Origin of the sequence: Rhodococcus sp. ARC_M5, assembly GCF_022810405.1 — a bacterium.
Taxonomy (GTDB): domain Bacteria; phylum Actinomycetota; class Actinomycetes; order Mycobacteriales; family Mycobacteriaceae; genus Rhodococcoides; species Rhodococcoides navarretei.
Genome location: NZ_JALGQE010000006.1, coordinates 1 through 115,343 on the forward strand (window position 1 = coordinate 1; position 115,343 = coordinate 115,343).

The window sequence follows — 115,343 nt, forward strand, 5'->3', positions numbered from 1 at the left end:
GGCGATCGTCTGCACCCACGGACACAACGACCACGTGACCGTGGCACCCGAACTCTCGGAGACCCTCGACGCGCCGATTCTGCTGCACCCCGCCGACGACATGCTGTGGGAACAGACGCACCCGGGAGTCGGGCACTCGACGCTCGAGGACGGCCAACGCATCACCGTCGCCGGAACCGACATCCTGGCGCTGCACACGCCCGGGCATTCACCCGGATCGACCTGCCTGTATCTGCCGGAGGCGGGGGAGTTGTTCAGCGGCGACACCCTGTTCTCCGGCGGACCGGGAGCCACCGGACGGTCGTACTCGGATTTCCCGACCATCATCGGGTCCATCCGCGACCGGCTCTTCGCGCTTCCCGTCGACACCCGAGTCAACACCGGCCACGGTGACGGGACGCGCATCGGCGACGAAGCACCGCACCTCGAGGAGTGGATCGCCCGCGGCAGCTGAATTCGCGACACCGCTGTGGGTCGCCTGCCGCGTTCGAGGTGGTCGGAATGAGACAGTGGTGGGACGCCGGAGCGTGTGCTGCGGCGTCCCACCGACCTGAAGAGGACGCCTTGTGAGCCCCGCCGCACATAGAACCCGTCTGCCCATCGCCGCGACCTCGGCAGTGATTGCAGCTCTCGTGCTGGTCGGCTGCAGCTCCACCGTCACCGGAACTCCGGAACCCAGCCCGGGTGCCGCCAGCACGTCGGCACAGCCGGGCGTGGATCTGAACACGCTGCTGATAGACCCGTCGAGCTTTCCGGCACCGTACGACGCCCTGGTGTTGCCTCAGCAGGCCATCTCGCAGGCCGCCCCCGACCTCAGCGGAATTCCGGCCGGTGCCGAGGTCAGCCCAGCCGGATGCAAGCCTGCCGATCAGGATTTCGGCCCCACCGGCACGGCCATGATCGTGGGCACCGACAACGACAGCCGGTCGACCATCTCGATCGAGTTGACCGCAGTGGACGAACCACTGTCGGCGCGCGAGGAACAGCTGGAACAGTGCGGCGAGGTCACCGCAACCAAGTCCGGCGCGACGTCGACGGTGACGTCGACGCTGACACCCGCGCCGCCCATCGACGCGGACGACACGTTGGCCGTCCGGCAGACCGTCACATCGGGGGCAGGTGGCGACGCCGTCACCCAGTCGATGCTGACATTGATGGCCCAGATCGACGACGTTCGAGTCTCGGCCACATTCATGTCCTTCGGCTCGGGCACGCCCGATGCGATGACCCTCGACGAACTGTTCACCGCGGCCGTACAGAAGGTCGGCCAGAGCTGACACGGCCGTAGCAGACGGAACCGACACACATCGGTTCGCAACTGCTCCAGCGGCACGATCCATCCACAGGGACGTAGTTCTCCACAGGGCAGTGTGAAAGCCCAGGTCGATCCTGATTCGGCTCTCGGCTCCCCGGCCAGAATTCGGTGCATGTACTCACCGATGAATTCTCAGGACAACGTCGACCCTCGCCATCGCGTGCGCCTCGGCGACGAAAGCGAGCTGATGGCAGCCGTGCCGGCCATGCTCGGATTCCACCCGCATCGATCGATGGTGCTCATCGCCTTCCAGGCCGGCGGCTCCGGCGTGGGACCCACGATGCGTCACGACCTCGTATTGGCCGGCGACCACGTCGATCGTCGCGCGGGTCGTCATACCCGAGCGACTCCGGAGATGCTCGATGTCATCGACCATCTGGCCGGCTACTGTGCTCTGGAGAACATCCCCGCAGTCATGGCGGTCTTCGTCGACGACAGGCTGGATCGAACCGTCCGAACGCCGCATCTGCTCGACGTGGAGGCGCTGGTTCTGGAACTCGACACCACACTCGCGTCGTTCGGGGTGCAGCTCAGCGCTGCCCTCGCGGCGTCGGAGATCGCAGACTCTGCCTGCTGGTGGTCGCTACGTGGACCCCAGCGGCACGGATCGATGTCCGATCCGTCGGCGTCGCCGATGACCGTTGCCCGCGTGCTCGACGGATACCCTGTCCGACGGTCCAGGCGTGAGCTGGCCGAGACCGTCGCGCCGGGCCCCGCCGAGACCGTGCGGGCCGTGGCTGCCGAGATGTCACGACAACGGCGGGACGGCGGCCGATCTCATGCCGACGAGTTGACCTCGGTGCTGTCGTACGTCGCGCGGGGGCCGTACGACACCGAACTGGACCCGACCGACGTCGCTCGAATCGGAATCGCGATCGGTCACATCCAGGTGCGTGATGCACTGCTCGCCCTGACGCTCGGCGACGATGCGGGATCGGTGGAGGAGTTCTGGACGGCGTTGTCTCGCGTCCTCCCTCGGTGTGAAAGAGCAATCGCCGCAACACTTCTGGCGTTCAGCGCGTATGTACGCGGAGACGGGCCGATGGCGCGCATCGCCATCGATGCGGCACTCGACGCGGACGACACCTACAGCCTGGCGCGATTGTTGGACAGATCTCTCAGCGCCGGTGCGGGTCCCGAACTGGTGCGCGAAGTCGCCGAAACGGGATTCGCGTGTGCTCGCGCCTGCGGTGTTCGGCTACCCGGCGACCCGTTCGGTCGACGGTGAATCCTCGCGTAGCTCGGGGTCAGCGCGCTGCGTGAGAACGATCGCCGAGTTGCTGGAGGAATGCCCACGCGTCGGCGACGATGCGATCGAGATCGGTCAGCTCCGGTGTCCACTTCAGTTCCTCGACCGCGCGTGCACTCGAGGCGATCAGAACTGCCGGGTCACCGGCTCGGCGGGGAGCGTGTTCGACGGCGATCGGTAGGCCGGTGACCCGCTCGCAGGACGAGATGACCTCGTGCACGGAGAATCCGGTGCCGCTGCCGAGGTTGTAGATGGTGTGCTCGCCCGGTTGTGCTGCATCGACGGCGAGGATGTGTGCCTCGGCGAGGTCGGCGACGTGGATGTAATCGCGGACGGCCGTTCCGTCGGGAGTCGGCCAATCGGTGCCGAACACCGAGATCTTCTCTCGCTGCCCCAGAGCGACCTGGAGTACGAGCGGAATCAGGTGTGTCTCGACGACGCGATTCTCCCCGAAGCCGTTGTACGCACCGGCGACGTTGAAGTACCGGAGGCTTGTCGCGGCGAGCCCGTAAGCGGCTGCATACGAGGTGATCGCGTGATCGATCGCGAGCTTGGTGGCACCGTAGGGATTGGTGGGGCGAGTGGGAGCCTCTTCGGTGATCGGTGTCCTCTCGGGCTCGCCGTACGTGGCTGCCGTGGAGGAGAACACCAGCTTCGGTGTGCCGGACGCACGGATGGCGTCGAGCAGGGCCAACGAGGTGACCACGTTCCCGCTCCAGTACTTGTCGGGCGAGATCACCGATTCGCCCACCAGAGACTGAGCGGCGAAGTGCAGAACGGCGTCGAAGTTGCCGCCGATCAGCACGTCGGCAGCTGCGTCCTTGATGTCGCCCTCGACGAATGTCGCACCGTGGGGAACGGCGTCCCGGTTACCGGTGGACAGGTTGTCCACGACGACGACCTCATGGCCGCGCTCGACGAGTACTGCGGCACATACGCTGCCGACGTATCCCGCCCCACCGGTAACCAGTAGCTTCATTGCTCGTTCTCCCTCACACGCGTCCGACGCCGTCGTCGGTGCGAGGTCAGACCCTCTTCACCTGAACGGCGTGCGCCATTTCGTCGGATATGTCGACACCGCTGTGTCCTGGCACCGTGATCGTGATCGACCCGGGCTTGGCCTCGACTGTAACCCGAGCATCGGGGACAACGCCTGCCTCGCGAAGCTGAGCGATGACCTCGGGGTCGGACTGCACGTGCTCGGCGAGACGACGCACCACGACCGCTGTCGGTTGACCGACCGGCACATCGGTGAGGCGGATGAGAGCCTCCGGTGCCAGAGTCGACTGGCCCAGACCGAGCTCGGCGAGCCCAGGAATCGGGTTGCCGTACGGCGATGTCGTCGGGTTGTTCAGCACAGTGACCAAGCGGCGCTCGACCTCCTCGCTCATCACGTGTTCCCAACGGCACGCCTCGGCGTGGACGTCTTCCCATCGCAGACCGATGATGTCCACCAGCAGACGCTCGGCCAACCGATGCTTGCGCATGACGGCAACCGCCAGGCTGCGGCCTTTCTCGGTCAGCTCCAGGTGCCGGTCGCCGGCGACGGACAACAGGCCGTCACGCTCCATCCGAGCAACGGTTTGGCTGACGGTGGGACCACTTTGTTCGAGCCGTTCGGCGATTCGCGCGCGGAGCGGAATCACGCCCTCTTCTTCCAAGTCGTAGATCGTCCGGAGGTACATCTCCGTGGTGTCGACCAGATCCTTCACACTCAACCCCTTCGTCGGGCTCGATCCTACCGTCAGCGCCCCGAAATCGGCGCTGCACCCAGACGTAGCGGGCGCGGCGCACCACAACGGTGACCGACGTTTCCCATGGCTTCTCACAAAGGGACACAGAGGACAACACCGGAACCCGGCAACACCATCCCGCCCGACAACGTAGTTTTGTCCCTATGTCTGATCAGGCGACACGCGCCGCCGCGTCCATCCCGAACCGCCCCGAGGACATCGTCGTGTGGAGCAAGGACTACCTCGGCTACCGGTGGAGCGACGACCACCCGATGAACCCCACACGGCTCGATCTGACGATGGCGCTCGCCACCGACATCGGCCTCCTCGCCGGCGTCGAACTCGTCGAGCCCGCCGCCGCACCTGATTCCGAGCTGCTTCGCTTCCACACCAGCGCCTACATCGAGGCCGTCAAGCAGGCACCGTCGCAGGGTCCGGCGCTGCGCGACCCCGACGACGTCGTCCACGGGCTCGGCTCCGACGACAACCCCGTGTTCCCACAGATGCACGAGGCGAGCGCCATGCTCGCCGGTGGGTCGCTGGCTGCCGCGCGCGAAATCGCGTCGGGTCGGGCCCGACGCGCGGTGAGCATCGGCGGTGGAATGCACCACGCGATGGCCGACTGGGCCTCGGGATTCTGTGTCTACAACGACGCCGCGATCGCCATCTCGTGGTTGCTGGACAACGGTTTCGATCGAATCGCCTACATCGACGTCGATGCACACCACGGGGACGGCGTGCAGGCGGCCTTTCTGGGTGACCCCAGGGTGCTCACCATCTCGTTGCACCAACATCCGGCGACGCTGTGGCCGAACACCGGATGGTCGACCGAGGTGGGAACCGAACGTGGCGAGGGAACCTCCATCAACGTTCCGTTGCTTCCTGGCACCGCGGATCGGTTGTGGCTGCGTGCGTTCCACGCCATCGTGCCGGGCGCGATCGGGGCATTCGCGCCGCAGATCATCGTCAGCCAATGTGGTGTCGACAGCCACCGCGAAGATCCCCTCGCGGATCTGGCTCTGACCGTGGACGGACAGAACGCTGCCTTCCTGGCCATGCGTGATCTGGCGGACAAGCATTCCGAAGGTCGATGGTTGGCCGTCGGCGGTGGAGGGTACGGCCTGGTGCGCGTCGTTCCACGATCCTGGACGCACCTCATCGCTGCGGCGCTCGGCCGCGACATCGACCCGATGTCGGCGCTGCCGGACACGTGGCGCGAGCGAGTACGGACCATGGCGCCGAGCGTCGATCTGCCGCAGACGATGGGTGACGGTGGAGACGTCGACTATCCCGCCTGGGACGGACCTGGAGGATCGCTCTCCGGAACCGACGGCACCGACAGGGCGCTCGAACGCGTCGACTCGGCGATCATCGCCACTCGTCGAGCAGTGTTTCCACTGCTCGGACTCGATCCGGAGGACCCGCGTGACTGAACCGACCGACAGCCCTCCGGCCGAAACGGCCGCTGCGGCATCGGACCAGAGCGAGAAGGACCTGGCCAGAGAGCGCGCGGAGACCTCGTTCCCACGGCACTGGGTGGCCGACGTTCTCACCTCCGACGGCGGTGTGGTGCACCTGCGTCCCATCGTTCCCTCGGACTCCGAACGCATCGTCGCATTTCACGGTCGACTGTCCGAGCGGACGAGGTACCTACGGTATTTCGGGCCGTATCCCACGATGCCCCAGCGCGACGTGCTGAACTTCACGACTGTCGACCACCACGACCGGGTGGCGTTCGTCGCGGTCCTCGGCGACGACATCATCGCGGTCGGCCGCTACGAACGACTGCCCGAGGGCGACGGTAATTCCGCCGAGGTGGCCTTCGTCGTCGCCGACGCGCATCAGGGTCGCGGACTGGGCCCGATTCTGCTCGAACACCTCGCCGGGGCGGCCGCCGAGAACGGGGTGAACATGTTCGTCGCCGAGGTGCTCGCCGAGAACCGGAACATGGTCACCGTCTTCCGCGAAGCGGGGTATCAGGTCAGCAGGTCCTTCGAGGGTGGCGTACTGCGCCTCGAATTCGCCATCGATCCGAGTGAAGCGCTGCTCTCGGTGCGCAATTCGCGCGAGCGCGCTGCCGAGGCCCGCAGTGTGCGCAACGTGCTCAGCCCCCGATCGGTGGCTGTGATCGGAGCATCGACGGACAGCTCGAAGGTGGGCAACGCCGTCCTCGCGAATCTGTTGGCCGGCAACTTCACCGGCCCGATCTATCCCGTCAACGCCGACCACCGGTCCGTCCGCGGGGTCCGCGCCTACGCCACGGTGCACGACATCCCCGATCCGGTCGATCTGGCGATCGCAGCGGTTCCGGCAGATGCCATCGACGCGGTACTCGACGACTGCCTGGACAAGGGCGTCAAAGCGCTTCTGGTGGTCTCGGGTGGATTCGGTGAGACCGGACCGGCCGGGCAGGAGAGCGAGCGCAGGCTGGTGCTGGCGGCGAGGGCGCACGGAATGCGGTTGATCGGGCCCAACGCGCTCGGTGTGGCGAACACCGATCCCGAGTTCGGTCTGAACGCCACTCTCGCTCCGCATCTGCCCACTCCGGGCAACGTCGGATTCTTCTGTCAGTCCGGCGCACTCGGCATCGCGATTCTGGACGAGGCGGCCAAGCGCAGACTCGGACTGTCCACGTTCGTCTCGGCCGGCAACCGCGCCGATGTGTCGGGAAACGACCTACTGCAGTACTGGGATTCGGACCCGGCCACCGAGGTGATTCTGCTGTATCTCGAGAGCTTCGGTAATCCCAGGAAGTTCACCAGAATCGCGCGCAGGGTCGCCCGGAGCAAGCCCATCATCGCGGTCAAGAGCGGACGCGGTGCCGTGCCGCCCGCACATGCGATCGGCGCCGACATCGACGACTCGATCGTGCGCGCACTCTTCGCTCAGGCAGGCGTCATCCAGGTCGACACGATCTCGGAATTGTTCGACTGCGCTGTCCTGTTCGGCAATCAACCTCTCCCGGCCGGACCGCGGGTGGCCGTGGTGGGAAATTCGACGGCTCTGGGCGTGCTGGCGGTCGACGCTGCGCGCGCCAAGGGCCTGCACGCGAGCAACCCGACCGATGTCGGTCCGCAGGCGGGCCCCGAAGAGTTCGCCGCAGCCGTGTCGTCGGCATTGGCGGCGTCGGACATCGATGCGGTCATCGTGGTGTTCGTGCCGCCGGTCGCCGTGGAGGTCGAACCGTTCGCAGCAGCGCTCGGCAACGCCGTTCGTGGATCCGACAAGCCGGTGCTCTCGACGTTCCTGGCCACGGAAGGAATCCCCGACGTCTTGGCAGTGCGCGGACCGGGCGGACACCCCGTGCGTGGTTCGGTGCCCTCCTACTCGGGTCCTGAGCGGGCCGTTGCGGCGCTGGCCGCCGCGTGGCGGTACTCGTCGTGGCGCTCGCGACCGGTGTCGAACCTCGTCCGACCCAAGAGCATCGACTCCGAACGGGCCAAACACCTGGTCGAGGGATGGCGTTCGGCGGGCAGTCAGGGACGGTGGCTCTCCGATTTCGAGACCGCAGAATTGCTGGCCTGCTACGGCCTCGACGTCGTGGCCTTCCGGACCGTGACCGACGAGGACGAGGCCGTCGCCGCGGCAGACGAGCTGGGATACCCGGTAGCGGTCAAAGCGACCGGGGAGCGGTGGCGACACCGGCCCGATCTCGGGGGAGTGCGTCTGGACATGGCCGACGCCTCCGCGGTGCGGGTGGCATACCGGAACCTCGCTGCAGACTCCGGCGAACCGTTGCTGCACGTTCAGCGCATGGCGGTCAAGGGCATCGGCTGTGTCGTGCGTGTGCAGGACGACCCGTCGTTCGGATCACTCATCTCGTTCGGTCTGGCGGGGGTGATCTCGGACCTGCTGGGCGACCGGGCGTATCGGGTCCTGCCGTTGACCGAGGACGAGGCCGCACAGCTGATCGACGCACCGAAGGCGGCCCCGCTGCTGTCCGGATACCGCAATGCGGTTCCCGTCAACAAAAGCGCGCTGATCGACTTGGTGCAGCGTATTTCTGCACTGGCAGAAGATATCTCGGACATACGCGAGATTTCGTGCGAGCCGGTCCTTGCATCGGCCGACGGCGCGCAGATCACCGACGCTCGGGTGCGGATCGGTCCCGAGCCCACCAAAGCCGACCTGGGCCCACGTCGCCTGCGCTGAACGGATGGGCAACCGAAAAAGCGGCAGCCGAGTCGACGTCCCGAGGGGAGAGAACGTCGGCTCGGCTACCGCGTGGGGTGGGGCACACAGGTTTGTCACTGATGCTCCACCGTTCGGTGACTGGGCTCAGCTGGCGTAGGACCGCAACTTCTCGGCGCGGTCGCCCTGCCGAAGCTTGACCATCACCTCGCGTTCGATCTGACGGACACGCTCGCGGGAGAGACCGAAGATCTTGCCGATCTGATCGAGGGTGCGGGGCTGACCGTCGTCCAGGCCGTAGCGCAGACGGATGACCTGCTGCTCCCGTTCGTCGAGCGTGCCGAGAACGACGCGGACGTCGCTGTGCAACAGGCCCGCGATGACGGCATTCTCCGCGGACGTCGCTTCGGAATCCTCGATGAAGTCTCCGAGAGGCGCTTCCTCGTCGCTGCCCACCGGCATGTCCAGGCTCACCGGGTCGCGGCTGTGGTCGAGCAGATCCGCGATCTTCTCCACCGCGATACCCGATTCGCTCGACAGCTCGTCGTCCGTCGCCTCGCGGCCGAGCTGCTGATGCAGCTCACGCTTGATTCTGGCCAGCTTGTTGACCTGTTCGACCAGGTGGACGGGCAGCCGGATCGTGCGGCTCTGATCCGCCATACCGCGGGTGATGGCCTGACGAATCCACCACGTTGCGTACGTCGAGAACTTGAAGCCCTTGGCGTAGTCGAACTTCTCCATCGCGCGGATGAGCCCGAGGTTGCCCTCCTGGATCAGGTCGAGCAGGGGCATACCGCGACCGGTGTAGCGCTTGGCGAGGGACACGACCAGGCGGAGGTTCGCTTCGAGCAGGTGGCTGCGTGCGGCGCTGCCGTCGCGAACGATGATGGCGAGATTGCGCTTCTTGACTGCGCTCAGCCGCTTCGTGTTCTCGAGAACCTGCTTCGCGTAGAGACCAGCCTCGATCCTCTTGGCCAGATCGACTTCCTCGGCAGCCGTCAGCAACGCAGTGCGGCCGATGCCGTTGAGGTACACGCGAACGAGATCGGCGGCTGGGCTCTGGGCGTCCAGATCGGCGTCGGTCGGCCGTGGACGAATCGTGGTGCTGGGGCTGGTCATGACTTGCCTCCTGGTCGGTGGTGTCTCACTGGGTTCAACGCTCGGGAGACTCCGATAAGTTCCCACGCCGATCCTGTGGATACCCGCGTGACCAGGGATTACATGATGTTCGTCCTGAGAAGTTGCTGAGAAGTGAAGCCGCCGGGAACGGTCGCTCTCCTGGGGCGCTGTCGGGGACTCATCGAGCCGGCAGAACCAAGCCGTGCCGGACGAGCCCCTGCATCATCGTCACCGCATGCACGGCCAGTTGCTCGGCGTCCTCGTCGTGCGCAGCAGCGAGCAGCTCCACCAGTTCACCGACCGGTAGGCCATCGGGTCGCAGCCCGGCGAGCAGAGCCGCACCAAGCTCGTCGACGTCGTGCTGCCACTGCGGCCCGTTCCCGCGATGCACCCGAACTGCCACCGGCGACCAGCCCTCGTCGCCCGGAAGGTAGACGCGCTCGAGTGCCGTGTTCGGGTCGAGGGTCAGGACCGAGTCGAGGATGTCGTGCTCTCGGAGCCAGTCGAGCCGCGCGAAGTACTGCAGCGATTCGTTGCCCAGCGGGTCCGAGAAGCCGTGCGTGAGCTCCTCGGCGAGTAGGTCGGTGGGCTCGTCCGTTCGGCGGAGATACACGAATCCGAAGCCGATCCCTTCCACATCGGCGTCCGCGAAGTGGTCGAGCCAGGACTGTGCCACCGCGGCCGCGTCGGGATCGCGGGGATCGAGGCCGCCGTCGCGCATCCAGGTGCCCACGTACAGGGCAGGATCGGCGACATCGCGCTCGACGACCCAGGCGTCGATCCCGTGAGCCGGCAGCCACGACGCCACCCGCGCACGCCAGTCCTCGCCTCGGACGTGGATCCAGGACGCCAGGATGGCAGCGGTGCCGCCCGGTGCGAGGTGGTCCGGGGCACGGCCGACCATCAGGGCGCTGGCCCCGTCGAGGTCGAGGCCGGAATCGCGGTAGGAGTGCAGTACCTCTGCGCGGCCGACGACGAACGGTGGATTGGCCACGATGCGGTCGAATCGACGTCCGGCGACCGGCTCGAACCACGACCCGTGCAGCAACTCCACGTCCAGTCCGTTGAGTGCCATCGTCGCCGCCGCGAGGTCCATCGACCGTGGGCTGATGTCGGTCGCGGTCACCTGTTCCGCGTAGCCGCAGGCGTGGACTGCCTGCACGCCACATCCGGTGCCGACGTCGAGCACGCTGGTGACCGGGGAGGTGGGTGTTCCACGGAGAAGTGAGAGTGAGGCCTGCCCGACGCCCAGCACGTGGTCGGGTGCCGTCTCGGCGACGCGCATGCTGCCGTCCGGATCCGAGACGATCCATCGAGTTCCGTGTCCGGCGTCGAGTGGGCGGATGTCGAGCAGCGTCCGCACCGTGGATCCGGAGCGGGTGAGAATCCCGGCCGATACGGCGTCGGCAACCGTCAGGGGCGCGATGGCGTCGGCGACATCGGACTCGGGGCAGTCGTCGACGAGGAGAAACAGGCGCACCAGCACACCCAGCGCACCTCCGTCCAGACTGGCGTTGCGTACCGGGACCGGCTCGCTGCGACCGAGGGCCGCATGGGCGTCGTCGCCGAGCAGCGTCAGAACGCCGTCGGCGTCGTATCCCACTCGGTCGAAGGCATCACGAAGTACAGAGCAGGCAGCAACGAGTGGGGACGTGGAGTTCTGTGCAGTCACGACGCAAGTGTCGCATCGGTGACAGCCGCTCCGTCAGTCGTCGCCCGCCTCGATCACTCGGTGGTTGCTCGATTCCAGTTGCGGCCGGTCCACGGTCCGGTAGTCGTATCGGCTCATCTCGTCCTTGGTGCGGGGCGGCCGATCGTTGGCGATCAGCACCGCCATCCACGGCAGTGGAATGGACGCTCCGACTATGGCCATGGAGATCCATGGATTCATCCACATCCCGTATGCGATGGCGGCCAACACCAACGCCGGGATGCGGAAGGACATGATGAACATGTACTTGCGTACACGCTTTTTGTGCTGCTCTTCGACCGACTGCTGTGCCTCGGTGATCAGAACGGGCCCATCCGGCGAGTCGCTGTACGCGCTTCCGTCGAACCCTGGGGTTCTCGTCATAACTCCACTGTGGCACTACTGCTCACAGAATGCTTGCGTCGAGCGTGTGCAACCGGTTACCCCTCGATGGATCGACGGATTAATCTGTGTCCATGAGCACTCAGACGAAGGATCGTCCCGATATCGCACCGGACGAAACCACCGAGGACGACCGGCCGAAGTTCTTCCACTACGTCAAGAAGAACAAGATCGCCGAGAGCGCGGTCATGGGTACGCACGTTGTCGCGCTGTGCGGTGAGGTGTTTCCCGTCACCAAGTCCGCGAAGCCCGGATCTCCGGTGTGCCCGGACTGCAAGAAGGTCTACGAGGGCCTCAAGAAGGGCGAGTGACAACTCGCGTCCGAAAATGAGTCCGCCGGACCCGACTGTCACGGAGACGGTTCGGGTCGGTCGGATCGTTGCCGGTCACCGACGACTCTGATCGGTGCCGTGACTTTGATCGGCCCTGTGGCCAGGCGTCGCGCGACCGCGGTCACCGGTCCCGACGGCTTGTCGTCCGCAGCCGCCTGCGCAGCGATCCACTCACGCATTTGATCCATTCGGGTTGCTCGGGCAGGCCAGAACTCCTGGATCGTGGCGTTGAACTCGGCTCCGAGGACCACGGCGAAGCCGAGGAAGAACGTGAACAGCAGAAACGCGATCGGCGTTGCCAACGCACCGTAGGTGTAGCCGGTGCTGGTGACCCAGGTCAGGTACCGGCGAAGTACGGCACTGGCAATCATGAAGAACACACCGGCCAGCAGTGCTCCACCGAGCAGACGATGCCACGGCAGTGAGGTGTGCAACGCCAGCTTGTACAACGTGGTCAGGCCGATGATCAGCAGCAGACCCACGGCGGGGTAGTACATGAAGTCGACGAGTTCGCTGCCGACGGTGAGCCACGAATCGGGCAGTATCTGTTGGACGTACACCGGCCCGAGTGCGACGAGCGGAAGCACGAACACCGCGATGATCAGGAAGCCGACGTACAGGAGCAGCGCGAAGAACCGCTGCCACACGGGATTTCGCGCGTCGGCTTGTCCGTGTGCTTCGACGATGGAGTCCACGAAGGTCGAGATCGCCGACGAGCCGGCCCACAGTGAGAGCAGAAAGCCCACCGAGACGATCTCGCCACTGCCCTGTGCGAGTACGTCTCGGACGGTCGGTGCGATGATCTGATCGACGACACTGCTGCTGAAGAGCGTGTTGCTGAACGTGATGATCTTGGACTCGATGATCTGGACGGTGTTCGGACCGAACCATCCACCGACGAATCCGAGACTGCCGAGTACGCCGAGAAGCAGCGGTGGCAGCGACAGTGTCTGCCAGAAGGCGGCAGTCGCAGCCTTGCTGAAGATCGAATCGTCCCAGGCTTTGCTCAGAGTGCGAAGAATCACTTTCCACACCGCACGGAGCGGCCTTCGCGCCGACAACCGTTCCGGTGGTGGAGTTCCTCCTGCAGACTCGCTCATGGTGTCTCCAGCATTCCTGACGAGAGGCGACTTCGCCTAACGACCCGCCCCGCCGTGTCGCATCCGACTCACCCCAGCGATGCGGGATAGGTCGGTGCGGAGCGATAGGCTCCTCGGCGGACACTGCAGGGCTACCGAGAGCGCGAGGAATTCACATCGATGCCAGGAACCGGCGGCCAGTGAGCGCTGACATGTTCGATCCCACACCACCATCCACCGAGCAGACGGCAGCTCCCGTGAGCGGGGGAGCGCCGCTGCGCGCGTGGCAGCGGCGTGCGCTGACGAAGTATCTCGTCGCCTCGCCCAAGGACTTCCTGGCCGTTGCGACGCCGGGCGCAGGCAAGACGACCTTCGCTCTACGCGTGGCCGCAGAGTTGCTCGCCCACCGAACCGTCGATCAGGTCACCGTCGTCGCACCTACCGAGCACCTCAAGCACCAGTGGGCCGAGTCGGCAGCCAGGGTGGGCATCGCACTCGATTCGCGCTTCTCGAACTCGACCGGTCAGACCTCGAGCGACTATCACGGCGTGGTGGTGACCTACGCGCAGATCGCCTCGCATCCGTTCAAGCACCGCGTGCGCACCGAGTCCCGCAAGACTCTCGTGATCCTCGACGAGATTCACCACGGTGGTGACGCGAAGAGCTGGGGCGAAGGTATTCGCGAAGCGTTCGGAGACGCGACCCGACGTCTCGCGTTGACCGGCACGCCGTTCCGTAGTGACGACAGCCCCATCCCGTTCGTCAACTACGAGCCGGATCAGGACGGAGCGATGCGGTCGAAGGCCGATCACGCGTACGGCTACTCCGATGCTCTGGCCGATGGAGTCGTCCGGCCTGTCGTGTTCCTCGCCTACTCCGGCGAAGCGCGGTGGCGTGACAGTGCGGGTGAGGAATACACCGCTCGGCTGGGTGAGCCGCTCAATGCCGAACAGACCGCGCGAGCGTGGCGCACTGCGCTCGATCCACAGGGCGACTGGATGCCCGCCGTGCTGCTGGCTGCGAACACACGGCTGGGCCAGTTGCGAGCGGGTGGCATGCCCGATGCAGGCGGATTGGTGATCGCAACCGACCAGACGGTAGCCCGGGCCTACGCAAAGCTGATCGAGGTGATCACGGGGGAGACGCCGGCGATCGTGCTCTCGGACGACCCCACGTCCTCGGCGCGGATCGCGGCATTCGGCAAGAGCGACCAGCGCTGGATGGTTGCCGTCCGCATGGTGTCGGAGGGGGTCGACGTTCCGCGTCTGGCCGTCGGCGTCTACGCGACCAGTGCGTCGACGCCGCTGTACTTCGCGCAGGCGATCGGTCGATTCGTGCGGTCGCGTCGCAAAGGCGAGACCGCAAGCGTGTTCCTGCCGTCGGTACCGGTTCTGCTGGACCTCGCGTCGCAGCTCGAGGCGCAGCGCGATCACATTCTCGGCAAACCGCACCGCGAGAAGGACGGTTTCGACGACGACTTGTTGGCCGACGCCAACAAGCAGAAGGACGAGCTGGGCGAAGAGGAGAAGGCGTACACCTCGCTCGGTGCGGATGCCGAACTCGATCAGGTGATCTACGACGGTTCCTCGTTCGGCACGGCGACGTTCTCGGGCAGCGACGAGGAAGCCGACTACCTGGGTCTGCCCGGCTTGCTCGACGCCACACAGATGCGTGACCTGCTGCGCCAACGCCAGCAGGAGCAGATCGACAAGCCGGCAGCGGGGCCCGCAGTTCCGGTGCCCCCCGTCGTCAACGACAGGGCCAGCAGTGCGGGCCAGTTGGCCGGCCTGCGGCGTGAACTGAACAGTTTGGTCGCGGTGTACCACCATCGGACCGGGAAGCCGCACGGTGTCATTCACGGCGATCTGCGGCGCATCTGTGGTGGGCCGCCGACGGCGATGGCCTCGGCCGATCAGTTGGGTGAGCGCATCGCCCAGCTCCGCAAGATGTAGCGGCACGAAAAAGACGGACGGTCCGTGGACCATCCGTCTTTTTCGTGTTCGATCGTGGCGAACCTGAATTCCCCCGACGTGGCGGTGCGTTACACCGTGGAGTCCGATTCGGTCATCACCGTTGCGTTCACTTCACGCAAACGGGCTTCGTGCTCGGTGGCGTGGTGACCGCAGAAGAGAAGCTCTCCACCGGTCGAGAGCACGACACGCGCGCGAGCCCCTGCACCGCACCGGTCGCACCGGTCCGCTGCTGTCAATTGTGGGCTGGTCAATGTTCCGGGCATGACTCCTCCGTACTGGCTTGCGGGTTGTCCCGTTCGCCTGGGGCCGGTCCGCCGCGTCGGTATGGCGCGGTTCGTTCACTCTGTCAGACGTATGGCGGTCACGCGTTGTTCCCGAGCGCGTTTCTTTGTGTTGTCACTAACACGAAACATGGCTCACGAGCAGGAACGTCGCGGAAACTGTTCGCTGAGAGCTGATCGGTGTTCGCCGTGAGTCGCGGCAGTAGGGTCACCGGTGTGGCTTCGACTTCTCCTACACTCTCCGGCACATCGAAGCTGGGTATTCCGTCGCTGTTCGTGATCGGCGCGGTGTGCATGTACGTCGGTGCGGCGATCGGTGTGTTCTTGTTCGACACCGTCGATCCGGCCGCGGTGGCGTGGCTCCGCGGGTTCGGTGCGGCGCTGGTGTTGGTGCTCTGGCGTCGACCGTGGCGGCAGCGGGCCGGTGTCGGTGGTCGCTGGACCGTGCGGCGACTGATCACCGCTGCTGCGTTCGGTGGTGCGACGATCGGCATGAACGTGATGTTCTACGAGGCGATCGCCAGGCTCCCGCTCGGCGCGGCGGTGGCCATCGAGTTTCTGGGGCCGATAGCGGTCGCTGCGGCGGGGTCGAGAAGACCTGTCGATGTGTGCGCGTTGCTTCTCGTGGTCGCCGGTGTCGGCGCGATCGCCTCCGCGCAATTCGAGGGTGGCGAGGTGGGGTTGATCGGCATCGCGTTCGCGCTCGGCTCGGCCGCTCTGTGGGCGGCCTACATCGTGCTCGGCAAATCGGTTGCCGATGCAGGTCAGGGTCTCGACGACATGGCGGCCGGGTTCGGCATCGCCTCCGTGCTGCTCGCCGTACCGTTGTTCGGACCGTTTGCGCTTGCGCACACCACCTCGTTGGGAGACTGGCGGATCTGGGTTCTCGGACTGGGCGTCGGGTTGCTGGCGAGTGTGGTGCCCTACGTTCTCGATCAGTACGTCCTGGTGCGCGTGGGTCGGGCCCGCTTCGCGTTGCTGCTGGCGCTGCTCCCGGCAACCGCCACGGTGGTCGGTGCCGTGATGCTGACTCAGATCCCCACGGCTCTCGAGGCACTCGGGATCGCAGCCGTCATCGCAGCGGTGGTCGTCGGTGGACTGCCGACTCGGAAAGATCACGGTGTTGCCGACATTCCGCCGCCCTGACATGCAGTCGACACTGCAGAATGGAACGGTGACCAGTACGCAGGACGACCTCGTTCACATCTGTACCGCAGGGGAGTGGCTGTCCATGCGTGGGCAGGCCGACTACACCCCGGACACGTACGACGCCGTGGGGTTCGTCCACCTGTCCACACCCGAACAAGTGCACTTGCCCGCGAACCGCCTCTTCTCCGGCCGCACGGATCTGGTTCTGCTGCGCATTGACCCGGCTCGTCTGACGGCTCCGGTCCGGTGGGAACCGGGGGTTCCCACGGATCCGCAGTCCATGCTGTTCCCGCATCTGTACGGACCGCTGACGATCGCGGCAGTCGTTGCGGTACTCGACTATCGGCCCGGCCCCGACGGAACATTCGGGGTGCCGCGGATATGACGGCTCTGTCGTGTCGACGACAACGACCGCCGATCATGGTGATCGACGGTCGTAGTTCGGGTGAATCGGACGAGTCAGTCCAGGTAGTCGCGCAGTACCTGTGACCGAGACGGGTGCCGCAGCTTCGACATGGTCTTGGACTCGATCTGACGGATTCGCTCGCGAGTGACGCCGTACACCTGGCCGATCTCGTCGAGGGTGCGAGGCTGACCGTCCGTGAGACCGAAGCGCAGACGAACCACGCCCGCTTCGCGTTCGGACAGCGTCTCGAGAACCGACTGCAGCTGATCCTGCAGGAGAGTGAACGACACTGCGTCGACGGCGACGACTGCCTCGGAGTCCTCGATGAAGTCGCCGAGCTGGCTGTCGCCCTCGTCACCGATGGTCTGGTCGAGCGAAATCGGCTCACGCGCATACTGCTGGATTTCCAGCACCTTCTCCGGCGTGATGTCCATTTCCTTCGCGAGCTCTTCGGGAGTGGGTTCGCGACCCAGGTCCTGAAGCAGCTCTCGCTGGATGCGGCCGAGCTTGTTGATGACCTCGACCATGTGCACCGGGATACGGATGGTGCGGGCCTGGTCGGCCATGGCCCGAGTGATCGCCTGACGGATCCACCACGTGGCGTAGGTCGAGAACTTGTAGCCCTTGGTGTAGTCGAACTTCTCGACCGCGCGGATGAGACCGAGGTTGCCTTCCTGAATGAGATCCAGGAAAGCCATGCCGCGGCCGGTGTAGCGCTTGGCGAGGGAGACGACGAGTCGAAGGTTCGCTTCGAGAAGGTGGTTCTTGGCGCGGTTGCCGTCACGGCAGATCCACGTCATGTCCCGACGCTGCGCAACGGGGAGCTTCTCGCCCTTCTCCGCGGACTCACGCATTTTTTCGACTGCGAACAGGCCTGCCTCGATGCGCTTGGCGAGCTCGACTTCCTCTTCCGCGTTGAGAAGAGCAACCTTGCCGATCTGCTTGAGGTACGCACGAACGGAGTCTGCGGATGCGGTGAGCTCGGCATCCTTGCGGGCCTGGCGCAGTGCCTCGGACTCTTCTTCGTCCCAGACGAAGTCGCCGGACGCCTTGTCCTCGGCCGTCGGCTCGGTGGTGGCGTCCTCTTCGGTGTCGTCACCGGCCGCGACCACCTCGACGACGTCGTTGGCGGCGGCAGCGAGGTCGCCCTCGGAGATGTCGATGTCTTCGATCCCCGGAGTGCTCTCCTCGGCGTCGTCCCCGGTCGCCGGTGTTGCTGCTGTCTTCTTTGCTGCGGCCTTCTTCGCCGGTGCCTTCTTGGCTACGGCGCGCTTGGCGGGTGCCTTCTTGGCCGGTGCCTTCGCAGCGGGTGCCTTGACAGCAGGTGCAGGTGCCGCAGACTCGGTTTCGGAATCTACGGTCTGACGGATATCGGTGGCTGCCACGTACGCCCTTTCGTGACGAAGTCGTGCGGCGTCACGCCAGAGTTGTTTCCGGCGGAGAGGTCTTCGGATTCGGCCGGCTGCGTACCGGCACACACCATTGTAACGACCTCTCAGGAGTTTGTTACCGACCCTCGCCCTACGCAGGTGGCTACCCGCGTGTCAGTCCACCGATCCTGCGGACGTGTCGGTCTCGGCCGACGGCACGGCGGTGTCCGCCGCGAGTGCGGCACCGACGATGCCGGCAGTGTTCAGCAGGGTTGCCGGAACCACGGGCGTGCGATTGGTCAGGTGCGGAATCCACTTCTCGCTCTTGCGGCTGATGCCGCCACCGGCGATGAACAGATCCGGCCACAACAGAGCCTCGAACGCCTCCAGAACCGTCGAGACCTCCTTGGCCCACTCCTTGTAGGACAAGTCCTGGTTCTCTTTCACCGACGACGCAGCACGGTGCTCGGCTTCCTTGCCGCCGATCTCCATGTGACCGAACTCCGTATTGGGCAGCAGAACTCCGTTGTGCAGCACGGCCGAGCCGATTCCCGTGCCGAACGTCAACAGCACGACGACGCCGTCCTTGCCCTTGCCTCCGCCGTACTTGTCCTCTGCCACTCCGGCCGCATCGGCGTCGTTGAGCACGGTGACGCTGTCGGTGCCGATGGCCTTCGCGAACAACGCGCGAGCGTCGGTGTCGATCCAGGACTTGTCGATGTTGGCGGCCGAGCGAGCGACACCGTTGGTCACCACGGCGGGGAGTGTGACTCCCACCGGGCCGGTCCACTCGAAGTGCGCGACGATCTCCGCCACCGTGCGCGCAATGGCATCGGGGGTCGACGGCTGGGGAGTCTGGATCTTGTAGCGGTCGCCGACGAGCTCGCCGGTGCTCAGATCGACGATGCCGCCTTTGATGCCGCTGCCGCCGACGTCGACGCCGAATCCGTGGCGCGCCGCCCCGGCGGTGGTGTTGTCCGAACCTGCCTGTGTCATGTGGATGCCGCTCCTGGACTGATCGAATCCTTGTGGTGCCGTCGCCTCCGAACAATAGTGTGGTTTCGGTGCACGCGGCACGACGACGTCACCGCCTCTCGCTGCGGTGGTGCTCGGACGCCGGTGTGTGTTGCGATGTACGTGTGCCGACATCAGACGAATCGCAGAACGACACCGCCAGTACGCAATTGCCGGGAGAGCACCGGGCAGCGCAGGGATCGACCACCCGTGAGGTGGACGTTCTGCACGAGGTTGCCGTTCGGGTCGCGACGCGAGCCGCCGAGCACGTTCGGCTCCGACGCCCGCAGGTGTTCGACGGCACGTCGAACGAGGGTGACGGCGCGGTGCAGTCCAAGAGCACACCGACCGATCCGGTGACGGTCGTGGACACCGAAACCGAGCGCGTCCTGCGCGAGTTGCTCGCGCAGCTGCGGCCGGAGGATGCGATTCTCGGGGAGGAGGAAGGCAGCGAGGACGACTCGCTCGACGGTGTGCGGTGGGTGCTGGACCCGATCGACGGAACCGTGAACTTCATGTACGGAATCCCCGCCTACGCGGTGTCGGTTGCCGTTCAGATCGACGGAGTCAGTGTCGCGGGGGCCGTGGTCGACGTCGCGCGTGAACTCGTCTACTCCGCTGCTCTCGGGCGCGGTGCCACGGTGCAGCGAACCGACGGAACCCGGGAGCAACTTGCGTGTTCGGGTGTCACCGACGTGTCGATGACGTTGCTGGCCACCGGATTCGGCTACGGATCACGGCGACGTGCGGTGCAGGGAGCGATCATCTCCGAACTGCTGCCCCAGGTGCGCGACATCCGCCGAATCGGGTCGGCAGCGCTCGATCTCTGCATGGTGGCGTCGGGGGCGGTCGACGCTCACTTCGAGCACGGGCTCAGTCCCTGGGACTGGGCGGCGGGCGCACTGATCGCGGCCGAGGCGGGCGCGGTGGTCAGGTTGCCCGCTGCGAACTCGACCAGCGCCCAGGGTGCTGCAACGGTAGCCATGGCCCCGGGCATCTCGGACGACTTCCTGGCCGTACTGCGCAGCGCAGGCGCTCTCGATCCGATCCCCGGCTGACGCGACGACACGACCTCAGCAGCGTGACTCGCGTGCCGCCGAGAGCAGGTCGGCATCGAGCGGCGCAGGCTCGGCCCCGGGTGCAGCACTCGCAAGAGTGCGCAGCACTTCCTCGGCGTCGTCGTTCGGCTGGATCTCGCTGAAGTAGGTGCCCAACGCCAGATCGACCGAGTCGTCGGTGCGGGCGTCTTCGATGAGCTCGGCGCAGGGTGCGACCAGCCACACCGCGCTGGCGGCAGCCGAACCGGCGGCACCGAAGCGGATCTGGCCCTGGCACTGCATGTTCTGGTCTACGTAGACCGGATCGTTGCCGACCTGGACGTCCGGTGCGCTCGCGAAGCCGTAGTCGATCAGTTGGGCGGCGACGAGGGCGGCCTGTCCGCGCTCACCGTTGGCGTTGAACACACGCACCTTGGACGCGGACAGTGCGGCGGGCTGGACGTCGAGCAACGTCGTCGGATCCACTTCCCCGCCGAGCGGCACCGGCTGCGTGCCGTCGGTCGCAGCGGTGGTGGTGGGCGCATTGCATTCGGCGGTTGCCGAGGTGGCCTCGGAGGTGGTGAACACCTTGACCCACACGATCACTCCGAGCAGAGCAAGCACGGTGAAGACCGCGATGATGGGGAACGCTCGGCGTCGACAGAACGGACGACCTCGGCCGTCGACCGAATGGCCTTCGGTGATCAGAGAAACCACGATTGATCTTCGCCTTTCCGTCGGCACACGCCGAGACCGGTCCACAGAGTCGGTTCACACCGACGCGGTGCCTACTGTAGATGCCCGCGCTGCCCGAGGACGGCACACTCGGCCCGACCCTCCTCGATCGGCGTGCGCAGCGACTGTTTCACCGCGCGAAACCGGCGTCGAGATGCCTTCTGTGGGTCGCGGAATGAAGCCGCTCGTCCCGGTGTTGTGCGGCGTGCACACAGGTAATGGACTCATCGGCGGTTCGGTTTCAACTTTGTCACCGGCTTCGGCTATTGTCTGGCGGCCGCGGTGCTTCAAGAATCGGACGCCGGTGCATCATCGATCAGGTGAGCGAGGTCTCGATCGGGTTTCAACCGGCGAGTTCTGGGAACTACCCGGTGTAGTTTCGGGCACCGCGCGACGACGAACGATTTCGAACAGATACGAACATCGGTGGGAGCGAGCAAGTGCCCTCTTCACAGCCGACGGCCACAAGCCGACCACATCGGCAGCTTCCACCACACACACGCACGAAGATGAGGGGTACGAGAACAATGGCAACCGACTACGACGCACCGAGAAGAACAGAATCCGACGACGTGTCGGAGGACTCGCTCGAAGAACTGAAGGCCCGACGCAACGAGGCCCAGTCGGCCGTCGTCGACGTGGACGAGTCCGACACCGCGGAGTCGTTCGAGCTTCCGGGCGCTGACCTGTCCGGCGAGGAGCTCTCGGTACGAGTGGTTCCCAAGCAGGCCGACGAATTCACGTGTTCGAGCTGCTTCCTGGTCCATCACCGCAGCCGACTGGCCAGCGACGCCAACGGCGTACTGATGTGCCGCGACTGCGCGGCGTGACCTTTTTCGCACAGGCCTGATCGAGTAGCTCGGGTCTGTGCAGATCAGGACTGCGCAGATAGGAGCGGACTGTCGGGGGTTCAGCGCGCTTCGACGCCGTGCGCGGTCAGTACCGCCAAGAGCTCCTCGGGCCGTTTGGTGCTGACCAGCCAATACGGCGTCGGGTCGTCCGGATCGTCGAGGACGACGATCACCATCTGCTTCACCCAGGTGCGGTGCTGCACGAAGGCCAAGGGATCGAGTTGCCTTCCCAGCGCCGCACTTTTTGCTGTCGCGGGTACGACGGCCGCCTTGGCTGCGACGTCGAGCGGCAGATGTGCCTTTCCGACACGCAGCTCGGCACCGGTCGAGCCTGCATCGGCGACCACCTCGACGCGCAGCCTGCTGAAGGCGAACAGAGCCCATGCGATCAGCGGGAGCAACAGGACGTAGGGGAGCCACGCTCGGATTCCCGGAGCGCCCATGTGGATCTCTGCGGCGAGCAACACCGCCACGGCCGCGCCCGCTGCCCACCACCAGATCGGCACCCACAGCCGCTCGGAATAGTGCACCGTTCCGGCGGGTGCCGGTGATCCGGTGCGGGCAGTGGAGTCGCCGGATTCCGACGCGTGTTCGGCCTGTCGATCTGCAGTCACGAGCTCCAGGGTAGTCGCCACACCGACGGGGGAGCGGGCCCGCGTAGTCTCGGTCGACGTGAGCGACGAAGTCACCGAGTCCGGCACCGAGCCGTCCGACCCCAGATTCCCGACCCTGCCGTGGCCTACGGATCCGGTGTCCGAAGTTCGAGTACGCCGACTCGATCGGGACCTACCGGTACCCGCACGTGCGCACGAAGGTGATGCAGGCGTCGATCTGCGCATCACGGCTCCGGTCACGATCGAGCCTGGTCAGCGAGTCCTGGTGGGGACCGGAATAGCGATCGCACTCCCGCTCGGAACCGTCGGGCTGGTGCATCCGCGCTCCGGGTTGGCGGCCAAGTCGGGACTCTCCGTGGTCAATACCCCTGGAACCATCGATGCCGGATACCGGGGCGAGATCAAGGTTTGCCTGATCAATCACGATCTGCACACCCCGATCGTGCTCGAGCGTGGCGACCGCGTCGCTCAGCTGATCGTGCAGCGAGTCGAACTGGTGACGTTCGTCGAGGTCGACGAGCTGGACGACACCGTTCGCGGGGCCGGTGGTCATGGTTCGACCGGCGGGCATGCAAGTCTGAACCAGTGAGTTCCGCCACGACGTCGGCCGTCGGCAGGCACAGTGGAAACAACCGAGAAGAAGAGAGCTGAACATGTTCGGACGGCGTAAGAAGAACGACGCCGGCAGTGCCTCCGCGCCCGGTGTGGAGCCATTCGTCGACGGTGTCGAAGACGAAGACGAGGACGTCGATGGCGAGGCCGCAACGACGGCCGCCGACGGGCCCCACGATCTCGAGGACCTCGACGACGATCGCGAGACCGTCGCCAAGACCAGACTCGACCTCGGTTCGGTGTTGATTCCGCTGCCGGAGGGCGGTCAACTCCAGGTCGAGATGTCGCAAGCAGGTACCCCGCAGGCAGTGCACATCGTGACGCAGTTCGGACGCATCACCATCGCTGCCTACGCGGCACCGAAATCCCCTGGTCAATGGCGCGAGGTTGCTGCCGACCTGGCGACGTCGTTGCGCAACGACAAGGCCGAGACCACAGTGGAGACGGGTCCGTGGGGCCGCGAACTGCTCGGCGTCACGGTCAACGCGGACCTGCGCTTCATCGGAGTCGACGGCTATCGCTGGATGGTCCGCTGCGTTCTGGCCGGCCCCTCGGGTGCCGTGGGTGAGGGCCAACCTCTCGTTCGACTGGCGCACACGATTCTTCGCCAGACCGTGGTGGACCGGGGTACCGACCCACATCCGGTGCGCACCCCGCTACCGGTGGTGTTGCCGCAGGTGCTGGCGGAGCAGCTTGCTGCGGCAGCACAGCAGCAAGCTGCCGCTCAGCAGACTGCAACGCAACAGGCGGCTCAGCCCGAGGCTGCGGTTCCGTCTGTAGAACCTGTTGCGCCGCAACAGGATTCGGTTTCGCAATCCACCGCCGCCGAGCGTGATCGTGCGCCGCGTCGGGGTGCGTCGGGATCGGCGATTCAGCAGCTGGGCGGTTGAGTAGACCGCCTGTCGAGACCGTCGACGGCGGCCCGGCCGAGGCATCCCGGGTCGCGCCCGATGTCGTCCAGGGTCACCGTACGCAGCTCGCAGTTCGGTAGCGCCCGCGTCCACTGTCGAGCTACCTCGATCGGATGGACCGCGTCGTCCACTGCGCCCACGACGATGGCAGGGAGCTCGATCCGAGCGAGTTCATCGGGTTCGAGGCTGCGATGGCGAGCCGCTTCGTCCAGCGCGTCGGGAAGGGCGGGCCACTGGGCCGCCCAGGACCTCCGCAGAGTGCGCGCGAGCCACGGCGGGCTCGACGCCGCCATTGCCGCAATGACCGCGTCGAGTCCTTGTTCACGCAACGACCTGGCGGTGAATTCCGCGCTCAGGGCAGCAGAGGAACCGGTCGGGTCGCCGGTCCACGCCGGCAGCGCGAGCGCAAGGGCCGTGGTGTTCGATGCGTGGTCGGCAGCCCATCGAACCGCGACGGCTGCGCCGAGGGATATCCCCGCGACCACGATGCGTCCGTGTCGATCCGCCGCGTCGTCGAGGGCGGACAGGTAGCTCTGCACCACATCGGCCGGGTCGGGTTCGACCGCGATGGTGGTCAATCCCACACTGTCGAATGCTGCCGAGAACGCGTCGGCGGCGAACCGGGCGTCGGACCCCGTCCCCGGTAGAACGATCGCGGTACGGGTGTCGAATCGGCTGTGCACGACACGATTGTGCACGCCTGCCGACACCGCGTCGGCACTGGTTGGCCAGCGTGACACTTCGGGTCTACAGTGGCGAAGTACCCACCCTGACGCGGGAAACCCCCACGTCGCCGCAACTGCTCCGCCGGGAGTGCAGCCTGCGGAACGACCCATACCGCGGGCTCGTGCAGCCTGCGGAACGACCCATACTGCGGGCTCGTGGAGCCCGCGGAACGACCCCCATACCGCTGGAGCGCACCATGGCACCCGCTGCCGCAGGATACTTTCGCCGCCTGACGCGAAAGTTGACAGAGGACATCGATCAACTCGATGCCGAGGAGATGGCCGAAACCTCCGAAGCCTCGGGGGCTCGGCGCGCGTGCGACTGCTCGCGCGGCGAGGAAGTGACGATGTTCGGTCGGTTGCGCAGCGTCGAAGCCTGTTCGAGGGCGGCCAATGCCAATATCGAGGCCGAGTTCTTCGACGGCACCGACACGGTGACGCTGCTCTGGATCGGACGTCGCAAGATCGCGGGAATCGAGCCCGGCAAGACTCTGCTCGTTCGCGGACGCGTCGGCGAACGCGACGGACGCAAGATCGTCTACAACCCTTACTACGAACTGCGCGACGACAGCTGATCGTCGCCGGTATGGCACTCTCGTTGTCGTGACCAACAGCGACGATTCCGTGCCGCCCCCGCCGACGTCGAACACGCCGGAACCCGCGCCCGACGCGTCGGCCACGGCCGAGAAGGTGGCTCCCACCGTCCTCGAGCAGCTCGGCGGATTGAGCGGGCTCGCCTACTCGACGCTGCCCGTTCTCGTGTTCGTTCCGGTGAACAGCTACGCAAATCTCGCCGCCGCTCTGTGGGCCGCTCTTGGCGTCGCTGCTGCGGTATTGGTGTGGCGACTGGTTCGTCGTAGTCCCATCCAACCCGCCATCTCGGGGTTCTTCGGGGTGGGTATCTGTGCGTTCATCGCGTATCGGACGGGGGATGCCAAGGGCTACTTCCTTTTCGGCATCTACACCTCGCTGGTCTACGGCGCTGCGTTCGTGTTGTCGGTGCTTGCACGCTGGCCGCTGGTCGGCATCATCTGGGGATACCTCAACGGCAAGGGAACGTCGTGGCGTGGCAACCGGACGGCCGTGCGCTACTACGACGTGGCCACCATCGCCTGGGCGTCGGTGTTCGGTGCCCGGTACATCGTGCAGTCACAGCTCTACGACTCCGACCAGACGGGCTGGCTCGCCGTTGCCCGCATCGGGATGGGTTGGCCACTGACTGGAGTGGCGCTCCTGGTCACACTCTGGGCGGTGCGTTCGGCCGATCGCGCGCTCGACGCGACATCGACCGCGGACCGGGGCGTCGAGCAGCTGCCCTCAGATCAGGCCGACCGCGGCGCGTAGTTCGTTCTCCACCTCTTTCGATGCGACGAATAGCAGTTCGTCGCCACCTTCGAGTGGATCGTCGTGCTGCGGAACGATCACGCGGCCGCCGCGCAGAATCGTCACCAATGCTGCGTCCCTGGGCAGTTGGAGCTTGCGGACCGGCTTACCCGCGAGAGGAGTGTTCTCCGGCAGTGTGATCTCGACGAGGTTGGCCTGGCCTTTGCGGAACGTCATCAAGTGCACGAGATCGCCCACTGAGACAGCTTCTTCGACCAGTGATGCGAGCATGCGCGGCGTCGACACTGCGACATCGACGCCCCAGGCAGCGTCGAACAGCCATTCGTTGCGCGGATCGTTGACTCGGGCGACCACGCGGTTGACACCGAACTCGGTCTTGGCCAGCAGGCTGAGCACGAGATTGGCCTTGTCGTCGCCGGTGGCAGCGATCACCACATCGTAATTTTCGAGGTGGGCGGCTTCGAGCAGACTCAGCTCGCACGCGTCGGCGAGCACCCATTCCGCTTCCGGGATGGCGGCCTGATCGACGTGGTCGAGTTTGCGTTCGAGGAGCATCACATCGTGTTCGCTGCGGATCAACTCGCGTGCGATGGATCTGCCGACTGCGCCGGCTCCGGCGATGGCGACTTTCATGGCTTCCCGTTCGGGTCGATGGGGGAGGTGGGGAACGTGCGCGCGGGCATCAGTTGTCCGAGGGCGGAGCGTTGCCCGCCAGCGCAATGGCTTCGGCGACGGTGCCCGAGACCGCGGCGACGTACACCTCGTCACCGGCTTGGATGACGGTGCGCTTGTCCGGTAACAGTCCGCCGCCGAATCGGATGACGAACGCGGCCCGCGAGTTGGTGGCTTCTTCGAGTACCGAGAGCTTCTTGCCGATCCAGGCGTCGTGGAAGTCGAGCAGGACGACGGCGACGCTGCCCGACGGATCGCGCCACTTCGTCGTGGGGTCGTCGCGCAGCAGGTTGTGCAGAAATCGATCGGTGGCCCAGGGCACGGTGGCGACCGTCGGGATGCCGAGCCGCTCGTAGACGGCGGCGCGTTTGGCGTCGTAAATCCGCGCGACCACTTTGTCGACGCCGAACGTCTCGCGTGCGACGCGGGCGGAGATGATGTTCGAGTTGTCGCCGGACGATACGGCCGCGAATGCCTCGGCCTTCTCGATTCCCGCGCTCACCAACACATCTCGGTCGAATCCCATGCCGATCACGCGATGCCCGCTGAAGTCGGGATCGAGACGTAGAAATGACGTTTCGTCGCGGTCGATTATCGCAACCTCGTGGCCGATGCGCTCGAGGGCACCGGCCAGCGATGCGCCGACACGGCCGCATCCCATCACAACTACGTACAACGTCCAGCTCCGTCCCGATCTCGATTGTCGACGACACTGTCGACCGACACTGCCACGATGGGCATACGTGCACCAACGTATCGGGCATTCGTCGTCGCATCGACCCAGGGTGCGCTCCGACCCCTTTGCGATGCGTGGTTGAGACGTCTGCACACCGACGGCCTACGCTTCTGTGCGTGTCCAAGGTCTCGACAGCCGCCAAGCGGCTCGTGCTCGGTAAGCCGTTCCGCAGCGACAAGCTCGGTCACACGTTGCTTCCCAAGCGAATCGCGTTGCCGGTCTTCGCCTCGGACGCCATGTCCTCGGTGGCATACGCGCCCGAAGAGATCTTTCTCGTGCTCTCCGTCGCGGGCATCTCGGCCGTCGCGTTCACCCCGTGGATCGGTCTTGCCGTCTGCGTGGTGATGGCGGTGGTGGTAGCCAGCTACCGACAGAACGTGCACGCCTACCCCTCGGGTGGCGGCGACTACGAAGTCGCCACCACGAACCTCGGCCCCGCGGCCGGACTGACGGTCGGTAGCGCACTGCTGGTCGACTACGTGCTGACCGTGGCGGTGTCGATCTCGGCGGCCGCGTCGAACATCGGGTCTGCGGTGCCGTTCGTGGCCCAGCACAAGGTGCTGTTCGCTGTCGTGGCCATCGTCCTGGTCACCTCCGTCAATCTCCGCGGCATCCGGGAGTCCGGAACTGCGTTCGCCATCCCGACGTACGCCTTCATGGGTGGCATGGTCCTGATGCTGGGGTGGGGCCTGTTCCGGGTCTACGTTCTCGGCGACGACATCCATGCCGAGTCGGCGGCCTTCGATCTGCGGGCCGAGGATTCGCACCTGTACGGCATCGCGTTCGCATTCCTCATCGCGCGAGCGTTCTCGTCCGGTTGCGCGGCACTGACCGGGGTGGAGGCGATCAGCAACGGGGTACCGGCATTCGAGAAGCCGAAGTCGCGCAATGCCGCGACGACGCTGCTGCTGCTCGGGGTCATCGGGATCACACTGCTGATGGGCATCATCCTGCTCGCGCAGAAGATCGGTATCAAATACGCGATGGATCCCGAATACCAACTCGTCGGAGCGCCGGAGGGCTACCAACAGAAGACGCTCATCGCGCAGTTGGCGGAGGCGGTCTTCAGCGGATTCCCCATCGGATTCTTCTTCATCACCACCGTCACGGCCCTCATTCTCGTTCTTGCGGCCAACACTGCGTTCAACGGTTTCCCGGTCCTGGGTTCGGTGCTGGCACAGGATCGGTATCTGCCGCGCCAGCTGCACACTCGCGGTGACCGCCTGGCCTTCAGCAACGGCATTCTCTTCCTGTCCGGAGCCGCGATCGCATTCGTCGTCGTGTTCGGCGCCGAGGTCACCAAGCTCATTCAGCTCTACATCGTCGGTGTGTTCGTCTCGTTCACCCTCAGTCAGACCGGCATGGTTCGGCACTGGACGCGGCTGTTGGCCACCGAGACCGATCCCGAGCAACGCCGGCGCATGCAGCGCTCGCGGGTGGTCAACGGTGTCGGTCTCGGCATGACCGGAACGGTGCTGGTCATCGTGTTGATCACCAAGTTCGCCGCCGGTGCGTGGATCGCGATCGTGGCGATGGTGGCGATCTTCGTACTGATGCGCATGATCAGAAAGCACTACGACACCGTGGCTCGCGAGCTCGAGAACGAGGAATGGGACGGAGTGCTGCCAAGCCGGACGCACTCGATCGTGTTGGTCTCGAAGCTGCACATGCCGACCCTGCGCGCGTTGGCGTACGCCCGGGCGACCAGGCCTGACACCCTCGAGGCCGTGACCGTCAACGTCGACGAAGCCGACACACGTGCGCTGGTCAGGGAGTGGGAGGCCAGTGACGTCTCGGTGCCGCTCAAGGTCGTCGAGTCGCCCTACCGCGAGGTCACCAAACCGGTCCTGGACTACGTCAAACGGGTTCGCCGCGATTCACCGCGCGACGTCGTCACCGTCTTCATTCCCGAATACGTGGTGGGGCACTGGTGGGAGCAGGTTCTGCACAATCAGAGCGCACTGCGACTGAAATCTAGATTGCTGTTTCAGCCGGGCGTGATGGTCACCAGTGTGCCGTGGCAGCTGCGGTCCTCCGAGAAGGCCAAACGTGAAGTGCTCGGCAATGCACCGGGCGCATCGCGTCGCGGTTACGAGCCACCGGTGGGCAAGTGAGCGAGAGCTGGTTCGGGCTGCTGCTCGAGGTCGAACTCGGAGCACCCGGACACGGTGGATTCTGTGTGGCCCGTCATGACGGCCGGGTGATGTTCGTGCGCCACGGATTGCCCGGCGAACGGGTGGTGGCCAGGGTGACCGAGGACCGAGGCGGGTCGTTCTGCCGCGCCGACGCCGTCGAGATTCTGTCGGCATCTCCGGACCGGGTGGACGCGCGCTGCCCCATCTCCGGACCGGGTGGCTCGGGCTGTTGCGACTATTCCCACGCCACGGCCGATGCCGGACGGCGTATGAAGGCCTTCGTCGTGGCCGAGCAGCTGCGCCGTGTCGCCGGAATCGAGCGTGACGTGCGGGTCGACGAACTGCCGGGGACCGGCGACGGCACCGGGTGGCGGACCCGCGTGCGGCTTGCTGTCGATTCCGGCGGGCGGCCCGGCTACCACCGGTATCGGAGCAGCTCGATCGTCACCGAATTGTCCTGTCCGCAAATGGATTCCGCGGCCTTCGGCGGTCTGTCGGAGCAGCAATGGCGGCCGGGTGCCGAGTTGCAGGTGGCCCTCGACGGGGATGGTGAGCGGCACGTGGTGGAGATCGCCCCGGCGCAGCACTCGTCCACCGGACGCCGATCGCCGGGCCGCAGGGGCGCGTCGGCGCGCCGGGCAGCGTCGTCTCGGTCCAGGCCGGAGAAAGCCGTGATCGGATCGGGTCGTGTGACGGAATACGTCTCGAACAGGGCGTGGACCCTCGACGCCACCGGGTTCTGGCAGGCCCACCGCGGCGCGCCGCAGGTGTACACCGATGTGGTGGGGGAGTGGGCGGACGCCGTTGCAGGTGATGGTGCCTGGGATCTGTACGGCGGTGTAGGTGTGTTCGCGGCAGCGCTGGCCCATCGGGTCGGGTCGACGGGCCGGGTGGCCAGTGTCGAATTCTCCCGTCGCGCCGCCGAGGACGGCCGTTCGGCGCTGCACGATCTGCCGCAGGTCATGTTCGTTCCGGGGCGGGTCGAGCGCTCGATCGACGCGTTGGCCGAACCGGTGTCGGTGGCCGTGCTGGATCCACCGCGTGCGGGAGCCGGCCGAGACGTGATCGCCGCCCTCGCCGCCAGGTCTCCCCGCTCGGTGGTGCACGTCGGATGCGATCCGGCGTCGTTCGCACGAGATACGAGCCTGTATCGGGGCGCGGGATACGAACTCGTCGACATGCGCGCGTTCGATGCGTTTCCCCTGACCAGTCATGTCGAGTGCATCGGCCGTTTCGTTCGACGGTGAGGGCTGCGGCGACCGATCAGGCCCGGTGCGCAATTTCGGCGACCGGGGCGAAGGTGTGCGTGGGAACGGTCACGATGCGCTGGGCACCGCACCGGCATCCCTGGTACCCGACGAGTCCCTCGCTGGTGTCGTGGGTGGAGTGGGTGGTCCAGGTGTGTGCGATGTGTTCTGTATCCATGCGTCCATCGTGATGTAATGGTCTTGTGCACATCAACCCTTACGGCGAATACGCAGTTAAACTCGGCATCGACCTGCTCAACTCGCCACCCACGTCGGCGACCGAACTGGGCAACCGCTGCGTCGACGCGGGCCTCGTACCGGACTGGACGGCAACCGAGGCCGATCTGCTGGACACCCTCGAGTTCCTGCGTGACTGGGCACGGGTGGTGGACGCAAACACCGACAACGAACGGGCCGACGCGCTCAACGCGCTTCTGGCACAGGCGTCGGCGTACCCGCGCTTGACCAACCATGCCGACGATGGTTGGCACATGCACTACCGCGACCCCAACATCGAACTCGGCGGCGTCATCAGGGCGTTGGTGAGTGTCGGCACAGCGTTGCATCTGACCGGACGCGGTATGTCTCGCCTCGACCGCTGCGCCGCAGCCGACTGCACTCTCGCTTTCGCCGACACCTCGAGAACCGGCAGACAGCGGTACTGCGGAACGGTGTGCTCCAACCGCGATGCGGTACGTAGACATCGAGCACGCGCCGCCTCGTGATCGAGGCTGCGCACCGGGTTCGCTAGGACTTTCGGTTGTACAGGCGCATCGTGATCGGCCCGAACACCGCCAGCAACACCGCGCACAGCATCAGCGTCACTCCCAGCTGACCGGTGTCGATGTCGCCCTGCATCAGGCCACGCAGGGAGGTGACCAGAAAGCTGACCGGATTGACGTCGACGAACGCCCGCAGCCAACCGGGCATCGTGGCGGGGTCAACGAAGATGTTGCTCGCGAAAGTGAGTGGAAACAGGATGAACATCGACACGCCCATCACCGCGGCCTCGGTGCGCACGATCATGGCGATCATCGTCCAGATCCAGGACAGGCAGAACGAGAACACCAACAGCAACGCGATCGAGGCCACCACCCCGACGACGCCGCCCTGCGGCCTGAAGCCGAGTATCAATCCGAGGATCAGCACGATCACCGACGCCAGCGTGTAGCGAACGACGTCACCGAGCAGCGCGCCGACCAAGGGTGACGGACGCCAGATGGGCAGCGAACGGAACCGGTCGAACACGCCCTTCTCGATGTCCTTGTTCATGGTCACGCCGGTGTACATCGTGATCATCACCACGGTCTGGACGAGGATGCCGGGGAGCAGGAACTGGATGTACGCCTGAGTCGACCCCGCCAGTGCGCCACCGAACAGGTAGGTGAAGAGCAACGTGAACATGATGGGGAAGGCCGTCACATCGAACAACTGCTCGGGTACGTGCTTGATCTTGAGCAGCGCTCGCCACCCGAAGCTCAGCGACGTGGACAACGACGACGGGCGCGGTGGGCGAGGCCCGGCCGCACCGAGCACGCCGATGATGGTCGATGCCCGTGGCGTCGACTGCTGGGCTGCCGCGGTCATGACGCGACCTCCTTGTCGGATTCGATTGCCGAGCGGGCATCGGCCCCATGCGTCGTTCCCGCAGGCTCCACTCCCGCCCCATGCCCGGTGAGGGCCAGAAACACCTCGTCCAAACTCGGTTGGCCAAGGGTGAACGACGCGATGGGAATGCCCGCCGCTTCGAGTGCGGGCAGCACGGGCGCGGCCTGTGCCGGGTTGTCCAACCGTGCGGTGACGGTGGACGGGTCCGGATCCTCGATGACGTTGTTGCCGACCAGATCTCGCAGGATTTGTGCGGCAACCGTTCGCTGGGCCGAGTCGAGGACCCGTAGGTGCAGCGAATTCGATCCCACCGATGCTTTCAGCTCACCCGTCGTCCCTTCTGCAATGACCTTGCCGCGATCGATGACTGCGACACGCCCGGCCAGTTGATCGGCCTCGTCCAAATACTGTGTCGTCAGCAACACCGTCGTCCCGCCTGCGACCAACGCGCGGACGATCTCCCACACGTGGTTTCGGCTGCGGGGGTCGAGTCCGGTGGTGGGTTCGTCGAGGAAGATCAGTTCCGGAGTGACGATGATGCTGGCGGCGATATCGATGCGACGGCGCATGCCACCGGAGTAGGTCTTGACCTGTCGCGGCCCGGCGTCGGCGATGTCGAACGCCGTCAGCAACTGTTCGGCTCGTGATCGGGCGGCCGGCCGTGAGTAGCCGAGGAGACGAGCGAGCAGCACCAGATTCTCCGTACCGGTGAGATCCTCGTCCAGGGAAGCGAATTGCCCTGTCAGAGCGACCTTCTGCCGTACGGCCTCCGGTTCGCTCGCCACATCGTGACCCAGGACTCGGGCGCTGCCGCCGTCGATCGGCAGCAGGGTGGCCAGCATCCGGATGGTCGTCGTCTTCCCTGCGCCGTTCGGCCCGAGCACGCCGTAGACACCACCGGACGGAATGGACAGATCGACTCCGTCGACAGCGACATTCGTTCCGAAACGTTTGACCAGACCGTGTGTCTCGATCGCCGCCATGTCTCTCGATTCCTCCTGTGGGCCGGTCGCCCGATTCACCACGATTGTCCGATTGTCCACCAAGGATGAAACGCGGTCTACATCTCCGCAAACGAATTTTCGTCCCGAACCATCCTCCGATCGGTTTGTTCCGAATATGTACTGCGGCGGGAAAACGCGGAGGTTTCGATATGAGAGCGCTATGACCACTAGTGTCGTGATCGATGAACTCGATCATGAACCCGTCTGTTGGGACGACCTTCCGATGAGCGCGCCGTTGCCCGATGCGTCCGGATCGCCGGATGCACGCGGTGAGCGAACGACATCCTCTGCCGTCGAGAACTTCGAGGCCGAGGATGCGGTATGTGCCGTTCCCAGTCCACAGCTCAAGAACTTGCGTGCCGAGGAAGCGGATCGTCTGCGTCGGTTGATGGCGTCGGTCGCACAGGGCGATCGGACGGCGTTCGCCGAACTGTACGACGCGACGTCCTCGCGGGTGTACGGCATGGTGCTGCGGGTGCTTCGCGACCCGGGGTACAGCGAGGAGACCGCGCAGGAGGTGTTCCTCCAGATCTGGCGTGCGGCACCGAATTACGACCCGAATCAGGGCAGTCCCTTGGCCTGGATCATGACGCTGGCGCACCGCCGGGCCGTCGATCGCGTTCGGAGTGAACAGTCGGGCACCGACCGCGAAGCAGCGTACGGCGCGGTCAGTCACACACCGGAACACGACGAAGTGCTCGAAACGGTGACTCAGCGGCTCGAATCGGAGGCCGTGGTTGCCTGTCTCGACACCTTGACCGATACGCAGAGCGAGTCGGTCCGAATGGCTTACTACAGCGGTTACACCTATCGCGAAGTTGCGGAGCGGCTCGGGGTCGCGGTTCCCACCATCAAATCGCGCATACGAGACGGATTGATCAAATTGAAGACATGTCTGGGGGTGATCCCGCAATGAGTGAATCGTCACGACAACGGCTGCTCGACGACGCGGAGATCTATGCCCTCCACGCGACCACCGATTCCGAGCGACGCGACATCGAGGCCGAGCGACTGCGCGTCGACGACACCGCGCGCGTTCAGTTCGATGTCCTGGTGGGCGAGATCCACGAGACGCTGGCCTTGGCGGCCGCGGCCGACGCCACTCCTGCACCGGAGCGAGTACGGCAACTGGTGCTCGATCAGGTCGCCGTCAGCGATCAGGAGCCCACGGTCCACAAGCTGCCACCGAACGTCACTCCGCTGCACCGACACCGGCGCGAGCGCTCGAAGACCTGGCGCTACTCGATGGTCTCGGCTGCGGCCGCGGTGGTCGTCGCAGTGGGCGGCGTCGTGGTCGTCACCCAAACGACGGGTACGGACCCCCAGCCGTCGCAGGCCGAGCAGATCGTGGCCGCCCCGGATGCGCGCGAAACCACAGCGGAGTTCCCTGGCGGCGGTTCGGCGACGGTGTCGTACTCACTCGCTCGGAACGCGGTCGTGGTGTCTCTGGACGGAGTTCCACAGCCGCCACCGGGACGCGTCTATCAGATGTGGTTCGTGGACGGCTCGCCCCGCTCGGCAGGGGTGGTGACGGAGGACCAACTCGCGTCGGAGTCCGGCACCGTGGTCGACGGACTCGGAGCATCGACCAACTTCGCCTTCTCGCTCGAACCCGAAGGCGGCTCGTCGCAGCCGACCGAAGTGCTCACGATGCTCACCCTCGGTGCCTGACGTTCGTAGGAACACCGAGATCGGACGGTTCGACATCATCAGATGCCGATGTCGAACCGCCCGAGCGTTCTGATCACCGCTGCCATCTGGCCGTAAGCTCCGGTGGCGAGATTTTCCAACAGCGCCAGCTTGATCTCCGGTGCGTCGCGCGTGAGCGCCTGGAAGTGCGCCGTCGACACCACCACGAGATCGACCGGTGTGTCGGCGACCATGTCGAGCAGAAACGGCACCGACATCAGCAGGGGCATCTCACCGAAGCTCATGCCTGGGGAGAGAGTCGTGATGCGGTGCTTGCCACCGTCGGCGGAGACCGCCGTCGACGTCACCTCGCCGCGCAGCATCAGGAACAGGCCCGCCGCCGGATCGCCGTGGCGAACGATCACGTCTCCACGCGCGTAGTGCCGTTTCTCCAGATACGGAGTCACCGCCTCGAACTGGGCGGCGGACAGCCCGGCCAGCAACGGATGCTCGGCAGTGGTGACGACGGTGGGCTGTCGTACACCCACGCAATGACGATCCAGAAGCAGGTTCTCGGCCCACTGGATCGCCGCACCCAGGCTCGAATACGTTCGGCCTGCGGGATCGGCCGGGTCGAGACTCGACGTCGTATGACCCATGATCGCTCTGGGATCCACCAGACCCACCACACAGCCGTGTTCGGCGAGATCTCGACGTAGGTCCTCGAACATGGTGCGAGCGATGTCACTGACTTCGTCCACCCCCCGAACATCGATGACGAGGGCATCCAGTTCACGGTCGAGGTCGCCGATCTCACGGACGGCCGTCTCGGCACCGGAGAACAGCAGATCACCGTGCAGCTCGTACACCCGGGCGCGATCTCCCACGGCGGCCAACGCGGCTTGTTCCACATCGGAGCGCCGTTTACGCGAGGGTGCCTCGGTGACCACGTATCGACGCCGGATCGAGGACTTGGCCGCTCGGGTGACGTGCAGGAAGTGCAGTTCGAGACGGTTCGAGAGCTCTCGGCACGCGGCGACTCCGCGCACGCTGTTGCCGTGGGAATCGAGTCGCGGTGAATAGACGGCAATGCCCATCTGCCCCGGGAGTACTGCCAGGATTCCTCCTCCGACTCCGCTCTTGGCCGGCAGACCCACCCGCGCGACCCAGTCGCCCGCGCCGTCGTACATCCCACACGTCGTCATGACCGACAGCACTCGTTCGACCAGAGCGGGTGCCAGTGCGCGCTCTCGCGTGCGCGGATTGACGCCGTTGTTGGCCATGGTCGCCGCCATCATGGCGAGGTCCGCAGCGGTGACGTCGATCGAACACTGGCGAAAGTACAGATCGACTGCGGCGTCGGGATCGTGGTCGATGATGTCGAACGAACGGAGCATGTAGCCGATGGCGCGGTTGCGATTGCCGGTGCGGGCCTCCGACCGGTAGACGGACTCGTTGAACGTCAGAGACCTCCCCGCATAGCGAGAGTACGAGGCTCGAATGCGCTCGAACCGGTCCTCGGCACTGCGCCCGGAGATCAGTGACGCCGACGTGATGGCGCCGGCATTGATCATCGGGTTGCGCGGTCGCTCGGTGACGGGGTCGAGACTGATCTCGTTGAACGGCTCACCGGACGGTTCGACGTCGATCTTGCTCGCAACGATGTCCAGGCCGCGATCGGCCAGGGCCAATGCATAGGTGAACGGCTTGGAGATCGATTGGATCGTGAAGGGGAGTCGAGTGTCACCGACTTCGTAGAGGTAACCGTCCGTGGTCGTCAGCGCGATACCGAACCCGTCCGGCGTGACGGCGGCGAGCTCGGGAATGTAGTCCGCCACGTGCCCGGACGTGTCGTCGCGGCACAGCTCGTGAACTCGGCGCAGGATGGCATCGACGACGTTGCTCATAGGCCACACTGTAAGTGTGATGTCCGATTCGACACTGCGGAGGTTAGGGGCGGCTGATCCAGGGCACCTGGATGCTCGACGGTACTGTCGGCGTGACGATGCTGGGCGGAGCGGCGAGGAACGCCGACTCCGTAGACTGAAGTTTCTATTCTGTTTCCGGCCGGAGGGAGCGATCTCGTTGGGTGTCCTAGCGCGAATTCAGACGCCCGAGGACTTGCGCGACCTCGGTAGTGCGGAGCTGGCCGAGTTGGCCCGCGAGATCCGCGCGTTTCTGGTCGAGAAGGTGTCCGCCACCGGCGGCCACCTCGGACCCAATCTCGGCGTGGTGGAACTGACTCTGGCGATCCACCGAATCTTCGATTCGCCGCGTGACCCCGTCATCTTCGACACCGGCCACCAGGCGTACGTGCACAAGATGCTCACCGGGCGCACCGGTCTGTTCGACACGCTCCGTAAACAGGGTGGACTGTCGGGCTATCCGTCACGGGTCGAGAGCGAACACGACTGGGTGGAGTCCTCGCACGCGTCGGCGTCGCTCTCCTATGCCGACGGCATGGCCAAGGCGTTCGCACTCAAGGGTGAGACCGACCGCCACGTCGTCGCCGTGGTCGGAGACGGTGCACTCACCGGCGGGATGTGCTGGGAGGCATTGAACAACATTGCCGCCGGTCGGGACCGATCTCTGGTGATCGTCGTCAACGACAACGGTCGCTCGTACGCTCCGACCATCGGTGGTTTGGCCGATCATCTGGCGGCCCTGCGGCTGCAGCCGGGGTACGAGAAGGTGCTGGACAACGGTCGCCGAATCGTGCGTCGCATTCCCGTCGTCGGTCCTACGGCGTACGCGATGCTGCACGGAATGAAGGCCGGGGTAAAGGACGCCATCAGCCCGCAGGTGATGTTCACCGATCTGGGAATCAAGTACCTGGGTCCGGTGGACGGGCACGATCAGCATGCGATGGAATCGGCTCTGCGCCGAGCCAAGGCGTACGGCGGTCCGGTCATCGTCCACGCGGTGACGCGCAAAGGAATGGGTTACGTTCACGCCGAGAACGACGTCGCCGATCAGATGCACGCCACCGGTGTCATCGATCCGTTGACAGGGCTGGCGCGATCGAAGTCGGTACCGGACTGGACCTCGGTGTTCTCGTCGGCGCTGATCGAGCAGGGCGAACAGAACGACGACGTCGTGGCGATCACCGCAGCAATGGCTGCGCCCACAGGTCTCGCCGCGTTCGGGGTTCGGTTCCCCGACCGACTGTTCGACGTCGGTATCGCCGAGCAACACGCGATGACGTCGGCCGCCGGCCTTGCGCTGGGCGGCATGCACCCAGTGGTCGCGATCTACTCCACCTTTCTCAATCGAGCGTTCGACCAGTTGCTGATGGACGTGGCGCTGCTCGGACTCCCGGTCACCGTGGTGCTGGACCGCGCCGGTGTCACCGGTGCCGACGGTGCCAGTCACAACGGCATGTGGGACATGTCTCTCCTCGGCATCATCCCCGGCATGAAGGTAGCGGCACCGCGAGACGCGGAAACGCTGAAGGAAGAACTGGCCGAGGCGATCGCGACGTCCGACGGACCCACTGCGCTGCGCTTTCCCAAGGGCGCAGTGACCGAGGCGGTGCCGGCTGTGCGCAGGCTGGACGGAATCGTCGATGTGTTGGCCGAGCCGGCCGATGCGACGGGTGACGTGTTGATCGTCGCGGTCGGTGTGTTCGGTTCGCTCGCCCTCGACGCTGCGCAGAAGCTTCGGCACGACGGCATCTCGGTTGCCGTCGTGGATCCCCGGTGGGTGCTTCCGATTCCGCAGTCGTTGCTCAAGTTGGCCGAGGACTATCGAATGGTGGTGACCATCGAGGACAGCGGTGTGCACGGCGGAATCGGATCGACGTTGTCGGCCGCGTTGCGCGGTGCAGGCGTCGACACTCCGTGCCGGGATCTCGGTGTGCCGCAACGATTCCTGGACCACGCATCGCGGGAACAGCTACACCACGAACTCGGTCTCACCTGCGAGGACGTCGTGCAGCGGGTCTCGCACTGGGTCAAGAGCCTCTGAGGCTCTCCTCCCGCCGGACGTCCACGCCGTAGAACGCGCGGCGTCCGGCCACCGCGCCCGCGACTGCCATCGGAGCCGTCATCACGAGAAGGAAGAGCACCGACGGCTCCCACCGTTGCGTGGCCGAATGCACCGCGCCGCACACCAACGGGCCGCAGGCTGCCAGTAGGTAGCCGACCGTCTGAGCCATCGAACTCAGCGATGCAGCATCACGTGCCGTCGCGGCCCGCAGGTTCATCAGTGTCATCGCCAGGGACAACTGCCCGCCCTGACCGAGTCCGAGCAACACGGCCCACAGCAGCGCCCAGGAATCTGCAGAGGACAACACCCCCACCAAGCCCACACCAGTGGGCAGCACCACCGCAACGGCCAGAACGCTCTGTCTCGGCAACCTGGTGGCCAGGCTCGGCACCGTCAGCGCCGTCACGACACTGCTGAGCGACAGGGCCGTCAACAGCAGCCCCGCCGCGGCGGCGTCCACTCCACGATCCTGGTAGATCGTGGGCAGCCAGGCGATCATCGAATACGCCATGAGGGACTGCACACCCATGAACGCCGTCACCGCCCACGCGACGGGGGAGCGCAGGACGCCCGAACCGCCGCGCGACCCCACGGCACCGGGCACAGCGGCCGACCCCGCCCTCGCGAACATCCGGGACAACCGCGCCATACACAACGCCGCAATCAACACCGGGACCGCCCACAGCCCGAGCACCCACCGCCAACCACCGTCGAGCGCCTCCGTCAACGGAACCGAGGGCCCCGAAGCAACACCGGCACTGGCACTGATCACAGCCGTCAACACACCGGTCAACAACCCCAGCCGCCGAGCCGACACCGCCGGACTCACGGGTCGTTCCTGCAGGCTCCACTGCTGCCCACCCGGTCGTTCCTGCAGGCTCCACTGCTGCCCACCCGGTCGTTCCTGCAGGCTCCACTCCTGCCCACCCGGTCGTTCCTGCAGGCTCCACTCCTGCTTGTCGGGTCGTTCCTGCAGGCTCCACTCCTGCTTGTCGGGTCGTTCCTGCAGGCTCCACTCCTGCTTGTCGGGTCGTTCCTGCAGGCTCCACTCCTGCTTGTCGGGTCGTTCCTGCAGGCTCCACTCCTGCACGATCACGCGAACCAGAACCGGACCCAACACATTCGCCACCGCAATACCTGCAGCCGCCACGAGGGTTCCAGCCACCAGCACCGGCCAGGACGGCACCGCGCGCACCGCGGTGCCGACAGCGATGAGAATCAAGCATCCGACGAGCACGTGCGTCACCCGCGCACGACGCAACAGACAACCTGCAGCGGCCGCGCACACACCGAGACAGATCACCGGTCCCGTCGTCAACAGCGCCATCGAGACGGAATCGGCAGAATAGAACTCTGCGATATCGGAGGTGAGAGCCGAGGTACTGCCGAACAACAGACGCAGTCCGAGACCGAACAGCACGACGGTGACGACAGCGAACACGATGCGTGAATTCATGGCCTGCTTTCGGCGGCAGAACGACGGATAGTTTCCTTTCCTCACAATGCACCACCGGTCAGGTGAGATGCCTCTCGACCCACCCCGCCGAACTCGACGTCATGGACGAGAGATCGCCGGATGTCGTCCACACCTTCGAGTTCGGCGGTGGGCGATCATCGCGACTGTGCGGCCGCCCAGTCCTCGAACGTCTGCGTACCGTGATCGGCACCGGCGGAAGTAACCAGTGTTCCGTCGCGCATCGCGCGCCCGTAAGCACCCGGAACGGGCACTTCGAGCACGAGTGCCCGCTTACCGATCGCCCGGGCCTGGCCCCGCACCATCTGTGCCATGCGCTCTCGACGCGGACCGCCCAGATCGGCGACGCGGCCGGAAGGCGGCCGCTCGGCCAGGTCGATCAGACGCTCGGCAACTTCGCGGGCGGCGATCGGTTGCGAGAGCATCTTCGGGATGATGCTCACCGGACCGAACGAGGCGCGTGCGCGGATCTGGGCGGCGAATTCGTGGAACTGGGTGGCCCGCAGGATCGTCCACGGCACGGTTCCCGAGCGAACGATTCTCTCCTGCTCGACCTTTCCGGCGTAGTACGACTGTGGGGCCCGGTCGATCCCCACGATGGACAGGGCCAGATGATGACCGACACCCTTCTCGCTCTCGCCCGCGAGCAAATGTCGGGTGACGGTGGAAAAGAATGCCGTGGATTCCTTCGCCGACACCGTCTGCGTCGACGCGACATCGACGACAGCGTCGACGCCGGACAACGCATCGGACAGACCTGTGCCGGTGACGAGATCCACACCGGCCGATCGCGACAGCACGACCACCTCGTGTCCGCGTTCACGTGCAACCTCGACGACATGTGCTCCGACGGTTCCGGTTCCACCGGCTACGGCTAGCTTCATCGCGTATCCACCTGATTCTCGAGAGATGATGCGGACCGCACTGCGCGGCCCTCCACTCTCTGACGACGCAGCCGTGACGAATGTATGGCGGGTGTCAGACCCAGTGCCGGAGTTTGTCCGGATTGAGCACGATCCACACGCTGGAGACCATGCCGTCGACGGTGTCGAACCCGATGACGCCGAACACCGCGCCATTGCGTCGGATCACGATCCCCGACAGGCCGTTGACGGATTCGATCGACCAGTCGAGATCGGTGGACTTGGCTGTGATGCCGCGGACGAAGCGAGCGACTCGATCGGATCCGAGGACGGCATTACGGGCCGCGGATACGTGGCCGCCGCCGTCGCTGATCAAGGTGACGTCGGGCGCGAGCACCGAGACGAGGGATGCGAGGTCCCCGCCTGCGGACGCCGATGCGAACGCCCTCACGACGCGATCGTGCTCGCGGGGATCGGCGACGAAGTGATGACGGGAATGCACGTGAGTTCGTGCGGCAGAGGCGAGTTGGCGGCAGGCGGCCGGGGATCGATCGAGAACGGTCGCGATCTCGTCGAACGGCACGGCGAACGCGTCGTGCAGGACGAATGCGACGCGTTGCGCCGGACCGAGCGTTTCGAGTACGACGAGCAGGGCCAGCGATACCGATTCCTGCTGCGCAACTCGGTCGGCCGGATCCGTGGCACCCTCGGTGGCGTTGGTCTCGACGGGCTCAGGTAGCCACTGACCGACGTAGTTCTCGCGGCGAACACGAGCCGATCCGAGCATGTCGAGGCAGATCCGGCCCACCACTCGGGTGAGCCATGCGGCAGGGACGTCGATGGCGTCGCGTTCGGCGTCGGTGAGTCGGTACCAGCGAACGAGAGCCTCGGATGCGGCGTCTTCGGCGTCGCTGTACGACCCCAACATTCGGTAGCCGATGCCGATCAGCCGGCTGCGTTCGTTGTTCATCGGATCGCACCATAGCGTGACCGAACAATGCCGAGTTCGAGGTTATGGACGAAAATCCGGGAAAAATCCGTCCATAACCTCGAACTCGGCGGGGAAAGCTAGACGCTGGCTACACCGGGGGCGAGGAAGCGCTGACCGGTTGCGGCCTCGGATGCACCGCTGCGGTCCAGGTACGGAGTGATGCCGCCGTTCCAGAATCCGAAGCCTCCACCGAGGAGCAGGCAGAGGTCGATGTCCTCGGCTGCTGCCACGACGCCCTCGTCGAGCATGATCTTGATCTCGTCGGCGATGGCGTTGCGGGTGCGGTCGAGCACCTGCTCGGCGGTGGACGGCGAATCTCCCTGTGGCCACAGGGCAGCCACCTCGGGATCGACGACCTGGCCCTCGGGTCCGTAGGTCCACACACCCGGCTTCTTCGCCTCGACGAGAGCGCGGAAGCCGGCCGAGTCCTTGAACCGATCCGGATAGGCCTCGGCGAGGGTTTCGGCCGTGTGCAGGGCGACGGCCGGTCCGACCAGTGCCAGCAGGGTCAACGGGCTCATCGGCATGCCGAGTTCGCCCACTGCGCCGTCGGCGACATCGAACGGGGTGCCCTCGTCGATCGCGCTGATGATCTCGTTCGACGCGCGCGTGACCAGACGGTTGAAGACGAATCCGGGGAGATCCGCCGACAACACGGCCGACTTCTTGAGGGTCTTGGCCGTCGCGAATGCCGTTGCGAGGGTGGCATCGTCGGTCTTCTCACCCTTGACGACCTCGAGCAGCGGCAGGACCGCGACGGGGTTGAAGAAGTGGAAACCGACGACCCGCTCGGGGTGCTTCAGGTCCGCCGCCATCTTGGTGATCGACAGCGAAGACGTGTTGGTCGCAAGGATCGTTTCGGCAGAGACAAATTCCTCGACCTCGGCGAACACCTTCTTCTTGACGTCGAGGTTCTCGAACACGGCCTCGATGACGAAGTCGGTCTTGGCGAAGGCGGACTTGTCGATCGAGCCGGACACCAACGCCTTCAACCGATTTGCGGCATCGGGGGACAGGCGCTTCTTGCCGAGCAGCTTGTCGATCTCCCCGTGGACGTAGCCGACGCCCTTGTCGATGCGCTCCTGATCGATGTCGGTGAGGATCACCGGCACCTTCAGCTGCCGCACGAACAGCAGCGCGAGCTGGCTGGCCATCAGGCCGGCACCGACGATGCCGACGCCGGAGATCTTGCGCGCCAACGACTTGTCGGGTGCACCGGCAGGCCGCTTCGCGCGCTTCTGAACCAGATCGAAGGCGTACAGCCCGGCGCGGAGCTCGTCCTTGACCAGCAACGTGGACAGGGCCTCGTCCTCGGCCGCGAAAGCCTTGTCGAGCGAGGCAGAGTCGGTGATGTCGGTGCTCTTGGCGAGCTCGAGCAGCTCCACCGCGGCGACGGGGCCGGGGGCGAAGTTGTTCGTCTTGCCCGCGACGATGCCCTTGGCGCGGGCAATGGCGTCGTCCCAGGCCTGCCCGCGGTCGATCTCGGGACGAGCAGGGGTGATCTCGCCCTTGATCACCTGAGCGGCCCATGCGAGAGACTGCTCGAGGAAGTCGGCTCCGCCGAAGAGGGCGTCGGCGATGCCGAGGTCCAGTGCCTGCTGCGGCTTGAGGACGCGGTTCTGGTTCAGTGCGTTCTCGATGACGACGGTGACGGCATTCGAGGCTCCGATGATGTTGGGCAGCAACTGAGTTCCGCCCCATCCCGGTACCAGGCCGAGGAAGGCCTCGGGTAGGCCGAGGGCGGCAGCGTTCTCGGCGACGGTGCGGTAGTGCGAGTGCAGTCCCACTTCGAGGCCGCCGCCGAGTGCGGCACCGTTGATGAAGGCGAACGTCGGAATGTTCGACTCGCGAAGGCGACGGAACACCTTGTGGCCGAGCTGCCCGATCTGCAGCGCCTCGTCCTTGGTCTTGATGTTCGGCACACCGTTGAGGTCGGCACCGACGGCGAAGATGAACGGCTTGCCGGTGACGGCGATGGCCACCGGGTTCGCTGCGAATGCCTCGTCGAGTGCGGCGTCGAACTTGGCCAGTCCGCCGGGACCGAAGGTCGACGGCTTGGTGTGATCGAAGCCGTTGTCGAGTGTCACGAGGGCGATGGAGCCGTCGAGTCCCGGTACGGAGATGATCTTGGTGAACGCGTTCGTGACGACCTCGTCTTCGAACGCGGTGGTGATGTCACTCATTTGGCTGCTCCCGAGTAGTCAGCGTGGTTGGGGTTCTCCCAGATGACGGTGCCGCCCATGCCGAGACCGATGCACATGGTCGTCAGGCCGTAGCGGACGTCGGGCTGCTGAGCGAACTGGCGGCTCAGTTGCGTCATCAGGCGAACGCCGGAGGAGGCGAGGGGGTGGCCGCACGCGATGGCTCCGCCCCACTGGTTGACGCGGGGATCGTCGTCGGCGATGCCGTAGTGCTCGAGGAAGGCGAGGACCTGGATGGCGAAGGCCTCGTTGATCTCGAACAAGCCGATGTCGTCGATGTTCAATCCTGTTCGGCCGAGCAGCTTTTCGGTCGCGGGAACCGGTCCGATGCCCATGACGGCCGGGTCGACGCCTGCGAAGCTGAAGCCGACCATCCGCATGCCGATGTTCAGTCCCAGTTCGTGCGCGGTGTCCTCACCGGCCAGGATGGCGGCGGTGGCACCATCGTTGAGTCCCGCGGCGTTGCCTGCGGTGACGCGACCTGCGGGGCGGAACGGTGTCTTGAGCTTGGCGAGATCGTCGACGGTGGTGCCGGGGCGAGGCGGCTCGTCCTCGGTGGCCAGGCCCCACCCGGCGGCGGACTTGGTGGCGACGGGCACGAGGGTGTCGGCGATGAAGCCGGCCTTCTTGGCGGCGTCGTACTTGTTCTGGCTCGCGACGGCGTAGGCGTCGGTGCGGTCCTTGGTGATGCTCGGGAACCGGTCGTGCAGGTTCTCGGCGGTGTTACCCATCACCAGCGCGCTGGGATCGACGAGTTTGTCGGCGAGGAAGCGCGGGTTGGGGTCGACGCCTTCACCCATCGGGTGGCGGCCCATGTGTTCGACGCCACCGGCGATGACGACGTCGTACTGGCCGAAGCCGATGCCCGATCCGGTGGTGGTCACCGAGGTCATCGCGCCTGCGCACATGCGGTCGATCGCGAAGCCGGGGACGCTGCGGGGGAGTCCGGCCAGCAACGCGGACGTACGGCCGATCGTCAGGCCCTGGTCACCGGTCTGCGTGGTCGCGGCGATCGCGACCTCGTCGATGCGCTCGGGAGGGAGGTTGGGGTTCTTGCGAAGAAGTTCGCGGATGGCCTTGACGACGAGGTCGTCGGCGCGAGTGTCGGCGTACATGCCCTTGGGGCCTGCCTTGCCGAACGGGGTACGGATGCCGTCGACGAAGACAACATTCCTTTGTGAGCTGGTGGACGCGGGTACAGACACGCTTTTCGATCCTCCCGACAGATGCGGACGACTCGCCCGGGTGCCCGGACGCGCCCCTACTGTAGCCGGTATTACCCGTCGGTAACTTGAGAAGGGTGCAGTGCTTCGGTCAGTACCGGCACCACCACCGTGCGCTGCCAGGGCCGAGCACCTCCCTCGACCAGTCGCGCGTCGATCAGCTCGGCCGGGTCGACGGCGGGGTCGGCCGGTGTTCGCCAATCCCACACCAGTCGACGCAACAGATCGGGCATCAGCAGATTCTCGACCGGAACCGACACCGATTCGCTGAGCTCGGTCATCGCCGCTCGGACGTCGGCGAGTCGGGCAGCCGCGTCGGGATCGCGGCGGGCCCATCGATTGACCGGAGGTGGACCGTCGAAAGAGGCTGCCATCGAAGGCAACTCGGAGGTCGGCAGTGCCCGCGCGCGAGTCAGCGCCGTGGCCCACAATCGGGACGATCTGCGCTGACGGGGACCGCCGAAGACCGGAAGTTGCTCGAGCTCTCGCGAGGTTTTCGGGTCCGCTGTTGCCGCCGCCACGATGGCCGAGTCGGGCAACACTCGGCTCGGCGCCACATCACGCTTGGCCGCCAATTCGTCTCGCGTGGTCCACAGTTCGCGAACGGCAGCGAGGGTGCGGGGAGACTTGATCGCATGGATCCCCGATGTCCGACGCCATCTGTCGGTCTTGGGTTTGGGCGGCCCGAGAGTGAGGATGTGGGCGAATTCCTGTGCTGCCCAGTCGGTCTTGTCCTGCCGGTCGAGCTCCTCGGCCATCGCGTCGCGCAATTCGAGAAGAACCTCGACGTCGAGTGCCGCGTAGTTGAGCCAGGTGTCGGGCAGGGGCCGGGTGGACCAGTCGGCGGCCCCGTGGCCCTTCTGCAGGGCCAGTCCGAGGGTGCGTTCGACGATGGCACCGAGTCCGACTCGATCGAATCCGGCGAGGCGTCCTGCCAGTTCGGTGTCGTAGAGCGTGGCGGGTACCAGGCCGAGTTCGGCGAGTCCCGGCAGGTCCTGATCGGCGGAGTGCAGTACCCATTCGAGCGGGTTGATCACCTCGGCGAGCGGAGCGAGGTCGCCGGAGACCGGGATCGGATCGAGCAGAACGGTGCCTGCGCCGCGGCGACGAAATTGCAGCAGGTAGGCGCGTTGGGAGTAGCGGAAGCCGGAGGCGCGTTCGGCGTCGACGGCGAGGGGGCCGTGACCCGCTGCGAGCAGGGCGGCAGCCGCGCGCACGGCGTCCGGCGTGTCGACCACGTCGGGTACGCCGTCAGCCGGGGCCAGTAGCGGAACGGCGACAGGCACGTTCGCCTCGTCGTCCGGCGTGGTCTCGGGAGAACTCTCGGCTGACATGAGAAGTGACTCTAGGCCCTGCGGGTGGGAGGGCCGCCCACTATGTCCGGCTGGAACTGCGCTGGCCGAGGGTGGTGATGCCCGCGGGCGGTAATCCGGCCGCGTAGGCGAGCACCTCGCAGAACGCCTCGACGTGCGTCGAGAGGTCCTCGGACGTCGCCGTCCACGAAGCGCGAAGTTCGAGCTGATGAGCCTTGGGTGGCCCGGCAATGTCGCCGTAGCGCACGGAGCTGGTGGAGGTGACCGTGCCACCCAGGGCGTTCAGGGGCTCCGACCGTGACTCAAGTGCGTCGACCAACCAGCTCCAGCCGACCTCGGGGAGCAGAGGATCGTCGGCGAGGGATTCGTCCACGTCCGCCTGGATGTAGGCGACCAGCCGCAGGGTGCCGTTCCAGGCTTCTGCGCCGTCGGGGTCGTACAGAAGGATGAGACGACCGAATGCGTCGCCGTCGCTCTGTTCCTCGACCTGCTCGGACTCGGCGTGTTTGACCTCGGCCCCGATTGCGTAACTGTAGGGAGCGAGGCGTTGCGGCGGCCTGATCGGACCGATTTCGATCGCCGGGTGTACCTGAGCCCGATGCATCGCGTCGATGGCGGCGCGGAAAGGCGCAGGTTCGGCGGTTGATCGGGGTTCGGTCACGTCATCGGACGTTAGACGCGTCACGTTGCCGTGCGACGGAGGCGCGCCGAGTCGTGATCGAACTGCGGCGGGTGTGTCGCCCTTGGTGGCGGTTGTACTTCTCACACGTGGCAGCATGGACGTCGATGAACGCCGAACCGCACGCCGCCGCCCCCGCCCGCCGAGAACTCCCGGACGCGCCGTTCCTCGCCGCGATCGCAGGTCGAGCTCCCTCGCGTCGGCCGGTGTGGTTCATGCGGCAGGCCGGTAGGTCACTGCCCGAGTACCGCAAGATTCGTGCAGGCATCGGCATGTTGGATTCGTGCTTCCGTCCTGACCTCGTGGCCGAGATCACCCTGCAACCCGTCCGTCGGCACGACGTCGACGCGGCAATCCTGTTCTCGGACATCGTCGTCCCGCTCAAGGCCGCCGGCATAGACCTCGACATCGTCGCCGGTACCGGACCGGTCGTCGCGCAGCCTGTACGGTCGGCTGCCGACGTCGCCGCGTTGCCGATTCTGACCCCCGACCAGGTGGAGCCGGTGGCCGATGCGGTGCGGATCCTCACCCGAGAACTCGGTGGTACGCCGCTCATCGGCTTCGCGGGCGCGCCCTTCACGCTCGCGTCGTATCTGGTCGAGGGCGGTCCGAGTCGAAATCACGAGAAGACCAAAGCGCTGATGCGGTCCGATCCGGCGACGTGGCACGCGCTGCTCGACGCACTGGCCACCACCACGATCACGTTCCTGCAGGCTCAGCTCGCTGCAGGCGTCGACGCAGTGCAGGTGTTCGACTCCTGGGCGGGTGCGCTGTCCCTCGCCGACTATCGCGAGTACGTGCTGCCGCACTCGACGCGAGTGTTCGACGCCGTGTCCTCGGCCGGTGTACCGAAGATCCACTTCGGCGTCGGAACCGGAGAACTGCTCGGGGCGATGGGTGAGGCCGGGGCCGACGTCGTCGGCGTCGACTGGCGGATCCCACTCGACGACGCCGTGCACCGCGTCGGCGGCGGCAAAGCCCTCCAGGGCAATCTCGATCCAGCGGTGCTGTTCGCCGGCTGGGATGCCGTGGAGACGGAAGTTCGACGCATCGCCGCCGAGGGAGACCGCGCGGTGGCGGCCGGAGCGCGCGGACATGTGTTCAACCTCGGACACGGAGTGCTGCCCGATACCGATCCCGAGATTCTGACGCGCGTGGTGTCGCTGGTGCATTCGTTGTGACCGTCCGGCGGTACGCCGTGATCGGCGGCGGAATTTCCGGCCTCGTCGCGGCGTATCGCCTTCGGCAGTCCTGCGGGCCGGATGCCGAGATCACTCTCGTCGAGAGCTCGTCCCGCATCGGCGGCACGCTGCGCACCACCACAGTCGGCACGGACTCGCTCGACGTCGGTGCGGAAGCCTTCATCGGTCGACGGCCGGAGGTGCCGGCACTGCTCGCCGAGTTGGGCCTGTCGGATCAACTGGTGTACCCGGCGCCGGTGCGTCCGCTCGTTTTCTCCGGCGGTCGAACACACGCACTTCCGCTCGGCACCCTGATGGGTATCCCGTCCTCTGCCGACTCGGTACGGGATCTGGTGGACCCCCAAGACCTGCACCTCATCGAGACCGAGACCGCGCGGCCCTTCGCATGGACCGCGGGTTCGGACGTGAGTGTGGCCGATCTCGTAGGCACCAGATTCGGCTCTCAGGTGGTCAGCCGTTCGGTCGATCCACTGCTCGGCGGTGTGTACTCCGGTTCGTCGAGCTCCATCGGCGTCCGCGCGGCACTGCCCACGTTGGCTGCCGCGTTGGACGGCGGCGCGGCGAACCTGACCGAGGCAGTGCTGACAGCATTGCCCACCCCGTCGCCCGGACCGGTGTTCGGCGGCCTGCGCGACGGTTATGCGGTACTGCTCGACGCCCTTGTCGCCGCGACCGATGCCAGAACGGTTGTCGGAGCACACGTGGGGCGAATAGGCCGCGAATCCGATGGGTGGTTCGTCGATGGCGTCGGACTCGTCGACGGAGTGGTGCTGGCGGTCCCGGCGCCGATTCTCGGTCGGCTGATCGCGGAGGTGGCACCAGCGGCGTCGCAGGCCGCGCGGGATATCGAACTTGCATCGTCGGTCGTCGTCGCGCTCGCTTTCCCCAAGACGACGGAGCTGCCGCAGAACTCGGGAATCCTGGTGGCCACGGACGCAGGCCTGGACGTCAAGGCCTTCACCCTGTCGAGCCGCAAATGGCCGCACCTCGGGGAGCGTGGTGCGGTACTGCTGCGGGCCTCGCTCGGCCGCTTCGGCGACTACACGGCCTCGGACCGATCCGACGAGGACACGATCGCGATCGCGCTCGCGGACCTCGAAACGGTGTCGAGCGTCGATGCACGTCCGCTGGCGGCAACCGTGCAGCGATGGCCGGGAGGCCTGCCGCAGTACGCGCCGGGGCACCTCGATCGCGTTGCTGCCATCGAGGCCGGAGTTGCCGACCTACCCGGCCTCGAGGTCACGGGAGCCTGGCAGCGCGGCGTCGGGGTGCCCGCGTGTATTGCGTCCGCCACCACCGCTGCCGCCCGTGTGATCGAAGTGGCACGATAGGGCCATGGCACGCCTCGATTACTCAGCGCTCAACTCGACTCTCCGCTATCTGATGTTCTCGGTCTACAAGGTCACGCCCGGGGTTCTGGGCGAGGATCGGGCCGAGGCCGCCAAGGAGGCGAAAGTCTTCTTCGAAAGTCGGGAAGACAAGGGTGTAGCGGTGCGTGGGGTCTACGACATCGCCGGTATGCGTGCCGACGCCGACTTCATGGTGTGGACGCACGCCGAACGCATCGAGGACCTCCAGGCGACATACTCCGACTTCCGGCGCACCACCGCACTGGGCAAGGCGAGCACTCCGGTCTGGAGCAACACCGCCCTCCATCGCCCGGCCGAGTTCAACAAGAGCCACGTCCCGGCCTTCATCGCGGGTGAGGATCCGGGCGCGTACATCTGTGTCTACCCGTTCGTCCGGTCGATCGACTGGTACCTGCTGCCCGACGAGGAGCGTCGGACGATGCTCGCCGACCACGGCATGGCGGCTCGCGGCTACAAGGACGTACGCGCGAACACCGTGCCGTCGTTCGCGCTCGGCGACTACGAATGGATCCTGGCCTTCGAGGCCCCGGAACTCGATCGCATCGTGGACCTGATGCGTGACCTGCGGGCCACCGAGGCGAGGCGACACGTGCGCGAGGAGACCCCGTTCTTCACCGGCCCTCGGGTCGAGGTGGACGCGCTCGTCGAATCCCTGCCGTGACGACGACGGGCACCCCCACCATCGACGCCGTCCTGTTCGATTTCTCGGGCACGCTGTTCCGGCTGGAGGAGCACCCGACCTGGTTCGACGGCATCCACGATGCAGACGGCACTCCGGTCGACGGAGCAGGAGCCGCGGAACTGATGCGGCGCATGACGGCACCGGTGGGGGAGACGGTCGAGTTCGACGACGCGACGCGTCATGCCTGGCGCCACCGAGACCTCGACCCAGCCCTGCACCGACAGGCGTATCTGCACGTGCTCGCGCAGTCCGGGGTCACCGATCCGCAGCAGGCCGAGTCGGTGTACGGACGCGTGATCGACGCAGACTCGTGGACGCCGTATCCGGACACCGAGGCGGTGCTGAAAAGGCTTGCGCGCGAATCGGTTCGGGTGGGGGTGCTGAGCAATATCGCATTCGACATCCGTCCTGCCTTCGTCGATCGCGATCTCGATCGGTACGTGGATCACTTCGTGCTGTCGTTCGAGGTCGGGCACGTCAAGCCGCAGCCGGAGATCTTTCGACACGCGGTCCAGGCCCTTGGTGTCGATCCCGCACGCACGCTGATGGTGGGCGACAGCGCCGAGGCCGACGGTGCCGCGCGGGACATCGGGTGCCACTTCGCGCTCGTCGATCCGGTGCCGACGTCGGAACGCCCTGACGCTCTGCTGAAGGCGCTGCGCGAGTTCGGAATTCGATGACCCGAGTAGCCGGTGCCCAGCACATGGGCCACTGGGGCATGTTTCGTGCCGAGTCGGACGGCCGCGATGTCACCGCGGTCCATCCCGAGGTGACCGACAGTAATCCCTCCCCGGTGTTGGGCAACCTCGTCGGGTCGGTGACCCATCGATCCCGCGTCACCGCACCGTCGGTGCGCAGGGGCTGGCTCGAGCACGGGCCGGGTCCGACCGACAAGCGTGGCAGCGACGAGTTCGTCGAGGTCTCGTGGGGCGAGCTGACGGACGTACTGTCGAACGAATTACGCAGAGTAGTAGAAACATTCGGTAACAACGCCATCTACGGCGGGTCGTACGGGTGGGCGAGCGCCGGACGCTTCCATCACGCGCAGAGTCAGGTGCATCGCTTTCTGAACTGCATCGGCGGTTACACACGATCGGTGCACAGCTACTCACTGGGTGCGACCGGTGTCATCATGCCGCACGTCCTCGGTGCGCACTGGAAGATGTTCTCGCGCTCCACGTCCTGGAACGTGATTGCCGCACACACCGAATTGCTGGTGGCGTTCGGCGGAGTCCCGGTGAAGAACACCGGTATCAATCACGGTGGCACCTCGGATCATCCGACGGTCGACTCGCTCGACGCGATGCGCGCCCGGGGTGGGCAGATCGTCACCGTGAGTCCGCTACGAAACGACATGAGTGGCGACGCTCGATGGATCGCCCCGCGACCCGGCACCGACGTAGCGATGATGCTGGCGCTCGCATTCGTGCTCGCCGACGAAAAGCTGCACGACCCAGCGTTTCTGGAGAAGTACTGCGAGGGCTATCCGGAGTTCGAGCGGTACCTGCTCGGCATCACGGACGGCACACCCAAGACCCCGCAGTGGGCGTCGACGATCTGCGGCATCGAGGCTGCGGAGATCGCGGATCTCGCGCGGGAGATGGCGTCGAAACGCACGATGGTGACGGTCACGTGGTCACTGCAACGGACGCAGCACGGCGAGCAGGCCCCGTGGATGGGCATCACGCTGGCATCGATGTTGGGTCGGATCGGCGTGCCCGGTGGGGGATTCGGACACGGCTACGGCTCGATGAACGAGCCCGGGTTGGCCCCGGTGCCGTATCCCTTACCGACCCTGCCACAGGGAATCAATCCGGTGCCCGATTTGATCCCGGTGGCCGCGGTCTCGGACATGTTGCTCGATCCCGGTGGTGAATTCGATTACAACGGTGAGCGATTGACCTATCCGGACATCAAGGTCGTCTACTGGGCCGGCGGCAATCCGTTCCACCATCACCAGGATCTCGGACGGCTGCGTCGCGCTCTCGGTAGACCCGACACCGTCGTCGTACACGATCCCTACTGGACACCGATGGCCAAGCACGCCGACATCGTCGTACCGTCGACCACGTCGTTGGAACGGTCGGACTTGAGCTGCACGCGCAACGATCCGTTGCTTGTCGCGATGGAACCGGCCGTGGCCCGCTTCGCAGATTCGCGAGACGACTACGACACCTTCGCCGAGCTGGCGGCGAAACTCGGTGTGGGTGAGCAGTTCACCGAGGGACGTAGCTCGCAGCAATGGCTGGAGCATCTGTACGGGCAGTGGCGCGGATATCTACGCGCAGGCGGCGTCGATACGCCGGAGTACGAAAATTTCCGGCGCGAGGGGTCGTTTCGGATGCAGACCGAGGACGATCTGACGTTCCTCCAAGATTTTCGATCCGACCCGGCGCGGAACGCCCTGCGCACCCCGAGCGGCAAGATCGAGATCTTCTCGGCAACGGTTGCGAGCTTCGACTACGACGATTGCCGTGGGCATCCGATGTGGTTCGAGCCGCAGGAATGGCTCGGCGGACCACGCGCCCAACAGTTTCCGTTGCACCTGATCGCCAATCAGCCGCGCACCAGGCTGCACAGTCAGCTCGATCACGGTGCGGTGAGCCGCAACTCGAAGATTCAGGGCCGCGAGCCCGTACGCATGCACCCGTCTGCGGCCGCGGCCAGGGGAGTATCGGACGGGGACGTCGTGCGGGTGTTCAACGACCGCGGCTCGTGCCTGGCCGGTGTGATCGTCGACGACGCGATGCTGGATTCGGTCGTTCAGCTGTCCACCGGGGCCTGGTACGACCCTGAAGATCCGGCCGATCCCGATTCGATGTGCAAGCACGGCAGCGTGAATGTGCTCACCGCAGACGAGGGATCGTCGGCGCTCGCACGTGGGTGCACCGGCCAACACGTGTTGGTGGAGATCGAACGCTACGACGAGCCGTTGCCGCCGATCACAGCGTTCGATCCACCTGTGCGGACAAAGGTCAGAACACGACCCGAGAGATGATCTCGGCGACGAGCGCGGGCTTGTCCTCGCCCTCGATCTGCAACGTTCCCGCCGTCACCAGCTGTAGTGCTCCACCGGATACTTCCTCGGCGGAGACGAGGGTGGTCTGCAGGCGCACGTGGGCTCCGACCTTCACCGGGTTGATGAAGCGAACCTTGTTGGAGCCGTAGTTGATTCCGAGCTTGGTGTTCTCGATCGTGTAGATCTGCCAGTTGAGCATCGACACCAGGGACAGGCTCAGGAATCCGTGTGCGATCGGTGCGCCGAACGGGCTTTCCTTCTTCGCCCGTTCGACGTCCACGTGGATCCACTGATGATCGCCGGTGGCGTCGGCGAAAGTGTTCACCCGTTCCTGGGTGATCTGCAGCCAATCGCTGGTACCGAGGTCTTCGCCGACGGCGGCCTTGATCTGCTCTGGTGAGGTGAAAGTGCGCATGCTCACAGTATGGCTCGAGCAGAGCGGATCAGGATGCAGGCTTGAGCGTCAACGAGATCGAGTTGATGCAGTACCGCTGGTCGGTCGGCGTGGGGTAGCCCTCGCCCTCGAAGACGTGCCCGAGGTGACTGTGGCAGGTGCGGCAGACGACCTCGACGCGGCGCATTCCGAGCGTGGTGTCCTCTTTGAGGATGACCGCATCGCTGTCGGCCGGGTCGAAGAAGGACGGCCAACCGCAATGGGATTCGAACTTCTCGGTGCTGCGGAACAGTTCGGCACCGCAGGCGCGGCACTCGTAGATGCCCTCGGTGGTGGTGTCGGTGTATTCGCCGACGCCCGGTCGTTCGGTGCCGGCCTGCCGGAGCACCGCGTATTCCTCGGGGGTCAGCTTCTCGCGCCACTGTGCGTCGGTGAGCTGGACGGCGGGAGCGGAGTTGTTGTCGGTTGCTGAACTCATGCTTCCACGCTAATACGATTTGTCGGGCTATGCCGTTTTCGCAGGTGGCGCGCTCGGCAGCAGGTAGCTCGGTTCGATTCCGTCGTCCAGTCGTCCTTCGCTTCGAGCGGCGAAATAGCGTCCGACGAGAACACCGAAGATGACGACGATCAGCAACGCCCACCCGAACGTGGTGCGGAGGTAGTCGAGGGCTCGGCCGGTTTCGATCCAGCGCCCCGACAGCCATCGGTCGTAGTTCATGAATCCGTAGATCGCGAGCCAGGCGGGCCAGTTGCGCAGCAGCGAGTTCTTCAGCACGACGGTCATCAGTAGCGGGAACAGCATCATCGAGTAGTACATCTGACCCAGTGATCCCAGCAGCCAGTGTGCGGTCAGGATCAGTCCCGAGGTGGTCGCGAAGAAGAACAGACGGTCCTCGCGGCAGTACCGGTAGAGCAGCCACAGCGAGATCAGAACCATGATTCCCAGAACCGCGCGGATGCCGAGGGTGAGCAGTTCGGGGACACCGTAGTAGCGCCCGTTGCCCACGACAGCACTGTTGAAGTAGTCGCGAGTCTGCAGTAGGTACGGCAGCGTCCGGTCGATGAAGTTCATCGGGTCGACCGACAGCGGCCAGGCGATGGCCATCATCACGACGGGGATCGCGATCGAGGTGATGAAGACCTTCCACTGACGTGTCATCAGCGGAAGCAGCAGCAGCGGCGCGAGCATCGGCTTGATGGCCAGAGTCAGACCCATGGCGACGCCGGCCGACAGGTCCTTGCGCTGGAGTAGATACCCGAGGAAGGCCACCTCACCGAGAAGGACGAAGCCGTTGAAATTGGTGAACACCAACGTGTTGGTCACGGTTTCGCTGACGAAAGCCGCCAGCAGGAGCGCGGGGGCCGCTACCGAATCGAGCCGGAATCCGAAGATGCGCAACAGGATGTACAGCGCGAGCAGAATCGCGACGGTGCTGGCGATGATGAACAGCCAGCGGGACCGCTCGGGGTCGATGACGGCGATGGGGGAGAGCAGCATCGTCGCGCTCGGTTGATACAGGTAGTGCGGATCGACCGAGTCGAAGTTGGCCGTGTACACCGGCTGGCGGTTGAGGAATGCCAGGGCTGCGCTGTACACCGGGTTGAAATCGTTGGTGATGTCTCCGTTGACCGCCTTGATCACCACACGCTGGATGACGGTCATGATGGCGATGGGCCACAGGGCGTACTTGATTACCTCGGCGGTCGTCCGCCCTGACCGCGGCTCCAGAAAGCTAAGTGACACCCGGGAACGGTACCCGAGGCGACGACCGCACCGGCGAAGGACACCCCGCGATGGGCACCCGACTCAGGCGGGGCAGACGGTGCCGTCCGTCGGAAGCGCGGTGTCGCGTGCGTAGTTCACCGCAGCGCTCTGCAGACATTGAGATCCGCCGAGGCTCGGGTGCCCGCTGCCCTGCCATGCAGCCGAGGCGACGCCTGCACCGGACGCTCCGACCAACCCGGTCACCGAGGACAGGCCGCCGTTGCCGACGATCGGGTCGCCGGCGTTGGCCAGGACCAACACCGGGACGTCCAGAGACGACGGCAGCGGAATGGACGGAGCCGTCGGCCACGACGAACACAGCAGCGCCGTGAGAGCGGCGTCGGTGCCGTAGATCGGATAGCGGTCGTTCCACTGCGACGACAGGTCGCGAACGCCCTGCGGCGACGGCCACTGCTGCCCGTCCGTGCAGCGAGACACGAATTGTCCGTCGGTGCCGTAAGCGTTTCGACCGCGTTCGGCGAGGGCTGCCAGCGCGGTGGTGTCGGACGCGGCAGCCGCCGACAGAGTCGTCGACAGGCCGGTCGCCCGCGACGACGCGTCGCCTGCGGTCGACGCGAGCGCGAAAGTGATGCCGTTCAGGATTTCGTGGGTGGACAGCGGCGAGAATTCACCACCGGCCGCGCGTCCGAGCAGTTCCGCCACGGCGGCCGTCGGGTCGCTGCCGAGTGAGCAGTTCAGGGCGACGCAACGCTGGGCAAATGCAGTGAAGGCCGCTTCTTTGCCCTGAGTCCGCTGCTCGGCCAGCGTGATCTGATCGGCACCGACTCCGGTCGGCGAGTCGAGGATCAGGCGGGAGATGTTGTCCGGAAACTTCGCCGCGTAGGCCAACGCGGTGAGCGCGCCGTTGCCCGAGCCGATCACTCCGATCCGGTCCACACCCCAGAGTTGTCGGAGGCGGTCCAGGTCATCGGCGGCGTAGGTGGTGCCGAAGGCGAGTTCCTGTGGCTGCAACGTGTCGGTGCATTCGATGGTGGCGTCCCGACCGGCGTCGACGGCTCGGTCCACGGCATCGGCGTCGGATCTGGTGAACTGCCCCAGTGCATCGACAGCAGACTTGGTAGGTGACTGGAGGGTGTCGTCGATGCAGTCCACGGCGGTGGATCGGCCGATGCCACGTCGGTCCACCGCAACGACGGGATGCGCCTCGAGCAGGGTCGAGAGTGGGCCGGCAGCCATCGTCGCCAACGTGGCGATCGAGGACCGATCCGAACCGGAGGTGAAGACCAACGGGCCCGCATCGGCCGGTGTGCGATCGAGTCGCGCTCGCAGTGCACCGACGGCGAAAGTGCCGAACATCTGCCCGCTGGCGTCGACGTCGGCTTCGTACTCCGCGCATTCCAGGGTCAGTCCCGGAGTAGTGGAAGTGAGCCCGAACGTCCCGAGTGTCGCATCGGTGCACTCGGCCCAGGCGAGATCGGAGGTCGGAACTGCGAGAGCTTCCGGTTCCGGCGGCGCTTCTGCCGGGGACTCGGCGGGCTGACCGGGGGAGCGTTGCTCCACCGCGACATCGGGCCGCATCGACGGCCCGGCACCACAGGCCGCGCACGTTGTGGCGAGGACGAGGGCGGCGGCGAGCAACGTACGTTTCTGCGTCACCGTGCGAGGCTATCGACTTTTCGATCGATGGCGGACCGCGCGCTGCTCATCGCTGACGTACCCAGCGCGTGAGCAGCGTCCCGTCCGTGTCACCGAGAACGTGCGTCCGCTGCATCGGCGTGTCGGACGCGTGGCCGGCGTGGGCGATGCGGCCCGCCTCGCCGGCGACCAACATCGGCGAAACCGTCAGGCACAGCTCGTCGGCTGCACCGTCGGACACCAATTGTCCGAACAGTCCCGGTCCGCCCTCGCACAGGATGCGGTGGAATCCGAGGTCGGTCAGTGTCGCGACGATGTCGGCGGTCGACACCGATTCGCCGGACACCTCGATCACCGTCGCTCCCGCCGACCGGAGAGCGGCCACCTTCGAGCCGTCAGCAGCTGTCGTGGTCACCACGACGGGCTTGACGTCGGTGTCGGTGATCAATCGGGAATCCGCGTCGATAGAACCGGAGGCGGTGACCACCACGATGGTCGGAATCGGTGCCAGTCCGCCCTCCACCCGTCGTGCTGTCGCCTCGTCGGACAGCGAGACGCCGCCGTAGTTCTCGGCACGAGCGGTTCCGGCACCGACCAGGACGGCGTCGCACAGTTCGCGCAGGATGCCGAACAGTCGGGCATCCGCGGGGGTGCCGAGGCCCGCTGACTTACCGTTCGCGGTGACCGATCCGTCGATGCTGGCGACGAAGTTCGTTCGGATCCACGGGCGGTCCAGGTCGGTCGGGTAGGAGTGCAGAGCGCGGATGGCATCGTCGTCGAGTGTCGACCCGACGGTGGGCATGGACGCGGTCGCATGCTCCGATGTGAAGTAGGTCCCAATATCGAGAAGCTGCATGAGAGAGATCAGACCACGTCGTTACGCTCGACAAATGTCCGCACGCCTTGTCGACCGAAATCCCGTGGTCCCCTCCGATCAGCTGATCGCGCAGATGGTCCCGCCGGCGATGTTCGACGACGTCAGTTTCTCCTCGTACATTCCGGATCCCAAGGAGCCGACTCAGGCTGCTGCAGTCGCGAAGGCCGAGGAGTTCGCGAGCAAGGTCCAGAAGATCCGTGGCAAGGGCAAGCGCGGCCTCTTCGGCAAGAAGACCCCTGCCGTCGGTGCCGGCCTGTACCTCGACGGCGGCTTCGGCGTCGGCAAGACTCACCTGCTGGCCTCGATCTATCACAGCGTTCCCGAGCCCAAGGCGTTCGGCACGTTCGTCGAACTCACCCACGTGGTCGGTGCTCTCGGCTTCAACAAGGCACTGGAGGAACTCTCGAACCACAGCGTGCTGTGCATCGACGAGTTCGAGCTCGACGATCCCGGCGACACGATGTTGGTCTCGCGGTTGCTCTCCGAGCTCTCACAGCGCGGAGTGTCCATCGTCGCTACGTCGAACACCCTGCCCGGGCAGCTCGGTGAGGGTCGCTTCGCCGCCGAGGACTTCATGCGGGAGATCAAGAAGCTCGGCTCGATATTCGAGTCCATCCGCGTCGACGGCCCCGACTACCGCCACCGCGATCTGCCCCCGGCCCCCGAGCCCACGTCCGAGTCCGAACTGGTCGAGCGTGCCGACACCATCGACGGTGCGACCCTGGACGACTTCGACGATCTGCTCAAGCACCTGAGCACACTGCATCCCTCGCGCTACGGCAAGTTGCTCGACGGAATTCCTGCAGTGTTCCTGAAGAACGTGCACCCGGCATCGGATCAGGCCATCGCTCTGCGACTGGTGGTCCTCGCCGATCGTCTGTACGACGCAGGCATCCCGGTGACGGCCTCGGGTGGCAAGCTCGACGAGATCTTCACCGAGGAGATGTTGGCCGGCGGCTACCGCAAGAAGTACCTGCGCGCCACCTCGCGTCTGCTTGCATTGTCGCGTTTCGCTGCAGTCGGCTGAGTGGACGTCACAGCCTCACCTGCATGACGTAGTCGTCGTGCGTCTGGACTCCGACGACGAACGTCTTGGTGCCCACGATCTCGAACCCGTGTTTGGCGTAGAATTTCTGCGCCCGCACGTTCTGTTGGTTGACGCCCAACCATGCTGCGGCACAACCGGAATCACGTGCATGGCTCAACGATGACGACATCAGTCGCCCGGCGGCTCCGCTGCCGTGCTCGGTCGGCCGCACATAGAGTTTGCTGATTTCCATGGTCGGCAGGGTCGAGAGGGCCGCGCGAATGTCCGGGTCCGTGGGCGTCTCGGACACGAGAAGCGCGTAACCCACCACGTCCGCCTCGATTGTCTGGTCGACGAGGACCGTCCTGGTCGCGTCGGCGATGTAGTTCTCGAAATGACGTACGGACAACACCGTCGAGATGAACTGCTCGATGTCCTCCGCTCGGGTTCCCGGCGGGCAGGCGAGCGGAAAGGTCGACGCGGCCATCTCGGCGACGCGATGCGCATCGGCGAGTGCTGCCACGCGCACGGTCACAGCAGATCCACCGCGTTCTTGGCATCCCGCAGCGACAGGCCGGTGCGGTCGCGCAACAGTTTGATGGCGGAGATCGCTTTTCCTTCGGATTTCAGCGACTGCAATCGCGGGATCAGATCGTCCCAGGGTGTCGGACCGGATTGTGCAGCGTCGATGATGGTGGCCGAGGACGGAAACGGCTCCCCGCGCTCGACGTTCTCGATCGCGTTCTTCGCGTCGGCGAGCCCGGCACCTGTTCGTTCACGAAATACCTTGATGGCCTGGATCTTCTTGTTTGCGGCCAGCAGTCGATGAATGTCTGCGCGGGCGCTCTCGTCGAGACCGATGAGCCTGATGTTCTTCGCGGTCTCCGGGGACGAGCCGGGCTTTTTGCGGGCCAACAGCCACGCCGCGAGCACCGCGGCGTCGACGAGGACCAACGCAACGATGAACCATCCCCAGGTCGGCATGCCTTAGTAGACCACTTCAGCGCAACGGGTCGAAGAGCGGGACGACAACAGACGAATCGGACGTCGGGGCACCGAACAGCGAGACGGCACCGGCAAGGGTTTTTGTTGCCGCGTCGTACTTGACAGGGGCCAGGTCGTGGCCCGCACCCTCGATGTCGACCAGCAGTGTGGGGGATGGGATCAGCGCGAGTGCAGCGGTCAGTTCGGCAGTGGTGCCGAACGGGTCCTTCGTGCCGTGTACTACGACCGTCGGTGTTCGCAGGTCGGGAAGATGCTGTGCACGAGCCTTGTCCGGCTTGCCCGGCGGGTGCAGGGGATAGGACGTCAGGACGAGTCCGTCGACGAGGCCCGGGCGGTCGGCCGCGATCATCGACCCTTGCCTGCCACCGTAGGAATGCCCACCGAATGCGATGAATCCGTCCGTAGCGGCGCGAAGACGATCGATGGCCGCAGCGATGCCCAGCCGGTCCTCGTCCGAACGGGACGGATGCGGTGGTCCCTTGGGTTTGCGTACACGAAAAGGAAGATCGAATCGCAGCACCGTGAACCCGGCTGCCGTCCATACTGCCGCGATGCGCTGCAGTAGCAGCGACTCGCAGTTGCCGCCCGCACCGTGCGTCAGAGCGAGGCCGCCCCGTGACGGTATCGACGGTGTATGCAAATGGGCGACGCCCCCGCCGAGATCGATGTCGGCGGGGGCGTCGGGACCATCGAGTTCAGGCATCGTTCGAGGACGTTACCTTTTCCTGGTTGTCGGCGTGATCCGTGTCGGCAGAGCCGTTGGTGTCGGCGGAGTCCTGGTCATCGGCGTCGACCATCTCACCGTTGTCGTCGACCATATCCGCGAAGGCGGTTCCCGCAACGGTGCCGTTGGTTCCAGGAAGGGCCACGGTGGGGCGGGCGCCGGGTCGATAACGGTCGTCGAGGCCCTCGACGGACTTCTTCGCTTCCTCCAGCGTGGCGTCGTCGACTGTGGGTTCGCTCTGAGCATCGTCCGACACGTGAGTGTCCTTCCATCGAAGTGTGTGCGTCGTCTCCACTGTGCACGTCTATGGCGTGAATCACCACACCTGACTTCGGGATGCGGGCCGTCGATCCGTCGGAAATGTCGACTCGACCGGGCACGCAACCTGATCAGCTCATTTTCATTCTGCGCAGCGAACTCTCGCCAGAAACGGACGAATGCCGCACACTCATCTCACGTTTCCCGCACCAGAAGGAATTCATGGACGACTCGGTAGTGATTTCGACGTTTCTGCCCATCGCACTCGCGATCGTCATGTTCGGACTCGGCTTGTCGCTGACCGTCGAGGATTTCCGACGCACCGCACGCACGCCGCGGGCCGTTGTGATGGCCCTGGCTCTTCAGATCCTGGTTCTTCCGGTTCTCGCATTCGGACTGATTCTTCTGTTCGACCTACCGCCGTTACTGGCTGTCGGAGTGATGCTGCTGGCCGCCTCGCCGGGCGGGACCACCGCGAACCTGTTCTCACACCTGTTCCGTGGGGACGTGGCACTCAACGTCACGTTGACTGCGGTCAATTCGGTTCTGGCGGCCGTGACCGTTCCCGTCATCACCAACTTCGCCATCGCTTACTTCGATGCAGACGGTGAATTGGGCCTGCAGTTCGGCAAGATCGTGCAGGTCATAGCTATCGTATTGATTCCGGTCGCACTCGGAATGCTGGTGCGCAATCGCTCTCTGGCGTTCGCCGAACGCGCGGATCGACCGGTCCGGATCTTCTCGATCGTCATCTTGGTGTCGGTGGCGGTCGGCGCTCTCATCGGCGAGCGATCCAACGTTGTCGGTTACCTCGAACAGGTCGGACTGGTGACGGGGTTGTTCTGCTTCGCAAGCCTCGCCATCGGCTACGGTGCTGCGCGACTGCTGAAGATGGGTGAGCCGCAGTCGATCGCGATCTCGATGGAAATCGGAATCCACAACACCACCGTTGCCCTCACAGTCGCATTGAGCGTGCTCGGAAGCACTGAGGTGGCGATACCGGCCGCTGTCTACTCGTTCCTCATGTACGTATTGGCCACAGCATTCGGCTATCTGGTTTCCGGACGGACCCGCACACAGGTCTCGTCATGAGGTCGGGCAGTACGGATCGAAGGCGACGCCGGCACAAAAAGGTCCGGCCCCCGTGGTAGGGGGCCGGACCTGGTCGAACTCTGGTGCGCGATACTGGGATTGAACCAGTGACCTCTTCCGTGTCAGGGAAGCGCTCTCCCGCTGAGCTAATCGCGCGTGTCCTCGCATCGGTCTTGCGACCGATGCACTAGCGAGGTGGAGACGGGAATCGAACCCGTGTGCACGGCTTTGCAGGCCGTTGCCTCACCACTCGGCCACTCCACCATGGGTCGAGACCCTCGAGCGGATGACGGGATTCGAACCCGCGACCCTCACCTTGGCAAGGTGATGCGCTACCACTGCGCCACATCCGCATACCCCGGAGGCGCTCACTGCTGGGCAGTTGTTGTCTCCGTGGTGCGGGGAAAACATTAACCCAACGGGAGTGAAACTCACAAATCTCGTGGTCAGCTGCGGAATTCGGTCGATTCACGCATGTGAACGACGTGAAAGCAGAGACGTGACGGGACTTGCCGAGGCAGTGCGACGACGTCTTCGCCGATCGGGCAGGCGATTCGGTTCGCCGCGGCACCTCGTGTTAATGTTTTGCCTCGTTCGGTCCCGTGGCTCAGTGGGAGAGCGTCCGCTTCACACGCGGAAGGTCGCTGGTTCGATCCCAGCCGGGACCACAGGAGAGAAGGCCCGCACCGCTTGCCGGTGTGGGCCTTCTCTGCGTTCGAGGCCGGTAACCTGAGCCGGTGAGCACCGAACAGTCGAAGCCTCAGGCCGTTGCCGACCAGGGTCCGATGGACACCGCCAAGGTGAAGCACCGGCGCTTCCGGGCACGCATCGCCGAGAACAGGTCCCTCGACCTCACGTACCGAATCACGGTCGGTGTCGTCGGCACCGTTGTGTTGGTGCTGGGTGTACTGGCCATTCCCTACCCGGGCCCCGGTTGGTTGATCGTGTTCGCGGGACTGGGCATCCTGGCCTCGGAATTCGCGTGGGCCAAGAGTGCGCTGCGATTCGTCCGTAAGAGATACGACGCGTTCATGGCGTGGTTCTCGGCGCAGTCGATGTTCGTCAAGGGACTCGGCGTGCTGTTCACCACGGTCGTCGTGCTGGCGACGCTGTGGCTGCTGGGCACGTTCGCGCTGGTCGGGGGTTGGATCGGTCTGGACTGGGCATGGCTCGACAGTCCGATCTGACGAACGCGTTGCGCTGAGGCCAATCGAGTGGACCGTTGCCGATAGGCTGTCGGAGGCCTTCCTGGCCAGAAGAATCGATCGAGGAGTACTTCGCTGTGAGCATGCCCGTTGTCGCCGCTGTTTCGCCCGCCCGCATCATGGTGCCGGCCGGAACGACGGCAGGTACGGCGCTCCGCGACACCGGCCTGCCGAACAAGGGACCCGACGCCATCGTCGTCGTGCGCGATCCCGACGGCAAGCTCCGTGATCTGTCGTGGGCACCGGAGGGCGACACCGAGGTCGAGCCCGTTCCGGCGAACACCGAGGACGGACGAAGCGTCATCAGGCACTCGGCTGCTCACGTGCTGGCGCAGGCCGTTCAAGAACTCTTCCCCGACGCGAAGCTGGGCATCGGACCGTTCATCAAGGACGGTTTCTACTACGACTTCGACGTGAAGCAGCCGTTCACCCCCGAGGATCTGACGGCTCTCGAAAAGAAGATGAAGCAGATCGTCAAAGCCGGACAGCGGTTTTCGCGTCGGGTGTACGAGTCGGTGGAGCAGGCCCGCGAGGAGTTGGCGGACGAGCCGTACAAGCTCGAGCTGATCGACGACAAGTCCGGCATCGACGATCCCGAGGTCATGGAGGTCGGCGGGGGAGAGCTGACCGCGTACGACAACCTCAATCCCCGGACCGGCGACCGCATCTGGGGCGATCTGTGCCGCGGACCGCACATCCCCACCACCAAGTACGTACCCGCGTTCAAGCTCACCCGCAGTTCGGCTGCGTACTGGCGCGGCAATCAGGACAACGCCGGCCTGCAGCGCATCTACGGAACCGCATGGGAGTCCGTCGAGGCGCTCGATGCGCATCTGGAGCTGTTGGCCGAGGCGGAACGTCGTGATCATCGCAAGCTGGGATCCGAGCTGGACCTGTTCAGCTTCCCCGACGAACTGGGCTCAGGTCTGCCGGTGTTCCATCCCAAGGGTGGAGTGATCCGCAACGAGCTGGAGAACTACTCGCGCCAGCGGCACATCGAAGAGGGATACGAGTTCGTCAACACCCCGCACATCACCAAGGGCCATCTCTACGAGGTCTCGGGTCACCTCGATTGGTACCGGGACGGCATGTTCCCGGCGATGCACCTGGATGCCGAACTCGACGAGAACGGTGACGTGCGCAAGCCCGGCCAGGACTACTACCTCAAGCCGATGAACTGCCCGATGCACAACCTCATCTTCCGTTCCCGCGGCCGCTCGTACCGTGAGCTGCCGTTGCGCCTGTTCGAGTTCGGCTCGGTGTACCGCTACGAGAAGTCCGGCGTCATCCACGGTCTGACCCGGGTGCGCGGCATGACCCAGGACGACGCGCACATCTTCTGCACGCGCGAGCAGATGCGCGGCGAACTCACCAGCACCCTCGAATTCGTCCTCGGACTGCTCAAGGACTACGGACTCGATGATTTCTATCTCGAACTCTCCACTCGCAACCCGGAGAAGTCGGTCGGCAGCGACGAGGTCTGGGAAGAAGCGACCAACACCCTCGCCGAGGTCGCGGCGGCGTCGGGTCTGAACCTCGTGCCCGATCCGGGTGGTGCCGCGTTCTACGGACCGAAGATCTCGGTGCAGGCCAAGGATGCGCTGGGGCGCACCTGGCAGATGTCGACCATTCAGCTCGACTTCAACCTGCCCGAACGCTTCGAACTCGAATACACCGGCTCGGGCGGAACCAAGGAACGCCCGGTGATGATCCACCGCGCGTTGTTCGGTTCCATCGAACGATTCTTCGGGGTGCTCACCGAGCACTACGCCGGTGCCTTCCCGGCCTGGCTCGCACCGGTCCAGGTGGTCGGCATCCCGGTTGCCGAGGTCTACCAGGACCACCTGTTCGCGGTCGTGAACGAGCTGAAGAAGCGGGGAGTGCGCGCAGAGGTCGACGCCAGTGACGACCGGATGCAGAAGAAGATCTTCAACCAGACCGCCCAGAAGGTCCCCTTCATGCTTCTCGCCGGCGAACGCGACGTCGAAGCGGGTGCGGTGAGCTTCCGATTCCGGGACGGCACGCAGGTCAACGGCGTCCCCGTCGCCGATGCCATCACTGTCGTCACCGACTGGATCTCCCAGCGCAACAACGCATCACCGACCGCCGAACTCATGCAGACCGAACCCGCAGGAGCGAGCTGACCATGTCGGAACAGGACGAATCGATCGTCGTCACCGGGGCCGGTGAGCCCGATCGGCTGCAGCGACTGTGGACGCCGCACCGGATGTCCTACATCGCCGAGGCCCCGCGGGGGTCGGCGAAGTCGAACGAGCCGTTCTCCGACATCCCCAAGATGAGCGACGAGGACGGTCTCGTCGTCGCGCGAGGCGAGTCGGTCTACGCGGTCTTGAACCTGTACCCGTACAACCCCGGCCACACGATGATCGTGCCGTATCGCCGCGTCGCGGCGCTCGAAGACCTCACGCCCGCCGAGAGCGCCGAGCTGATGGCGTTCACGCAGCAGTTGATTCGCGTCATCAAGCGGGTGTCCAGTCCGCACGGCTTCAACGTCGGCCTGAACCTCGGTGCTGCAGCAGGTGGATCGCTTGCCGAACACCTGCACCAGCACATCGTGCCCCGGTGGGGCGGCGACGCGAACTTCATCACCGTGATCAGCGGCGCAAAAGTCATGCCGCAGTTGCTTCGTGACACTCGGGCCCTGCTCGCGTCGGCCTGGAACGAATGAACCACAGGCGAGAGGAGCACGCGCCGTGCTGAGCATTTTCGGCCGTGCGCCGGTCTCGAAGGTGACCGCCCCGCTCGGGCGCGCCCTCAACAGCACCGGACTCACCCCCAATTCGGTGACGATCATCGGCACCGTCGTCACCGTCACAGCCGCGGTCACCATGTACCCGGCCGGCTACCTGTGGTGGGGTTCGGTCGTCATCACCCTGTTCGTGTTGTTCGACATGCTCGACGGTGCCATGGCGCGGGCTCGGGGCGGTGGCACCAAGTACGGTGCCGTCCTCGATGCGACGTGCGATCGAGTGGCCGACGGTGCGATCTTCGGTGGCCTGGCCTGGTGGGCGGTGTACTCCGAGCAGGACAAGCTGCTGCTCGTTGCCACCCTGATCTGCCTGGTCACCTCCCAGGTGATCTCCTACGCCAAGGCGCGCGCCGAGGCCAGCGGGCTCTCGGCCGACGGGGGTTGGATAGAACGCCCCGATCGCCTGGTCATCGTTCTCGTCGGTGCCGGATTCACCGGCGTCGGACGGCATTTCGACATTCCGTGGCTGGACAGTGTGATCTACCCGGCGATGTGGATTCTCGCCGCCCTGAGCATCGTGACGGTGTTCCAACGGGTTCTCGCAGTCCGTGGATCCGAGGGCGCTCGCGACATCATCGTGCCTCCGGTGGCACCCGCATCCGACGACGGCGACGTGGCCGCGTCGTGAATCTCTCCGAGAGAGCGAGCGACGCGGGCTACGCCGCCGGCTGGCGACTGGTCCGGGCTCTGCCCGAACCGGTGGCACGACGCCTGTTCGATCGCGGGGCCGACCTCGCGGCGACACGCAACGGTGGCCCTGATCAACTGCGTCGCAATCTCGCTCGTGTTCTCGGGACCACTCCCGCCGAGGTGCCCGACGAGCTGATTCGCGACAGCGTTCGCTCCTACGCTCGCTACTGGCGCGAGGCGTTTCGGTTGCCGTCGATGGATCTCGCTGCGCAGGCTGCCGTCATCGATCGGTGCGTGAACGGCAAGGAACATCTGGAGGGTGCGCTCGCCGCAGGTAGGGGAGTAGTGCTGGCGCTGCCGCACAGTGGCAATTGGGACATGGCCGGAATGTGGCTGGTGCGCACGCACGGTGGGCTCTCGACCGTGGCCGAACGTCTGAAGCCCGAATCTCTGTATCAGCGATTCGTCGCCTATCGGGAGAGCTTGGGATTCGAGATCTTTCCGCTCAGCGGCGGTGAGCAACCGCCGCTGCTCGCATTGTCCGAGAGGTTGCGCGAGAACAAGGTCGTGTGTCTGCTCGGTGAGCGAGATCTCGCCAAGCACGGGGTGCCGGTCACCTTCTTCGGTGAACCGACCCGGATGCCCGCGGGTGCTGCGAAGCTGGCGATCGACACCGGAGCGACGCTGCTGCCGGTGCACGGTTACTTCGACGGCGACGGCTGGGGCTTCGACATCTCGCCCGCAGTGGACGTCTCGGCCGGAATCGGCCCCGCCACACAGGCGTTGGCCGATCATTTCGCTGCCGGAATCCGAGCTCACCCGGCCGACTGGCACATGCTCCAACCGCTGTGGATGAGCGACTGGTCGGCCGAGCGACGCGCCCGAATCGAGGGCGCGTGAGGATCGGCATGGTGTGCCCGTACTCGTTCGACGTTCCCGGTGGAGTGCAGGCACACGTTCAGCAGTTGGCCGAGGTGTTCATCGAACGGGGACATCGCGTCAGTGTCCTGGCACCGGCGTCCGACGACGTCGAGTTACCGGATTTCGTGGTGTCGGCCGGCGAGGCGCTCGCCATTCCGTACAACGGATCCGTCGCGCGGCTGCGATTCGGGCCGGTCACCTATTCGCGAATCCGTAAATGGATCTCCGACAACGACTTCGACGTGTTGCACATCCACGAACCGAACGCGCCCAGCCTGTCGATGTTGGCGCTCAAGGCCGCGGACGGCCCGATCGTGGCCACCTTCCACACCTCGACGACGAAGTCCTTGGTGCTCAGCACCTTTCAGGGGGTGTTGCGTCCGTACCACGAGAAGATCAGCGGCCGTATCGCGGTGTCCGAGCTCGCCCGGCGCTGGCAGGTCGAGGCCCTGGGATCCGACGCCGTCGAGATCCCCAACGGAGTCGACGTGCCCGCATTCGCCGATGCCCCTGTGCTGGAGGGTTATCCACGCGCCGGTCGCACCGTGCTCTTCCTCGGCCGGTTCGACGAACCGCGCAAAGGAATGGCCGTCCTGCTCGGCGCTCTGCCCACCCTCGTCGAATCCCATCCCGACATCGAGATCCTCATCGTCGGCCGCGGCGACGAGGACAAGCTCCGCAAGGATGCCGGTGCACTCGCATCGCACCTGACATTCCTGGGGCAGGTGGACGACGCGACCAAGGCATCCGCAATGCGCAGCGCCGACGTCTACTGCGCACCCAACCTCGGCGGTGAGAGCTTCGGCATCGTCCTCGTCGAGGCCATGGCCGCTGGAACACCCGTGGTGGCAAGCGAACTCGACGCATTCCGGCGGGTCCTGCGGGACGGCTCCTGCGGATTGCTGGTCCCGATCGACGATTCCGACGCCATCGCCGCCGCAATCACCTCGATCCTGTCCGACGATGCCGTGCGTGCACGTCTGGTCGACGCCGCCTCCCTCGCCGTGACCACCTACGACTGGCCCGTCGTCGCCGAGCAGATCCTGCGTGTCTACGAAACCGTCACGCTCGGGGGCCAGAAAGTGCGGGCGGCGAACTGATGACGCTCTCAGCGCTCACGATCCTGGTACTCGGACTGATCGCGGTACTGATTCTCGTCGTCGGCCTGTGGGCGTACGGAACGGCCAACCGACTCGACCGCCTGCACGTCCGCACCGACCTCGCCTGGCAGGCGCTCGATGCAGCGCTCGCCCGCCGTGCCGTCGTCGCGCGAGCGGTGTCCGCTGCCACCCGCGACTCGGCCTCGTCGAGCAGAGAACTTGCCGCACTTGCCGATCGGGCCGAACGCGTCGACCGGTCGCAGCGCGAAGAGGCGGAGAACGCGGTGTCCATGGCGCTGGCCGTCGTCGAACCGAACTCCTTGCCCCCGCAACTGGTTGCCGAACTGGCCGATGCGGAGGCTCGCGTGCTCATCGCTCGCCGGTTCCACAACGATGCCGTTCGCGACACCCTCGCCCTGCGAGTCAGACGTCCGGTCCGCTGGTTGCACCTCGGCGGAACTGCGGCCTTGCCGTCGTACTTCGAGATAGCAGAACGATCTGCTGCCGCGGCGTTCGGTAGCGAGAACCGCGCGACCCCGAGAACGTCCGCGCGGGTGGTGCTGCTCGACGAGCGCGGCCGTGTGCTGCTGCTGCGCGGACACGATCCGACGGTTCCCGACACCTTCTTCTGGTTCACCATCGGTGGGGCAGTGGAGAAGGGCGAGTCGCTTCGCGAGGCAGCGGTGCGCGAAGTACACGAGGAGACCGGACTGACCGTCGCTCCTGCCGATCTGCGCGGTCCGTTGTGGCGCCGAGTTGCGACGTTCCCGTTCAACGGAACCCTGATCCGCTCCGAGGAATTGTTCTTCGCGATCCGAACGCAGGAGTTCGAGCCGCACAGTGCGGGATTCACGGACTTCGAGCGCCGCACCGTGACCGGCCACCAGTGGTGCACCGAGGCGGACATACGTGCGCTCAGCGCCGTCGGCGAGAACGTCTATCCCCAGGACTTGGCGGAACTGCTCGACGAAGTGAACGTGGCTCTCGCTCGACGCGGCGACCCGGACGTGCGCGCCATTCGGTAACCAGCTGGACCCTTTCGAGCAGTCCAGCAATCGTGAAGTGGTTATGGGATTCACAGGGGAGAAGGCCTACTGTTCTGGGCGCGACATCGCGCCGCGCGCGATCGCACCTATCAGTCCGGAGCGCCGTAACAGCGTCGAAGAACACAGGAGTTTCCCTTGACTACCCCACACGCCTCGAACACGCCCGCCTCATCGGTCGACGGTGGATCCGGCGAGAACGGAGTCGGCACCGCACGCGTCAAGCGGGGTATGGCCGAGATGCTCAAGGGCGGCGTCATCATGGACGTGGTCACCGCCGATCAGGCCAAGATCGCCGAGGACGCCGGAGCAGTGGCCGTCATGGCACTCGAGCGCGTCCCCGCCGACATTCGTGCCCAGGGTGGGGTGTCGCGCATGAGCGACCCCGACATGATCGACAGCATCATCTCCTCGGTCAGCATCCCGGTGATGGCGAAGGCCCGCATCGGCCACTTCGTCGAAGCGCAGATCCTGCAGAGCCTCGGCGTCGACTACATCGACGAGTCCGAGGTGCTCACCCCGGCCGACTACGCCAACCACATCGACAAGTGGAACTTCACCGTTCCCTTTGTCTGTGGTGCCACCAACCTGGGTGAGGCAATGCGCCGAATCACCGAGGGCGCGGCCATGATTCGCTCCAAGGGAGAGGCCGGCACCGGCGACGTCTCGAACGCGACGACGCACATGCGCAAGATTCGCGACGAGATCCGTCGCCTCACCTCGCTCCCCGAGGACGAGCTGTACGTGGCGGCGAAAGAACTGCAGGCCCCGTACGACCTGGTCGTCGAGGTCGCCCGGGCCGGCAAGCTGCCCGTCACACTGTTCACCGCGGGCGGCATCGCCACACCCGCAGACGCAGCGATGATGATGCAGCTCGGTGCCGAGGGTGTATTCGTCGGATCGGGAATCTTCAAGTCCGGCAACCCCAAGGAACGCGCCGAGGCGATCGTCAAGGCCACCACGTTCTTCGACGACCCCGACGTGCTGGCCAAGGTGTCGCGTGGCCTCGGCGAAGCGATGGTCGGCATCAATGTCGACGACCTTCCCGTGGGGCACCGGTTGGCCGAGCGCGGTTGGTGACGGTCCTCCGTCAGTTCCGTTCGAGCGCCGGGCGGTCCGGATGGTCCCAACGGACCAGAAGATCCGGCCGCTCGGCGGAACCGTCCGAGTAGTCGAGGCCGTCGTAGTACGCGAGCAGAGGCGCGCAGGTCCACTGATCTGCGTCGCTGGTTCTGCGACGTAATGCGCTCGCCGACAGGCGTAGCTGCACCGACAGATCGACGTTCAATCCCCGTCCGAGCAGCATGGGTCCTGCGATCAGGACGATCTGATTCGCTGCCGCCGGGACGGTTCGGGACCGAGCCGAACGGTCGGTGGCCTCATCCCACAGTCTCGGTAGAAAGTGACCTCTGCCACCGGGCCGCAGTGGGCCGATGACCTCTCGAACGAGGGCGTCGTAGTCGAACCATAGTGTGCGATAGCTCAATTCGTCGGTGCGCGAGTACTCGAATCGAATCGACGCAGGTCGCACGTAGTCGTGCAGGTCGACGACGTCAGCCGGGCGGCCCCGCGAGCGGGCGTGTTCGGCTGTGCGCGTTGCGAAGTCGACCGGACGCGCGGCATCCGCGCCGTCGATCACGACGATCGATCGGGCCCCGTCCGGGCACGAATCGACGATCGACTCCACGAGAAGATCGGGAAATATCGGCACCGGTTGAACCACACCGACCATCTTGCCTGGTCCGTCCATTGTTAGCCTGAGCCGTTGTCACAGAAAGGTGGACACCAGCCATGGCCAGCATCGAGGACATTCTCGAATTGGAACGGATCGAGAACGACGTCTATCGGGGACGAACTTTCCCTTCTCGGCTGCCCCGTACGTTCGGCGGGCAGGTGGCGGGCCAGGCGCTCGTCGCTGCGGTGCGCACAGTGGCTCCCGAATTTCGTGTGCATTCGCTGCACGGTTACTTCCTCCGTCCGGGCAATCCGAACGAACCGGCCGTGTTCATGGTCGACAGGATTCGCGACGGGCGGTCGTTCTGCACTCGCCGGGTCACCGGCATACAGGACGGGAAAGCGATATTCACGATGTCTGCCTCCTTCCACGGCGACGACTCCGGCATCTCGCACCAGGACACCATGCCCGAGGTCCTGGGACCGGACAGTCTGCCCGATCCCACGACCCTGGCCGAGTACGACCACTCGTTCTACCGGGAGTGGTCCGAGTGGGACATTCGTGTCATTCCCGAGGACCAGACCGTCAAGCATCCGAGTTTCGCTGCGCAGCAACGTGTATGGTTCCGCTACCGAGACACGTTGCCCGACGATCAGGTGTTCCACGTCTGCGCACTCGCCTACATGAGCGACATGACGCTGCTCGGATCGGCCAAGGTTCCGCACCCCGACGCCGTCACGCAGACGGCCTCGCTCGATCACGCGCTGTGGTTCCTGCGGCCGTTCCGGGCAGACGAATGGTTGCTGTACGACCAGACGTCGCCCTCGGCCGATTTCGGGCGGGCGCTGACTCAGGGGCGGATATTCGACACCTCCGGTCGCATGGTCGCCGCGGTGGTGCAGGAAGGGCTCATGCGGTTCGAGCGCGACCCGCACAAGTCCAACATCGATCCCTTCGGACGCAAGTGAGCGCTCCGACCGTCGGAGTTCTCGCTTTGCAGGGAGACGTTCGCGAGCATCTGGCGGCACTGGAGTCGAGCGGTGCGCGTGGCGTCACGGTGCGTAGGCCCGCCGAGCTCGCGCAGATCGACGGACTGATCATCCCCGGCGGGGAATCGACGACCATGAGCAACTTGCTCGGCGTGTTCGATCTTCTCGATCCACTGCGGGCTCGTTTGGCCGAGGGGCTGCCCGCCTACGGTTCGTGCGCGGGGATGATTCTGCTGGCGTCCGAGATTCTCGACACGCGCCCCGACGCCCGGCATCTCGACTCCCTCGACATCACCGTGCGGCGCAACGCTTTCGGTCGTCAGGTCGACTCTTTCGAGACCGATCTCGACGTCACCGGCGTCGACGGTGGGCCCGTCCGTGCGGTGTTCATCCGGGCACCCTGGGTCGAGCGGGTGGGCGAGAACGTCGAGGTGCTCGCCACCGTGCCGCACGGACCGGCCGCCGGCCGCGTGGTGGCCGTTCGCCAGAACTCCGTTCTCGCGACGAGCTTTCATCCCGAGGTCACCGGGGACGACCGAGTGCACCGACTCTTCGTGGACATGGTGCGAGGCCGCTAGAACCTTCGTTGGTCGGTCGGTGCCGAGCTCGGTACCGGGCGAGTAAAGTCGACAACACTGATTTCGAGCAGGAAGGGGCCCTATCGCATGAGCGGCCACTCAAAATGGGCCACCACCAAGCACAAGAAGGCGGTGATCGACGCCCGACGCGGCAAGTCTTTCGCCAAGCTCATCAAGAATATCGAGGTGGCGGCCCGCACGGGTGGCGGTGACCCCACCGGTAACCCGACGCTCTTCGACGCCATCCAGAAGGCGAAGAAGACCTCGGTGCCCATCGACAACATCGAGCGGGCGCGCAAGCGAGGTGCCGGTGAGGAAACCGGTGGTGCCGACTGGCAGACCATCATGTACGAGGGGTACGGCCCCAACGGCGTCGCCATTCTGATCGAATGCCTCACCGACAACCGCAACCGCGCCGCAGGCGAGGTACGGGTGGCGATGACGCGCAACGGTGGAAACATGGCCGATCCGGGTTCGGTGTCGTACCTGTTCTCCCGCAAGGGCGTGGTGACTCTCGAGAAGAACGGTCAGAGCGAGGACGATGTCCTGATGGCCGTCCTCGAAGCCGGTGCCGAGGAAGTCAACGACAACGGTGACACGTTCGAGGTCGTCAGCGAGCCGACCGACCTGGTCGCCGTGCGCACCGCCCTCCAGGAGGCCGGAATCGACTACGACTCGGCCGAGGCCAGCTTCCAGGCATCGGTCAACGTCCCGGTCGACGCGGACGGTGCACGCAAGGTGTTCAAGCTCATCGATGCACTCGAAGACAGTGACGACGTGCAGAACGTGTGGTCCAACGTCGACCTCTCGGACGAGGTCATGGCGGAGCTGGACGAGGAGGACTGACCCCCTCGCGTCCCACGACGTGATCGACCGGGTGTCGTATCCCTGATCCGACGGTGCGCTCCGCTACGCTATCGAACAACAGTTCGTAAGCGGAAGGTGTGGTGGCGTGCGGGTGATGGGTGTCGACCCCGGTCTCACCAGGTGTGGGCTCAGTCTGATCGAGGGTGGCGTCGGCCGAACGGTGGTCGCGCTCGATGTCGATGTGGTGCGAACGCCCGCGGACATGGATCTCGCGCAGCGTTTGCTGCGGATCTCCGAGGCTGCGGAGTACTGGCTCGATACCCACAAGCCTTCGGTGGTGGCCATCGAGCGCGTCTTCGCCCAACACAATGTGCGCACGGCCATGGGCACCGCTCAGGCCGGTGGTGTCATCGCCCTCGCGGCGGCCAGGCGGGGCGTGGACGTCTGCTTCCACACTCCCAGTGAGGTCAAGGCCGCCGTCACGGGCAACGGCTCGGCCGACAAAGCGCAGGTGACCGCAATGGTCATGCGCATTCTCGGTCTGCAGACTGCGCCGACTCCCGCCGACGCGGCCGACGCACTGGCTCTCGGCATCTGTCATTGCTGGCGAGCGCCCATGATCGCCCGGATGGCGAAGGCCGAAGCCATGGCCGCCGAACAGAAACGCAAGTACGACGTGCGTCTGGCCGAGGAGCGCAAGGCTCGCGCCGCCGTGGCACGCAGGATCGAGAAAATGGCGAAGAAGGAGGCGGGCGCACGATGATCGCGTCGATCAGAGGATCGGTGGTCGACATCGCGCTCGATCATGCTGTGCTCGAGGCCGCGGGTGTGGGGTATCGCGTCAACGCCACCCCGGCGACGTTGGCGACGCTGCACCGGGGGAGCGAAGCGACCCTCGTGACGACGATGATCGTGCGCGAGGATTCGCAGACCCTGTACGGGTTTCCCGACAAGGAGTCGCGTGAACTCTTCGAATTGCTCCTCACCGTGACCGGCGTCGGGCCGAGAATCGCCATGGCAACGCTCGCCGTGCACGAGCCCGACGCGCTGCGAACAGCTCTGGCGGACAGCGACATCGGGGCATTGACCAGAGTGCCCGGCATCGGCAAGCGCGGCGCGGAGAGGATGGTCGTCGAACTGCGCGACAAGGTCGACGCCGTGGTCGGACGCGCCGGGAGTGCCGCCGTGCCGGGATCCGGTGCGGGCAATTCGATGCGAGACCAGATCGTCGAGGCGCTGATCGGTCTCGGATTCCCCACCAAGCAGGCCGAGGAAGCGACCGACGCGGTACTCGCCCAGCAGCCCGAGGCCACGACGTCGATCGCGTTGAGGTCGGCGCTCGCATATCTCGGTAAGTCCAGGTAGGGCAGCGTGACCGAGGACGACCAGTTCGCCGAATCTCAGGTCGGCGCGGACGCGATGTCCGACGATCTGGATGTCGAGACGAGTCTGCGTCCGAAGAACCTCACCGATTTCATCGGGCAACCTCGGGTGCGGGAGCAACTTCAGCTCGTGTTGTCGGGTGCCAAGATGCGCGGCGGCACCCCCGATCACATCCTCATGTCCGGGCCGCCGGGCCTCGGCAAGACCAGTATGGCGATGATCATCGCCGCCGAGCTGGGCACCTCGCTACGGCTCACATCGGGCCCAGCGCTCGAGCGAGCAGGCGACCTCGCGGCGATGCTCAGCAACCTGGTCGAGGGCGATGTGCTGTTCATCGACGAGATCCATCGCATCGCGCGCCCGGCCGAAGAGATGCTGTACCTGGCGATGGAAGATTTCCGTGTCGACGTCATCGTCGGCAAGGGGCCGGGGGCGACCTCGATTCCACTCGAGGTCGCACCGTTCACGCTCGTCGGTGCCACCACCAGGTCGGGCGCACTCACCGGACCGCTGCGAGACCGGTTCGGATTCGTGGCTCACATGGATTTCTACGAGCCGAGCGAACTCGAGCGGATTCTCATGCGGTCGGCCGGCATCCTCGGCGTACCGATCGACCGGGACGGCTGCGCCGAGATCGCCGGGCGTTCACGCGGCACCCCTCGTATCGCGAACCGGCTGCTCCGGCGAGTCCGTGACTACGCGGACGTGCGCGGCGACGGCACCGTCACCCAGGACACCGCGAAGGCCGCCCTGGTGGTCTACGACGTGGACAAGCTCGGTCTCGACCGACTCGACCGCGCCGTACTGAGCGCGCTCATCCGGAGCTTCGGCGGAGGGCCGGTGGGTGTGTCGACCCTGGCCGTTGCCGTCGGCGAGGAACCGTCGACGGTCGAGGAAGTGTGCGAGCCGTTCCTGGTGCGTGCCGGAATGGTCGCCCGTACCCCCCGCGGGCGCGTCGCGACCGCTGCCGCCTGGCAGCACCTCGGACTGACGCCGCCGCCGGATCTCGCCGTGGGCGGAATCTCGGTCCGATCATCGGAGGTTCAGCAGGGATTATTCGAGTGAATCGGGCACAACAGGGCACGAACGGACCGGACCGGTTCCAGGTAATGGCACACTGGGTAGCTGCGAGGCCCGCACCTGCGGTGTTCTCGCACGAGACAATGACGTATTTCGAACCCGACTTCGAGGACTGACCTTCCGATGGATTTGCTGTTTCCGCTGCTGATCGTGGCCCTTCTGGTTCCGCTCTTTCTCAATGCGCGTCGACAGAAGAAGGTGTTGGCCAAGACAACGGAAATGCAGGACTCGCTGAAGATCGGTGACGAGGTCGTCACCACCGCCGGCCTCTACGCCCGCGTGGTCCTCGTCGAGGACGACACGATCGACCTGGAGATCGCCGACGGCGTCATCACCACCTGGTCGCGTGCAGTCGTACGTGAGGTGCTCCCCGACGACTCCGAGTTCGACGACACCGACCTCGACGCCACCACCCAGGCGGAGATCGCGGCCCTGGGCTCGAACGACACCGCGGGACCGTCCCTGAGCAAGACAGACGCGAGCCGGCCGGACGAGACCATCGAGCAGACGTCGAAGAGGCTCGAAAAAGAGTGAGCACGATGTGACCGAAACCGCTGTCGGAGACAGTATCCGGCAGCGGTTTTCTCTGCGGTGACCGATGTGGTGCACAATCGCACCGCTCACCGCTGACACATCGGGCCGCCAGGCCCTGCAGGAACCGACACTTTCCAACGCCTCAGAGGAGAAACACACACCGTGGCACCTTCCAGCGGACCGGTGCAACCCGCCCGCTATCTCGCCGTTTTCGCGGTGCTGATGGCAGCGGTGTATGCCATGGTCTTCTTCACCGGAGACAAAGACCCCTCGCCGAAGTTGGGAATCGACCTGCAGGGCGGCACGCGCGTGACACTCACCGCGCGGACCCCCGACGGCAACGCGCCGACGCAGGACAGCCTGCAGCAGGCTCAGCAGATCATCGAGACCCGCGTCAACGGGCTGGGTGTCTCGGGCTCCGAGGTGGTCATCGACGGCGACAACCTCGTCATCACGGTGCCCGGCGACGACAGCTCCCAGGCGCGCACACTCGGGCAGACCGCGCGTCTGTTCATCCGGCCGGTCGTGAGCTCCGTCGCTCCGTCGGCGGGCCAAGGAGCAGGCACACAGCAGACCCCGGTCGACCCGGCCGCGCCGGTCGATCCTGCGGCACCGGCGGACCCGGCCGCTTCGGCTGACCCGGCCGCGCCTGCAGATCCGGCAACTCCGCAGAATCGGGTGTTCCCGGCGCAGGATCCCACCACGGTCGATCCGAGTCCCGCACCCGCCACGGATGCGCCCGCCACCGGTGAGCCGGCCACCGACGCACCGGCGGCCGACGATCCCGCCACCGATGCGAACCTGTCCGATGCAGAGCGTGCTGCCCAGGAGATCGCCGACGCCAAAGCCCTCCGGCAGAGCGAGGATCCGCAGATCCAACAGTTGGCCATGCAGTCTCTCGACTGCAACGCCGCCGATCCGCTCGCCGGAAACGACGATCCGGCGCTTCCCCTCGTGGCGTGCTCGACCGACGGAACGGCCGTCTACCTACTCGGTCCCACGATCATCGACGGACAGCAGATCTCCGACGCGACCTCAGGATTCGACAGTCAGCAGGCCCAGTTCCAGGTGAGCCTGACGTTCGACACGGACGGCTCGAACACCTGGGCTCAGTTCACCGCGGCCAATCTGCAGAAGCAGGCCGCGTTCGTGCTGGACTCGAAGGTCATCAGCGCGCCGGTCATCCAGGGTGCCACCCCCGCCGGCAGCGCCACCTCGATCACCGGCAACTTCAACAACCAGACCGCGTCCGAGCTCGCCAACACCCTCAAGTACGGCTCCCTGCCGTTGTCCTTCGTGTCCTCGGAGGCCGAAACGGTCTCGGCAACGCTGGGATTGGCTTCGCTCGAGGCCGGCCTGATCGCCGGTGCCATCGGTCTCGCGCTCGTGTTGGTGTACTGCCTGCTCTACTACCGCGCCCTCGGCGTGCTCACGGCGATGTCGCTGGTGCTGGCCGGTCTCGTCGTCTACGGGATCATCGTTCTGTTGGGTAGATGGATCAGCTTCACTCTCGACCTCGCCGGCATCGCCGGACTGATCATCGGTATCGGTATGACCGCGGACTCGTTCGTCGTGTTCTTCGAGCGCATCAAGGACGAGATCCGTGAGGGTCGCAGTTTCCGATCTGCGGTTCCTCGTGGTTGGGCGCGCGCACGCAAGACGATCCTGTCGGGCAACGCGGTCAGCTTCATCGCGGCCGCGGTGCTCTACGTGCTGGCCGTGGGCCAGGTCCGCGGGTTCGCGTTCACCCTCGGATTGACGACGATCCTGGACATCATCGTCGTGGTGCTGGTGACCTGGCCGCTGGTGTACCTGGCGTCGAAGTCCAAATTCTGGTCCAAGCCGTCCGTCAACGGTCTCGGTGCCGTTCAGCAGATCGCTGCGGAGCGCAAGCGCGCGGCCAACAAGGCTCTCGCCGTGAAGACCGGCACTGCGCCGTCGAAGGAGGCATGACATGTCGGACACGACCACGTCGACCCCATCGCCCCTCGACGATTCGGGAGTCGATCAGTCCACCCAGCCCAAGCACAGCTGGCTGTCCAGGCTGTACACCGGCACCGGTGCCTTCGACATCATCGGTCGTCGCCGGTTCTACTACATCCTCACCGGCGTCATCGTGCTGGTGTGCTTGCTGAGCTTCCTGGTGCGTGGCTTCACCCTCGGTATCGATTTCGAGGGTGGAACTCGTATCGCTCTGCCCGCCGCCGACAACATCTCCACCGAGCAGGTCGAGACCGTCTACAACGACTCTCTCGGTATGCCGCCGGTATCGGTGCAGACGGTCGGGTCCGGGGCTGCGGCAACGGTACAGATCCGCTCCGAGGCACTCGACCCCGCCGAGGTGGACAGCCTGCGTCAGGCCTTGTTCGAGGCATTCCAGCCGCAGGACAACTCGGGTACCGCCACACCCAACGCCATCAGTGTGTCCGATGTCAGTGAGACCTGGGGGAGTCAGATCACCCAGAAGGCCCTGATTGCGCTTGCGGTCTTCCTGGTTGTCGTCAGCATTTACATCGCCGTTCGATACGAACGGGACATGGCCTTCGCGTCTCTGGCTGCCCTGGCGTTCGACCTCGTCGTCACCGCAGGCGTGTACTCGCTCGTGGGCTTCGAGGTGACTCCGGCGACGGTCATCGGCTTGCTCACGATTCTCGGTTTCTCCCTGTACGACTCGGTGGTGGTGTTCGACAAGGTCGAAGAGAACACCCGCGGCATCCTCAATCTGCACCGCAAGACGTTCGCGGAGCAGGCCAACCTGGCCGTCAACCAGACTCTGATGCGCTCGATCAACACGACCGTGATCGGCGTGCTGCCGGTGTTGGCGTTGATGGTCGTGGCGGTCTGGCTGCTCGGAGTCGGCACGCTGAAGGATCTGGCGCTGGTGCAGCTCGTGGGCATGATCGTCGGTGCCTACTCGTCCATCTTCTTCGCCACACCGCTGTTGGTGACGCTGAAGGAGAAGTGGGGCCCTGTCGCCGTTCACACGCGAAAGGTCCACTCCAAACGGGCCGAAGCGGCTGCTCGCGCGGCCGGTCTCGCCCCGGAGCCGGTGGCCGTCGGCGTCGCCGCTCCGAAGGCGTCGACTCCGCAGCCGGGCAATCGCCCCACCGGGAAGCGGAACAAGAAGCGCCGGTAAGACGACCCTCGACAGAGACGGAGAGTGCACGTGAAACGCAGGTGGAGCGCCGCACTCGCGGTGGCGGGTCTCGCTGCAGTATCCGTCACCGCGTGTTCCTCGGCCGAGGACAAAGTGCCCTCGATCGGCTATTCGTTCGACAACGTGGTGAACACCTACAACGCGAGAACCGTCGACGGCGCGGCGTCGGGAGCCCGGCAGGCGTTCACTCGGGTGCAGGTGGGGTTCAGCTACCTCGGACCCGAGGGAGACGCATTGTCGGACAACGACATCGGCACCGTGTCGGTGGTACCCGGCGACGTCTTGACCGTGCAGTACTCCATCGCCCCCGCCGCGACGTACTCGGACGGCACGCCGATGGCCTGCGACGATCTGGTGCTGGCCTGGGCGGCGAACAGCGGCAGATTCGCCACCGATGGCCCCCTGTTCGACGCGGCGTCCACGGCCGGTTACTCCGACATCCAACGCATCGACTGCGTCCCGGGAGCCAAGGAAGCCACGGTCGTCTTCGCCCCTGGACGCAGCTACCAGAACTGGCGTGCTCTGTTCGGTGCCACCGACCTGCTCCCGGCCCATGTCGCGGCTCGGGCTGCGGGCGTGCCGAACGTCGTCGATCCCGTCCTGGCCGAGGACGACGACGTGGTGAGCCGCATCGCCGAGTTCTGGAACACCGGATGGACCTTGACGCCGGGTTCGATCGACCTCGCGTTGCTGCCGTCGGCCGGTCCGTACATCATCGATTCCTACACCGCCGAGGACGGTCTCGTCCTCGTCGCCAACGACGCCTGGTGGGGAATCCCACCCGAGACCGAGCGGGTCGTCGTCTGGCCGAAGGGGGCCGACCTGGCGGCGAAGTCGACGGACGGCTCCCTGGACGTGGTCGACCACGGTGCCGGGGCCGTCGATCTCGGTGCCGCCGAGGGATTCACGACCACCGAGGAACCGTCGCGAGGCGTCGAGCAGCTGACGTTCGCAACTCAGGGGGTGCTGGCAGAGGCGAGCGCACGTCGGGCAGTGGCCGCATGCATTCCGAGATCCGACCTGTTCGACACGCTGGGTCATCCCGGCTTCGACGCGGCATCGGCCGGTCTGGGCTCGGGCGTCGTCGACTCCCGTCTCGTCCAGCCCGACACGCTCGAGTATCCGTCGGTCGCAACAGCGGTGGGAGATCGATACCAGCGCTCGGACCTCGACCAGGCGAGCCGAGAACTGGATGCCGCAGGCGAGAGTGCCCTGACCGTCCGAGTCGGCTACCGGGGACCGGACGCACGCCGGGCCCAGGTGGTGAGCCGGATGGCTGCCGATTGCGCCGCCGCGGGGATCACCGTGCAGGACGTGAGCTCACCGGATTTCACCCCGTCTGCTCTGCGCGCCGGAGCGGTGGATGCCGTTCTCGGTAGCAGCGGGTCACTACCGGGACCGTCGGGTTCGGCTGCCGCGGTCACTGCGCGGTATTCGTTGCGGACGGGGATCGGTCTGAACGTGGGTGGTTACAGCAACGGCAGGATCGATTCCATCGTCGATCAGTTGGCGGTGACCGATGACCCCGAGCGGGTACTGGCACTGGCCACCGAGGGCGAGAACATTCTGTGGAACGACATGCCGTCGCTTCCCCTGTACAACGAGCCGCGTACCACCGTCGTCAGTGACGGAATGCAGGACGTGGTGCCCAACCCGACGGCAGCTGGTGCCGGATGGAACATGGATCGGTGGGTGCTTCTTCGATGAACGATGCAGGCGATCGAGTGGGTGCCGCCGCAGCCGTGACCAGGCTGACGCGGTGGGTCGACGATTTTCCCGTCCCCGGCGTTCGCTTCGGGGATCTGACACCGGTGTTCGCCGACGGCCTTGCGCTACGTAGCGTCGTGTCGGAACTGGCTCTGGGCTTCGAGGACGTCGACCTGGTGGCGGGTATCGATGCGCGGGGATTTCTGCTGGGGGCAGGAGTCGCCCTCGAACTCGGGTGCGGTGTGCTCGCGGTGCGCAAGGCGGGTAAATTGCCGCCTCCTGTGCATTCACGGTCGTACGACCTCGAGTACGGAACGGCCGAGTTGCAGATCCCGACGGCGATCGATGTGGCCGGAAAACGAGTTCTCGTGGTCGACGACGTTCTGGCGACCGGCGGTACCGTCGATGCTGCGGCTCGGTTGTTGGCCGAGCAGGGTGCGGTGATCGCCGGTGCTGCCGTCGTTCTCGAGATTGCCGTTCTGGGCGGACGAGACCGGTGCAGTGGCTACCCGCTCGACTGCCTGGTGCGAGTATGAGGACTAAAGTCTCTTTCACAATGCGTTGACGTTCCGACGACAACGCGGAACGCGTGGCAGGAGGTGATGAGAGTGACCCGCTACATCGATCAGCCCGTGCCGGATCGGCCTGCCGCCCCCGAGCGGCCCGCAGTTGTCGATCCGACCGCAGTTACCGATCGGACCGGTGTCGACGTCGTCACGACCGACGAAGGCTCCGTTGATTCCCGCGCGGCCGTCGAACCTCCGGTTTCTCAGGACCCGGCGTCGACCGGTTCGCAGGCTCCGTCGGGAACACGCAATTCGGCACCCGTGCCCACGTCGGCATCGCGGCGGGTCCGAGCCCGTCTGGCGCGCCGCATCACCGCCGGCCGCAGCGCAGCGGTGAAGCCGGTGCTCGAGCCACTGGTCAGCCTGCACCGCGAGCTCTATCCCAAAGCCGACCTGACGCTGCTGCAGCGGGCCTACGACGTCGCAGACGAACTGCACGCGTCGCAGATGCGCAAGTCCGGCGACCCGTACATCACGCATCCGCTCGCCGTGGCCAACATTCTGGCCGAGCTGGGCATGGACACGACCACTCTGGTCGCGGCACTCCTGCACGACACCGTCGAGGACACGGGGTATTCGCTCGCGAAGTTGACCGAGGAGTTCGGCGACGAGGTGTCTCATCTCGTGGATGGGGTGACCAAACTCGACAAGGTGGTACTCGGTACTGCAGCCGAGGGCGAGACCATCCGCAAGATGATCATTGCGATGGCGCGAGACCCACGGGTACTGGTCATCAAGGTCGCCGACCGGCTGCACAACATGCGCACGATGCGCTTCCTGCCCCCGGAGAAGCAGGCGCGCAAGGCCAAGGAAACACTGGAAGTCATTGCGCCGCTTGCTCATCGGCTCGGCATGGCGACGGTCAAGTGGGAACTCGAAGACCTCGCGTTCGCCATACTCCATCCCAAGAAGTACGACGAGATCGTGCGTCTGGTCGCCGATCGTGCACCGTCCCGAGACACCTACCTCGAGAAGGTGCGGGCCGAGATCAATGCGACCCTTTCCGCGTCGCGTATCAGCGCGGTCGTCGAGGGTCGCCCGAAGCACTACTGGTCGATCTACCAGAAGATGATCGTCAAGGGACGCGACTTCGACGACATTCACGACCTCGTAGGTGTCCGCATTCTGTGCGACGAGGTTCGTGATTGCTACGCCGCTGTGGGCGTCGTGCATTCGCTATGGCAGCCGATGGCGGGTCGCTTCAAGGACTACATCGCGCAGCCTCGCTACGGCGTCTACCAGTCGCTGCATACGACGGTGATCGGACCCGAGGGCAAGCCCCTCGAGGTGCAGATTCGTACGCGGGACATGCACCGCACAGCCGAATTCGGCATCGCTGCGCACTGGCGGTACAAAGAGACCAAGGGCAAGCACTCGCAGGACAACGCCGAGGTCGACGACATGGCGTGGATGCGCCAGCTGCTCGACTGGCAACGGGAAGCCGCCGATCCGGGGGAGTTCCTCGAATCGCTGCGCTACGACCTCGCGGTCAAGGAGATCTTCGTCTTCACCCCCAAGGGGGACGTCGTCACCCTGCCTGCCGGATCGTGTCCGGTCGACTTCGCCTACGCGGTGCACACCGAGGTGGGGCATCGCTGCATCGGCGCTCGGGTCAACGGCAGACTCGTCGCACTGGAGCGCACGCTCGACAACGGTGAAGTGGTCGAGGTGTTCACCTCGAAAGCTGCGACCGCTGGCCCGAGTCGGGACTGGCAGGGTTTCGTCGCCTCACCTCGAGCCAAGACCAAGATTCGCCAGTGGTTTGCCAAGGAGCGCCGCGAAGAAGCTCTGGAGGCAGGCAAGGACGGCATCGCCAAGGAGGTTCGGCGAGGCGGACTTCCGTTGCAGCGCTTGATGAATGCCGAGTCCATGTCGGCGATCGCGCACGAGCTGCGGTACGTCGACGTCTCCGCCCTGTACACCGCGGTCGGAGAGAACCACGTGTCCGCCCGCCACGTGGTGCAGCGGCTGGTCGCTCATCTCGGTGGCGTCGGCGATGTCGAGGAAGAGCTCGCGGAGCGGTCGACACCGTCGACCATCCCGACCCGACCCCGCCAGGTCGGTGACGCAGGAGTTCTGGTCACCGGTGCGGAAGGCGTCGTGGCCAAGCTGGCGAAATGCTGTACTCCGGTGCCGGGAGACGAGATCCTCGGATTCGTCACCCGTGGTGGATCGGTCAGCGTGCACCGCACCGACTGCACGAACGCTCGCTCGCTCGAAGAGCAGTCCGAGCGGTTCATCGAGGTTCAGTGGGCACCGTCGGCGTCGTCGGTGTTTCTGGTCGCGATACAGATCGAGGCGCTGGACCGTCACCGGCTCCTCTCCGACGTCACCAAGGCACTCGCCGACGAAAAGGTCAACATTCTCTCGGCGTCTGTGGCCACCTCGGGGGATCGGGTTGCGATCAGCAAGTTCACGTTCGAGATGGGCGATCCCAAGCATCTCGGGCATGTGCTGAACGTGGTGCGCAACGTCGAGGGCGTGTACGACGTGTATCGACTGACATCGGCCGCCTGAGCGGCCCCGACAACGACGAGAGGGTGAGCAGAGAATCTCTGCTCACCCTCTCGTCGTTCGAATCGAGCTACACCGTTGCCGATTCCACGATCACCGGATTTGCCGGCGCGCCGTCCTCCGAACCACCGGTGACCCCGCCCGCTGCGATCGCGTCGAGGGTTTGCAGTCCGGCGTCCGAGATGGTGCCGAACACCGTGTACTGGGGCGGCAGCACCGAATCGGCGTACACCAGGAAGAACTGGCTGCCATTGGTGTCCGGGCCGGCATTGGCCATGGCGAGCGTTCCGCGGGGGTAGACCACCGGATTCTGGGCCTGCGCCGGATCATCGGCGTACGCCGTGGTGGGGTACTCGTTGGCGAACGTGTATCCCGGTCCACCGCGACCGGAGCCGGACGGATCGCCGCACTGCAGAACCTCCAGGCCCGGTGAGGTCGTCAATCGGTGGCAGGGAGAGCCGTCGAAATACCCCTGTTGGACGAGGCCGACGACGCTGTTCACCGTGCACGGTGCCTGGGTCCGGTCGAGCGAGATGGCGATCGGACCTTGATTGGTGGACAACGTCACATCGACGATTCCGTACACGTCGATGTTCTCGGCCGCAGGAGCGTCGACTTCCTTGGCGGCCGGAGACTCCTCCGGATATGCGCAGGACACCGTATCGGTCGTCGGCTGCGGCACGGGCGGCAAGGTGCCGAAGCGGGACAGGTCGAGCGCAGGCCGCGGCGTGGGGGCCGCGGTCGTGGTCGTCGATGCCGACGTCGTGGTGGCCGGCACCGCGGCAGGCTCGGCCGAACCGGAACAACCTGCCAGCACCAGCGCAGTGGCAGACACAGCGATGGTCAGGGCGGAGGTCCGGTTCACAGGTCGCTCAGCATGGTCGTGATGTCGACCGGTTCGGCGGGGGCTCCATCGGATACGCCGCCCTCCACACCCTTGGCTGCGATGGCGTCGAGGGTGGCGAGTCCGGTCTCGTCGATGGTGCCGAACGCGGTGTAAGCGGGCGGCAGTTCGGAATCGCCGTAGACGAGGAAGAACTGGCTGCCGTTGGTACCCGGGCCGGCGTTGGCCATGGCCAGCGTTCCGCGTGGGTAGGCGATCGGGGACTGGGCAGCTGGGTCGCCCTCGGCGAACGTATCGGTGGGGAATTCGTCGGCGAACTGGTACCCCGGCCCACCGGAGCCGGTGCCCGTGGGATCCCCACATTGGAGAACCTGCAGGCCCGCACCCGTGGTGAGGCGGTGGCAGGTGGTGCCGTCGAAGTAGCCCTGGTTGGCGAGCGAGACGAAGCTGTTGACCGTGCACGGAGACTCGGGGTTGTTCAGCGTCAGCCCGATATTGCCCGCGGTGGTTTCCATGCTGTAGCTCAGCGGCTCGTCGCTGGTGGGCACGTTGTCGGTGCGCGGTGGAGTGTTCTCCTTGGCCGCCGGCTGTGTCGCAGCGGGATAGGAGCAGTTCACGGTCTCGGGCAAGGGCTCGGTGCGTCCCGCTGCGATGAGGGAATCGGCGGGCGCCGACGTGGTCGATTCCTGCGCGGTGCTCGCGTCGTCGTCACCTCGGGTCACCACGAACACGACCGAGACGACGGCCACGACCGCGACGACGCCGAGAATGGAACCGGCGATCGTCAATTGCTTACGACGCCGCGCTCGCTCCGCGCGGCGGACGAGTTGGCGTTCGAGCTTTCGTTTGGCAGCCTCGCGCCGTTGCTCGTTGCTGGGCAATTCGTGTTCCTCCCGCTTGTCGAAAAGCGACCTCGCCCGCTCGCTGCACGGACCGATCGTGTGGTAACCGGCCGAGAATCGGCCAACGCGAGTTTGCCATCACCGCCTGAGAGCATGCTGGGGGGACCCGCCGGGAGCGGCCCTACTAAGCTTGCTCGGTACTTCGGCCTCAGCCTTTAGGAGCGTTTGTCTTGCTCGTCACCGGATTCCCCGCAGGCATGTTTCAGACGAACTGTTACATCCTGGCCCAGGACGACGCGTCCGAGTGTGTCGTCGTCGATCCCGGTCAGGACGCAGCGGATCCGCTCATCGACTTTCTGACGCAGTCCTCGCTCGCCCCCACCGCAGTTCTGCTCACGCACGGACATCTGGACCACACGTGGTCGGTGGAGCCGATCTGCGCAAAGTACGGCATTCCGGCGTACATCGCACCCGAGGACCGCTACATGCTGGCCGATCCGGTCAAGGGAACGGGCCCGACGTTGGCCGCCGTGCTCGGCGACCTCGAGTTCCACGAACCGGCCGAGGTGATCGAGTTCACCGACGGCCAACGGCTCGAACTCGCCGGAATCGAGATCACGGTGGTGCACACTCCCGGGCACACCCAGGGATCGGTGGTGTTCCTCGCCCACGCTGACGGGCCCGACGGCTCGGTTCCGCTGGCACTGACCGGTGACACCCTCTTCGCTGGATCGATCGGGCGCACCGATCTGCCCGGCGGTGATCACGAGCAACTGCTGCGGTCCATCGCTACTCGGCTGCTACCGCTGAGCGACGACACTGTTGTGCTCCCGGGGCACGGCGGACAGAGTTCGATCGGCCAGGAGCGCGGGACCAACCCGTTCCTCGTTGGACTCACCGACCCCGAGCAAGGAAGGCTGTGAGCGTGAGCAAGCCGACCGCATTTTCCGCGCCCAAGGGCATTCCCGATTACTTCCCACCCAACTCGGCCGAGTTCGTCGCCGTACGCGAAGGGCTGCTCGACGCGGCCCGCAACGCCGGCTACGGCCATATCGAACTGCCGATCTTCGAGGACACGGGCCTGTTCGCCCGCGGGGTCGGGGAGTCGACCGATGTGGTGAGCAAGGAGATGTACACCTTCTCCGATCGTGGAGACCGGTCGGTGACGTTGCGACCCGAAGGCACGGCGGGCGTCATGCGCGCGGTGATCGAGCACGGATTGGATAGGGGAGCGCTGCCGGTCAAGCTGGCCTACGCCGGGCCGTTCTTCCGCTACGAGCGCCCGCAGGCCGGTCGGTACCGGCAGCTTCAGCAGGTGGGAGTCGAGGCGATCGGCGTCGACGACCCGGCGTTGGACGCCGAGGTGATCGCCGTGGCCGACGCCGGTTTCCGGGCACTCGGGCTCACCGGGTTCCGGCTCGAGATCACCTCGCTCGGTGACGACACGTGCCGCCCGCAGTACCGAGAGCTGTTGCAGCAGTTCCTCTTCGCGCTTCCCCTCGACGAGGACACCCGTCGGCGTGCCGAGATCAACCCGCTGCGGGTCCTCGACGACAAGCGGCCGGAAGTGCGCGCGATGACCGCTGATGCGCCGCTGATGCTCGATCACCTCTCCGTTTCGGCGAAGGAGCACTTCGACGAGGTGCTGGCATACCTGGACGTGATGAATGTGCCGTACCTGGTCAACCCACGGATGGTGCGCGGGCTGGACTACTACACCAAGACGACGTTCGAATTCGTGCACGACGGGCTCGGCGCGCAATCGGGCATCGGCGGCGGTGGACGCTACGACGGATTGATGGAACAGCTCGGCGGGCAGGCGCTCTCGGGAATCGGGTTCGGCCTCGGCGTCGATCGCACCGTGTTGGCGCTCGCCGCCGAAGGCAAGACCGCGGGCGCGACGGCACGGTGCCAGGTCTTCGGCGTTCCGATGGGTGCCGGTGCCAAGCTGGCGATCGTCGACATCGCGGCTCAGCTGCGCGAACGCGGAATAGCCGTGGACATGGCCTACGGAAATCGCGGAATCAAGGGTGCCATGAAGGCCGCCGACCGATCCGGAGCGCGGTTCGCGTTGGTGCTCGGTGATCAGGAACTGGCTGCGGAATCGGTGCTGATGAAAGACCTTTCGAACGGCGAGCAGGACACCGTTCCGATGGCCGACGTGGTCGACGCCCTCGGAGCGCGCCTTGGCCGGTGACCCTCGGCCCGGTGACTCTCGGTCCAACGCGGGGCCGGTAGCGCTCGACCTTGTCTCGATGGAGTTCCTGGCACCGCGCCTGCGCAAGATCATGGTCGGGTCGGCTGCGATCGGGATCGTTCTCGCCGTCGTCATGGCGCTGTTCGTACCGGTGTGGGTTGCGGTTCTCGTCGGGGTCATCGTCGGCGGACCCGGTGCACTGTCGGGGTGGCTGGGTCTGCGCCGACGAGTGTGGCTCGACGGCCCGCAACTCTGTGCCCGAGGGATGCGCACGCGCCGGCTGAAGATGCCGGAGGTGGTGACGGCCGAACTGACGATTCGGACGGCCGGAATCGATCAGATCTCGCTGCGGCTCTACGACGGACGAACACACATCGTCGTTCCACTTGCCCTCTACACAAGGGATAGTGGCCGCGAACTGCCGATTCTCGCGCTACGCACCCTCGCCGACTCGCTGTGGACCACCGAGTTGGTGCCCGCCGCGGCGATCGCATCGGTGCTGGTGGATCAGCTGCGCGCCGAGGCACGCGATGCCGGACTCGACCAACGGCCGCTCTATCGGGCTGTCGAACTCGTCCGTAGTAAAGGACGAACTCCGCAGGCGACGCTGACCGACCGTGAGGTCGCCCAGCTCCTCGACTGAGCCGCGGTCAGGTGACCAGAAATGCGTCGAGCACGACGGCCTCGGCCGAGCGGGAGCCGGACGTGACGACGAGTGCGCGGTTGAGATAGGTGAACTTCGGCACCGCGGTCGACACGCGCAGGGTGCCGCGGAAGTAGTACGTGGCGGGATCCACTTCACGCTCGGGATCGTTCAGAGCGTCGATGACCTCGGCCGGGCCGAACTGAACTCCGCGGTAGTCGAGCGAAAGGTAACCGCCGGTTGCCAGTTCGAGAACGAGGTCGCTACTGAATTCGGTGCATCCGTCGGACCGCGTCACGCTGACGACGGTCGACCCGGCTGCGAGGGTTCCCTCGATGTCGGGACCGGGAGCTGCACCGCCGAGCACTGTGGTGACCACCCGCTCGCCCTCGGGCACCGAGCCGATGCCGAGCGCCGGTCCGAGTGTGAGGCCGAGACGCAGAATGGGTTCGAGGGTCGGTGTGTTCGGGGCGGTCACGGCGCTGCACTCCTAGGATCGACTGGGGGCCTACGCTATCGCGTTCCGACGGCCTCACCCGAGCTGGGATCGTATGGGGTGAGTCGGCCTTGACACGACATAGAACAAATGTTCGACTGTGTGCATGCGATGGGCCGGTCAGACTCTCGACGCCGCGGACGACGGGGCGTTACCGGGGCTGGAGCGGTCGGGGCTGGTCCGCAGCGTGCAGACGCCCGAGTTCGAGGGCATCACCTTCCACGAGGTGCTGTGCAAAAGTGCCTTGAACGAGGTTCCGGGCGAGTCGCAGGTTCCGTTCTCGTGGACCGTCAACCCGATGCGGGGGTGCTCGCATGCGTGTCGATACTGCTTCGCGCGCCCGACGCACGAATATCTGGATCTGGACTCCGGCAACGATTTCGATTCGCAGATTGTCGTCAAGACGAATGTCGCGGCAGTGTTGCGTAAGGAGCTTGCGCGTCGTTCGTGGAAGCGGGAGCCGGTGGCGCTCGGCACCAACACCGACCCCTATCAGCGCGCCGAGGGTCGATATCGGTTGATGCCCGGCATCATTCGCGCATTGACCGAATCCGGGACGCCGTTCTCGATTCTCACCAAGGGCACACTGCTGCGGCGCGATTTACCGTTGCTGACATTGGCCGCGCGGCAGGTGGACGTGCATGTGAGCATCAGCCTCGCGATTCACGACGCCGACCTGCAGAAGCAGCTAGAGCCCGGAACACCGAGTCCGCGAGCGAGATTGGATCTCGTTCGAGCTGTCCGCGACGCGGGCCTCGAGTGCGGCGTTCTGGTGGCACCGGTCATCCCGTTTCTCACCGACGGGGCCAAGCAACTGGACGGCCTCATCGGTGCCTTGGCCGAGGCGGGTGCGACCACCGTGACGGCGCTGCCGATGCATCTGCGTTCGAGCACCAAGGACTGGTACATGAGTTGGCTGGTGAAAGAACACCCTGCCTTGGTACGTAGATATCGACAGCTCTACGGGCACGGCGCGTACGTGACACCGGAATACAAGCAGTGGCTGAAAGCGAGAATCGACCCGCTGCTCGACACCTACGGGTTCGCCGCAGAGCAGACCCGCTCGCTGCCCGCGAACGAGCCCGCCGAACCCCGAGAACTGGTGACCTCAGGTCCGGCTCTCACCTTGTTCTGACCGGCATCGGTTCAGGGATTGTCGAGGTCGCGTGCCGAGAACGTGTCGCAGGCCGCCACCTGTCCGGTCTCGTAGCCCGCGGTGAACCAGGCCTGTCGCTGCGCAGACGAGCCGTGCGTCCAGCCCTCGGGGTTGACGCTGCCCGTGGATGCCTGCTGAATGCGATCGTCGCCCACCGACGATGCCGCCGACAGGGCGTCGTCGATGTCGGTCGCGGTCAGCGGCTCGAGGAACGGAACCCCGGTGTCCGGATCGATCGTGTCGGCTGCGTAATGCGCCCAGATTCCCGCGTAGCAGTCGGCCTGCAACTCCACCTTGACGCCACCGGACTCGGGTCCCTGCGGATCGGCCTGCGCGCGGCCGATGTCACCCAGCTGGTTCTGCAGGTGGTGGCCGAACTCGTGCGCTACTACGTACTCCTGCGCCAATGGGCCGCTGCTGGAGCCGAACTGGTCGACGAGAACCTGGAAGAAGCTCGTGTCGAAGTAGGCGGTGGAATCGGCCGGGCAGTAGAAGGGCCCGACGGCGCTGGTGGCGTTGCCGCAGCCGGTGTTCGTTGCTCCCGAGAACAACCGCACTTCAGGCTGAACGTAGGCGACGCCGGTCTGCGCTTGCAGCTGAGCTTCCCAGACGGTGTCCAGACTCGACACCGTGAATCCGATACGGCAGTCGATCTGGCTGTTCGCCTCCGCCTCGGTCTCGCAGCCCTCTAGGGTCCCCGCGGTGCCGGAGTCGACCTGCCCTGCAGAGCTGTCGCCGCCACTGATCTGATTGAGAATCGAGCCGGGATCTCCGCCGAAGAGCAGTGCGATGACGATGATGATCAGGCCGCCTGCACCACCGCCGATGGCCAGTTTGCCACCGCGTCCGCCGCCCCCGCTGCCGCCGACGGAGACTCGGCCCCGCTCCATCCGAGAACCTTCTCTGAAGGTCATGCCCGAGTTCCTCTCCGCCGAGCTCCCACCTGTGGCGAGAACGCACATCGCTGCTGTCGGCCATAGCTTCGCATGCCGCGTCGCGATCTCGTTTCCTTCTACGGTCATGTGCTCCGTAGGATCGGTGAGCGAAGAACACGATCAGCGGATTTTTCTCGAAAGGACACCCGTGCTGCGCACCCACCTCGCCGGCTCATTACGCCCCGAGCACGTCGACCGAACCGTGACGCTGACGGGATGGGTGGCCCGTCGACGCGATCACGGCGGCGTCATCTTCATCGATCTGCGCGACGCGTCCGGTGTGTCCCAGGTCGTCTTCCGCGAGGGTGCTGCTCTCGAGCAGGCTCATCGCCTGCGCGCCGAATACGTCGTGAAGGTGACCGGCAAGGTCGAGGGGCGCCCCGAGGGCAACGCCAACTACGAGATTCCGACCGGTGCGATCGAGGTCGAGGCCTCCGAGATCGAGGTCCTGTCCGAGGCCGCGCCCCTGCCGTTCCAGCTCGACGACCAGCCGGGCGAGGAAGCGCGTCTGAAGTACCGCTACCTCGATCTTCGTCGCGAGGGCCCGGGGCAGGCCATTCGCCTGCGCTCGCACGTCAACGCGGCCGCCCGGTCGGTGCTCGCGCACCACGAATTCGTCGAGGTCGAAACTCCGACCCTGACGCGATCCACCCCCGAGGGAGCCCGCGACTTCCTGGTACCGGCGAGATTGCAGCCCGGTAGCTTCTACGCTCTGCCGCAGAGCCCGCAGCTGTTCAAGCAGCTGCTGATGGTCGGCGGTATCGAGCGCTACTACCAGATTGCCCGGTGCTACCGAGACGAGGATTTCCGCGCCGACCGTCAGCCGGAGTTCACCCAGCTCGACGTCGAGATGAGCTTCGTCACCCAGGACGACGTCATCCTGCTGGCCGAGGAGATTCTGGCGTCGCTGTGGAAGCTCGTCGGCCACCACTTCACGGCGCCGATTCCACGGATCACCTACGCCGAGGCGATGCGTCGCTACGGTTCCGACAAGCCCGATCTCCGCTTCGACATCGAATTGGTCGAATGCACGGACTTCTTCTCCGAGACCACGTTCCGTGTGTTCCAGGCCCCGTACGTCGGTGCGGTCGTGATGCCCGGTGGTGCATCGCAGCCCCGCAAGCAGTTGGACCGGTGGCAGGAGTTCGCCAAGCAGCGCGGCCACAAGGGTCTCGCGTACGTTCTCGTCGGTGAGGACGGCACGTTGGGTGGCCCGGTTGCCAAGAACCTGACCGACGCCGAGCGCGACGGCCTCGCCGCCCACGTCGGTGCGAACAACGGCGATGCGATCTTCTTCTCCGCGGGCCCGATCAAGGCATCACGTGGATTGCTCGGTGCCGTGCGCGGCGAGATCGCCCGCAAGCTCGACCTGATCGACCCGAAGGCTTGGGCGTTCGTGTGGGTCGTCGACGCTCCGCTGTTCGAGCCCACGTCCGACGCCACGGCCAGTGGTGACGTAGCCGTCGGATCCGGAGCGTGGACTGCAGTGCACCATGCCTTCACATCGCCGAAGCCGGAGTCGATGGAAACCTTCGACACCGACCCCGGATCTGCTCTGGCCTACGCCTACGACATCGTCTGCAATGGCAACGAGATCGGCGGCGGCAGTATTCGTATCCACCGCAAGGACATTCAGGAACGGGTCTTCGCGATCATGGGTATCGGCAAGGAAGAAGCTCAGGAGAAGTTCGGCTTCCTCCTCGACGCCTTCTCCTACGGCGCACCGCCGCACGGCGGCATCGCGTTCGGCTGGGATCGCATCACTGCGCTGCTCGCCGGAGTCGATTCCATCCGTGAGGTCATCGCGTTCCCCAAGTCCGGCGGTGGAATCGACCCGTTGACCGACGCGCCCGCACCGATCACGCCGCAGCAGCGTAAGGAATCGGGCGTCGACTTCAAGCCGGAGAAGAAGGAAGAACCGGCCGAGGCCTGAGCAGGTTCGAAAGAGAATGTCCCCGTAACGCTGTGCGTAACGGGGACATTCGCTTGTTCGGAGCAGATCAGCGCGCGGGGGACAGCGGCCCACCGGTGAGCACGCGGTAGGCGTAGTTGGTGGCGATCACCGAGATCGGGATGGTGACGAGCAGACCGAGTCCGCACAGCAGAACACCGACGATGTTGATTGCGGCCAACAGAAGCAGAAGCAGCAACATCGGGCCGAAATTCTTCACCGTGAGGTCGACACTGGACTTGATGGATTCGATCGCCGTCTGGTTGCGATCGATCAGGAACGTCAGCGCGAAGTTGGCCAGGAAGCCGATCACGATCAGAAGGACCGTTCCGAGGAACGGGACGAAACTCAACATCACGCTGACGACGGTCCAGATCAACGCCAGGACGGCGATCTGCCCGACGTTGGTGAGTTGAAAGAACCTACCGAACGATGGCTTCTGCGGAGCGCCGGTCTCGTCCAGTGCTCCTCGAACGTAGGCGGCGTTGACGAAATACGACGCGAACGTGGCGATGGCCGTCATGACGATGGCCACCCCGGATGTCGTGGTCGTGAACGTCGTGTCACCGCTGTCGGCTGCCACCATTGCTGCGGTGAACGTCGACGCGAAGATCAGGACGAGACCGATGACGCTGACCGCCCACACGATGGCCGTGATGCCGACCCACGGGCCTGCGTTGGCCTTGAATTTGTCGAAGCTGTAGCTCAGCGCTGCACCGACGTCGAGACGTCCGGGATTGTGACCGAGCGGCACGTGCCCGTAGCCCTGGTTGCCGTAGTTACCGTAGTTGCCGGGCGGCGGCGGGTACGCCCCGGGAGGCGGTGGATAGCCGCCGGGTGCGCCGCCCTGCTGTGGGTAGTTACCGGGCGGGGGTGGGTAGCCACCAGGTGGTGGGTAACCACCGGAAGGTGGATAGCCGCCCTGCGGTGGGTAGTTGCCCTGTGGTGGATAGTTCCCGCCGGGAGGCGGGTAGCTACCGGGTGGCGGGTAATTTCCGGGCGGGGGTGGGTAATGACCACCCGAGGGTGGCGGGGTGTTCGCCGGGGGAGTGTTCGGCGTCTCGGGGCGGTCGGGATCGGATCCCTCGCCGGGCCGCGGTCCGTCGTTCGGATTGTCGCTCACGTCGTTCTCCTGGTCTGTCGTCGGGAGCAGTGTGGGTACTTCAGGGCGCCGAGGCCATGGAACACCCGAACGCAGACGAGCGGGCCTCCTGAATTCAGGAGGTCCGCTCGTGCGTGGACGGGGTGTTACGAGACGCTGATGACCTGGGTTCCGCCGGCGAGCTCGTCGTGCTTGCCCTGCTTGGTGGGGCTCGAATTGATGGTCACGGCAATGCCGATGTACGCCACGATGAGCAGGACGGTGCCGAGCAGCGGCACGATGTTCAGCAGCAGGAAGGCGTTGCGCTTGGCCGCCTCGGCCTGAGTGGGCAGTCCGCCTCCTGCGCCGACGGTGCGCAGGCCGAGAGCCTGCTTACCGAATGTCTGGCCGCGGGAGGACTCGAGCAGCGTGAAGTAGGCGAACCCGAGGAGCGCGGACGCGAGACCGAACAAGAATGACCCGATGAACCCGCTCGGGAGAATCACGTACAGGATGACCTGGACGACCGCCAGAATCAGTCCGTCCACGAAGCGCGCCGCGAAACGAGACCCGAGGCTGCCGGGCTGCGCGCCGCCGGGCAGCTGCGAGCCCATTCCGAACGCTGCGTTACCGCCGACCGGCGGTGGTGGATAGTTGCCAGGGGGTGGATAGCTACCGGGTGGTGGGTAGTTGCCGGGCGGCGGGTATCCGGAGGCTGGATCGGTGGGGTACTGGGGTTGGTTCGGATCGGAGCCGTACTGCGGTCCGTTGGGTGGATTGTCGCTCACGAGATTCCCTTTGGTTGCAAAGTGTGGCGTGCGTCGAACGAAGACTCGATTCCCGCTGAGCGAACCGCAGCACGAAGTGCGTGTCAAGCACTACACACGTCATCGGGGTGCACGTTTCGGACACGATTCCTCGCCGAGCGCACCGGGCCCCGTCCTACTAGGGTTGGGTGTTCTACCCATACCGGGACTATCACGAGGGGCTCGCCGTGGGCATCAAGGTTGCACTCGAACACCGCACCAGTTACCAATTCGACCGCACCGTCAAGATCTTTCCGCACGAAATTCGGTTGCGGCCTGCACCGCACTCGCGTACGCCCGTCGAGGCGTACTCGCTGAAGATCGAACCGGCGGAGCATTTCGTCAACTGGCAGCAGGACGTGTTCGGGAACTTCCTCGCTCGGGTCGTCTTCCCCGAGCGCACCGACCACCTGTCGATCACCGTGGGACTCGTCGCGGACATGGCGTCGATCAACCCCCTCGACTTCTTCGTCGAGGAATGGGCCGAGCACTTCGGCTTCGCCTACGAAGAGCACGACCTGCCCGATCTGGAGCCGTACCTGCGCCCGGTGGACGAGGGCAAGGCCGGAACCGGACCGGGTCCGGTGGTGTCGGCATGGGTGGAGAAACTGCAGGCCGCCGTCGTCGAACGCGGAGAGTCGTTGCGCACCATCGACTTTCTCGTGATGGCAAACCAGGCCGTCATGGGGGACGTCGGGTACTCCGTGCGGATGGAACCCGGAGTGCAGACCCCTGACCTGACTCTGACGTCCGCCGTCGGGTCGTGCCGCGATTCGGCGTGGTTGCTGGTGTCGGTACTGCGTCAGATGGGTCTGGCAGCACGCTTCGTCTCGGGTTACCTGGTCCAGTTGTCCTCGGACGTCAAGTCGCTCGACGGCCCCTCCGGACCGATGGAGGACTTCACCGATCTCCACGCGTGGACCGAGGTCTATCTACCGGGCGCGGGCTGGGTCGGGATGGATCCGACCTCGGGGCTGTTCGCCGGCGAAGGCCACATCCCACTGTCGGCGACGCCGCATCCGTCGACCGCCGCCGCCATCTCCGGTGCGACGAGCAAGTGCAAGGCAGAACTCGACTTCTCCAACACCGTCGTCCGCGTGCACGAGGATCCGCGAACGACGTTGCCGTACACGGCAGAGCAGTGGGAGTCGATCAAGGCCACCGCCGAGAAGATCGACCAGCGCATGCTCGATCAGGACATTCGGTTGACGGTCGGCGGTGAGCCGACGTTCGTTGCCATCGAGAATCAGGAAGCGCCCGAGTGGAACACCACTGCCGATGGACCGCACAAGCGCGAGCGGGCAAGTGTTCTCGCCGAGAAGCTTCGAACCATCTACGCGCCGGACGGGCTGGTGCAGCGCAGCCAGGGCAAGTGGTACCCCGGTGAGCCGCTACCGCGGTGGCAGGTGGGATTGTTCTGGCGGACCGACGGCCAGGCCCTGTGGCACGATTCCGATCTGATCGCAGATCCCTGGTTGGCGGAGGACCTTCGCCCGGAGCCGGTGGGCAACTCGGCGTCGCAACAACTGATCGACCGATTGGTCGAGGGCTTGGGTCTGCCTGCCTCGCAAGCGCGTCCGGCCTACGAGGACCCGCTCGTCAAGCTGTTGGATCTGGTGCGCCAGCCTTACGGTGACCCACCGGCCGACGCCGACGATCTCGAACCTGGAGCAGATTCCGCGGACGCGAGAAAACTTCTCCTCGAACGGCTCGACGCCAGTACCGACGAGCCGGCGGCATTCGTGTTACCGATCTCGCGTACCGAGGACGGTGCCGGCTGGGAGAGCTCGGACTGGAAGTTGCGACGCGGTCGAATAGTGTTGTTGGAGGGCGATTCTCCCGCGGGCCTACGGTTGCCGCTTCGGGCGATCTCCTGGGACGGCGGGCCGGTCGAGAATCCGGCCGACCCCACCGCGCCCAAACCCCCACTACCCACTCCGCAATTGACGCAGCAACCGCCGCGTGCGGTGAATCCGGCCGAGTCGCGATACGCGCAGTTGGTGAACGAGACGTCCGGGGTCGGCGGCACCGCCGTCACGGCCCTGGTTGCCGAAGTCCGCGACGGCGTCCTGCACGTGTTCATGCCGCCGATGGATCGATTGGACGATTTCGTCGACCTCGTCTCGCGCGTCGAACAGGCGGCGTCGAGCATCGATACACCCGTCGTCATCGAGGGCTACGGTCCGCCGTCGGACCCTCGAATCCAGACACTGACCGTCACACCGGACCCAGGTGTGATCGAGGTCAACGTGCAACCGACGTCTTCGTGGGCCGAACAGAACGAGTTGATGGAGCGTCTGTACCTGGAAGCTCGCAGGTCCCGGTTGAGTACGGAGGGATTCGACAACGACGGCACCACCCGCGGAACCGGCGGGGGCAACCACATCACTCTCGGTGGTGTGACCCCGGTGGATTCGCCCGTGCTGCGCCGACCCGACCTGCTGGTGTCGTTGTTGACGCACTGGCAGCGCCACCCGTCGCTGTCGTACCTGTTCTCGGGCCGTTTCATCGGTACGACGTCGCAAGCTCCACGTGCCGACGAGGGTCGAGAGGAATCGCTCTACGAACTCGAAGTGGCGTTCAGCGAGATCGAGCGACTCACCGGGACCGACCGATCGGCGTCGCCCTGGGTCGTCGACAGAGCGCTGCGGCACTTGCTCACCGACATCACCGGCAACACGCACCGGGCCGAGTTCTGCATCGACAAGCTCTACAGCCCTGACTCCACCCGCGGCCGATTGGGACTGCTCGAGCTGCGCGGATTCGAGATGCCGCCGCATCATCAGATGGCCATGGTGCAGTCGCTGCTCGTGCGATCGATGGTCTCGCGGTTCTGGGACACCCCGCTGAAAGCACCTCTCATCCGGCACGGTGCCAACCTGCACGGTCGCTACATGCTGCCGCATTTCGTCATCAACGACATCGGCCGCGTTGTCGAGGACCTGCGCGAGCACGGAATCGACTTCGACACCAGTTGGCTCGACCCGTTCACCGAGTTCAGATTTCCCAGGATCGGGACCACGGTGGTCGGTGACGCCGAGATCGAACTGCGCGGCGCAATCGAACCCTGGAACACCCTCGGCGAGGAATCGACGTCCTCGGGCACCGCACGGTACGTGGACTCGTCGGTGGAGAGGATTCAGGTTCAAGTCGCCGGAGCCGATGCGGGTCGCTACATGGTGACGTGCAACGGGGTACCGGTGCCGATGTTGCGCACCGAGCGGCAGGACGTTCAGGTGGCCGGTGTGCGCTACCGCGCCTGGCAACCGCCGAGCGCTCTGCATCCGACGATCGAGGTGCAGAGTCCACTGCGTTTCGATCTGGTTGAAATGCAGACCGGACGTGCGGTCGGTGGGTGCTCGTATCACGTAGTGCACCCGGGAGGGCGCTCGTACGAGGGGCCCCCCGTCAATTCGGTGGAAGCCGAGGCACGTCGCAACGGCCGCTTCGAGGAGGGCGGGTTCACCTCGGGGAAGGTGGACGTAGCAAGATTGCTCGAGATGCACGCTCGCCAGGCGATCGATGTGTCCGCGCCCGGCATGCTCGACCTGCGCCGGACCGGAGTCATCACGTCCTGACGCGCGACTGCACAGGAGAACGAGTCGACCGGTAGCGATCTCGGTCCGACGCCTATCGGATGGTTCCGTTGACAGCGGAACGTTCGGCGGCGGAGCGATATCGACCGACGGAAGGAACAACGGCTCGATGGTGCCCGTGGATACCACCCTGAGTGGAGCCGGCAGGAACGACGATGTCTCGAGTGGAGCCGGGTCGCCGTGGCTCGCGTATCGCGGTCGGCGCGAGGCCGTGACCGGTCGCGGCGATCGGTTCGACGAGATGCTCGACGCCGACGACGCCGTCCGTCCGCATTGGGCGGAGTTGGTCGACGGTATGCGGGAGGCCGGTCCGGGGGCGATGCAGACTCTGCAGTCCCGTGTCAGTCGCCTGGTCGACGATCATGGCATCACGTACAACCCGATTCCGTCGGGTGGCTGCGAGGCGTTGCCCAGTGCTGTTCGGTGGGGGTTGGACAGTGTTCCGTTGGTCGTCGCGGCCGACGAGTGGGATCGTCTGGAAGCCGGTGTGGTCCAGCGGTCGATGTTGCTCGATGCCGTGCTCACCGACATCTACGGTGCCCAGGAAACCATTCGTCGCGGATTGATCCCGCCGGAGTTGGTCTTCGGCAACCCGGGTTATCTGCGGACGGCGCACGCGATCACCATTCCCGGGCCGCATCAGTTGTTCATGCATGCCGCCGATGTCGCCCGCGAGTCCGACGGCCAGTTCCGAGTGATCGCCGACCGTACGCAGGCACCGTCCGGTGTGGGCTACGCGCTGGCAGATCGGCGAGTGATGTCACGCGCCATGCCGGAGTTGTTCCAGGCGAGTAATCCAAGGCCGCTCTCGACGTTCGCTCGCGCGGTGCGGTTGGCGCTTCGCGATGCCGCGCCCGCGTCGGCCGAGAATCCGGTCGTGGTGGTGCTCAGTCCCGGTTCGCACTCCGAAACGGCCTTCGATCAGTCCTATCTCGCAACGGTTCTCGGTTTTCCTCTCGTGGAGAATGCCGATCTCGTGGTTCGTGACGGCTGCTTGTGGATGCGGTCGCTCGGCACGCTGCGTCGGGTGGATGTGGTGCTACGCCGCGTCGACGCCGAGTTCGCCGACCCACTCGATCTGCGTCCGGATTCGCATCTGGGTGTCGTCGGTTTGGTCGAGGTGCTGCGGCGCGGGGCTGTGAGCGTTGTCAACACTCTGGGTAGTGGCGTGCTGGAGAACCCGGCTCTGCTTCCGTTGCTGCCGGCGTTGAGCCGGGCCCTGCTGGACGAGGATCTGATTCTCGGTTCGGTGCACACGTACTGGGGCGGTGACCCGATTCAGCTCTCGCACATGAAGAATCGGCTGCGTTCGTTGGTGGTGCGGTCGACCACCTCGCGTCGCACGGTGGTGGGGCACGATCTCACCGACGCCGCAGCCGGGGAGCTGTGGGATCGAATCGCCGCCGAGCCGTGGAAGTGGACCGGTCAGGAGGTTCCCGAGTTCTCGTTGGCTCCGGTCGGGTCGTCGATCGCAGGCGGGACAGGGGCACAGTTGTCGGTTGCCCCGGCGCAGGTTGGGATGCGGCTGTTCACTGTTGCACAGCGGGGCGGGTACACGCCGATGCGCGGCGGTCTGGGGCAGGTGGTGCTCACCGCACCGGTCACCGATCCGCTCATCACGGTGGCGTCGAAGGACGTCTGGGTCAAGTCGGTGGAGCGCGTCACCCCGGCGGACTCGGCGCCGCACACACCGCCCGCCACGGTGGAGGAGCTGCCGCATTACGCCGCGTCGAATATCGATGTCGTCAGTTCCCCGCGCGTGCTCGGCGACCTGTTCTGGTTCGGCCGCTACAGCGAACGTGCCGAGGACATGACTCGATTGTTGATCGCGGCGCGCGAACGCAATCAGGACTACCGCTCGATGCCATGGCTCGAAGGCAGTGAGAGTCTGCCGATTCTTCTGGAAGCGGTCACGAAGGTCTCGCGCACGTGGCCGGGATTCCTCGACGAGAAGAACCGCGACGATGCGACCGTCGAGATGCGCTCACTGATGCTCTCGACGGCGCGGATGGGTTCGCTGGCGCAATCGGTCGACCGGATGCAGCAAGCTGCCCGTGCGGTACGCGACCAGCTCTCGAACGACACCTGGGCGGTACTGAACCGCATCGACACCGCGCTGGAGGAGCTGGCGGAATCACCGATTCACAACGGTGCCCAGCTGGCGTCGTCGCAGTCGAGTGTGCTGCGGGGTCTGCTCGCACTGGCCGGTTTGGCGTCGGAATCGATGGTGCGAGACGCGGGCTGGTACTTGATGGACGCCGGTAAGCGGATCGAGCGCGGTCTGCAGCTGACAGCGCTGCTCTCGGCAACGCTCAGTCACGCTCTCACGCCGTCCACCGAGCAGGCGGTCATCGATTCGGTGTTGTCCGCCGCCGAGTCCTCGGTGATCTACCGCAGGCGCAACAGCGGGCGTGCGCGCCCGGCGGCCGTGGCGCAGCTGTTGTTGTTCGACGAGGGCAACCCCCGCGCCTTGGTCTACCAGCTCGATCGGCTTCGGGACGACCTCGGTTCGTTGCCCGATGCCTCGGGTACCTCGCGGCCGGAGCAACTCGTCGAACAGATGCGGGTGCGGCTTCGCAGGGTCGACCCGGGCGACCTGGAATCGGTCGACGCGAACGGCCGACGGGTGGAGATGCTCGAGCTGGTGGACGGCATCCACGATTCGCTCGAGGAGCTCTCTCGGGTGATTCTCGCGACGCACATGTCGTTGCCCGGTGGCACGCAGCCGCTGTGGGGCAGCTCGAACGTCCGAACTGCGAACGGAGTGCGGTGATGAGTCGTCGGTATCGAATCAAGCACATCACCACCTACACGTATTCCGATCGCGTGACCTCGTCCTACGGGCGGGGATTTCTCGCGCCGCGCGACATGGACGGGCAGCACTGTGTGGAGAAGTCGGTCACCGTGGAGCCGGCACCCACCGATCAATCGTTCGGCGTGGACGTCTACGGCAACGAGGACGTGTACTTCCACGTGACGCACGACCACGAGAAGTTGGTGGTGACGGCAGATTCGCTCGTAGAGGTGTATCCGCGTCCGGTGGACGAGACCACGTCGTGGCCGGCGACCGAGTCCTGGGAGTCCGCTCGGATGGCGATGTTCGATTCGAGCCTGCCTGCGGACCCGGCTCGCGCGTCGGCTGTGGAGTTCGCCCTGGATCTGCCGACTCCGGAGATCACCGACGAGGTGCGCGCCTACGCGGCGCCCAGCTTCTGGCCCGGTCGTCCCCTCGCCGACGTCGTCGTTGATCTGACGCATCGGATCTTCACCGATTTTCGGTACCTCTCCGGATCGACGACGGTCTCGACCACCGTGGTCGACGTGCTCGCCGCCCGATCGGGGGTGTGTCAGGACTTCGCGCGCCTGGCCATCGCCTGCTTGCGGTCCCAGGGTCTGGCGGCGCGGTACGTGTCGGGATATCTGGCAACGGAACCTCCGCCGGGCAAGGAGCGGATGATCGGGGTCGACGCGACCCACGCCTGGGCTGCGGTGTGGATGCCCAACGATCGGTGGCTCGCCTTCGATCCCACCAACGACCAGCTGGTCGACGAGCGGTACGCGACCGTGGCATGGGGGCGCGACTACGCGGACGTACCACCCCTGCGAGGGGTGATCTACACCGAAGCGGAAGAAAGCACCATCGCCGTGTCGGTGGACGTTGCACCGCAGTAGCGAACCCGGCATACTTCTGTGGCTCGGGGGTAACCGACCACCTGGTCGAATCTGGGGATGTGGACCGTAGAATGCCGCAAAACGGGCAATCGTGTCTCATTCGTAGTCACCGACACAGCACAGCAGAACGCACCGAACGGGTAGCTTGGACATCGATGACCGCAACACTTGCAGACCCTGTATCAGAGGTAGTAGCAGCAGCTCAGCGACTCCTCACCAGACGCACCGGAGCTCCGGTGACGTTGATCGACCCCGTGAATCTGGGGGGTAGCGGCCAAGCCGTCGTGTTGCGAGTCCGAGTATCCGAGAACCCGTTTCAGCTGCCCCGCACCTTGGTGATCAAGCAGGTTCGTGAGCTACCCGCCGAATCCGAACTGCACGCCGAACTCGCCGACATCTCAGGCTCCAGCGCCTTCCTGCGTGAGGCAGCGTCGTACCAATTCGCCAACGCTCTGGCCACCGACAGCAGGCCCGGACCCGAGTTGCACGCCTACGATCTCGACGCGCGGCTGCTCGTGCTCAGTGATCTCGGCGACGCCAGTCCGATCACCACTCTGCTGCGCAACTCGGACGAGGCCGCGGTCACCAATTCGTTGATGGCCATGGCGCAGGCGCTGGGCCGTATGCACGCCGCCACCGTCGGCCGCGAGGACGACTTCGCCGCTCTGTTGCGCCGGGTGGGTCAGCCCGACTCCACCGACGGGATCTCCGCCCAGATACCCGACGCGCTGGCCGAGGTCCCTGGCCTGCTCACCGATCACCTGGGCGTCGGAACGACCCCGGATGCCATTCTCGATCGCGTGTCCCGCAGTGGACGGTTGTTCGCGCACGGAGCGTTCCGTGCGTTCAGCCCGTCCGATCTGTGCCCCGACAACATCATCGTCAACGACGAGGGCGTGCGATTCCTCGACTACGAATGGGGCGGTTTCCGCGACGCCACCCTCGACATCACCTACGCGTTGGCGTCGTTCCCCGGTTGCCTCTGCAGCTTCGAGCTCTCGCACGACCGCGAACAGGCGATGATCGATGCGTGGCGTTCGGAAGTGGTGGGCATCTGGCCCGCGTTGGGGGACGACACCACGCTGGCGAGCAAGATTCTCGATGCGCGTCTGATCTGGGTATGGCTGAGCACCTACTGGTTCCTGCCCGACGACCACACCCGTATCGCGGCGGCGCGGGCGCACCACCTGTCGGTTCCGCGGTCGCAGGCCCTGATCTCCCGGTGGTCGGTGCTGGCCGACAGTGCTGCGCGCGGGGGCGAGACCGGAATCGCCGAGTACGCGGCGTCGGTCGTGACTGCTCTGCGCAGCAAGTGGGAACACTGAGACCGACATCGTTCGCGTTTCCGGCGGTTCGATCGGTAGCGTGAAATCGGTGAGCGGCGGCATCGGTAGTGACATCTCGGGCGGGGACATCTCGGGGAGCGACGAGTTCGGCGACGACGGACTCTTCGACACGCCTGCCGAGCCGGACACGACGATCGCCGAATCCCGTCCGACGTCGACCTACGTCAGACCCGACGCGCCGCTGGCGGTGAGAATGCGTCCCACGACCCTCGACGAGGTGGTCGGACAATCTCATCTGCTGGCTCCCGGTGCGCCGCTGCGCCGGCTCGTCGAGGGCTCCGGCGCATCCTCGGTGATGCTCTACGGTCCACCGGGGACCGGCAAGACGACGCTGGCGTCGCTGATCTCGGGCGCGACCGGACGCAAGTTCGAAGCGCTGTCGGCCCTCTCCGCCGGAGTCAAAGAGGTGCGCAACGTCATCGAACTGGCGCGTCGTCGACTGCTCTCGGGCGAGCAGACGGTGTTGTTCATCGACGAGGTACACCGGTTCTCCAAGACGCAGCAGGACGCACTTCTCGCCGCCGTCGAGAATCGGATCGTGCTGTTGGTGGCTGCGACCACCGAGAACCCGTCCTTCTCGGTGGTGTCACCACTGCTGTCTCGATCGTTGGTTCTGCAGTTGCAGCCGCTGGGGTCCGAGGACATCGAGTTGTTGCTCACGCGAGCCGCCAACGATCCGCGCGGCCTGGACGGTGCGGTGACCATCGCCGAGGACGCGATGGACCATCTGGTGCGCCTCGCGGCCGGCGATGCCCGCCGAGCGCTGACGGCTCTCGAGGCAGCAGCGGGTGCCGCGACCGACGGGATGCTGGACCTCGCGACGGTCGAGGCCAGCGTCGACAAGGCCGCCGTGCGATACGACCGCGACGGGGATCAGCACTACGACGTCATCAGTGCGTTCATCAAATCGATCCGAGGGTCCGATGTCGACGCCGCCCTGCACTATCTGGCGCGGATGATCACGGCAGGCGAGGACGCGCGCTTCATCGCTCGGCGTCTCGTGGTGCATGCCAGCGAAGACATCGGGATGGCCGATCCCACGGCGCTGCAGATCGCGACGGCCGCTGCCAGCGCGGTGCAGATGATCGGGATGCCCGAGGCGAGGCTGGCCCTGGCGCAGGCCACGATTCATCTGGCGACTGCGCCCAAGTCCGGTGCCGTGATCGGCGCTCTCGGTGCGGCGATGGCCGACGTAGCGGCAGGCAAGTCGGGATCGGTGCCGCCGCATCTGCGCGACGGCCACTACAAGGGAGCTCAGGGACTGGGAAACGCCGTCGGGTATCGGTATCCGCACAGCAGTCCCGGCGGCGTGCTGGGGCAGCAGTATCCGCCGGACGAACTGGTGGGCGTGAACTACTACGAGCCCACCGAACACGGTGCCGAGCGCGAAATCGCGACCAGGGTGGGCAAACTGCGGCGCATCATCCGAGGCCGATAGGCCCTCGAGTCGGCACAGGGTCTTGGACGCTAACCTGTATCCGTGCAGACCCATGAGATCCGCAGGCGTTTCCTCGACCATTTCGTGAAGGCGGGGCACACCGAAGTACCCAGTGCGTCGTTGATCCTCGACGACCCGAACTTGCTGTTCGTCAATGCGGGCATGGTTCCCTTCGTTCCGTTCTTCCTCGGCCAGCAGACGCCGCCGTACAAGACTGCGACCAGTGTGCAGAAGTGCGTGCGCACCCTCGACATCGAGAACGTCGGCATCACCACCCGCCACAACACGTTCTTCCAGATGGCAGGCAACTTCTCGTTCGGCGACTACTTCAAGCGGGACGCGATTCGGCACGCCTGGTCGTTGTTGACCGACAGCGTCGAGGACGGTGGGTACGGGTTCGACCCCGAGCGCATCTGGGCCACCGCGTATCTCGACGACGACGAGGCGATCGAGCTGTGGAAAGAGATCGCCGGTCTGCCCGACGAGCGCATCCAACGGCGCGGAATGGCCGACAACTACTGGTCCATGGGCATTCCCGGACCCTGCGGCCCGTGCTCGGAGATCTATTACGACCGCGGACCCGAGTTCGGCGCGGAGGGCGGTCCCGAGGCCGACGAGGATCGGTACATCGAGATCTGGAACCTCGTGTTCATGCAGAACGAGCGCGGCAAGGGGATCAGCAAGGACGACTTCGAGATCCTCGGTCCGCTGCCGAAGCAGAACATCGACACCGGCATGGGCGTCGAGCGCGTCGCGTTTCTGCTGCAGGGCGTGGACAACGTCTACGAGACCGATCTCGTGCGGCCGGTCATCGCCAAGGCCGAGGAGCTCTCGGGTCGCACCTACGGCAGCAACCACGACGACGACGTTCGCTTCCGCGTGATCGCCGACCATGCACGCACCGCAGCCTTGCTGATCTCCGACGGAGTCAATCCCGGCAACGACGGTCGCGGGTACGTCCTGCGCCGGCTGCTGCGCCGCATCGTGCGATCGGCCCGGCTGCTCGGGGCACCCGACGAGACGATGGCGCAGTTCGTCACCGTCGTGCGCGACACGATGGCCGAGTCGTACCCGAACCTGGTCACCGACTTCGACCGTATCCTCACCGTTGCGGTGGGGGAGGAGACGGCGTTTCTCAAGACCCTCACCTCGGGTTCACGACTGTTCGAGGGTGCGGCCGACGCAGTCAAGGCCGCGGGTGCGAAGAAGATCGGTGGCGCAGAAGCATTCGCGCTGCACGACACCTACGGGTTCCCGATCGATCTGACGCTGGAGATGGCCGCCGAGGCGGGCCTGTCGGTCGACGAGGACGGATTCCGGTCGCTGATGGCCGAGCAGCGCAACCGGGCCAAGGACGACGCCCGCGCCCGCAAGCACGCACACGCGGACCTCACGGTCTACAGGGATTTCGTCGACGGTGCGCCGACCGAGTTCACCGGATTCGACGAACTCGGTTCGGACGCAACGGTGTTGGCCTTGATCTCCAACGGCGTCCGCGTTCCGACCGCGGTTGCGGGAGACTCGGTGGAGATCATTCTCGACCGCAGCCCGCTCTACGCCGAGTCCGGTGGCCAGATCGCCGACATCGGCACGATCACCGCACCCGGCCTCGGCGTCAAGGTCAATGACGTGCAGAAGATCGCCAAGAAGCTCTGGACGCACAAGTCCGTGGTCGAGTCGGGTCAGATCACCGAGGGCGACACCGTCCACGTCGACGTCGACCACGCCTGGCGCAAGGGCGCGACCCAGGGCCACTCCGGCACCCACATGGTGCATGCGGCACTACGACAGGTCCTCGGGCCGAACGCGACGCAGGCGGGTTCGTTGAACAAGCCCGGCTACCTCCGGTTCGACTTCTCGTGGCAGGGCGCGCTCTCGGAGGCGCAGCGCGACGACATCGAGAACGTCGCCAACGATGCGGTGGGCTCGGACTTCGCGGTCAACACCCTCGTCACCGACCTCGACAGTGCCAAGAAGATGGGCGCGATGGCTCTGTTCGGTGAGAACTACGGCGACGAAGTGCGCGTGGTCGAGATCGGCGGACCGTTCTCGATGGAACTGTGCGGTGGTACGCACGTGCAGCACTCGTCGCAGATCGGCCCGGTCACCATCCTCGGTGAATCGTCGGTCGGCTCGGGAGTGCGCCGCGTCGAAGCATTCGTCGGCCTCGATTCCTACCGCTACCTGGCCAAGGAACGCGCGCTGCTGGCCGGCATCGCGTCCACGCTGAAAGTGCCTTCCGAGGAGGTCCCGGCTCGCATCGAGACCCTGGTCGAGCGCCTGCGCGTCGCAGAGAAGGAACTCGACTCGGTCAAGGCGGCTGCTGTGCTGGCCTCCGCCGGTGAGTTCGCCGGCAAGGCCGAGCGATTCGGTGACGTGCGCGCGGTGATCTCGCAGGCACCGGACGGGGTCGGCGGCAACGACCTGCGCACGCTGGTCACCGATATCCGGGGACGGCTCGGCACCGATCCGGCCGTGGTGGTCCTGTTCGGCACGGTCGGCGGGAAGGTTCCGTTCGTCGTGTCGACCAACAAGGCTGCCCAGGATGCGGGCGTCGCCGCCGGTGACCTGGTGGCGGCATTCGGTCCGAGCATCGGTGGCCGGGGTGGCGGTAAGCCCGAACTGGCTCAGGGGTCGGGGTCGGACGTCGCCGGAATCGCCGCCGGTATCGACGCTGCCCGGGCTCGACTGACCGAACTCACGACCCACTGACGCTCGTGACAACTCAGGGGCGCGGCCCCGATCGGCCCGGAGTCGACGATCCTGGTCGCGGCCGTCGTATCGGCATCGACGTCGGCAGCGTCCGGATCGGTATCGCCTCCAGCGATCCCGACGGTGTACTCGCCACACCGGTCGAAACCGTGCCGCGATCGAAGATCAAGGGGCCCGACGCCCCGGACGTGGTGCGGGTGGCGGAGATCGTGGCCGAGTACGAGGCCGTCGAGGTCGTGATCGGGCTACCCAGAACACTGCGCGGTGAGCGCGGAAGCGCCGTGGACGCGGCCGAGAAATTCGGGCGCTCCCTTCATCGGCGGATGAGTGACGTACCGATTCGGATGGCCGACGAACGACTGACTACCGTGACCGCAACGCGTGCTTTACGGGACAGTGGTGTGCGAGCCAAGAACCAACGATCGGTGATAGATCAGGCTGCGGCGGTGGCGATACTGCAGGGCTGGCTCGACGAGCGCCGTGCGGTATCGGATCGTGCAGCGAACAATCCAGGATCGACGGAGGTCGACGAGTGAACTACCAGGGTTCCGATCGGGACCGGCGAGATGCGCGCTCGGACGAGGCGCACACCGACCCGATCGGCTTTTCCGTGGACGAGGGCAGCGACTTCCAACGCCGCCTGCACGACCATCCGCAGCGTCAGGAGCCGCACCCCCGGCCCTCTCGCAGCGCAGATCGCGAGCCCGGTCACGAGGCCGGCGGCGGGGCGGTGCCACAGCAAGTCGGCCGCAGCCGCGCCGCGGGCCGCAAGGACCGAGCCGCGTCCAGCCGCAAGCGTCGCGGCCGGCTGGTGGCTCTGGTGCTCGGGCTCGTACTGATCGTGGCAGTGGCGGGCGGAGGGTATTTCGCCGTGAACAAATTCGGCAATCGCACGACCCCGAACGCGGACTTCGCCGCAGGCTCACCGGGGGACGGCGTGGTGATTCAGGTTCATCCCAACGACACCGCGCAGCAGATCGGTACCGAGGCAGCCGACAAGGGGGTCGTGGCCAGCTCGGGTGCGTTCCTCGAAGCGGCCCTCCTGAACAACGCCATCACCTCGGTTCAACCCGGCTTCTATCTGCTCGCCAGCAACGTGCCTGCCTCGCAGGCCGTGAGTGAACTCGTCGACCCCGCGTCCCGAGTGGGCAACATGGTGATCTCGGAGGGCCGACAGCTCCACGACGCGCGAGACGTGAACACCGATGCCGTCAAGAAGGGCATCTACACCCTGATCTCCGAGGCCAGCTGTGTGGACCGAACCGGCAGTGGAACCCCCACCTGCGTGAGCTACGACGATCTCAACGCGGCAGGAGCCGTGGACGATCCGGCTGCCTTGGGCGTCCCGGACTGGGCCAGCGATCGCGTCGAAGGTGTTCCGGACCGCGACCGGCAGCTCGAAGGTCTGATCGCTGCGGGAACCTGGGATTTCGATCCCAGCGCGTCTCCGACCGACATTCTGAAGCAGTTGGTGTCCGAGAGTGCGACCCGCTACGAGGACACCGGAATCCTGACCGCGGGCACCAACTCCGGGCTGACCCCGTACGACACCCTCGTCGCCGCATCGCTCGTCGAGCGTGAGTCCCTGCCCCAGGACTTCAGCAAGGTGGCCCGGGTGATTCTCAATCGCCTCGCGGTGCCGCAGCGGCTCGAGTTCGACTCGACCGTCAACTACTCGCTCGACACGACCGAGGTGGCCACCACCGACGCCGACCGGGCCCGCGTCACCCCGTGGAACACCTATGCCAGCGAGGGGCTGCCGGCAACCCCGATCTCCTCGCCGAGCATCGGTGCGGTGCAGGCGGTCGAGATGCCGGCCGACGGTGACTGGTTGTACTTCGTGACCATCAACCAGGCGGGCGAAACCCTGTTCACCCGCAGCTACGAGGAACACCTGGCGAACATCACCAGGGTCGAGGGTGGCTTCCTCGACAGCGGTCGCTGACGTGCGTGCCGCTGTACTGGGTAGCCCTGTCGAACACTCGAAGTCACCGGTGCTGCACTGCGCTGCGTACCGCGCGCTCGGACTCGACGACTGGACCTACGAGCGTATCGACTGCACCGGTGAGCAGTTGCCCGACCTGCTCGACGGCTTCGGTCCCGAATGGGTCGGCGTGTCGGTGACCATGCCGGGCAAGGTCGCAGCTCTGGCGTACGCGACCGAACGCACCGCGCGGGCAGTTCTGGCGGGCTCGGCGAACACCCTGGTGCGCACCGCGTCGGGCTGGCGCGCAGATTGCACAGACGTCGACGGCGTCGTGGGTGCACTGCGCGACGCCGGAGTCGAGGACCTGTCCGGTAGCACGGTGACGGTGGTAGGCGCAGGGGGAACGTCGAGGCCGGCGATCGTCGCGCTGGCCGGGCTCGGGGCGGCTGCGGTCACCGTGATCGCGCGGTCGGCCGACCGCGCCCGGGACACACTGGACTGCGCCGTCGCCGCGGGGATGCGCGCGGAGTTCGCGAACATGACCGACCCTCGTCTCGCGGCTGTCGCGGCGAAGTCGGCTGTCTTGGTCAGCACCGTTCCCGCGGCCGGAGCCGCGGACATCGCGTCGGATCTCGCCCATGCGCCGTTGGTGCTCGACGCCATCTACGATCCCTGGCCGACACCCCTGGCCACTGCCGTGGAGGCGGCCGGTGGAACCGTCATCGGCGGATTGTCGATGCTGCTCAATCAGGCGTACGGGCAGGTCGAGCAGTTCACCGGCAGACCGGCACCGCGAGCGATCATGCGGGACGCGCTCACCGCGATGCTCTAGTTCGGCCCGGCGGCAGCCCGCAGGCGGCGAGTTGTCCACAGGTGGCGAGTTGTCCACAGGGCAATGTTCCACCTGGGCGTGCGTCACCACCGGTCGCTGCCGCGATGCAACCCTTCGATCATGGTGAGTCTGGGTGTTGCGGTCGTGGTCGGTGCTGTTGTGGGGATGGCGATGCGCCGCTGTCTGGTCCGGTGGAGTCCTCGGCTCCTGCCGTTGCTGTCCGCGATCGGGACCGGATGGGTCTGGTGGCGGTTCGGCGGTTCCGAGTACGCGGTTCCGTTGTGCGCGACGACGTGGTGGTTCGCCGCGCTCAGCGCCGTCGACCTGCAGCGACGCCGGTTGCCGAACGCCTTGACCGTCCCCGGTGCGATCGTGGTGACTATCGCGCTCGTGCTCGTCGGCTCGGCGGGGGCACTGCTCGGCGGCGCTCTGCTGTTCGCGATCTACCTCGTCGTTCATCTTCTCTCGCCCGCGGCGTTCGGTGCGGGGGACGTCAAACTCGCCTGGTCGGTGGGATCGATCGCCTGCGTGGGTGGCGGGGACGGATGGGTGCTCGCCGCACTGTCGGCACCGGTGGCAACTGCCGTGGTGGGGTCGATCGCCGCGGCGTTCGGGCACCGGCGAGCCCGCATCCCGCACGGCCCGTCCATGTGCGCGGCCACCCTGCTGGCATCCGCGGCTTCGTTGGCGTGAAAAGATGTTCGAGTGCTGCGCTGGATAACTGCCGGAGAATCCCACGGACCCGCTCTCGTCGCCATCCTCGAAGGAATGGTCGCGGGAGTAGAGGTGACCTCGGACGACATTGCCTCTCAACTCGCTCGCCGTCGCCTCGGTTACGGCCGTGGTGCCCGCATGAAGTTCGAGGCCGACAAAGTGACCCTCACCGGCGGTGTCCGACACGGCCGCACCATAGGCGGACCGGTCGCGATCGAGGTCGGCAACACCGAGTGGCCCAAGTGGGAGCAGGTGATGTCGGCCGACCCCGTCGACGACGCAGTGCTCGCGGATCTCGCGCGCAATTCTCCCTTGACCCGGCCACGGCCCGGCCACGCCGACTTCTCCGGGATGCTCAAGTACGGCTTCGACGACGCTCGTCCGGTGCTCGAACGCGCCAGCGCGCGGGAGACCGCCGCCCGGGTGGCCATCGGCACTGTCGCCCGGCTGTTCCTGAAGCAGGCGTTCGGAGTCGACGTCGTGTCCCACGTGATCTCCATCGGGGCATCCGACCCCTATGTCGGACCGCCGCCCGCAGGTGGCGACCTCGACGCGATCGACGCCTCTCCGGTTCGCGCCTTCGACAAGGCCGCCGAAGAATCGATGATCGCCGAGATCGAGGCAGCGAAGAAGGACGGTGACACCCTCGGCGGCGTCGTCGAGGTCGTCGTGCACGGCCTGCCCGTCGGGCTCGGATCGTTCGTCTCCGGGGAACGCAAGCTCGACGCCAGGTTGGCTGCGGCTCTGATGGGCATCCAGGCGATCAAGGGGGTCGAGATCGGGGACGGCTTCGAGACCGCGCGTCGACGCGGAAGCGTCGCCCACGACGAGATCAAGCCGGGACCCGATGGGGTGCTGCGTTCGACCAACCGTGCAGGCGGAATCGAGGGCGGTATGACCAACGGCGAAGCACTGCGGGTGCGGGCGGCGATGAAGCCCATATCCACCGTGCCGCGCGCGCTGGCAACGGTCGACATGACGACCGGCGACGAGGCAGTGGCCATTCATCAGCGCTCGGACGTCTGTGCTGTTCCGGCCGCCGGTGTCGTGGCCGAGACCATGGTCGCCCTGGTGGTCGCGCAGGCAGCGTTGGAGAAGTTCGGTGGGGACTCGCTGGCGGAGACGACGAGCAACGTCGACCACTACGTGAAGGGCACCGCCGCCCGACCTCCACGATGACCCCGTACGCGGTCCTCGTCGGACCGCCGGGAGCAGGGAAGTCGACTATCGGTCGACGGCTGGCACAGGCTCTCGACCTGGACCTGTTCGACACCGATGTGGCCATCGAGCGAGACACCGGTCGTACGATCGCCGATATCTTCTCGCACGACGGCGAACCGGCCTTTCGGCAGATCGAGGAGCGGATAGTCGCCGGCGCTCTGGCCTCGCACGACGGGATCGTCTCCCTCGGTGGTGGTGCCGTGTTGTCGCCCGCGACTCGCGCCCTGCTGTCCGGGCACACCGTGGTGTACCTGGAAATCAGTGTGGCCGAAGGGCTTCGGCGTACCGGTGCGAACACCGTTCGGCCGTTGCTCGCCGGTCCTGACCCGCGTGCGAAGTACCAGGAACTGATGCGTCATCGGCGACCTCTCTATCGTTCGGTTGCCACGGTGCGAGTGCGCACCGACAGTCGCAGCCCGGCTCGGGTCGTGGGCCAGTTGGTGGCGAAGCTGACGGCGATCGCCCCTGTTCCCAAGCGCGATGCGAACGAGAAAAACCCCAATAGATGAAGGTGATTCGATGACAGAGCCAGTGCGCGTCCAGGTCGAGACTGCCAACCCGTACCCGGTGATCATCGGCCGAGGTCTGTTGACGGACCTGGTCGACGAGCTCGCCGGAACGGCCACCGTGGCGATCTTCCACCAGCCTCCGCTGGCCGAGACCGCGGAGGCAGTGCGGGCCGCGTTGGCGGACAAGGGCATCGATGCCCACCGCATCGAGATCCCGGATGCCGAGGACGGCAAGGACCTGGCAGTGGCGGGGTTCTGCTGGGAAGTCCTCGGCCGAATCGGTCTCACCCGAAGCGACGCCATCGTGAGTCTGGGCGGCGGAGCGGCAACGGATTTGGCCGGATTCGTCGCAGCGACCTGGATGCGCGGAGTCCGCATCGTCCACGTTCCGACGACGCTGCTGGCCATGGTCGACGCGGCCGTGGGCGGCAAGACCGGCATCAACACCGACGCGGGCAAGAACCTCGTCGGTTCCTTCCACGAACCGGCCGCCGTGTTGATCGATCTGGCGACGCTCGAGACCGTGCCGAAGAACGAGATCGTCTCGGGCCTGGCCGAGGTGATCAAGACCGGGTTCATCGCCGATCCGAAGATTCTGGACATCATCGAGGCCGATCCTGCCGCGGCGCTGGATCCCACCGGCGACGTTCTGCCGGAGTTGATCAGGCGCTCGGTCGAGGTCAAGGCGAAGGTGGTGGCCGCCGATCTACGCGAGTCGAACCTGCGCGAAATCCTCAACTACGGGCACACACTGGCGCACGCCATCGAGCGGCGGGAGCAGTACCGCTGGCGTCACGGTGCCGCGGTGTCGGTCGGTCTGGTGTTCGCGGCCGAGCTGGGACGCTTGGCCGGACGGCTGGACGACGCGACTGCCGACCGCCACCGGTCGATTCTCGAATCGGTCGGCCTGCCTGTCACCTA

At 65.7% G+C, this 115,343-nt stretch carries 107 protein-coding genes and 4 tRNA genes (1 of these 111 running past the window's edge); 67 read left to right on the plus strand and 44 right to left on the minus strand.

Annotated features, from left to right (window positions below; all coding sequences use genetic code 11):
- The 3 genes from MTX34_RS11175 to MTX34_RS11185 all read left to right on the plus strand — a co-directional run.
- Positions 1-454 (plus strand): MBL fold metallo-hydrolase (locus MTX34_RS11175; RefSeq protein ID WP_243609509.1); only part of this gene is annotated, 454 nt, incomplete at its 5' end.
- Positions 455-566: 112 nt separating this feature from the next.
- Complete coding sequence (locus MTX34_RS11180) at positions 567-1,277, plus strand: DUF5642 family protein (RefSeq protein ID WP_243593222.1); 711 nt, start codon at positions 567-569, stop codon at positions 1,275-1,277.
- 150 nt (positions 1,278-1,427) lie between these two features.
- Positions 1,428-2,543 carry a DUF4192 domain-containing protein gene (locus MTX34_RS11185; RefSeq protein WP_243609510.1) on the plus strand — a complete coding sequence of 372 codons (1,116 nt, stop codon included), beginning with the start codon at positions 1,428-1,430 and terminating at the stop codon, positions 2,541-2,543.
- A gap of 19 nt (positions 2,544-2,562) precedes the next feature.
- Here MTX34_RS11185 and galE read toward each other — a convergent pair whose 3' ends face one another.
- Positions 2,563-3,543, minus strand: a complete 981-nt coding sequence (gene galE / locus MTX34_RS11190) for a UDP-glucose 4-epimerase GalE (RefSeq protein ID WP_243593220.1) — start codon at positions 3,541-3,543, stop codon at positions 2,563-2,565.
- Positions 3,544-3,589: 46 nt separating this feature from the next.
- A complete protein-coding gene (locus MTX34_RS11195) occupies positions 3,590-4,276 on the minus strand; it encodes a metal-dependent transcriptional regulator (RefSeq protein ID WP_243593219.1) in 687 nt (228 codons plus the stop codon).
- Between the two features lie 185 nt (positions 4,277-4,461).
- Here MTX34_RS11195 and MTX34_RS11200 point away from each other — a divergent pair, with 185 nt between their 5' ends.
- Positions 4,462-5,730, plus strand: a complete 1,269-nt coding sequence (locus MTX34_RS11200; protein ID WP_243593218.1) for an acetoin utilization protein AcuC — start codon at positions 4,462-4,464, stop codon at positions 5,728-5,730.
- A gap of 61 nt (positions 5,731-5,791) precedes the next feature.
- Positions 5,792-8,449: a bifunctional GNAT family N-acetyltransferase/acetate--CoA ligase family protein gene (locus MTX34_RS11205; RefSeq protein WP_243609649.1), complete on the plus strand. Its 2,658-nt coding sequence runs from the start codon at positions 5,792-5,794 to the stop codon at positions 8,447-8,449.
- 126 nt (positions 8,450-8,575) lie between these two features.
- Here the strand turns inward: MTX34_RS11205 and MTX34_RS11210 are convergent, their stop codons facing one another.
- The 3 genes from MTX34_RS11210 to MTX34_RS11220 form a co-directional block, all read right to left on the minus strand.
- Entirely contained in the window at positions 8,576-9,547 is a 972-nt protein-coding gene (locus MTX34_RS11210; protein WP_243593217.1) for a sigma-70 family RNA polymerase sigma factor, read from the minus strand.
- A 178-nt stretch (positions 9,548-9,725) separates the two neighbouring features.
- The gene (locus MTX34_RS11215) at positions 9,726-11,219 is read right to left on the minus strand and encodes a class I SAM-dependent methyltransferase (RefSeq protein WP_243609511.1); all 1,494 of its coding nucleotides are present in this window, start codon (positions 11,217-11,219) and stop codon (positions 9,726-9,728) included.
- Positions 11,220-11,252: 33 nt separating this feature from the next.
- Positions 11,253-11,621: a DUF3099 domain-containing protein gene (locus MTX34_RS11220; protein WP_243593215.1), complete on the minus strand. Its 369-nt coding sequence runs from the start codon at positions 11,619-11,621 to the stop codon at positions 11,253-11,255.
- Between the two features lie 92 nt (positions 11,622-11,713).
- On the opposite strand from MTX34_RS11220, the gene MTX34_RS11225 reads away from it, so the two are divergent.
- The gene (locus MTX34_RS11225) at positions 11,714-11,950 is read left to right on the plus strand and encodes a DUF3039 domain-containing protein (RefSeq protein ID WP_042939664.1); all 237 of its coding nucleotides are present in this window, start codon (positions 11,714-11,716) and stop codon (positions 11,948-11,950) included.
- A 38-nt stretch (positions 11,951-11,988) separates the two neighbouring features.
- On the opposite strand, the gene MTX34_RS11230 is transcribed toward MTX34_RS11225, so the two are convergent.
- On the minus strand, positions 11,989-13,071 hold the full coding sequence (locus MTX34_RS11230) for a YihY/virulence factor BrkB family protein (RefSeq protein ID WP_243593214.1): 1,083 nt from the start codon (positions 13,069-13,071) through the stop codon (positions 11,989-11,991).
- A 191-nt stretch (positions 13,072-13,262) separates the two neighbouring features.
- On the opposite strand from MTX34_RS11230, the gene MTX34_RS11235 reads away from it, so the two are divergent.
- Entirely contained in the window at positions 13,263-15,002 is a 1,740-nt protein-coding gene (locus MTX34_RS11235) for a DEAD/DEAH box helicase (RefSeq protein ID WP_243593608.1), read from the plus strand.
- A gap of 89 nt (positions 15,003-15,091) precedes the next feature.
- On the opposite strand, the gene MTX34_RS11240 is transcribed toward MTX34_RS11235, so the two are convergent.
- Entirely contained in the window at positions 15,092-15,286 is a 195-nt protein-coding gene (locus MTX34_RS11240) for a hypothetical protein (RefSeq protein WP_027496884.1), read from the minus strand.
- 234 nt (positions 15,287-15,520) lie between these two features.
- Here MTX34_RS11240 and MTX34_RS11245 point away from each other — a divergent pair, with 234 nt between their 5' ends.
- Positions 15,521-16,450 carry a DMT family transporter gene (locus MTX34_RS11245; protein WP_243609512.1) on the plus strand — a complete coding sequence of 310 codons (930 nt, stop codon included), beginning with the start codon at positions 15,521-15,523 and terminating at the stop codon, positions 16,448-16,450.
- Position 16,451: 1 nt separating this feature from the next.
- Positions 16,452-16,838: a DUF952 domain-containing protein gene (locus MTX34_RS11250; protein WP_279393148.1), complete on the plus strand. Its 387-nt coding sequence runs from the start codon at positions 16,452-16,454 to the stop codon at positions 16,836-16,838.
- Positions 16,839-16,912: 74 nt separating this feature from the next.
- On the opposite strand, the gene MTX34_RS11255 is transcribed toward MTX34_RS11250, so the two are convergent.
- Entirely contained in the window at positions 16,913-18,244 is a 1,332-nt protein-coding gene (locus MTX34_RS11255) for an RNA polymerase sigma factor (RefSeq protein WP_243609513.1), read from the minus strand.
- Positions 18,245-18,403: 159 nt separating this feature from the next.
- Positions 18,404-19,225, minus strand: a complete 822-nt coding sequence (gene ppgK, locus MTX34_RS11260) for a polyphosphate--glucose phosphotransferase (protein WP_243593210.1) — start codon at positions 19,223-19,225, stop codon at positions 18,404-18,406.
- A 188-nt stretch (positions 19,226-19,413) separates the two neighbouring features.
- Here ppgK and MTX34_RS11265 point away from each other — a divergent pair, with 188 nt between their 5' ends.
- Entirely contained in the window at positions 19,414-20,301 is an 888-nt protein-coding gene (locus MTX34_RS11265) for an inositol monophosphatase family protein (RefSeq protein ID WP_374639488.1), read from the plus strand.
- A 15-nt stretch (positions 20,302-20,316) separates the two neighbouring features.
- Here MTX34_RS11265 and cei read toward each other — a convergent pair whose 3' ends face one another.
- Positions 20,317-20,997: an envelope integrity protein Cei gene (cei, locus tag MTX34_RS11270; RefSeq protein ID WP_243609514.1), complete on the minus strand. Its 681-nt coding sequence runs from the start codon at positions 20,995-20,997 to the stop codon at positions 20,317-20,319.
- Between the two features lie 545 nt (positions 20,998-21,542).
- Here cei and MTX34_RS11275 point away from each other — a divergent pair.
- Positions 21,543-21,845 (plus strand): DUF4193 domain-containing protein, encoded by a 303-nt coding sequence (locus MTX34_RS11275; protein WP_027496891.1) that lies wholly within the window; start codon positions 21,543-21,545, stop codon positions 21,843-21,845.
- An 80-nt stretch (positions 21,846-21,925) separates the two neighbouring features.
- Here MTX34_RS11275 and MTX34_RS11280 read toward each other — a convergent pair whose 3' ends face one another.
- The gene (locus MTX34_RS11280) at positions 21,926-22,396 is read right to left on the minus strand and encodes a DUF3093 domain-containing protein (RefSeq protein ID WP_243593606.1); all 471 of its coding nucleotides are present in this window, start codon (positions 22,394-22,396) and stop codon (positions 21,926-21,928) included.
- Positions 22,397-22,595: 199 nt separating this feature from the next.
- Between MTX34_RS11280 and dut the strand changes: the two genes are divergently transcribed.
- Both dut and MTX34_RS11290 read left to right on the plus strand, forming a co-directional pair.
- Positions 22,596-23,069, plus strand: coding sequence for a dUTP diphosphatase (dut, locus tag MTX34_RS11285; RefSeq protein ID WP_279393161.1), 474 nt, complete (start codon positions 22,596-22,598; stop codon positions 23,067-23,069).
- A gap of 64 nt (positions 23,070-23,133) precedes the next feature.
- Positions 23,134-23,982 carry a DUF3710 domain-containing protein gene (locus tag MTX34_RS11290; RefSeq protein WP_243609515.1) on the plus strand — a complete coding sequence of 283 codons (849 nt, stop codon included), beginning with the start codon at positions 23,134-23,136 and terminating at the stop codon, positions 23,980-23,982.
- On the opposite strand, the gene MTX34_RS11295 is transcribed toward MTX34_RS11290, so the two are convergent.
- A complete protein-coding gene (locus MTX34_RS11295) occupies positions 23,964-24,686 on the minus strand; it encodes an alpha/beta fold hydrolase (protein ID WP_243609516.1) in 723 nt (240 codons plus the stop codon). The genes MTX34_RS11290 and MTX34_RS11295 overlap by 19 nt on opposite strands.
- 239 nt (positions 24,687-24,925) lie before the next feature.
- Between MTX34_RS11295 and MTX34_RS11300 the strand changes: the two genes are divergently transcribed.
- Both MTX34_RS11300 and MTX34_RS11305 read left to right on the plus strand, forming a co-directional pair.
- Entirely contained in the window at positions 24,926-25,303 is a 378-nt protein-coding gene (locus MTX34_RS11300; protein ID WP_243609517.1) for an OB-fold nucleic acid binding domain-containing protein, read from the plus strand.
- A 115-nt stretch (positions 25,304-25,418) separates the two neighbouring features.
- On the plus strand, positions 25,419-26,072 hold the full coding sequence (locus tag MTX34_RS11305; RefSeq protein ID WP_243593604.1) for a DUF3159 domain-containing protein: 654 nt from the start codon (positions 25,419-25,421) through the stop codon (positions 26,070-26,072).
- Here the strand turns inward: MTX34_RS11305 and MTX34_RS11310 are convergent.
- Both MTX34_RS11310 and MTX34_RS11315 read right to left on the minus strand, forming a co-directional pair.
- Complete coding sequence (locus MTX34_RS11310) at positions 26,046-26,705, minus strand: TrkA family potassium uptake protein (RefSeq protein WP_243593205.1); 660 nt, start codon at positions 26,703-26,705, stop codon at positions 26,046-26,048. The genes MTX34_RS11305 and MTX34_RS11310 overlap by 27 nt on opposite strands.
- Positions 26,706-26,754: 49 nt before the next feature.
- The gene (locus MTX34_RS11315; protein WP_243593204.1) at positions 26,755-27,420 is read right to left on the minus strand and encodes a TrkA family potassium uptake protein; all 666 of its coding nucleotides are present in this window, start codon (positions 27,418-27,420) and stop codon (positions 26,755-26,757) included.
- Between the two features lie 176 nt (positions 27,421-27,596).
- Here MTX34_RS11315 and MTX34_RS11320 point away from each other — a divergent pair, with 176 nt between their 5' ends.
- Both MTX34_RS11320 and MTX34_RS11325 read left to right on the plus strand, forming a co-directional pair.
- A complete protein-coding gene (locus MTX34_RS11320) occupies positions 27,597-29,594 on the plus strand; it encodes an APC family permease (protein ID WP_243609518.1) in 1,998 nt (665 codons plus the stop codon).
- Positions 29,591-30,862, plus strand: coding sequence for a class I SAM-dependent RNA methyltransferase (locus MTX34_RS11325; RefSeq protein ID WP_243609519.1), 1,272 nt, complete (start codon positions 29,591-29,593; stop codon positions 30,860-30,862). The genes MTX34_RS11320 and MTX34_RS11325 overlap by 4 nt, the downstream gene beginning before the upstream one ends.
- Positions 30,863-30,878: 16 nt before the next feature.
- On the opposite strand, the gene MTX34_RS11330 is transcribed toward MTX34_RS11325, so the two are convergent.
- Positions 30,879-31,040 (minus strand): hypothetical protein, encoded by a 162-nt coding sequence (locus tag MTX34_RS11330; RefSeq protein WP_243593201.1) that lies wholly within the window; start codon positions 31,038-31,040, stop codon positions 30,879-30,881.
- 25 nt (positions 31,041-31,065) lie between these two features.
- On the opposite strand from MTX34_RS11330, the gene MTX34_RS11335 reads away from it, so the two are divergent.
- Positions 31,066-31,587 (plus strand): CGNR zinc finger domain-containing protein, encoded by a 522-nt coding sequence (locus tag MTX34_RS11335; RefSeq protein ID WP_243609520.1) that lies wholly within the window; start codon positions 31,066-31,068, stop codon positions 31,585-31,587.
- A 22-nt stretch (positions 31,588-31,609) separates the two neighbouring features.
- Here MTX34_RS11335 and MTX34_RS11340 read toward each other — a convergent pair whose 3' ends face one another.
- Together MTX34_RS11340 and MTX34_RS11345 are read right to left on the minus strand one after the other, a co-directional pair.
- Positions 31,610-32,449 carry an ABC transporter permease gene (locus tag MTX34_RS11340; protein WP_243609521.1) on the minus strand — a complete coding sequence of 280 codons (840 nt, stop codon included), beginning with the start codon at positions 32,447-32,449 and terminating at the stop codon, positions 31,610-31,612.
- Positions 32,446-33,453 carry an ATP-binding cassette domain-containing protein gene (locus MTX34_RS11345; protein WP_243609522.1) on the minus strand — a complete coding sequence of 336 codons (1,008 nt, stop codon included), beginning with the start codon at positions 33,451-33,453 and terminating at the stop codon, positions 32,446-32,448. Before MTX34_RS11345 ends, MTX34_RS11340 begins: the two co-directional genes overlap by 4 nt.
- 181 nt (positions 33,454-33,634) lie before the next feature.
- Between MTX34_RS11345 and MTX34_RS11350 the strand changes: the two genes are divergently transcribed.
- Positions 33,635-34,390, plus strand: a complete 756-nt coding sequence (locus tag MTX34_RS11350) for a sigma-70 family RNA polymerase sigma factor (protein ID WP_243593197.1) — start codon at positions 33,635-33,637, stop codon at positions 34,388-34,390.
- Positions 34,387-35,145, plus strand: coding sequence for an anti-sigma factor (locus MTX34_RS11355; protein ID WP_243609523.1), 759 nt, complete (start codon positions 34,387-34,389; stop codon positions 35,143-35,145). Before MTX34_RS11350 ends, MTX34_RS11355 begins: the two co-directional genes overlap by 4 nt.
- Positions 35,146-35,183: 38 nt before the next feature.
- Here the strand turns inward: MTX34_RS11355 and glsA are convergent, their stop codons facing one another.
- The gene (gene glsA / locus MTX34_RS11360; protein ID WP_243609524.1) at positions 35,184-37,010 is read right to left on the minus strand and encodes a glutaminase A; all 1,827 of its coding nucleotides are present in this window, start codon (positions 37,008-37,010) and stop codon (positions 35,184-35,186) included.
- A 178-nt stretch (positions 37,011-37,188) separates the two neighbouring features.
- On the opposite strand from glsA, the gene dxs reads away from it, so the two are divergent.
- A complete protein-coding gene (dxs, locus tag MTX34_RS11365) occupies positions 37,189-39,069 on the plus strand; it encodes a 1-deoxy-D-xylulose-5-phosphate synthase (RefSeq protein WP_243609525.1) in 1,881 nt (626 codons plus the stop codon).
- On the opposite strand, the gene MTX34_RS11370 is transcribed toward dxs, so the two are convergent.
- The 7 genes from MTX34_RS11370 to MTX34_RS11400 all read right to left on the minus strand — a co-directional run bounded on the left by MTX34_RS11370 (position 39,056) and on the right by MTX34_RS11400 (position 47,816).
- Complete coding sequence (locus MTX34_RS11370; RefSeq protein WP_243609526.1) at positions 39,056-40,546, minus strand: MFS transporter; 1,491 nt, start codon at positions 40,544-40,546, stop codon at positions 39,056-39,058. The genes dxs and MTX34_RS11370 overlap by 14 nt on opposite strands.
- Before the next feature lie 155 nt (positions 40,547-40,701).
- Entirely contained in the window at positions 40,702-41,448 is a 747-nt protein-coding gene (locus MTX34_RS11375) for an SDR family oxidoreductase (protein WP_243609527.1), read from the minus strand.
- A 94-nt stretch (positions 41,449-41,542) separates the two neighbouring features.
- On the minus strand, positions 41,543-42,397 hold the full coding sequence (gene sigJ, locus MTX34_RS11380; RefSeq protein WP_243609528.1) for an RNA polymerase sigma factor SigJ: 855 nt from the start codon (positions 42,395-42,397) through the stop codon (positions 41,543-41,545).
- Positions 42,398-42,495: 98 nt separating this feature from the next.
- A complete protein-coding gene (locus tag MTX34_RS11385; RefSeq protein WP_243609529.1) occupies positions 42,496-44,601 on the minus strand; it encodes a 3-hydroxyacyl-CoA dehydrogenase NAD-binding domain-containing protein in 2,106 nt (701 codons plus the stop codon).
- On the minus strand, positions 44,598-45,824 hold the full coding sequence (locus MTX34_RS11390) for a thiolase family protein (protein ID WP_243609530.1): 1,227 nt from the start codon (positions 45,822-45,824) through the stop codon (positions 44,598-44,600). The genes MTX34_RS11385 and MTX34_RS11390 overlap by 4 nt, the downstream gene beginning before the upstream one ends.
- A 71-nt stretch (positions 45,825-45,895) precedes the next feature.
- Entirely contained in the window at positions 45,896-47,176 is a 1,281-nt protein-coding gene (locus MTX34_RS11395) for a ribonuclease D (RefSeq protein WP_243609531.1), read from the minus strand.
- Between the two features lie 40 nt (positions 47,177-47,216).
- Positions 47,217-47,816, minus strand: a complete 600-nt coding sequence (locus MTX34_RS11400; protein ID WP_243593603.1) for a DUF3000 domain-containing protein — start codon at positions 47,814-47,816, stop codon at positions 47,217-47,219.
- 125 nt (positions 47,817-47,941) lie between these two features.
- Between MTX34_RS11400 and hemE the strand changes: the two genes are divergently transcribed.
- Genes hemE through MTX34_RS11425 form a run of 5 tightly spaced genes read left to right on the plus strand, consistent with a single transcriptional unit; the run spans position 47,942 to position 54,086 of the window.
- Entirely contained in the window at positions 47,942-49,015 is a 1,074-nt protein-coding gene (gene hemE / locus MTX34_RS11405) for a uroporphyrinogen decarboxylase (RefSeq protein ID WP_243609532.1), read from the plus strand.
- The gene (locus MTX34_RS11410; RefSeq protein ID WP_243609533.1) at positions 49,012-50,367 is read left to right on the plus strand and encodes a protoporphyrinogen oxidase; all 1,356 of its coding nucleotides are present in this window, start codon (positions 49,012-49,014) and stop codon (positions 50,365-50,367) included. The genes hemE and MTX34_RS11410 overlap by 4 nt, the downstream gene beginning before the upstream one ends.
- A 4-nt stretch (positions 50,368-50,371) precedes the next feature.
- Positions 50,372-51,067 carry a hydrogen peroxide-dependent heme synthase gene (gene hemQ / locus MTX34_RS11415; RefSeq protein WP_243609534.1) on the plus strand — a complete coding sequence of 232 codons (696 nt, stop codon included), beginning with the start codon at positions 50,372-50,374 and terminating at the stop codon, positions 51,065-51,067.
- Positions 51,064-51,768, plus strand: coding sequence for an HAD family hydrolase (locus MTX34_RS11420; protein ID WP_243593184.1), 705 nt, complete (start codon positions 51,064-51,066; stop codon positions 51,766-51,768). The genes hemQ and MTX34_RS11420 overlap by 4 nt, the downstream gene beginning before the upstream one ends.
- On the plus strand, positions 51,765-54,086 hold the full coding sequence (locus tag MTX34_RS11425) for a molybdopterin-dependent oxidoreductase (protein ID WP_243609535.1): 2,322 nt from the start codon (positions 51,765-51,767) through the stop codon (positions 54,084-54,086). Before MTX34_RS11420 ends, MTX34_RS11425 begins: the two co-directional genes overlap by 4 nt.
- On the opposite strand, the gene MTX34_RS11430 is transcribed toward MTX34_RS11425, so the two are convergent.
- From MTX34_RS11430 to MTX34_RS11450, 5 genes are all read right to left on the minus strand, one after another.
- Positions 54,064-54,522: a MaoC family dehydratase gene (locus MTX34_RS11430; protein ID WP_183130156.1), complete on the minus strand. Its 459-nt coding sequence runs from the start codon at positions 54,520-54,522 to the stop codon at positions 54,064-54,066. The two genes, MTX34_RS11425 and MTX34_RS11430, sit on opposite strands and share 23 nt — an antisense overlap.
- Before the next feature lie 28 nt (positions 54,523-54,550).
- Entirely contained in the window at positions 54,551-54,979 is a 429-nt protein-coding gene (gene msrB / locus MTX34_RS11435; RefSeq protein ID WP_094615235.1) for a peptide-methionine (R)-S-oxide reductase MsrB, read from the minus strand.
- 27 nt (positions 54,980-55,006) lie between these two features.
- The gene (locus MTX34_RS11440; protein ID WP_243593182.1) at positions 55,007-56,245 is read right to left on the minus strand and encodes a glycosyltransferase family 87 protein; all 1,239 of its coding nucleotides are present in this window, start codon (positions 56,243-56,245) and stop codon (positions 55,007-55,009) included.
- Positions 56,246-56,308: 63 nt separating this feature from the next.
- Positions 56,309-57,883 (minus strand): alpha/beta fold hydrolase, encoded by a 1,575-nt coding sequence (locus MTX34_RS11445; RefSeq protein ID WP_243609536.1) that lies wholly within the window; start codon positions 57,881-57,883, stop codon positions 56,309-56,311.
- A gap of 46 nt (positions 57,884-57,929) precedes the next feature.
- Entirely contained in the window at positions 57,930-58,718 is a 789-nt protein-coding gene (locus tag MTX34_RS11450) for a pyrimidine reductase family protein (RefSeq protein WP_243609537.1), read from the minus strand.
- A 34-nt stretch (positions 58,719-58,752) separates the two neighbouring features.
- Here MTX34_RS11450 and zapE point away from each other — a divergent pair, with 34 nt between their 5' ends.
- A complete protein-coding gene (zapE, locus tag MTX34_RS11455; RefSeq protein WP_243593179.1) occupies positions 58,753-59,766 on the plus strand; it encodes a cell division protein ZapE in 1,014 nt (337 codons plus the stop codon).
- 7 nt (positions 59,767-59,773) lie between these two features.
- Here the strand turns inward: zapE and MTX34_RS11460 are convergent, their stop codons facing one another.
- Genes MTX34_RS11460 through MTX34_RS11475 form a run of 4 tightly spaced genes read right to left on the minus strand, consistent with a single transcriptional unit; the run spans position 59,774 to position 61,751 of the window.
- Complete coding sequence (locus tag MTX34_RS11460; protein ID WP_374639400.1) at positions 59,774-60,301, minus strand: N-acetyltransferase family protein; 528 nt, start codon at positions 60,299-60,301, stop codon at positions 59,774-59,776.
- Positions 60,298-60,750, minus strand: coding sequence for a hypothetical protein (locus tag MTX34_RS11465; RefSeq protein WP_243609538.1), 453 nt, complete (start codon positions 60,748-60,750; stop codon positions 60,298-60,300). The genes MTX34_RS11460 and MTX34_RS11465 overlap by 4 nt, the downstream gene beginning before the upstream one ends.
- 16 nt (positions 60,751-60,766) lie before the next feature.
- Positions 60,767-61,474 carry an alpha/beta fold hydrolase gene (locus MTX34_RS11470; RefSeq protein ID WP_243609539.1) on the minus strand — a complete coding sequence of 236 codons (708 nt, stop codon included), beginning with the start codon at positions 61,472-61,474 and terminating at the stop codon, positions 60,767-60,769.
- Positions 61,467-61,751: a hypothetical protein gene (locus MTX34_RS11475; RefSeq protein WP_243593176.1), complete on the minus strand. Its 285-nt coding sequence runs from the start codon at positions 61,749-61,751 to the stop codon at positions 61,467-61,469. Before MTX34_RS11475 ends, MTX34_RS11470 begins: the two co-directional genes overlap by 8 nt.
- A gap of 224 nt (positions 61,752-61,975) precedes the next feature.
- Here MTX34_RS11475 and MTX34_RS11480 point away from each other — a divergent pair, with 224 nt between their 5' ends.
- Positions 61,976-62,845, plus strand: a complete 870-nt coding sequence (locus MTX34_RS11480; RefSeq protein ID WP_243609540.1) for a bile acid:sodium symporter family protein — start codon at positions 61,976-61,978, stop codon at positions 62,843-62,845.
- Between the two features lie 81 nt (positions 62,846-62,926).
- On the opposite strand, the gene MTX34_RS11485 is transcribed toward MTX34_RS11480, so the two are convergent.
- The 3 genes from MTX34_RS11485 to MTX34_RS11495 all read right to left on the minus strand — a co-directional run bounded on the left by MTX34_RS11485 (position 62,927) and on the right by MTX34_RS11495 (position 63,198).
- Positions 62,927-63,001 (minus strand) — tRNA-Val (locus MTX34_RS11485).
- Positions 63,002-63,038: 37 nt separating this feature from the next.
- Positions 63,039-63,109 (minus strand) — tRNA-Cys (locus MTX34_RS11490).
- 17 nt (positions 63,110-63,126) lie between these two features.
- Positions 63,127-63,198: transfer RNA gene (locus MTX34_RS11495), tRNA-Gly, on the minus strand.
- A 243-nt stretch (positions 63,199-63,441) separates the two neighbouring features.
- Here MTX34_RS11495 and MTX34_RS11500 point away from each other — a divergent pair.
- The 9 genes from MTX34_RS11500 to pdxS all read left to right on the plus strand — a co-directional run bounded on the left by MTX34_RS11500 (position 63,442) and on the right by pdxS (position 71,594).
- Positions 63,442-63,513 (plus strand) — tRNA-Val (locus tag MTX34_RS11500).
- 117 nt (positions 63,514-63,630) lie between these two features.
- Positions 63,631-64,032 (plus strand): TIGR02611 family protein, encoded by a 402-nt coding sequence (locus MTX34_RS11505; RefSeq protein WP_243593601.1) that lies wholly within the window; start codon positions 63,631-63,633, stop codon positions 64,030-64,032.
- 101 nt (positions 64,033-64,133) lie between these two features.
- Positions 64,134-66,194, plus strand: a complete 2,061-nt coding sequence (thrS, locus tag MTX34_RS11510) for a threonine--tRNA ligase (protein WP_243609653.1) — start codon at positions 64,134-64,136, stop codon at positions 66,192-66,194.
- A gap of 2 nt (positions 66,195-66,196) precedes the next feature.
- The gene (locus MTX34_RS11515) at positions 66,197-66,739 is read left to right on the plus strand and encodes an HIT domain-containing protein (protein WP_243593174.1); all 543 of its coding nucleotides are present in this window, start codon (positions 66,197-66,199) and stop codon (positions 66,737-66,739) included.
- Positions 66,740-66,764: 25 nt separating this feature from the next.
- Positions 66,765-67,448 (plus strand): phosphatidylinositol phosphate synthase, encoded by a 684-nt coding sequence (gene pgsA / locus MTX34_RS11520; RefSeq protein ID WP_243593173.1) that lies wholly within the window; start codon positions 66,765-66,767, stop codon positions 67,446-67,448.
- Positions 67,445-68,350: a phosphatidylinositol mannoside acyltransferase gene (locus MTX34_RS11525; RefSeq protein WP_243593172.1), complete on the plus strand. Its 906-nt coding sequence runs from the start codon at positions 67,445-67,447 to the stop codon at positions 68,348-68,350. The genes pgsA and MTX34_RS11525 overlap by 4 nt, the downstream gene beginning before the upstream one ends.
- Positions 68,347-69,471 (plus strand): glycosyltransferase family 4 protein, encoded by a 1,125-nt coding sequence (locus MTX34_RS11530; RefSeq protein WP_243593171.1) that lies wholly within the window; start codon positions 68,347-68,349, stop codon positions 69,469-69,471. Before MTX34_RS11525 ends, MTX34_RS11530 begins: the two co-directional genes overlap by 4 nt.
- On the plus strand, positions 69,471-70,496 hold the full coding sequence (locus MTX34_RS11535) for an NUDIX domain-containing protein (RefSeq protein ID WP_243593170.1): 1,026 nt from the start codon (positions 69,471-69,473) through the stop codon (positions 70,494-70,496). The genes MTX34_RS11530 and MTX34_RS11535 overlap by 1 nt, the downstream gene beginning before the upstream one ends.
- Before the next feature lie 156 nt (positions 70,497-70,652).
- The gene (pdxS, locus tag MTX34_RS11540; protein ID WP_279393149.1) at positions 70,653-71,594 is read left to right on the plus strand and encodes a pyridoxal 5'-phosphate synthase lyase subunit PdxS; all 942 of its coding nucleotides are present in this window, start codon (positions 70,653-70,655) and stop codon (positions 71,592-71,594) included.
- A 10-nt stretch (positions 71,595-71,604) separates the two neighbouring features.
- On the opposite strand, the gene MTX34_RS11545 is transcribed toward pdxS, so the two are convergent.
- Positions 71,605-72,264, minus strand: coding sequence for a hypothetical protein (locus MTX34_RS11545; RefSeq protein WP_243593169.1), 660 nt, complete (start codon positions 72,262-72,264; stop codon positions 71,605-71,607).
- 41 nt (positions 72,265-72,305) lie between these two features.
- Here MTX34_RS11545 and MTX34_RS11550 point away from each other — a divergent pair, with 41 nt between their 5' ends.
- From MTX34_RS11550 to MTX34_RS11605, 12 genes are all read left to right on the plus strand, one after another.
- Positions 72,306-73,157: an acyl-CoA thioesterase II gene (locus tag MTX34_RS11550; RefSeq protein WP_243593168.1), complete on the plus strand. Its 852-nt coding sequence runs from the start codon at positions 72,306-72,308 to the stop codon at positions 73,155-73,157.
- Positions 73,154-73,756, plus strand: a complete 603-nt coding sequence (gene pdxT / locus MTX34_RS11555) for a pyridoxal 5'-phosphate synthase glutaminase subunit PdxT (RefSeq protein WP_243593167.1) — start codon at positions 73,154-73,156, stop codon at positions 73,754-73,756. The genes MTX34_RS11550 and pdxT overlap by 4 nt, the downstream gene beginning before the upstream one ends.
- An 87-nt stretch (positions 73,757-73,843) precedes the next feature.
- Complete coding sequence (locus tag MTX34_RS11560) at positions 73,844-74,602, plus strand: YebC/PmpR family DNA-binding transcriptional regulator (protein WP_094615221.1); 759 nt, start codon at positions 73,844-73,846, stop codon at positions 74,600-74,602.
- 106 nt (positions 74,603-74,708) lie between these two features.
- Positions 74,709-75,326 (plus strand): crossover junction endodeoxyribonuclease RuvC, encoded by a 618-nt coding sequence (gene ruvC / locus MTX34_RS11565; RefSeq protein ID WP_243593166.1) that lies wholly within the window; start codon positions 74,709-74,711, stop codon positions 75,324-75,326.
- Positions 75,323-75,928, plus strand: a complete 606-nt coding sequence (gene ruvA, locus MTX34_RS11570) for a Holliday junction branch migration protein RuvA (protein WP_243593165.1) — start codon at positions 75,323-75,325, stop codon at positions 75,926-75,928. The genes ruvC and ruvA overlap by 4 nt, the downstream gene beginning before the upstream one ends.
- A gap of 54 nt (positions 75,929-75,982) precedes the next feature.
- Entirely contained in the window at positions 75,983-77,011 is a 1,029-nt protein-coding gene (gene ruvB, locus MTX34_RS11575) for a Holliday junction branch migration DNA helicase RuvB (RefSeq protein WP_243593599.1), read from the plus strand.
- A gap of 138 nt (positions 77,012-77,149) precedes the next feature.
- On the plus strand, positions 77,150-77,560 hold the full coding sequence (gene yajC / locus MTX34_RS11580; RefSeq protein ID WP_243593164.1) for a preprotein translocase subunit YajC: 411 nt from the start codon (positions 77,150-77,152) through the stop codon (positions 77,558-77,560).
- A gap of 162 nt (positions 77,561-77,722) precedes the next feature.
- The gene (gene secD, locus MTX34_RS11585; protein WP_243609541.1) at positions 77,723-79,513 is read left to right on the plus strand and encodes a protein translocase subunit SecD; all 1,791 of its coding nucleotides are present in this window, start codon (positions 77,723-77,725) and stop codon (positions 79,511-79,513) included.
- 1 nt (position 79,514) lies between these two features.
- Complete coding sequence (gene secF, locus MTX34_RS11590) at positions 79,515-80,696, plus strand: protein translocase subunit SecF (protein WP_243593162.1); 1,182 nt, start codon at positions 79,515-79,517, stop codon at positions 80,694-80,696.
- A 24-nt stretch (positions 80,697-80,720) separates the two neighbouring features.
- A complete protein-coding gene (locus MTX34_RS11595; protein ID WP_243609542.1) occupies positions 80,721-82,424 on the plus strand; it encodes an ABC transporter substrate-binding protein in 1,704 nt (567 codons plus the stop codon).
- Entirely contained in the window at positions 82,421-82,960 is a 540-nt protein-coding gene (locus MTX34_RS11600; protein ID WP_243593160.1) for an adenine phosphoribosyltransferase, read from the plus strand. Before MTX34_RS11595 ends, MTX34_RS11600 begins: the two co-directional genes overlap by 4 nt.
- Positions 82,961-83,251: 291 nt before the next feature.
- Positions 83,252-85,507 (plus strand): bifunctional (p)ppGpp synthetase/guanosine-3',5'-bis(diphosphate) 3'-pyrophosphohydrolase, encoded by a 2,256-nt coding sequence (locus tag MTX34_RS11605; RefSeq protein WP_243609654.1) that lies wholly within the window; start codon positions 83,252-83,254, stop codon positions 85,505-85,507.
- A gap of 67 nt (positions 85,508-85,574) precedes the next feature.
- Here the strand turns inward: MTX34_RS11605 and MTX34_RS11610 are convergent, their stop codons facing one another.
- Both MTX34_RS11610 and MTX34_RS11615 read right to left on the minus strand, forming a co-directional pair.
- The gene (locus tag MTX34_RS11610; RefSeq protein WP_243593158.1) at positions 85,575-86,369 is read right to left on the minus strand and encodes a peptidylprolyl isomerase; all 795 of its coding nucleotides are present in this window, start codon (positions 86,367-86,369) and stop codon (positions 85,575-85,577) included.
- The gene (locus MTX34_RS11615; RefSeq protein WP_243609543.1) at positions 86,366-87,229 is read right to left on the minus strand and encodes a peptidylprolyl isomerase; all 864 of its coding nucleotides are present in this window, start codon (positions 87,227-87,229) and stop codon (positions 86,366-86,368) included. Before MTX34_RS11615 ends, MTX34_RS11610 begins: the two co-directional genes overlap by 4 nt.
- Positions 87,230-87,420: 191 nt before the next feature.
- On the opposite strand from MTX34_RS11615, the gene MTX34_RS11620 reads away from it, so the two are divergent.
- The 3 genes from MTX34_RS11620 to MTX34_RS11630 are packed head-to-tail and all read left to right on the plus strand — an operon-like array spanning position 87,421 to position 90,030.
- Positions 87,421-88,113 carry an MBL fold metallo-hydrolase gene (locus MTX34_RS11620; RefSeq protein ID WP_243609544.1) on the plus strand — a complete coding sequence of 231 codons (693 nt, stop codon included), beginning with the start codon at positions 87,421-87,423 and terminating at the stop codon, positions 88,111-88,113.
- 2 nt (positions 88,114-88,115) lie between these two features.
- A complete protein-coding gene (gene hisS, locus MTX34_RS11625) occupies positions 88,116-89,387 on the plus strand; it encodes a histidine--tRNA ligase (protein WP_243593155.1) in 1,272 nt (423 codons plus the stop codon).
- The gene (locus MTX34_RS11630) at positions 89,377-90,030 is read left to right on the plus strand and encodes a hypothetical protein (protein WP_243609545.1); all 654 of its coding nucleotides are present in this window, start codon (positions 89,377-89,379) and stop codon (positions 90,028-90,030) included. The genes hisS and MTX34_RS11630 overlap by 11 nt, the downstream gene beginning before the upstream one ends.
- Before the next feature lie 7 nt (positions 90,031-90,037).
- Here MTX34_RS11630 and MTX34_RS11635 read toward each other — a convergent pair whose 3' ends face one another.
- Complete coding sequence (locus MTX34_RS11635) at positions 90,038-90,508, minus strand: DUF3237 domain-containing protein (protein WP_243593153.1); 471 nt, start codon at positions 90,506-90,508, stop codon at positions 90,038-90,040.
- A 124-nt stretch (positions 90,509-90,632) separates the two neighbouring features.
- Between MTX34_RS11635 and MTX34_RS11640 the strand changes: the two genes are divergently transcribed.
- On the plus strand, positions 90,633-91,661 hold the full coding sequence (locus MTX34_RS11640; protein WP_243609546.1) for an Rv2578c family radical SAM protein: 1,029 nt from the start codon (positions 90,633-90,635) through the stop codon (positions 91,659-91,661).
- A gap of 11 nt (positions 91,662-91,672) precedes the next feature.
- On the opposite strand, the gene MTX34_RS11645 is transcribed toward MTX34_RS11640, so the two are convergent.
- Complete coding sequence (locus MTX34_RS11645) at positions 91,673-92,596, minus strand: neutral zinc metallopeptidase (RefSeq protein ID WP_243609547.1); 924 nt, start codon at positions 92,594-92,596, stop codon at positions 91,673-91,675.
- Positions 92,597-92,765: 169 nt separating this feature from the next.
- Here MTX34_RS11645 and aspS point away from each other — a divergent pair, with 169 nt between their 5' ends.
- Positions 92,766-94,550, plus strand: a complete 1,785-nt coding sequence (aspS, locus tag MTX34_RS11650) for an aspartate--tRNA ligase (RefSeq protein WP_243593150.1) — start codon at positions 92,766-92,768, stop codon at positions 94,548-94,550.
- 67 nt (positions 94,551-94,617) lie between these two features.
- Here the strand turns inward: aspS and MTX34_RS11655 are convergent, their stop codons facing one another.
- Complete coding sequence (locus MTX34_RS11655; RefSeq protein ID WP_243609548.1) at positions 94,618-95,691, minus strand: hypothetical protein; 1,074 nt, start codon at positions 95,689-95,691, stop codon at positions 94,618-94,620.
- Positions 95,692-95,816: 125 nt separating this feature from the next.
- On the minus strand, positions 95,817-96,437 hold the full coding sequence (locus tag MTX34_RS11660) for an RDD family protein (protein ID WP_243593148.1): 621 nt from the start codon (positions 96,435-96,437) through the stop codon (positions 95,817-95,819).
- Positions 96,438-96,643: 206 nt separating this feature from the next.
- Between MTX34_RS11660 and MTX34_RS11665 the strand changes: the two genes are divergently transcribed.
- From MTX34_RS11665 to aroB, 13 genes are all read left to right on the plus strand, one after another.
- Positions 96,644-100,033 (plus strand): DUF2126 domain-containing protein, encoded by a 3,390-nt coding sequence (locus tag MTX34_RS11665; protein WP_243609549.1) that lies wholly within the window; start codon positions 96,644-96,646, stop codon positions 100,031-100,033.
- Positions 100,034-100,160: 127 nt separating this feature from the next.
- Positions 100,161-102,824, plus strand: a complete 2,664-nt coding sequence (locus MTX34_RS11670; protein WP_243609550.1) for a circularly permuted type 2 ATP-grasp protein — start codon at positions 100,161-100,163, stop codon at positions 102,822-102,824.
- Entirely contained in the window at positions 102,824-103,723 is a 900-nt protein-coding gene (locus tag MTX34_RS11675) for a transglutaminase family protein (protein WP_243593145.1), read from the plus strand. The genes MTX34_RS11670 and MTX34_RS11675 overlap by 1 nt, the downstream gene beginning before the upstream one ends.
- A 155-nt stretch (positions 103,724-103,878) precedes the next feature.
- On the plus strand, positions 103,879-105,048 hold the full coding sequence (locus MTX34_RS11680; RefSeq protein WP_243593144.1) for a kinase: 1,170 nt from the start codon (positions 103,879-103,881) through the stop codon (positions 105,046-105,048).
- 49 nt (positions 105,049-105,097) lie between these two features.
- Positions 105,098-106,507 carry a replication-associated recombination protein A gene (locus tag MTX34_RS11685; RefSeq protein ID WP_243593143.1) on the plus strand — a complete coding sequence of 470 codons (1,410 nt, stop codon included), beginning with the start codon at positions 105,098-105,100 and terminating at the stop codon, positions 106,505-106,507.
- Between the two features lie 42 nt (positions 106,508-106,549).
- The gene (gene alaS / locus MTX34_RS11690) at positions 106,550-109,219 is read left to right on the plus strand and encodes an alanine--tRNA ligase (protein ID WP_243609551.1); all 2,670 of its coding nucleotides are present in this window, start codon (positions 106,550-106,552) and stop codon (positions 109,217-109,219) included.
- 5 nt (positions 109,220-109,224) lie between these two features.
- Positions 109,225-109,755 carry a Holliday junction resolvase RuvX gene (gene ruvX, locus MTX34_RS11695; RefSeq protein ID WP_374639415.1) on the plus strand — a complete coding sequence of 177 codons (531 nt, stop codon included), beginning with the start codon at positions 109,225-109,227 and terminating at the stop codon, positions 109,753-109,755.
- Positions 109,752-111,164: an endolytic transglycosylase MltG gene (gene mltG, locus MTX34_RS11700; protein WP_243609552.1), complete on the plus strand. Its 1,413-nt coding sequence runs from the start codon at positions 109,752-109,754 to the stop codon at positions 111,162-111,164. The genes ruvX and mltG overlap by 4 nt, the downstream gene beginning before the upstream one ends.
- A gap of 1 nt (position 111,165) precedes the next feature.
- The gene (locus tag MTX34_RS11705; protein WP_243609553.1) at positions 111,166-111,978 is read left to right on the plus strand and encodes a shikimate dehydrogenase; all 813 of its coding nucleotides are present in this window, start codon (positions 111,166-111,168) and stop codon (positions 111,976-111,978) included.
- Positions 111,979-112,098: 120 nt separating this feature from the next.
- Positions 112,099-112,671, plus strand: a complete 573-nt coding sequence (locus MTX34_RS11710; RefSeq protein WP_243609554.1) for an A24 family peptidase — start codon at positions 112,099-112,101, stop codon at positions 112,669-112,671.
- 12 nt (positions 112,672-112,683) lie between these two features.
- Entirely contained in the window at positions 112,684-113,871 is a 1,188-nt protein-coding gene (aroC, locus tag MTX34_RS11715; protein WP_243609555.1) for a chorismate synthase, read from the plus strand.
- Positions 113,868-114,422, plus strand: a complete 555-nt coding sequence (locus MTX34_RS11720; RefSeq protein ID WP_243609556.1) for a shikimate kinase — start codon at positions 113,868-113,870, stop codon at positions 114,420-114,422. The genes aroC and MTX34_RS11720 overlap by 4 nt, the downstream gene beginning before the upstream one ends.
- A 10-nt stretch (positions 114,423-114,432) precedes the next feature.
- On the plus strand, positions 114,433-115,343 hold the 5' portion of the coding sequence (aroB, locus tag MTX34_RS11725; protein WP_243593136.1) for a 3-dehydroquinate synthase. It continues 202 nt past the right edge of the window; the window shows 911 of its 1,113 coding nt (coding positions 1-911); its start codon is at positions 114,433-114,435; its stop codon lies off the right edge, out of view.

Coding starts and splice junctions, on each gene's coding strand:
- MTX34_RS11185 (WP_243609510.1), top strand. CDS start 1,428: ATGTACTCACCGATGAATTCTCAGGACAACGTCGACCCTCGCCATCGC.
- galE (WP_243593220.1), bottom strand. CDS start 3,543: ATGAAGCTACTGGTTACCGGTGGGGCGGGATACGTCGGCAGCGTATGT.
- MTX34_RS11200 (WP_243593218.1), top strand. CDS start 4,462: ATGTCTGATCAGGCGACACGCGCCGCCGCGTCCATCCCGAACCGCCCC.
- MTX34_RS11210 (WP_243593217.1), bottom strand. CDS start 9,547: ATGACCAGCCCCAGCACCACGATTCGTCCACGGCCGACCGACGCCGAT.
- MTX34_RS11220 (WP_243593215.1), bottom strand. CDS start 11,621: ATGACGAGAACCCCAGGGTTCGACGGAAGCGCGTACAGCGACTCGCCG.
- MTX34_RS11225 (WP_042939664.1), top strand. CDS start 11,714: ATGAGCACTCAGACGAAGGATCGTCCCGATATCGCACCGGACGAAACC.
- MTX34_RS11230 (WP_243593214.1), bottom strand. CDS start 13,071: ATGAGCGAGTCTGCAGGAGGAACTCCACCACCGGAACGGTTGTCGGCG.
- MTX34_RS11235 (WP_243593608.1), top strand. CDS start 13,263: ATGTTCGATCCCACACCACCATCCACCGAGCAGACGGCAGCTCCCGTG.
- MTX34_RS11240 (WP_027496884.1), bottom strand. CDS start 15,286: ATGCCCGGAACATTGACCAGCCCACAATTGACAGCAGCGGACCGGTGC.
- MTX34_RS11250 (WP_279393148.1), top strand. CDS start 16,452: ATGCAGTCGACACTGCAGAATGGAACGGTGACCAGTACGCAGGACGAC.
- ppgK (WP_243593210.1), bottom strand. CDS start 19,225: ATGACACAGGCAGGTTCGGACAACACCACCGCCGGGGCGGCGCGCCAC.
- MTX34_RS11275 (WP_027496891.1), top strand. CDS start 21,543: ATGGCAACCGACTACGACGCACCGAGAAGAACAGAATCCGACGACGTG.
- MTX34_RS11290 (WP_243609515.1), top strand. CDS start 23,134: ATGTTCGGACGGCGTAAGAAGAACGACGCCGGCAGTGCCTCCGCGCCC.
- MTX34_RS11300 (WP_243609517.1), top strand. CDS start 24,926: ATGGCACCCGCTGCCGCAGGATACTTTCGCCGCCTGACGCGAAAGTTG.
- MTX34_RS11310 (WP_243593205.1), bottom strand. CDS start 26,705: ATGAAAGTCGCCATCGCCGGAGCCGGCGCAGTCGGCAGATCCATCGCA.
- MTX34_RS11330 (WP_243593201.1), bottom strand. CDS start 31,040: ATGGATACAGAACACATCGCACACACCTGGACCACCCACTCCACCCAC.
- MTX34_RS11340 (WP_243609521.1), bottom strand. CDS start 32,449: ATGACCGCGGCAGCCCAGCAGTCGACGCCACGGGCATCGACCATCATC.
- MTX34_RS11345 (WP_243609522.1), bottom strand. CDS start 33,453: ATGGCGGCGATCGAGACACACGGTCTGGTCAAACGTTTCGGAACGAAT.
- MTX34_RS11350 (WP_243593197.1), top strand. CDS start 33,635: ATGACCACTAGTGTCGTGATCGATGAACTCGATCATGAACCCGTCTGT.
- MTX34_RS11355 (WP_243609523.1), top strand. CDS start 34,387: ATGAGTGAATCGTCACGACAACGGCTGCTCGACGACGCGGAGATCTAT.
- glsA (WP_243609524.1), bottom strand. CDS start 37,010: ATGAGCAACGTCGTCGATGCCATCCTGCGCCGAGTTCACGAGCTGTGC.
- MTX34_RS11370 (WP_243609526.1), bottom strand. CDS start 40,546: ATGAATTCACGCATCGTGTTCGCTGTCGTCACCGTCGTGCTGTTCGGT.
- MTX34_RS11375 (WP_243609527.1), bottom strand. CDS start 41,448: ATGAAGCTAGCCGTAGCCGGTGGAACCGGAACCGTCGGAGCACATGTC.
- sigJ (WP_243609528.1), bottom strand. CDS start 42,397: ATGAACAACGAACGCAGCCGGCTGATCGGCATCGGCTACCGAATGTTG.
- MTX34_RS11385 (WP_243609529.1), bottom strand. CDS start 44,601: ATGAGTGACATCACCACCGCGTTCGAAGACGAGGTCGTCACGAACGCG.
- MTX34_RS11395 (WP_243609531.1), bottom strand. CDS start 47,176: ATGTCAGCCGAGAGTTCTCCCGAGACCACGCCGGACGACGAGGCGAAC.
- hemE (WP_243609532.1), top strand. CDS start 47,942: ATGAACGCCGAACCGCACGCCGCCGCCCCCGCCCGCCGAGAACTCCCG.
- hemQ (WP_243609534.1), top strand. CDS start 50,372: ATGGCACGCCTCGATTACTCAGCGCTCAACTCGACTCTCCGCTATCTG.
- MTX34_RS11425 (WP_243609535.1), top strand. CDS start 51,765: ATGACCCGAGTAGCCGGTGCCCAGCACATGGGCCACTGGGGCATGTTT.
- MTX34_RS11430 (WP_183130156.1), bottom strand. CDS start 54,522: ATGCGCACTTTCACCTCACCAGAGCAGATCAAGGCCGCCGTCGGCGAA.
- msrB (WP_094615235.1), bottom strand. CDS start 54,979: ATGAGTTCAGCAACCGACAACAACTCCGCTCCCGCCGTCCAGCTCACC.
- MTX34_RS11450 (WP_243609537.1), bottom strand. CDS start 58,718: ATGCAGCTTCTCGATATTGGGACCTACTTCACATCGGAGCATGCGACC.
- zapE (WP_243593179.1), top strand. CDS start 58,753: ATGTCCGCACGCCTTGTCGACCGAAATCCCGTGGTCCCCTCCGATCAG.
- MTX34_RS11465 (WP_243609538.1), bottom strand. CDS start 60,750: ATGCCGACCTGGGGATGGTTCATCGTTGCGTTGGTCCTCGTCGACGCC.
- MTX34_RS11470 (WP_243609539.1), bottom strand. CDS start 61,474: ATGCCTGAACTCGATGGTCCCGACGCCCCCGCCGACATCGATCTCGGC.
- MTX34_RS11480 (WP_243609540.1), top strand. CDS start 61,976: ATGGACGACTCGGTAGTGATTTCGACGTTTCTGCCCATCGCACTCGCG.
- MTX34_RS11505 (WP_243593601.1), top strand. CDS start 63,631: ATGGACACCGCCAAGGTGAAGCACCGGCGCTTCCGGGCACGCATCGCC.
- thrS (WP_243609653.1), top strand. CDS start 64,134: ATGCCCGTTGTCGCCGCTGTTTCGCCCGCCCGCATCATGGTGCCGGCC.
- MTX34_RS11515 (WP_243593174.1), top strand. CDS start 66,197: ATGTCGGAACAGGACGAATCGATCGTCGTCACCGGGGCCGGTGAGCCC.
- MTX34_RS11535 (WP_243593170.1), top strand. CDS start 69,471: ATGACGCTCTCAGCGCTCACGATCCTGGTACTCGGACTGATCGCGGTA.
- MTX34_RS11545 (WP_243593169.1), bottom strand. CDS start 72,264: ATGGACGGACCAGGCAAGATGGTCGGTGTGGTTCAACCGGTGCCGATA.
- MTX34_RS11550 (WP_243593168.1), top strand. CDS start 72,306: ATGGCCAGCATCGAGGACATTCTCGAATTGGAACGGATCGAGAACGAC.
- MTX34_RS11560 (WP_094615221.1), top strand. CDS start 73,844: ATGAGCGGCCACTCAAAATGGGCCACCACCAAGCACAAGAAGGCGGTG.
- ruvA (WP_243593165.1), top strand. CDS start 75,323: ATGATCGCGTCGATCAGAGGATCGGTGGTCGACATCGCGCTCGATCAT.
- ruvB (WP_243593599.1), top strand. CDS start 75,983: ATGTCCGACGATCTGGATGTCGAGACGAGTCTGCGTCCGAAGAACCTC.
- yajC (WP_243593164.1), top strand. CDS start 77,150: ATGGATTTGCTGTTTCCGCTGCTGATCGTGGCCCTTCTGGTTCCGCTC.
- secF (WP_243593162.1), top strand. CDS start 79,515: ATGTCGGACACGACCACGTCGACCCCATCGCCCCTCGACGATTCGGGA.
- MTX34_RS11600 (WP_243593160.1), top strand. CDS start 82,421: ATGAACGATGCAGGCGATCGAGTGGGTGCCGCCGCAGCCGTGACCAGG.
- MTX34_RS11640 (WP_243609546.1), top strand. CDS start 90,633: ATGCGATGGGCCGGTCAGACTCTCGACGCCGCGGACGACGGGGCGTTA.
- MTX34_RS11645 (WP_243609547.1), bottom strand. CDS start 92,596: ATGACCTTCAGAGAAGGTTCTCGGATGGAGCGGGGCCGAGTCTCCGTC.
- MTX34_RS11670 (WP_243609550.1), top strand. CDS start 100,161: ATGGTGCCCGTGGATACCACCCTGAGTGGAGCCGGCAGGAACGACGAT.
- MTX34_RS11675 (WP_243593145.1), top strand. CDS start 102,824: ATGAGTCGTCGGTATCGAATCAAGCACATCACCACCTACACGTATTCC.
- MTX34_RS11680 (WP_243593144.1), top strand. CDS start 103,879: ATGACCGCAACACTTGCAGACCCTGTATCAGAGGTAGTAGCAGCAGCT.
- MTX34_RS11710 (WP_243609554.1), top strand. CDS start 112,099: ATGGTGAGTCTGGGTGTTGCGGTCGTGGTCGGTGCTGTTGTGGGGATG.
- MTX34_RS11720 (WP_243609556.1), top strand. CDS start 113,868: ATGACCCCGTACGCGGTCCTCGTCGGACCGCCGGGAGCAGGGAAGTCG.